Genomic DNA, 111,352 nt, shown 5'->3' with positions numbered 1-111,352 from the left:
ATGGCCTTGATCGGTGCGGATGTCCATGCTAACGGGAAGCGTCGCTAGCAAATTCCACGGTACGGGGTCGCTTCAGGCTTCGTATGTTCGTACGGAAACGGCGGCGCACCTGTTCAGCGCGGGAGCTACTCCAGGCTCCGCGCAGGGGGTTCACTGTTCGGCGAGCGCCCTCAGACGGCTCAGGGCCCGGTGCTGGGCCACGCGGACCGCACCGGGTGACATTCCCAACATCTGCCCCGTCTCCTCCGCGGTCAAGCCCACGGCGATGCGGAGCAGGAGCAGTTCGCGCTGGTTCTCGGGGAGGTTGGCCAGCAGTTTCTTCGCCCACTCGGCGTCGCTGCTGAGCAGGGCGCGCTCCTCGGGGCCGAGGGAGTCGTCAGGCCGCTCGGGCATCTCGTCGGACGGCACCGCGGTCGATCCCGGGTGGCGCATCGCCGCCCGCTGGAGGTCGGCGACCTTGTGGGAGGCGATGGCGAAGACGAACGCCTCGAAGGGGCGGCCGGTGTCGCGGTAGCGGGGCAGGGCCAGGAGGACCGCCACGCAGACCTCCTGGGCGAGGTCCTCCACGAAGTGGCGCGCGTCGCCGGGCAGCCGGGAGAGCCGGGTGCGGCAGTAGCGCAACGCCAAGGGGTGGACATGGGCGAGCAGATCGTGCGTGGCCTGCTCGTCCCCGTCGACGGCACGATGCACGAGCGCACCGATCGCCCCGTGGGCCGTGCCCGCCTCGTCGTCGCGCATCGGTCCATGGTGCCTTGCGGCCGTCCGGTCCGTCGCATCGTGCTCGTGGTTGTGCACCGAAGCGTTATGAGCAGGTGCGCCGGCACTCATTCCTTGCGCCCTCCCCTTCCGCTCGACCGACTCGTCCCCGAGAGACTCCACACCTCAAGGATGCGGCATCCGCGCCGAAACGAGCAGCGCGCGTCCGGCGGGCCGCCGTGCGCGCGCCCCTCCGGGCGTTCGGCTGGGTGGTGCGCCGGAGTGGTCACGCGCCGCGTTCGGCACCGTTGTGCGCCGGGGCGGTCGCCGTCGACGCGTTCCACCGGACAGCGAGCCCTCCCGCCGAGTCCTACGACGGTTCGCCGCCGGTCTCTACGACGGTTCACCCACCGGTGCGGGACCCGGACGGCCGGGACAGCCGAGGTGACCAGGGCGGACCGGGACGACCGGAATCACCCGGACAGCCCCGTCCGCCGAACGGCACGACGGCAACGGCACGGCAGTGACGGCCCGACGGCAATCGCACGGCGGCCCGGCACGCCACCGCCCGTACGACCCGCGCCCCGCACGACGTCCGCCCGCACACCACCGGCGGGCGCCACGCCCCGACGGCGCGGAACCGGGGCACCGCAGGGGCACGCCCGGCCGCCCTCGACGAGCGCGGTCGGCCGGCCACCCGCACGGCGGCCGCGGGCACGGACGGCACCGGAATGCCCCGGTGACGAGCGGCCCGCCCGGCTTCGCTCTCGCTAGCGGACCAGTCCCCAGCGGAAGCCGAGGGCCACCGCGTGCGCCCGGTCCGAGGCGCCGAGCTTCTTGAACAGGCGCCGGGCGTGCGTCTTGACGGTGTCCTCGGAGAGGAACAGCTCGCGGCCGATCTCGGCGTTCGAGCGGCCGTGGCTCATGCCCTCCAGCACCTGGATCTCACGCGCGGTGAGCGTGGGCGCGGCGCCCATCTCGGCCGAGCGCAGCCGGCGCGGGGCGAGTCGCCAGGTGGGGTCGGCCAGCGCCTGGGTCACCGTGGCGCGCAGCTCCGCGCGCGAGGCGTCCTTGTGCAGGTATCCCCGCGCGCCGGCGGCGACCGCGAGGGCCACCCCGTCGAGGTCCTCGGCGACGGTGAGCATGATGATGCGTGCGCCCGGGTCGGCGGACAGCAGCCGGCGCACGGTCTCGACGCCGCCCAGACCGGGCATGCGCACATCCATCAGGATGAGGTCGGAGCGGTCGGCGCCCCAGCGGCGGAGGACTTCCTCGCCGTTGGCCGCCGTCGTCACGCGCTCGACACCGGGCACGGTCGCGACCGCGCGGCGGAGCGCTTCTCGGGCAAGCGGGGAGTCGTCGCAGACGAGGACGGATGTCATGACCGCCCTCCGCAGCTGATGCGCGTCACCTTGAGCCTCCAGGCTGGTACGGAATCGTCACCTGTGCGGTCGACCGTCTCGGACGCCTGCCCGAGCGCTTGTTTTTTCAACCGCATCCGCACTCTCAACGACGGTCACTCGAAAGAGTTACGGGCCCGCGTGCCGTCTTCGGCACTCTACGTGAGGGCGTCGACACGGTGCAGACATGCTCGACGGACCCACAACTTTTCATCACAACCTATGCCCCATTCGGCCCTTTTTCTTCCCGTTTTGCAGTGTCCGGGGCTAGATTCGCAATGAGTCATATTTTCATCTCCTTAGACCGGAGATGTACGGTCGTTGGCACCGTATCCGCCCAGAACGGCGACAAGGGGTCACGTAATGGCAGATTTCTCCCGCCTTCCCGGACCGAACGCGGACCTGTGGGACTGGCAGCTGCTGGCTGCCTGCCGCGGGGTGGACAGCTCGCTCTTCTTCCACCCGGAGGGCGAGCGCGGGGCGGCTCGGAGCGCTCGCGAGAACTCGGCCAAAGAGGTCTGCATGAGGTGCCCGGTCCGTGCGGAGTGCGCGGCGCACGCGCTGGCGGTGCGCGAGCCGTACGGCGTCTGGGGCGGCCTGACCGAGGACGAGCGCGAGGAGCTGATGGGGCGGGCACGCAACCGCCTGGTGGCGGCCTCGACCACCAGCGGGGACACCGCTTCTGATCACTGAAGGAACGTTTCTGCAACACCCATAGGCACAGCATCCACTTCCTTACCGGGCACGCACGCGCGTGCCCGTGGCCCGTCCGGGCGACCCGCCGTTTCCCCTGGCGGCCCCCCTTCTCCGAGCGACCCCCCGCGTCTTCGGGCTACGCCTGGCCCCGCCCCGCCGCCCGCGCCGCCCGGGCCAGCTGCTCCAGCGTGGCCGACACCGCCGGCACCTGGGCCAGATCGGGCAGGGTGAGGGCGACGATCTCCCGCCGTACCGCCGGTTCCAGCCGTACCGTGCGCACCCCCCGCGGCCGTACCGACTCCACGGCCAGCTGGGGCAGGACGGCGACGCCGAGGCCGGCGCCGACCAGGCCGACCACGGCCGGATAGTCGTCGGTGGCGAAGTCGATGCGCGGGGTGAATCCGGCCCCCTCGCACACCTCGACCAGCTGGCCGCGGCAGCGCGGGCAGCCCGCGATCCAGGGCTCGTGGGCCAGCTCGCCGATGGCGACGGTGTCCGCGCGCGCGAGCCGGTGCCGTTCGGGCACCAGGGCGACCAGGCGGTCCGTCAGCAGGGGGCGTGCGACCAGGTCGTCCCAGTCCTCGGCGACCGCCGCCCCCTCGTAGCGGAAGGCCAGGGCCAGGTCGCAGTCGCCCTCGCGGAGCAGTTCCACCGACCTCGGCGGTTCGGCCTCCTCCAGGGAGACACGGGTGCCGGGGTGGGCCGCGCGCAGGGCGGCCAGGGCGGTGGGGACCAGGGTGGAGCTGCCGCTGGGGAAGGAGACCAGCCGGACCCGGCCCGCGCGCAGGCCGGCGATGGCGGCGACCTCCTCCTCGGCCGCGGTGAGCCCGGCGAGGATGCCGGACGCGTGCCGGACCAGGGCCTCGCCGGCCTGGGTGAGGCGCATCTCGCGCCCGGTGCGGACCAGCAGCGGGGTACCGACCGAGGCTTCCAGGGCCTTCATCTGCTGGCTGACGGCGGGCTGGGTACAGCCCAGCTCACGCCCCGCCGCCGAGAAGGAGCCGGTGGTGGCGACGGCGCGCAAGACGCGGAGATGACGGGCCTCGATCACCCTCCGAGCATAAGGGCTGCTTGGACAGGGAGGCGATTTATCGCTCGACGCTTTGAGGCCGGTCCCGTACCGTGCGGCCATGAAGCTTCTCTCGGTCAACATCGGCCGGCCGCGGCCGGTGCCGTACACGGATCAGGCGGACGGCGTGACGGGCATCGACAAGAAGCCGGCCGGCGGACCGGTGCGGGTGTCGGCGCCGGGCCCGAAGGGCGTCGGCGGGAGCGGCCTGGCCGGGGACGCGGTGTGCGATCTGCGGCACCACGGCGGGGACGACCAGGCGGTGTACGCGTTCGCGCGCGAGGACCTCGACGCGTGGGAGCGCGAGCTCGGCCGATCGTTGGCCAACGGTTGCTTCGGGGAGAACCTCACCACGGACGGACTGGACGTGTCCGGGGCGCTGATCGGCGAGCGCTGGCGGATCGGTCCGGCGGTGGTCCTGGAGGTGACCTCGGGCCGGATCCCGTGCCGCACGTTCCAGGGCCATCTGGGCGAACGCGGCTGGGTCAAGAGGTTCACACAGAAGGGCGCAACGGGTGCCTACCTCCGGGTGATCGAGCCGGGTGAGATACGGGCGGGCGATCCGATCGAGATCGTGCACCGGCCGGACCACGGGGTGACGGCGGCGCTGGAGTTCCGCGCGACCACCACGGAGCGGGAACTGCTGCCCCGCGTGCTCGCCGCGGGCCCGGCCCTGCACCCGGAGACCCTGGCCGCGGCCCGCAGGTACATCGCCGCCCGGCCCCGCTGAAGGGCCGTCGCCGCCCAGCGGACGCGATCGCTCCGGGTCACTACCCTTGGGCCATGACAACGGCTCTGATTACGGGATCGACCGCGGGGATCGGTGCCGCGTTCGCGCGGCGGCTGGCGGCTGACGGGCATGACCTCGTCCTGGTCGCGCGGGACACCGGGCGGCTGCGCGAGCAGGCGACGGAACTGCACGACCGGCACGGCATCGAGGTGGAGGTGCTGACCGCCGACCTGGCGCAGGACAAGGGCATCGAGGCGGTGGCCGACCGGCTCGGCGACCGGAAGAACCCGGTCGACCTGCTGGTCAACAACGCCGGCTTCGGCAACAAGGGCCGCTATCTGGAAGTACCCATGGCGGACGAGCTGCGGATGCTCAAGGTGCACTGCGAAGCAGTGCTCCGGCTGACGTCGGCGGCGGCCGAGGCGATGCGCGAGCGCGGCCGGGGCGGGGTGGTGAACGTCGCCTCGGTGGCCGCGTTCGTCCCGCGCGGCACGTACGGCGCCTCCAAGGCGTGGGTCGTGCAGTTCACCCAGGGCGCGGCCAAGGACCTGGCCGGCAGCGGGGTCCGGCTGATGGCGCTGTGCCCGGGGTTCGTGCGCACCGAGTTCCACCAGCGGGCCGGGATGGGCACGGACAACATCCCGGGGTGGATGTGGCTGGACGCCGACAAGCTGGTCGCGGCGGCCCTGTCCGACCTCGCGCGCGGCCGGACGGTGTCCGTCCCCGACCCCCGGTACAAGGCGCTGATGGGCCTGGTGAAGGTGACGCCGCGCGGGCTGCTGGGCGGGATCAGCTCCCGGACCGGGCGCAAGTACGGGCCGCGGTAGCGGGCGGGTGGCGCCGCCGTCCCGGTGGGAAGATGAGCGGGACGGTACCGGACCAGGGGGGCCGGAGGCGGCGCATGACCTTCGTACAGCTCATCGAGTGCAGGACGAGCCGGCTGGACGAGATGAACCGGCTCATGGACGACTGGGTCCAGCAGACCAAGGGCAAGCGGACGGCGACGCACGCGGTGGTCGGCACGGACCGCTCGGACGCGTCGCACGTCGTCGAAGTGGTGGAGTTCCCGTCGTACGAGGACGCGATGCGGAACTCGAACCTTCCGGAGACCGACCGGATCTTCCGGGGGATCGTCGCGCTGTGCGACGAGATGCCGACGTTCATCGACCTGGACGTCGTACGGGACGAGAGCCTCTCCGAGGGCATGGTGCGCGGGTTCTTCGAGGCGCTGTGCAGCGAGGGCGAGCTGCCGCCGCTCAACGACCTGCTGGACGAGGACATCCACAGCCATGATCCGATGAACCCGCAGGACACCATCGGGCTGGACAACGTCCGCGCCGAGTTCCGGATGTGGCGCGGCGCCTTCGACTTCGCGTTCACGGTCGAGGACGTGCTCACCCAGGGCGACCGGGCCTGCGCGCGGTGGACCTGGTACGCCACCCACCGGGGCGACTTCCTGGGGATCGCGCCCACCGGCAGCCAGGTCACCATGACCGGGACGACGCTGTTCCGGTTCGGCGACAACGGCAAGATCGCCGAGCTGTGGTGGCAGCACGACCAGCTGGGGCTGATGCAGCAGCTGGGTGCGCTCGACGCGTTGGAGCAGTAGCCCCGTCCGAGCCGTGGACAGGGCGAAGGCCCGGCCCCCCTGACCGGGGTGCCGGGCCTTCGCTCAAGAGCGCTGGGCTCAGTGCGCGTGCCCGTGGCTGTGGCCGTGGCCCGCGGCCTCCGGCTCCTCTTCCTTCTTCTCGACGACCAGGGTCTCGGTCGTGAGCAGCAGGGAGGCGATGGAGGCGGCGTTCTCCAGGGCGGAGCGGGTGACCTTGACCGGGTCGATGACGCCGGCCTTGATCAGGTCGCCGTACTCGCCGGTGGCGGCGTTGTAGCCCTGCCCCTTGTCCAGGTCCTTGACCTTGGACACGATGACGTAGCCCTCCTGGCCGGCGTTCTCGCCGATCCAGCGCAGCGGCTCGACCACGGCGTTGCGGACCACGGAGACACCGGTGGCCTCGTCGCCGGACTTGTCGAGGTTGCCGTCCAGCACCTTGGAGGCGTGGACCAGGGCGGAGCCACCACCGGAGACGATGCCCTCCTCGACCGCGGCGCGGGTCGCGGAGATGGCGTCCTCCAGACGGTGCTTCTTCTCCTTCAGCTCCACCTCGGTGGCGGCGCCGACCTTGATCACGCACACGCCGCCGGCCAGCTTGGCGAGGCGCTCCTGGAGCTTCTCGCGGTCCCAGTCGGAGTCGGTGGTCTCGATCTCGGCCTTGATCTGGGCGACGCGGCCCTGCACGTCCTCGGACTTGCCGGCGCCGTCGACGATCGTGGTGTCGTCCTTGGTGACGGTGACGCGGCGGGCGGAGCCGAGCACGTCGGTGCCGACCTGGTCGAGCTTGAGGCCGACCTCCTCGGAGATGACGGTGGCGCCGGTGAGGACGGCCATGTCCTGGAGCATCGCCTTGCGGCGGTCGCCGAAGCCGGGGGCCTTCACCGCGACGGCGTTGAAGGTGCCGCGGATCTTGTTGACGACCAGGGTCGACAGGGCCTCGCCCTCGACGTCCTCGGCGATGATCAGCAGCGGCTTGGAGGAGCCGGCCTGGATGACCTTCTCCAGCAGCGGCAGCAGGTCGGCGATGGCGGAGATCTTGCCCTGGTTGATGAGGATGTAGGGGTCCTCCAGGACGGCCTCCATGCGCTCCTGGTCCGTCACGAAGTACGGCGACAGGTAGCCCTTGTCGAAGGCCATGCCCTCGGTGAAGTCCAGCTCCAGGCCGAAGGTGTTGGACTCCTCGACGGTGATGACACCGTCCTTGCCGACCTTGTCCATCGCCTCGGCGATCAGCTCGCCGACCTGCTGGTCCTGGGCGGACAGCGCGGCGACGGCGGCGATGTCGGACTTCTCGTCGATCGGGCGGGCCGAGGCGAGCAGGTCCTCGGAGACGGCCTTGACCGCGGCGTCGATGCCCTTCTTCAGGGCGGCCGGGGAGGCACCGGCGGCGACGTTCTTCAGGCCCTCGCGGACCAGCGCCTGGGCGAGGACAGTGGCGGTGGTGGTGCCGTCACCAGCGATGTCGTTGGTCTTGGTCGCCACCTCCTTCACCAGCTGCGCGCCGAGGTTCTCGTACGGGTCCTCGATCTCGACCTCGCGGGCGATCGTGACACCGTCGTTGGTGATGGTCGGAGCGCCGAACTTCTTGTCGATGACGACGTTGCGGCCGCGGGGGCCGATCGTCACCTTGACGGTGTCGGCAAGCTTGTTGACGCCGCGCTCAAGGGCGCGACGGGCGTCCTCGTCGAACTTCAGGATCTTCGCCATGACAGCGGGAGCCCTCTCGGAAATCTGTGGGTGAAAAGACGCTGCGCCCCGGGCGCCCGGCTTCTTATCGGTCGCGGGGGCCAGGGGCGCAGCTCAAAGCGGAGAGTCGCTTGAGGTGATTACTTCTCGATGATCGCGAGGACGTCGCGAGCCGAGAGGACGAGGTACTCGTCGCCGTTGTACTTCACCTCGGTGCCGCCGTACTTGCTGTAAAGGACGACGTCGCCGACCTTGACGTCGAGCGGCAGACGCTCGCCGTTCTCGAACCGGCCCGGGCCCACGGCGAGGACGGCGCCCTCCTGGGGCTTCTCCTTCGCGGTGTCCGGGATGACCAGGCCAGAGGCCGTGGTCTGCTCGGCGTCCAGCGGCTGGACCACGATGCGGTCCTCGAGCGGCTTGATGGCAACCTTGGAGCTGGCGGTCGTCACGATCCGACCTCCCCCTTCGGAGATCTCACGGGGTTAACTGTCTGAGGTGGCGACCAGGTCGATCCGTCGTCGCGGGTGCCGGACCTGCCCGTCGCGTTTGTCTGGCACTCTCCAGGGGGGAGTGCCAGAGCCGAGACTATGACCGTGATTAGCACTCGGTCAAGCGGAGTGCCAATTGCCCGCGGCGCGTCGCCCGGAATCGTGACGTGCGGGCGGTCTTCACAGGTAGTCCTCCAGGCGCCCCACCGTCAGCCCCCGTCCCTGCGCCTCCCTCAGCACCCGTACCGTGCGCGTGCGCAGGGCCGGCCCCCTCGACTCGTCGGGGCCCACCAGGACGATGTCACCGGGGCACAGGTGGTGGGGGCCGTGGGCGTAGGCGAGGCCGGCCGGGGTCAGGGCGGCGCGCCACAGGACGAGCGCGGAGATGCCGCAGTCGGCCGCTGCGCGCAGGGTGGTGCGGTCGTAGGAGCCGTAGGGCGGGCGGAAGAGGCGGGGGCGGACGCCGAGGGCGGCGCGGAGGCGCTCCTGCTGGCCGCAGATCTCGGCACGCTGACCGGCGTACGGCAGTCCGGCCGGCGCCCGGTGGTCGACGGTGTGGTTCTGGATGCCGGCACCGAGGGCGTGCAGGCGGGCGAAGTGGCGGTAGCCGGGGGCGGCGACGCTGTCGGTGAGGAACAGGGTGACCGGGAGCTTCAGTTCGCGGACCATGTCGACGAAGCGGGGGTCCCGCTCGGCGCCGTCGTCGTAGGTGAGGAAGACGACCGGGTCGGGGGTGGGGACCTGGTCGATCACGGGGGGCGGGGCGTCGGCCCCCGTGCGCTCGGCGAGCGGGCGGGCCGGGTGCACCGGGGAGCGGGCGAGGGGCCGGGCCAGGCCCCAGGCGCGGTAGCGCTGGTCGGGGGCGGTGGTGTGCGGGCGTACCCCTTCGGCGGCCTTCTTGCCGAGGCGTTCGATGGGGTCGACGGACTGGGCGCAGCCCGTCAGGAGCAGGGCCGCGGTGAGGACCGCGGCCGGGCCCCGCGCCCGCGTCACAGGTAGTCCTCCAGGCGGGCCACGGCGTAGCCCTCGCGCGTGACCTTGTTCAGGAAGCGGCGCATGTCGTCCACCATCGTGCCGTCCCAGTCCTCCCGGCCGCGGAAGTGGGTGAGGACGATGTCGCCGCGGCGCAGCCGCTTGTCGTCCTCGCGGTACTCCCAGTGGTCGACGAAGACCTCCTCGTTCCAGATCGGCGCGTACTTGATGCCGCATTCCTTGGCGGCGACCAGGGTGTCCTGGTTGTAGTTGCCGTAGGGGGGACGGAAGACGGTGGGCGCCTTGCCGAACTGCTTCTTCATGACGGCCTGCATGCCGCAGATCTCGTCCTTCTGCTCCTCGTAGGACAGGCCCGGCAGGTAGGGGTGGTGCAGGGTGTGGTTGTTGAGGGTGTTGCCGTAGGACCGCATCTTGCGGAAGTAGGCGTAGTCGTCCTTCACCAGGTAGTCGCTGAGGAACGCGGTGTACGGGATCCTGAGCTCGCGCATCATGGCGAGGAACCGCGGGTCCTTCTCGGCGCCGTCGTCGATCGTCAGGAACACGACCTTGTCCCGGGTGGGGATCGTGGTGAAGACGGGGGGCAGGTCCCAGTCCTCCTGGTGGTCCACCTCGAACCCGTCGCGGGCGGTGATCCTCGGCTTCTTCGCGGGGGGCGGCGGAGGCGTGAGCGGAACCTGGTCCAGCCCCCAGCGCCGGGCGGCGGCGGCCAGCCGGGCGTGTTCGGCGGCCCGGCGCGCCGCCGGGTCCTGGGGCTGGGCGGGGCCGCCGTGGCCGGACGCGGTGCGCGCCGGCTCGGGCCCGGCGCATCCGGAGAGCAGGGTGGCGGCGGCCAGCGCGGCGGCTCCGCCCCCGAGGGCCAGCCGCCGGAAACGAGTCCGACTTTTGTCATTTTGTACTACTGCTCGCATGGTGCCGGATCCTCCCAGGCCCCGGCCCGCGACCCCGGACGACACCGCCGCCGGAGGCGCACCATCCACCGACTGGCCCACAATGACCCGGTGAACGACCTCGCTCTGCTCCTCACCCCCGAAGGCCGCGCCCTCCTCGACGAGGTCCGCGACACCGAGCCCGCGCGGGAGCTCGCCGTGGCCACCCGGCTGCGCCGCGACCACCCGGCCGAGCTGGTCTCGGCCGCGCTCGGCCAGGCCCGGTTGCGGCAGCGGGCGGTGGCGAAGTTCGGGGCCGAGGACGCCGGGCGCATGTTCTTCACGCCCGACGGGGTCGAGCAGTCGACGCGGACCTCCGTGGCCACGTACCGGGCGGGGCGGCTGAAGCAGCTGGGTGTGGCCTCCGTCGCCGACCTGTGCTGCGGGATCGGCGGGGACGCCATCGCGCTGGCGCGGGCCGGGATCCGGGTGCTGGCCGTGGACCGGGACCCGCTGACGGCGGCCGTGGCGCGGGCGAACGCCGAGGCGCTGGGGCTGGCCGGCCTGATCGAGGTGCGCGAGGCCGACGTCACGGAGGTGGACACCGCCGGGTACGACGCGGTGTTCGTGGATCCGGCGCGCCGGAGCGGACGCGGTCGCCTGTTCGACCCGGAGGCGTACTCACCGCCGCTGTCCTGGGCGGTCGGGGCGGCCCTCAAGGCGCCCCGCGCCGCACTGAAGATCGCCCCGGGCATCCCGCACGAGGTGGTCCCGGCCGCGGCCGAGGCCGAGTGGATCTCCGACGGCGGCGACGTGAAGGAGGCGGTGCTGTGGTTCGGGACCGGGGCGCCGGGCGCGGTACGGGCGACGCTGCTGCCGGGCCCGCGCACGCTGGTCGGCCGCGGGCTGCCCGATCCCGGGGTGCGGCCGGTGGGGCGGTACCTGTACGAGCCGGACGGCGCCGTCATCCGCGCGCACCTGGTCGCGGAGGTGGCCGAGGAGGTCGGCGGCGGGCTCCTGGACCCGACCATCGCGTACGTCACCGCCGACGAGGCCCGGCCCACGCCGTACGCCACCGGTTACGAGATCACCGACCGGCTCCCGTTCAACGTGAAGAAGCTCAAGGCCCTCCTGCGGGAGCGCGAGGTCGGCACGCTGACCGTGAAGAAGCGCGGCTCGGCGGTCGAGCCGGAGGAGCTGCGCCGCAAGGTCAGACCGCAGGGGCCGAACGCGGCCACCGTCTTCCTCACCCGCGTCGCCGGGGCGCCGACGATGCTGATCGGCCACCCACTGCGCTGACGCTCAGCCGCACGCGTGCGCCCTGCGCAGCAGCAGCTCCCGTTCCCTCGCGTTGTGGGTCAGGGCCGCCGCCCGGAGGAACTCCTCGCGGGCCTCGGCGGTGCGGCCGAGGCGGGAGAGGAGGTCGCCGCGGACGCTGGGCAGCAGGTGGTAGCCGCGCAGCGCGGGCGCGTCGACGAGGGCGTCCACCAGCCCCAGGCCCGCCGCCGGGCCGTCCGCCCTCGACACGGCGACCGCGCGGTTCAGCTCGACCACCGGGGACGGGGCACGGACGGCCAGCAGGCCGTACAGGGTGGCGATGGCGCGCCAGTCCGTCTCCTCGTACGTGTACGCGCGCGCGTGGCAGGCGGCGATGGCCGCCTGGAGGGTGTACGGGCCCGGGGGGCCGCTCGCGGTGGCCCCGGCGCGGTCGAGGGCACGGATGCCGCGCGCGATGAGCATGCGGTTCCAGCGGCGGCGGTCCTGGTCCTTCAGCAGCACCGGTGTGCCGTCGGGGCCGGTGCGGGCGGTGGCGCGGGACGCCTGGAACTCCAGCAGCGCGGTCAGGCCGTGCACCTCGGGCTCCTTGGGCATCAGCGCGGACAGCACCCGGGCCAGCCGCAGCGCGTCCTCGCACAGGCCGGGGCGCAGCCAGTCGTCGCCGGCGGTGGCCGCGTACCCCTCGTTGAAGATCAGGTAGACGACGTCCAGCACGGAGCCGAGGCGGGCTTCGCGGTCGGGGCCGTACGGCACCTCGAAGGCGACGTTCCGCTTCGCCAGGGTGCGCTTGGCGCGGACGATCCGCTGGGCGACCGTCGGCTCCGGGACCAGGTAGGCACGGGCGATCTCGGCCGTGGTGAGGCCGCCGAGCAGGCGCAGGGTGAGCGCGGTGCGTGCCTCCGGCGACAGCACCGGATGGCAGGCGGTGAAGACCAGCCGGAGCAGGTCGTCGTCGATGTCGTCCGGGTCGGCCGGTGCGTCGTACGACGGCGGGGCCGTCTCCAGGTCGCGGCCGATCTCGGCGAGCTTGCGGGCGTAGGTCTCGCGACGCCGGACCAGGTCGACCGCCCGGTGCCGGGCGGTGGCCATGAGCCAGGCGCCGGGGTTGTCCGGCACCCCGTCCAGCGGCCACCGCTCCAGGGCGGCGACCAGGGCGTCCTGCGCCAGCTCCTCTGCGATGCCGACGTCCCGGACGATCCGGGCGACCCCGGCGACCACCCGGGGCGACTCCAGGCGGAAGACGGTCTCGATGGTGTGCGCCGTGGCGGGCTGTGTCTCCACAGCCCACCATGCAACACCCTGGACGGCGGCGGGCCAAACGGGCTCAGCCCTCGGCGATCTCCCGCACCTCGCAGGCGAGCCGCCACTCCGGGCCGTGGATCTTCAGGAAGCGCTGGGTCCACTCCAGCGCCTCGGCCCGGTCCTTGCACTGCACGAGCGCGTAACCGCCGACGACCTCCTTGGACTCGGTGAACGGGCCGTCGGTCACGGAGACCTTCTCGCCGTCCCAGTCCATCCGGACGGCCTCGGCGGACGGCGTGAGGCCGGCGGTGTCGAGCAGCACACCGGCCTTGGTCATCTCCTCGATCAGCTCGCCCATCCGCTGCATCAGCTCAGCGCTGGGGCCCCCGGCGGGGGCGGCGGACTCGTCGACGCGCACGAGCGACAGATAGCGGGGCATGGTGACTCCTTCGGTCACGGCGGCGGGTCCGTTCCCGCCGCTCACCCCTTGCGTCGAACGGGAGGCACCCGGATCGACACGCCCGCGGAAAGAATCTCGGGATTTTCCACGGCTCAGCGCAGGGAGGCCCAGAGGTCGTTCGCCGCCGGCTCCTCGGCGACGACCCGGTTGGGGTCGGACGGTGCCGTGACGACCGGCATGGTCACCGTCCGCACCCGGTCGGCGGTCAGTCCCTTCAGGCTCCGGCCGAGGGTCACCAGCTCGTTCAGGGAGTTCAGGCCGGTGTCGGTGGTGAGGCTGGTGGTGACGGCGTCGGCGACCTGGTACAGCCGGGCCGGGTCGGAGAGCAGGCCGGCGCCGGACATCTCTGCCAGCAGCGCCTTGACCAGGGTCTGCTGCAGCCCTATGCGGCCCAGGTCGCTGCCGTCGCCTATGCCGTGCCGGGTGCGGGCGAGGGCGAGGGCCTGCTTGCCGTCGAGGTGGTGGGTGCCGGCCTTGAGGTGCAGGTGGCTCTTGTCGTCGTCGATGTCCTGGCCGGTGGTGACGTCGACCCCGCCGAGCGCGTCGACCAGCTTGGCGAAGCCGGAGAAGTCGATCTCCAGGTAGTGGTCCATGCGGACGCCGGTGAGGGTCTCGACGGTCTTCACCGCGCACACCGGTCCGCCCACCGCGTAGGCGCTGTTGAACATGGCGCCGTACGCCGGTGCCGTCCTGCCGCCGGAGGTGAGCGGACAGGACGGGCGGGTGACGAGGGTGTCGCGCGGGATGCTGACGACGGTGGCCTTCGTCCGGCCCGCGTCGATGTGCACGACCATGGCGGTGTCGGACCGGGCCCCGCCGCTGTCGCCGCCGCCCAGCTCCTGGTTGTCCTTGCCGCTGCGCGAGTCCGAGCCGAGGACCAGGATGTTGAGGGAGCCGGTGGGCAGCGGGGAGGCGTCCGCCGGGGCGGTCGCGGACGGGGTGACCACGGCCCTGGCCGGACGGTCGTCACCGAGTGCGCTGTCGATGTCGACGCTTCTGATGTTGTGGTTGAGATGCCAGTAGGCCCAGCCGGCCGCCGCCACGCCCAGCACCAGGGTGCCCGTCAGAGTGAGGCCGACGATCTTCAGTGCTCTCGATCGCCGGCCCACCCGTCTGCCCGCGTCGCCTTGCTCCTCGTGTCGCGTCACAACAGGAACATAAGTCCGAATTATTAGGGGACTGTTAGCGGAAGCCGCCCGAGTCGGTTTTCTTGGGAAATTCTCATCCCCGAGTCACCGAACCGCCGGCCGGCACCGAACCCCCGTCCGGCACCGGCCCGTTGGCGAAAGACTCCGTCCGCACGGACGCTAAGCGGACGGAGGCACGTCCGTGCTGGACCGCACCACCAGGCTCGTCGCCAGCTCCACCCGGGTCGCCGCCCGTTCCTCCCGCTCGCTCCCCAGCTCCAGCACCAGCCGGGCCGCGGCCTCGGCCATCTCGGTGAGCGGCTGCCGTACGGTCGTCAGCGGCGGGCCCACCCAGCGGGCCACCGGCAGATCGTCGAAGCCGACCACGCTGAGGTCCTCCGGGACGCGCAGACCCAGCTCACGCGCGGCCTCGTACAGGCCGAGCGCCTGGAGGTCGTTGCCCGCGAAGACGGCGGTGGGCCGGTCCGGGCGGCGCAGCAGCTCCAGGCCCAGGCGGTAGCCCGCGTCGTGGTGGAAGTCGCCGGCCACGACGAGGGAGGGGTCGACGGGCAGTCCGGCCGTCTCCAGGGCGGCCCGGTAGCCGTCGACCCGGGCCCGGCTGCACATCATCCGGGACGGGCCGCTGATCGCGCCGATCCGGGTGTGGCCGAGTTCCACCAGGTGGCGGGTGGCGGCGAGACCGCCCTGCCAGTTGGTGGCGCCGATCGACGGCACGTCCGGGCCAGGATCGCCGGCCGGGTCCATCACCACGAACGGGATGGAGCGGCTGGTCAGCAGCGCCCGCTGGGACTCGTCGAGCTCGGAGAGCACCAGCACCACGCCGTGCGGGCGGCGGGCGGCCACCTGGTCGGCCCAGGTGCGGCCGGGGGTGAGCCGGCCGGCCGACTCGGACAGGACCACGCTCAGCCCGGCGTCCCGGGCGACGTTCTCCACACCCCGGATGACCTCCATCGCCCAGGCGCTCTCCAGCTCGTGGAAGACCACGTCGATGAGCGGCGAGCGGGACGCCTCGGCACGGCGGCGCCGGTAGCCGTAGGCGCGCAGCAGCTCCTCGACGCGGGTGCGGGTGGCGGGGGAGACATCGGCCCGGCCGTTGAGGACCTTCGAAACAGTCGGAGCGGAGACCCCCGCCTCACGGGCGATCTCGGCGAGGGTCGCCGTCTGCGTTCCTGCGGGCTTCGAGGGCTTCATGCCCGCGATCGTATCCCCGCCGGACCGCTTGACGAAGCCCTCGGCATGGCAGGGGTCTCCGGAACATTCGAATGATCGGGCGAAACATTCGAGCGGAGGACCCCGTGAAACGCGAACACCCCGCCGCCGGGAACCCGGGGGCGGGGTGTCGAGTGGAGCGCCGGGCAGGCCTTGCACCTGCATCTCCCCGCAGGAAGCGGGGCGTCTTTCCTTGGACCACCAACGCACTGCGTCCGGACCGGTGTTCCGGCCGTTCGCTGTGTGATGATCATAGCGCAGTCGGGGCGGTTTCCCCAACTCAGTCCTCCGCCACCGCCTCGAACCGCCAGCGGTGCACGGGCCGGGTGACCAACTCCGGATCAGGATCCGGCAGTTCGGGAAGCGGGGCGTCGTACGGCGCGTCCCACCACGTGACGACCAGCACCCGGTCCTGCGGCGCGCGGAAGGTCTCGCGACGCAACGGCTCGCCGGCGAGGGGTTGTTCGCGCACCCAGGCCAGCAGGTCCGCGCCCCGGCCCTCGACGGCCCGGGCCTCCCACATCAGGGCGACGGTCACGAGTAGAGGTTCTCCTTGCTGACCTCGTGCACATGGTCGTGGTCGTGGCCGGGCACGTGCGGGTCGGTCACCGGCAGGGAGGAGTCGGCCGACAGGTCCCAGGCGGACGCGGCCCGGTTGCGGGCGACCATCTCGGCGCCGAGCGCGGCCACCATGGCGCCGTTGTCCGTGCACAGCTTGGGACGCGGTACGCGCAGCCGGATGCCGGCCGCCTCGCAGCGCTCCTGGGCGAGCGCGCGCAGCCGGGAGTTGGCCGCCACACCGCCGCCGATCATCAGGTGGTCCACGCCCTCGTCCTTGCAGGCGCGGACGGCCTTGCGGGTCAGCACGTCGACCACGGCCTCCTGGAAGGAGGCGGCCACGTCGCGGACCGGGACCTCCTCGCCGGCCGCGCGCCGGGCCTCGATCCAGCGGGCCACGGCGGTCTTCAGGCCCGAGAAGGAGAAGTCGTACGCCGGGTCGCGCGGGCCGGTCAGGCCGCGCGGGAAGGCGATGGCCTCCGGGTCGCCCTCCCTGGCGTACCGGTCGATGACCGGGCCGCCGGGGAAGCCCAGGTCAAGCACGCGGGCGATCTTGTCGAAGGCCTCGCCGGCCGCGTCGTCGATGGTCGAGCCCATCGGCCGGACGTCGGAGGTGATGTCCGACGAGAGCAGCAGCGAGGAGTGGCCGCCGGAGACCAGCAGGGCCATCGTCGGCTCGGGCAGCGGGCCGTGCTCCAGCTGGTCCACGCAGATGTGGGAGGCGAGGTGGTTGACGCCGTACAGGGGCTTGCCGAGCGCGTAGGCGTACGCCTTGGCCGCCGAGACGCCGACGAGCAGGGCACCGGCGAGACCGGGACCGGCGGTGACCGCGATGCCGTCCAGGTCCTTGGCGCTGACCCCCGCCTCCTTCAGCGCGCGGTCGATGGTGGGGACCATCGCCTCCAGGTGCGCCCGGGACGCCACTTCCGGCACCACGCCGCCGAAGCGGGCGTGCTCGTCGACGCTGGAGGCGACGGCGTCCGCCAGCAGGGTGGTGCCGCGGACGATGCCGACGCCGGTCTCGTCGCAGGAGGTCTCGATGCCGAGGACGAGAGGTTCGTCAGTCATTGATATCGGTTCCTTGTACTGAGGCGGAGCCCGCGGCCGGGCCGCTGCCGGGTTCCGTGGTCAGGCGCATCACCAGGGCGTCCACATTGCCCGGCTGGTAGTAGCCGCGCCGGAAGCCGATGGGGGTGAAGCCGAAGCGCTCGTAGAGCTTCTGGGCGGGCAGGTTGTCCACCCGGCACTCAAGCATCACCTCGTGGCACTCGAACGCGGTCGCCGCGCGCAGCAGCTCGGTCAGCAGGCGGGCACCGAGACCGGTGCCCTGGTGGTCGCGGGCGACGGCGATGGTCTGCACGTCGGCCAGGTCACCGGCGGCGGCCAGGCCCGCGTACCCGACGATCCGGCCGTCGGCGGACTCGGCGACGAGGTAGCAGCGGGTGGCCCCGGGCCCCCGGGAATGGGCCAGCTCGGACCAGAACATGCCCCGGGACCAGGCGTCCTCGGGGAACAGGTCCCGTTCGAGCCCCAGGACCGGGTCGATGTCCCACCAGCGCATGTCGCGCAGTCGGGGGGGTGCCGGCTGTGTCACTTGGGGGTGACCACCTTGTAGTTCTTGGGGACCTGGGCGTCCGGCCGGCGCAGGTACAGCGGCCGGGGGGCCGTGAGCTCCTCGCCCGCGGCCAGCTTCTCCGCCGCGAGCGAGGCGAGGGCGGCGGCGGACACGTGCTCGGGTTCGTGGGCGCGCGGGAACGTGTCCGGGTAGAGCAGCGCGCCGGCGCCGACCGCCGGAAGGCCCGCGACCTGCTCGGCGATGTCGGCCGGGCGGTCGACGGCCGGGCCGGTCAGCCGGGTCCGGGAGTCGGCGTACGTGGCCCAGTAGACCTCCTTGCGCCGGGCGTCCGTCGCCACGACGAAGGGGCCCTTCTCGATGTCGGCGGCGTAGGCGAGGCCGTCCAGCGTGCACAGGCCGTGCACGGGGACGCCGAGCGCCAGGCCGAAGGTGTCGGCGGTCATCAGGCCGACGCGCAGGCCGGTGTAGGGGCCGGGCCCGGTGCCGACGACGATCCCGGTGACGGCCTCCAGCTTCAGTCCGGCCTCGGTGAGGACCCGGTCGACGGCCGGCAGCAGCAGCTCTCCGTGCCGGCGCGCGTCCACCTGGCTCGACGAGGCGATGACGTCGGTGCCGTCGTGCAGGGCGACGGTGACGGCGGGTGTTGCGGTATCCAGAGCGAGCAAGAGCACGCGAACAGCCTACGGCGCCCGCGCCGCCCGCAGGGTCGTCCGGGACGGACGGTCACCGACTGCTACGGTCTGTACGAAGTACGACATATACACCGGTTGACGGCACGAGGCAGAGGTGGCGCAGGTGGCAGGGACCAGCTCGGGGATCGTGGCCGCCCTCACCGCGGCGGCGCTGGGAACGGTCGGTTTCCTCGCCTACCGGGCCCAGGCGACCGTCCCGGCGGGCCTGGGCGCGGGGCCGGTGGCGCACGCGACGCCCACCTCCAAGGCGCCCCGGGACCGGCACCACCCGACCGCCCTGCCGAGCGGCTCCGGAACGGGTGAACGGGTCGTGTACTCGGTGGACGACGACCGGGTCTGGCTGGTCACCCCGAGGGAACGGGTGCAGCGCACCTTCCCGGTGCGGCCGGGCACCGTCGACCCGCCGGTCGGCACGTACTGGGTGACGTCCCGCTCCAGCACGGCCACCGGCACGGACAGCATCCCCATCGAGCACGTGGTGCGGTTCACCAGCGTGGACGGGGTGGCCATCGGGTTCAGCGCGGCGGTGAACGGCGGTGCGGAGGGCATGGCGGCCGACTCCGGCGTGAAGACGGGCGGCATCCGGGAGACGCGGACGGACGGGGACGCGATGTGGAACTTCGCGACGATCGGCGTCAAGGTCGTGGTGATCCGCTAGGGCGCCGGACAGGCCATGGCTCAGGCGCCGTGCCGGGACGCGCCGTCGGGCGGCTGCGGGGCCGTCCCGGCCGGGCGTGTCCACCCGGCGGTGCCCGCGTGCTCGCCCCGCGCTCCTTCGGGGTGTTCGGGCCGCGGCGGCCTGGAGACCGCGTCCGCCGCAGCGCAGGCCGCCAGCAGATCGCGCATGGACACCGGTTGCACTGTGGGCATGGACGCCTCCTGAGCCGCGGGGGCGGACGTACTTAGGCACACCTAAGTACGGGCTGGACACCATGTCACCACGCCCGGGATGTCCTGCGCAATATCTTGCCGACGGCTTGTCGGAATGTGTCGGCGGTCTCAGCCGGACAGCGTCTCCAGGTCCGTCTCGGACCAGCGTTCGCCCAGGCCGGTGACGGTCACGTGCCGTACCTCGTCCGTGGTGTCGCCGACCGCGCGGTGGATGATCACCTGGAGGCGGTCCTCGGTCAGTTCCTCGACCTTGCCCTCGCCCCATTCCACGACGATCACCGAGTCGGGCAGCGAGACGTCGAGGTCCAGGTCCTCCATCTCGTCCAGGCCGCCGGAGAGCCGGTAGGCGTCGACGTGCACCAGGGGCGGGCCGTCACCGAGGGACGGGTGCACCCGGGCGATCACGAAGGTCGGCGAGGTGACCGCGCCGCGCACGCCCAGGCCCTCACCGAGCCCGCGGGTCAGCGTGGTCTTGCCCGCGCCCAGCTCGCCGGTGAGCATCACCAGGTCGCCCGCGCGCAGCAGCTTGGCCAGTCGGCGGCCCAGCTCCCGCATCTGCTCCGGGGAGGTGACGGTCAGCTGGGTCTCAGCGGGGTTGTGCGGTGCTGCTGGTGCTTCCATAGCCACTTACGGTAGCCCCTGCGGGCACCGCACCCGCGCGGGTGAGCAGGTCGGCGAGGCGGTCGGTGACCACTTCCGGGTGCTCCAGCATCACCAGGTGCCCCGCGTCCGGCACGAGCACCAGCTCGGCGTCGGGCAGCAGGTCGGCGATGGCCTCGCTGTGCTCGCTGGGCGTGACCAGGTCCTGGACGCCGGCCAGCACGAGCACCGGCATGTCGCGGAAGCAGACGAGCGCCCCGGTCTTGTCGTGGTCGGTGAAGGCCGGGTAGAACTCGGCGACCACGTCGATCGGCGTCGACTCGATCATCCGCTCGGCGAAGCGCTCCACGGCCGGGTCGACGTCCCGGCCCGCGAACGAGTACCGCTTGATGATCCCGGCGAACAGGTCGGCGGTGGCCCGGCGCCCCTTCTCCACCCACTCCGCCTGCTGCCCGAGCGCCTTCAGCACCCCGGGGAGAATCCGGCGGACCGCGTTGACGCCGGCCACCGGCAGCCCGAAGTTGACCTCGCCGAGCCGCCCGGACGACGTGCCGACGAAGGCGGTGGCGACGACCCGGTCCCGGATGAGCTCGGGGAACTGCGCGGCGAGGGCCATCATGGTCATGCCGCCCATCGAGTGACCGACCAGCACCAGGGGCCCGTCCGGTGCGGCGGCGTCGAGCACGGCCTTCAGATCGCGGCCGAGCTGGTCGATGGTGACGGGCACCCGGTCCCGGGTCTGGGCCACGCCCCGCCCGGACCGCCCGTGGCTGCGCTGGTCCCAGTGCACGGTCCGTACGACCCCGCGCAGGGCCGCCCGCTGGAAGTGCCAGGAGTCCATGCTGAGGCAGTAGCCGTGGCAGAAGACGACGGTGACCGGGGCGGGGGCCTTGCGGCCGAAGAGCCGGCGCCGGCGCGGCGAGACGTTCGGGCCGGCGTCCGGCTCGACCTCGTCGACCTCGTAGTACAGCTCGGTGCCGTCGTCGGCGTACGCCTTGCCGGGGGTGCCGCGCAGGGTGCCGTACGGGCCCGCCGCGTCCAGGGCCAGCCGGGCCTTGCGGCGCATTCCGCGCCCCACCGTCATCCGTTCGATGGCGACACCGGCCGCCGCTCCCGCGGCGAGCACGCCTATCGCGGCACCGGCGAGGCCGGTCGCCCTGCGCCAGCTCCCGGCCGCCCCCGCGGCGGAGGCGGCGGCCGCCGAGGCGACGACTTCCGCCACGACCTCCGCGCTGCTCTCGCTCACGTACCGCTCCTCTTCGCCGTACTGCAGTTCGCCTGGGTGGATGCCGCCGCGGAACGGGTTACCCGAGTTCTTGCACGTTCACGCGAATGCGCTCACGTGGACGCGGTCACATCGACGCGTTCACATGGACTCGTCGACATAGACGCGGGGAACGCGCGTTCCGATGCGTGTGACGATCTCGTACGCGATCGTGCCGCAGGCCTGCGCCCAGTCCTCGGCCGTGGGCTCACCGCGGTCGCCGGGCCCGAACAGCACGGCCTCGCTGCCCACCGGGGGCTCGTCACCGCCGAGGTCCACCACGAACTGGTCCATGGCCACCCGCCCGGCGATCGTCCGCCACTTGCCGTCGACCAGCACCGGGCCGGTGCCCGAGGCGTGCCGCGGGATGCCGTCCGCGTAACCGACGGGCACCAGGCCGAGCGTGGTGTCGCCGGGGGTGACGTAGTGATGGCCGTAGCTGACGCCGTGTCCGGCCGGGGTGCGTTTGACCAGCGCCAGCGAGGCGCTGAGCGTCATCACCGGGCGCAGCCCGAAGTCCGCCGGGGTGCCCAGCTCCGGGCTGGGCGAGACGCCGTACAGGGCGATGCCCGTGCGGACCAGGTCGAAGTGGGACTCGGGCAGGGTGAGGGTGGCCGGCGAGTTGGCGATGTGCCGCACCTCGGGCCGTACGCCCCGGTCCTCGGCGTACGCCAGCATCTCCCGGAACTTGGTGAGCTGGGCGGCGATGGACGGGTGCCCCGGCTCGTCGGCGCACGCGAAGTGCGACCACACTCCGGTGACGCGGACCAGCCCCTCTGCCTCCGCGCGCAGGGCGGCACCGACCAGCTCGGCCCAGTCCTCCCCCGGCTGGCAGCCGTTGCGGCCGAGTCCGGTGTCGGCCTTGAGCTGCACGCGCGCGGGCCGCCCCGCCGCCCGGGCGGCCTCGACGACCTCCCGCAGGGCCCACATGCCGCTCAACGAGACGTCGATGTCGGCCTCGATCGCCTGCCGCCAGGGCCCGCCCGGCACCCACAGCCAGCACAGGATGCGGCCGGGCAGCCCGGCCGCGCGCAGCGCGAGGGCCTCCTCGGCCGTGGCCGTGCCGAGCCAGCTCGCGCCCGCCGCGAGGGCGGCGCGGGCACACGGCACCGCGCCGTGGCCGTATCCGTCGGACTTGACGACGGCCATCACGGCGGCGCCCTCGGCCCGGGCGCGCAGGGCCCGCACATTGGCGCGCAGGGCGCCCAGATCGATCTCGGCGCGGGCGCGCAGGGCGGCGGTCGGCACAGCTGGTGTCTCACTCATGGCTCCCCCAGTCTCTCAGAGCCACCCTCGACGGGACGTGGGCCGGGTCCCGCGGTTGGCCTCCGGCCGTCAGCGGGGAGCGGTCCTCGGCGGGGCGTGGGCCGGGTCCCGCCGTTGCGCCTCCGGCCGTCAGCCGGGTGCGGTCCTCGGCGGGGCGTGGGCCGGGTCCCGCCGTTGCGCCTCCGGCCGTCAGCCGGGCGCGGTCCTCGGCGGGGCGTGGGCCGGGTCCCGCCGTTGCGCCTCCGGCCGTCAGCCGGGCGCGGTCCTCGGCGGGGCGTGGGCCGGGTCCCGCCGTTGCGCCTCCGGCCGTCAGCCGGGTGCGGGTGCGTGCGGGCTGCTCGCGCAGTTCCCCGCGCCCCCAGGGAGTTGCACCGCGGCGCCCCGGATGAGGACCCGGGTCCCGCCGTTGCGCCTTCGGCCGTCACCGGGATGCGGGTGCGCGGGGACCGGTCGCGCAGTTCGCCGTGTCCCCAGGGAGTTGCGGCGTCGTCGGTGGCACCGTGCCGGTCAGCCTCGTACGTCTCTCCATGCCTCCGGGATGTGTGATGCGACGTCATGTGCCCCCGTGGGCGCGCCGTCCGCGGCGAAGCGGCCCGCCAGTCCGTGCAGGTACGCGGCCACGCTGCCGGCGTCCGCCGCCCGCAGCCCTGAGGCCAGCAAGGACCCCGCCAGCCCGGAGAGCACATCGCCGCTCCCGGCGGTGGCCAGCCACGGCGTCCCCGTGGCGTTCACCCGCACCGGTCCGCCCGCGAAGTCGGCGACCAGGGTCGTCGACCCCTTCAGGAGTACGGTCGCCCGGTACACCGCCGCCAGCTCCCGCGCCGCGGCCAGCCGGGCCGCCTCGACCTCCTCGCGCCGCACCCCCAGCAACGCGGCGGCCTCCCCCGCGTGCGGGGTCATCAGCGTCGGCGCCGTACGCCGCCGCACCGCATCCCGGTCGGCCAGCCGCAGCCCGTCCGCGTCCAGCAGCACCGGCACGTCCGCCTCCAGCACCTCGGCGACGGCGGCCGCGTCGTCCCCGGCTCCGGGCCCGACCACCCAGGCCTGCACCCGCCCGGCCTTCGCGGGCCCTGCGTCGGAGACGAGGGTCTCCGGAAAGCGCGCGATGACCGCGTCCCCGGCCGGCCCGACGTACCGCACGGCCCCGGCCCCGCCCCGCAGCGCGCCCGACACCGCCAGCACGGCCGCCCCGGGATAGCGGGCCGACCCGGCGGCGATCCCGACCACCCCGCGCCGGTACTTGTCGCTCTCCCCCGTCGGCAGCGGCAACAGCCGGGCCACGTCGGCGTGTTGCAGAGCCTCCAGTACGGCGTCGGTGGGCGGTGGTTCGAGACCGATGCCGACCAGCCGCACCACTCCCGCGTACTCCCGCGCGGGATCCACCAGCAGCCCCGGCTTGTACGCGCCGAAGGTGACGGTCAGGTCGGCCCGGAGCGCGGCCCCCCGCACCTCCCCGGTGTCAGCGTCGACGCCGCTGGGCAGGTCCACGGCCACGACGGCGGCCCGGGACCGCGCCACCACCCCGGCGAGCCGCTCGGCGTCCGGCCGCAGCCCGCCCTTGCCGCCGATCCCGACGATGCCGTCCACCACCAGGTCGGCCCGCAGGATCAGTTCGTCCGAGGAGGCGGCGGAGTCCGCGGCGGTGACCGTGCCGCCCGCCCGCCGCAGGGCCGCCAGTCCCCCGCCGTGGGCCCGGCCGGGCGTCAGCAGGACGGCCGTCACGCCGGCGCCGCGCCGGGCCAGCCGGGCCCCCGCGTACAGGGCGTCCCCGCCGTTGTCCCCGCTGCCGACGAGCAGCACCACCCGGCTGCCGTACACCCGCCCGAGCAGGTCGGCGCAGGCGGCGGCCAGCCCGGCGGCGGCCCGCTGCATCAGCGCGCCCTCCGGCGACCGTGCCATCAACGCCCGCTCGGCGGCCCTTACCGTCTCCACGCTGTACGCAGTACGCATGGCACCGAGTCTGCCCCGTAACCCCCACCGCCCACACCCGGGCCCGGGACCGGTCAGCCCTCGGCGACCACCACGGCCGAGGCCACGCCCGCGTCATGACTGAGCGACACGTGCCAGGCCCGCACGCCCAGCTCGGCGGCCCGCGCGGCCACGGTCCCCTTCACCCGCAGCCGTGGCTGCCCGGTGTCCTCCACGTACACCTCGGCATCGGTCCACTGCAGCCCCGGCGGCGCGCCCAGCGCCTTCGCCAGCGCCTCCTTGGCGGCGAACCGGGCCGCGAGCGAGGCGATGCCGCGCCTGTCCCCGCTGGGCAGCAGCAGTTCCCGCTCCACGAACAACCGGTCGGCCAGGCCCGGCGTCCGCTCCAGGGACGCCCGGAACCGGTCGATCTCGGCGACGTCGATGCCCACCCCGATGATGCTCATGCCGAGCACCCTACGACCCCGGTGACAGGCGACACGGCGACACCACGTCGGACCCCCGGCGCCGCACGACGGCCGGGCGAGGCGCTCTACGCTTCCGGCATGACGTCCTCGCGTGCCTATCTCTCCGACCTCTTCTCCCTGGACGGCCGTGTCGCCGTGGTGACCGGAGGCAGTTCCGGTATCGGGCGGGCCATCGCCGGGGCACTGGCCCGGGCCGGGGCGAGCGTGGTGATCGTGGCCCGCAGGAAGACGGAACTGGTCTCAACGGTGGACGAGTTGGTGGCGGACGGCTGCCGGGCCGCCTGGGTCAGCGGTGACCTGGGCACCCGTGACGGGGTGCGCGCGGCGGCCGAGGGGGCCGCGGCCGTCTTCGGTGAGCCGGACATCCTCGTCAACTCCGCCGGGATCAACCTCCGTCCGCCGCTGGACGAGTTGGGCGAGGACGTGTGGGACACCACCATGGCGGTGAACCTGGAGGCCCCGTTCCTGCTCGGACAGCGGTTCGGCCCCGGCATGGCGGAGCGGGGCTTCGGACGGATCATCCACGTCACCTCCCAGCAGGCGCACCGCGCCTTCGTGCAGAGCGGCGCCTACGGCGTCTCCAAGGGAGGTCTGGAGTCCCTGGCCCGCTCCCAGGCCGAGGCCTGGTCACCGCACGGCGTCACCTGCAACACCCTGGTGCCGGGCTTCGTGCTGACCCCGCTCAACAGGCGGCTCCAGTCCGACCCCGGGAAGGTGGCGGCGCTGGCCGCACGCACGATGATCGGCCGCAACGGTCTCGCCGAGGACTTCGCGGGCGCGGCCGTGTTCCTGGCCGGCCGCGCCTCCGCCTACATCACGGGCCAGTCGATCCACGTGGACGGCGGCTTCTCCGTCCACTGACGGAGCCGCGCCGGACGGAGCCCCGCTCGACGGAGCCCCGCTCGACGAGGCTCCGCCTCCTCACTCCACCGTGACCGACTTGGCCAGGTTGCGGGGCTGGTCCACCTCGTTGCCCCGGGCCGTGGCCAGCTCGCAGGCGAAGACCTGGAGCGGGACCGTGGCCACCAGCGGCTGCAGCAGGGTGGGCGTGGCCGGGATGCGGATCAGGTGGTCGGCGTAGGGGACGACCGCCTCGTCGCCCTCCTCCGCGATCACGATCGTCCGCGCGCCCCGCGCCCTGATCTCCTGGATGTTGGAGACGATCTTGTCGTGCAGGACCGACCGGCCGCGCGGGGACGGGACGACGACGACCACCGGCACGTCCTCCTCGATCAGCGCGATCGGGCCGTGCTTCAGCTCGCCGGCGGCGAAGCCCTCGGCGTGCATGTAGGCCAGTTCCTTCAGCTTGAGCGCGCCTTCGAGGGCCACCGGGTAGCCCACGTGCCGGCCCAGGAACAGCACCGTGTCCTTGTCGGCCAGCGTCCGCGCCAGCGCCCGCACCGGCTCCATGGTCTCCAGGACCCGCTCGACCTCCTCGGAGATGCGGGACAGGTCCTTGATCACCGCCTGGATCTCGTCGCCCCACTTGGTGCCCCGCACCTGGCCCAGGTACAGCGCGACCAGGTAGCAGGCGACCAGCTGGGTCAGGAACGCCTTGGTGGAGGCGACGGCGACCTCGGGGCCGGCGTGCGTGTACAGCACCGCGTCCGACTCGCGCGGGATCGTCGAGCCGTTGGTGTTGCAGATCGCCAGCACCTTCGAACCCTGCTCACGGGCGTGCCGGAGCGCCATCAGGGTGTCCATGGTCTCGCCGGACTGGGAGATGGCGATCACCAGCGACCGCCCGTCCAGGATCGGGTCCCGGTAGCGGAACTCGCTGGCCAGCTCCACCTCGCACGGGATCCGCGTCCAGTGCTCGATGGCGTACTTGGCGATCAGGCCCGCGTGGAAGGCCGTACCGCACGCCACGATGACGACCTTGTCGATCTCGCGCAGCTCGGAGGGGGTGATCCGCACCTCGTCCAGGGTCAGCGAGCCGGACGGGTCGATGCGGCCGAGCAGGGTGTCGGCGACCGCCTTGGGCTGTTCGGCGATCTCCTTGAGCATGAAGTAGTCGTACCCGCCCTTCTCGGCCGCCGAGGCGTCCCAGTCCACGTGGTAGGAGCGGACCTCGGCCGGGCGGCCGTCGAAGCCCGTGACCGTGACGCCGTCGCGCCGCAGCTCCACCACCTGGTCCTGGCCCAGCTCGATCGCCGAGCGCGTGTGGGCGATGAACGCAGCGACGTCGGAGGCCAGGAACGCCTCACCCTCTCCGACGCCCACCACCAGCGGGGAGTTCCGGCGGGCGCCGACCACCACGTCCGGATCGTCGGCGTGCACCGCGACCAGCGTGAACGCGCCGTCCAGCCGCCGGCACACCAGTCGCATCGCCTCGGCGAGGTCGGCGGTCGCCGAGAACTCCTCGGCCAGCAGATGGGCGACGACCTCCGTGTCCGTCTCGGAGCTCAGCTCATGGCCGCGCTCGGCCAGTTCCGCGCGCAGCACCGCGAAGTTCTCGATGATGCCGTTGTGGACCACCGCGACCCGGCCCGCGTTGTCCAGGTGGGGGTGCGCGTTGGCGTCCGTGGGGCCGCCGTGGGTGGCCCAGCGCGTGTGTCCGATGCCGGTCGTGCCGGCCGGCAGCGGCCGTTCGACCAGTTCCTTCTCCAGGTTGACCAGCTTCCCGGCCTTCTTGGCGGCGGCCAGCCCGCCGTCCGCCAGTACGGCGACACCGGCCGAGTCGTAACCCCGGTACTCCAGCCGCTTCAGCCCGGCCATCACGACATCGAGCGCCGACTGCGACCCTACGTATCCCACGATTCCGCACATGAACCGCAGCCTACGGGCCGTTCCCCCGTCAAAAGTGGTGCCGCGTGCCCGGATTCGGAAATCCTGGGTCCGTTCAGAGCACATCCGCAGCACGTTCGCGGCACACCGACGCTCCCGTACAACCGTGCGACCGGGTCGGACGTCTACCGGTTGACCGCCACAAGCAAACATCGGGAGACACACAGGTGAAGCGCAGACATCGCACCATCCTGGCCACGGTCGTCGCCGCGACGCTGGCCGGGGGCCTGACCGTCGCGCTGAACGGGCCCGCCTCCGCGGCCGGGTCGGGCACGACGGCCGCGAAGCAGGCCCTGAGCGACTTCAACGGCGACGGGTACGGCGACTTCGCCGTCACCGCCCCGGCCGCCCGGCTGAACGGCAAGTGGCGGGTGGGCGCGGTCAGCGTCCTGTACGGGTCCGCTCTGGGCGTCTCCGCCGACCGGCGCACCACCATCACCCAGGACGCCTCCTGGGTGCCGGGCGCGGCCGAGAACGGGGACCTGTTCGGCGCGGCGACCACCGCCGGCGACTTCGACCACGACGGCTACACCGACCTCGCCGTCGGCACCCCGCTGGAGGACGTGGGCCAGGACGTCAACGGCGGCCTGGTGCAGATCATGTGGGGCTCCGCGAAGGGCCTGACCTCGGCCACCACGATCCCCGACCCGGCCCCGGCCGCCCATGACCGCTTCGGCGCCTCGCTCGCCGCCGGCGACTTCGACGGCGACGGCCGCACCGACCTGGCCGTCGGCACCAACGGATCCACCCTCTACACCTTCCGCAAGGGCATCTCCCGCAGCGGGAAGGCCGGCGCCCGCGCCACCCGCTCCCTGCCGCTGCGCTCCGCGCCGGAGGCCGGGATCATCGGCATCTCGGCCGGGGACGTCACCGGCGACGGCCGGGCTGACCTGGTGGTCAACGGCCTGAACCCCACCAAGGGCGCCGACGGCACGTACTACAACGTCAACTACTTCGTGCCGGGCACCGCCACCGGCCCCTCGACCACCAGCGCCAAGAAGATGCCCGGCGGCGTCGCCGGCGCCATCGGCGACCTCGACGGCGACGGGCGCGGCGACATCGTCACCGGCGTCTACTGGGGCCGGAACACCGCCGACGGCCCCGTCGGCGGCAAGGTCGTCGTCACCTACGGCTCCGCCTCGGGCCCCTCCAGCCGCGTCCAGACCATCACCCAGGAGTCGGGCACCATCCCCGGCGACTCCGAGAGCTGGGACAAGTTCGGACAGGCGGTCGCCCTCGGCGACGTCAACGGCGACGGTCTGCTCGACCTCGCCATCGGCGCCCCGCAGGAGAACATGCGGCTGTGGGGACACATGTACTACAGCATGGGCACCGTCACCGTGCTGTACGGCTCGAAGTCCGGCGTCGACACCAGCGCCGCGCCGCAGTACTTCTACCAGGGCAACCACGGCGTCCCCGGCGAGCCGTACGGCAACTTCGGCACGGCCGTGCTGCTCACCGACCTCGACCGCGACGGCGGCGCCGACCTGATCGCCGGCACCCCGTGGGCGGACAACGGCGACGGCACCGTCACCGTGCTGCCGTCGGGCCCCGCGGCGGACGGCGGCCGGCGGATCGGGACGACGGGCGCTCAGCTGCTCAAGCCCGCGCAGGTCGGGATGGAGATACTCTGGGCCATCCCGCAGTTCGGCAGCGTCCTCCAGAACTCCCGCCAGGTGTCCCTGATCAACACCTGAGGCACCCGTCGGGGCGCCCCGGGCGGGGTGGGCAGAGACCGCGTGACGTTCGCCACCGGACGCGTGACGCACCCCACCCCGCCACCCGTTCAAACTCCGTTAACAATGGACTGTGATCTCACCGGTCTCCTCGATGCCCCGGAGCGCCCACCGGCACAGGCCGGAGGCGACTCCCTACGTCGATCTCACCCGTGCCGAGTGGAGCGCGCTGCGTGACAAGACGCCGCTGCCGCTCACCGCCGAGGAGGTGGAGAAGCTCCGCGGCCTCGGCGACGTCATCGACCTGGACGAGGTGCGGGACATCTACCTCCCGCTCTCCCGGCTCCTCAATCTCTACGTCGGCGCCACGGACGGCCTCCGGGGCGCGCTGAACACCTTCCTCGGGGAGAAGGGCTCCCAGTCCGGCACCCCGTTCGTCATAGGGGTGGCCGGCTCGGTCGCCGTGGGGAAGTCCACGGTCGCCCGCCTGCTCCAGGCCCTGCTCTCCCGCTGGCCCGAGCACCCGCGCGTGGAGCTGGTCACGACGGACGGCTTCCTGCTGCCCACCCGGGAGTTGGAGGCCCGCGGCCTGATGTCGCGCAAGGGCTTCCCCGAGTCCTACGACCGCCGGGCCCTCACCCGTTTCGTCGCCGACATCAAGGCCGGCAAGGGCGAGGTGTCCGCGCCGGTCTACTCGCACCTCATCTACGACATCGTGCCCGGCGAGAAGCTCACCGTCCGCCGCCCGGACATCCTGATCGTGGAGGGCCTGAACGTCCTCCAGCCCGCCCTGCCAGGCAAGGACGGCCGCACCCGGGTCGGTCTCGCCGACTACTTCGACTTCAGCGTGTACGTCGACGCGAGCGCCGACGACATCGAGAACTGGTACCTGAGCCGCTTCAAGAAGCTGCGCCAGACGGCGTTCCAGAACCCGAACTCGTACTTCCGCAAGTACACCCAGGTCTCCGAGGAGGAGGCCCTGGACTACGCCCGCACGCTCTGGCGGACCATCAACAAGCCCAATCTGGTCGAGAACATCGCCCCGACCCGGGGCCGGGCCACCCTCATCCTCCGCAAGGGCCAGGACCACAAGGTCCAGCGCCTCAGACTCCGCAAGCTGTAGCGGAACCTGTTGGATGGGCGCCATGTTGCATCTGCGCCTGATCACCCCCGCGGAGCGGACCGACGAGGTGGTCCGTCTGATCGAGACGACGGTCGGCACCACCCACCTCGTGGTCCTGCCCGGCGCCGCCCGTGACCCCGCCGGCGACGTCGTCCTGTGCGACGTGGCCCGCGAGGCGGGCGACGAACTCATCGCCGGGCTACGGCGCCTCGGTCTGGACGACACCGGCTCGATCGCCATGGAGACCATCGACCTCTCCCTGTCCCGGCGGGCCGACGAGGCCGAGGAGGAGGCGCCGGGAGAGGGCGCGGACGCGGTGCTGTGGGAGGGCCTGACCGAGGCCACCCACGAGGAGTCGACGCTGTCGGTCACCTACGCGGCCTTCATCACCCTTGCCACGATGATCGCGGCCTGCGGTGTCGTGCTGGACAACGCGATCCTGATCGTGGGCGCGATGGCGGTGGGCCCGGAGTTCGGCCCGCTGGCCGGCATCTGCACGGCTCTCGTGCGACGCCGGCCGCGCCTGGCATGGCGCTCGCTGACCGCCCTGCTGGTGGGCTTCGCGCTGGCGATGGCGGTGACGGTCGGGTTCACCCTGTTCATGGACGCCATCGGGCTCTTCCACCGGTCCGACCTGGAGGGCGAACGCCCCAACACGGCCTTCGTGTACGCCCCGGACGCCTTCTCGCTCATCGTGGCGGTCCTCGCCGGCATCGCCGGCACCCTGTCCCTGACGTCCGCCAAGTCCGGCGCCCTGGTGGGCGTCGCCATCTCGGTGACCACGGTCCCGGCCGCCGCCAACGCCGCGGTGGCACTGGCCTACGGCGACACGTCCCAGACGAGCGGCTCGACGACCCAGCTCCTGCTCAACCTGCTGGGCATCATCCTGGCGGGAACGCTCACCCTGCTGGCGCAGAAGTACTTCTGGGGGAAACAACGGCAACGCATCGGCTGAGGGCGACGCAACCGGCCCAGGGGCGCGGGGAATCGCGCGATCAGCCACGGCCGGCGGAGCCGCAGCCCGCCACGGACCGGTCCGCGCGCCCCGGACCCGGCGCTAACCCAGCGCGGACTTCACGGCGTCGGCCAGCCGCCCGGCGACAGAGCGCGCCTGCTCGATGTCGGCGGCCTCCACCATCACCCGCACCAGAGGCTCGGTGCCGGAAGGACGCAGCAACACCCGCCCGGTCTCCCCGAGTTCCCGCTCGGCCTCGGACACGGCGGCGGCGAGGTCGGCCGACGTACGCACCCGCGACTTGTCCACGTCGGGCACGTTGATCAGCACCTGCGGCAGCCGCTCCATGACGGAGGCCAGCTCCCGCAGCGTACGGCCGGTCTCCGCGACCCGCGCCGCCAGCAGCAGCCCGGTCAGCGTGCCGTCACCGGTGGTCGCGTGGTCCAGGACGATGACGTGCCCGGACTGCTCGCCGCCGAGGGCGTACCCGTGCTCCTTCATCTCCTCCAGCACGTACCGGTCGCCCACGGCCGTCTGCACGAGCCGGATGCCCGCGCTCTCCATGGCCAGCTTGAAGCCGAGGTTGGACATCACGGTCGCGACGACGGTGTCGGAGCGCAGTGCGGAACGCTCCCGCATCGCCAGCGCGAGCACGGCGAGGATCTGGTCGCCGTCGACCTCCTCACCGGTGTGGTCCACGGCCAGGCAGCGGTCGGCGTCACCGTCGTGCGCGACGCCGAGGTCCGCGCCGTGCTCGACGACCGCGGCCTTGAGCTTGTCCAGGTGGGTCGAGCCGCAGCCGTCGTTGATGTTGAGGCCGTCCGGCTCGGCGCCGATCGTGACGACCTGGGCACCGGCCCGCGCGAACGCCTCCGGCGAGACCCCCGAGGCCGCGCCGTGCGCTTCGTCCAGGACGATCTTCAGCCCGTCGAGCCGGTTGGGCAGCACCGCGAGCAGGTGGGCGACGTAACTCTCGAAGCCCTCCTCGTACGGCCGCACGCGCCCGACCCCGGCGCCCGTCGGACGCTCCCACGGCTCGCCGTGCCGGTGCGCGTCGTAGACCGCCTCGATCCGGTCCTCCAGCTCGTCGGCGAGTTTGTGGCCGCCGCGCGCGAAGAACTTGATGCCGTTGTCCGGCATGGCGTTGTGGCTGGCCGAGAGCATCACGCCGAGGTCGGCGCCGAGCACTCCGGTGAGGTGCGCCACCGCGGGGGTCGGCAGCACGCCGACACGCAGGACGTCCACGCCCGCGCTGGCCAGGCCGGCGACCACCGCCGCCTCCAGGAACTCCCCGGACGCGCGCGGGTCCCGTCCGACCACCGCCGTCGGCTTGTGGCCCTCGAAGGTGCCCGCCTCGGCCAGCACGTGCGCCGCGGCGACGGAGAGGCCGAGCGCCATCTCGGCCGTCAGATCCGCGTTGGCGACACCGCGCACGCCGTCCGTGCCGAAGAGTCGTCCCACTTGTCCTCCTGAGGAAGCGTCCTTGCTGCCGGGAATGATGGCAGACGCCACGACATCCGATCACACAAGCCTTTGAGCGTCTTGTGTCGTTATACGCCCTTGGCGGGGATAAACGAACGCCCCGACGGCACAAGTGGCGTGCCGCCGGGGCGTTCGGAGTACGAGCAGGCAGCTGCTGATTAGCGCTTGCTGTACTGCGGGGCCTTGCGGGCCTTCTTCAGACCGGCCTTCTTGCGCTCGACCGCACGGTCGTCGCGCTTGAGGAAGCCGGCCTTCTTCAGCGGGCCGCGGTTGTTGTCGACGTCGGCCTCGTTCAGCGCACGGGCGACACCGAGACGGAGCGCACCGGCCTGACCGGAGACACCGCCACCCGCGATGCGGGCGATGACGTCGTAACGGCCCTCAAGCTCCAGGACCTTGAACGGCTCGTTGACTTCCTGCTGGTGCACCTTGTTGGGGAAGTAGTCCTCAAGGGTGCGACCGTTGATCTTCCACTTGCCGGTGCCCGGGACGATCCGGACGCGGGCGATGGCGTTCTTGCGGCGGCCCAGGCCGGCGGCCGGCTGCGGCTCGCCGAAGCGGGAGGCCAGGGACTCCGAGGTGTACTCACCCTCGACGGGGACCTCGGACTCGGTGGTGTAGCTGTCGATGTCAAGCTCTTCGAGCGGCTGCTCGGCAGTGGTCTCGGCCACGATTCTCCTCAGATTCTCTTCAGTCTTAGGGGGTGGCCGGACTTACTGCGCGACCTGGGTGATCTCGAACGGCACCGGCTGCTGGGCAGCGTGCGGGTGCTGGTCACCCTTGTAGACCTTCAGCTTCGAGAGCATCTGACGGCCCAGCGTGTTCTTGGGGAGCATGCCCTTGACGGCCTTCTCGATGGCCTTCTCGGGGTTCTTGTCGAGCAGCTCGTCGTAGCGGACGGAGCGCAGACCACCCGGGTAACCGGAGTGGCGGTACGCCATCTTCTGGGTCCGCTTGTTGCCGGACAGGTGCACCTTGTCGGCGTTGATGATGATGACGAAGTCACCAGCGTCGACGTGCGGCGCGTAGATCGGCTTGTGCTTGCCCCGGAGGAGGGTCGCAGCAGTGGTGGCGAGACGGCCCAGGACAACGTCCTGAGCGTCGATGACGTGCCACTGGCGCGTCACATCGCCGGGCTTGGGGCTGTACGTACGCACGGTTCGTAGCCTTCGCTTCGAGTGAATGGTCCTAAACAAGGTCACCGAAACGATCACGACAGCCTTGACCCACGGCGGCGACGCAAACCGCGTGCGTGGGGTCGCTGGTCATCGGCCCGGTGGACCGGTGTAAGGGCCCGTCCCGTGAGAATGAGCAAGCCAATACACAACGAAGAAGTAGGTTACCGGGCAGCCCCCGGACGGGTCAAAACGAGGCAGGCCGTCAGAGGGACCCCGCACCACCGGCCCCCCGTCTAAGATGCGCCCCATGAGTTACGGGCAGGGGGGACCCCAGTCTCAATGGGATCCCTGGAAACCGAATTCCCAGCAGCCGTGGAACAGCGGATCCGACGACGGGACGCCGGACTGGGCCGCGCTCGCCGAGGCATCGGAGACGCGGAACAAGCGCCGCAAGCTGCTGTTCATAGCCGGCGGCGCGCTCGCCACCGTCGCGATAGGCACGGCGGTCGCCATGGCCGTCGTCTCCGCGAACGGCGGTGACCCGCAGGCCGGTCCCAGCAACCTGCCCGCCAGCGGATCGCTGCCCGGCACGGGCACCGCGACGCCGTCCTTCGCGCCCACCAGCGCGCCGCCGCCGCTGGACCCCGCGGACTTCATCTCCAGCGCCAAGAAGGACACCGCCCCGCTGAGCCCGGACACCCTGTTCCCGGGCACGCAGCTGACCATGGGCGGCACGGTGTACAAGAAGGGTCCGACGGCCGACACCAAGAGCTGTGCCACCGCCGCCGGCGGCACCCTCCCCAAGATCCTCACCGGCAACGGCTGCACCCGCCTGATGCGCGTGACCTACACGAACGGCGGAATCGCGGTCACCGTCGGCGTCGCCGTCTTCGACGACGCGGACAAGGCCACCAAGGCCAAGGGCCAGACCGACGACCGGAGCATCGTGCGCTCGCTGTTCGGCAAGGGCGTCAAGCCCTTCTGCGACGGCGCGTTCTGCCGCTCGACCAGGAACGCCTACGGCCGCTACGCCTACTTCACGATCTCCGGCTTCACCAGCGGCAAGGACGTGACGACCAAGGACACCAAGGTGTTCGACGCGGGCAACGACCTCGCCCAGTTCACCGCGAACCAGATCCACCGCCGCGGCCAGGCCCAGGCCTCGGCCGCCGCCCGGTAGCCGGGCGCGCGCCTACTGCCGCTTCAGCCGGAGCCGCAGCGGCAGCACGGCCGACTCCAGCTGGGTGCGCAGGGTCATCTTGGAGGCACCCTCCGTGCGCTCGGCGAACCGGATCGGGATCTCCACGGCCGTGTGCCCGGCGCGTACGGCCTTGTACTTCAGCTCCACCTGGAAGCTGTAGCCCGCGCTGTCCAGCGACGACAGGTCCACGTCCCTGAGGGTCGCCGCCGACCACAGGTTGAAGCCGGCCGTGATGTCCTGGATCTCGGTGCCGAGGACGACGCGCGCGTACCGGTTGGCGAAGCGGGACAGCAGCACCCGGTGCGCGCCCCACCGCTCGTCCAGCGAGCCGCCCTCGACGTACCGGCTGCCCACCACGAGACCGGCGCCCGAGGCGAGGGCCGCCTCCAGCATGCGGGGCACGGCCTCCACGGGGTGGCTGCCGTCGGCGTCCATCTGGACGACGTACGCGGCGCCCTCCGCGAGCGCGGCGGACATCCCGGCCGTGTACGCCCGTCCCAGCCCGTCCTTCGCGGTGCGGTGCAGCACGCTCATCCGGCGCCGCCCGCCGCTGTTGTACTCCGCCGCCAGCTCCTCGGCGATCCGCCCGGTGCCGTCCGGGCTGGAGTCGTCGACGATCTTCAGATGCAGGGCGTCCAGCGGCAGCCCGAGCACCGCCTCGGCCATCCCCGGCAGGTTCGCCGCCTCGTTGTACGTCGGCATCACCACGGTGACCGGCAGCTCGTCCTGTGCCATCAGTGTCCCTCCCCTGCGGGCGCCGGCGTGCCCAGCGCCCGGAACCGCCAGCCCGCCGCGGCCCAGCGGTCCGCGTCGAGCACCCCTCGTCCGTCCACGATGCGGGGGCGGGCCACCAGCGCCGCCGCCCGCTCCGGGTCGATCTCCCGGAACTGCGGCCACTCGGTCAGGTGCAGCACCAGATCGGCCCCGCGCAGCGCGTCCTCCACGGTCAGCGCGTACCCGAGCAGCGGGAACGCCTTGCGGGCGTTGTCCATCGCCTCGGGGTCGTGGACGGTGACGTCGGCGCCCTCCAGCCGCAGCCGCGCCGCCACGGCCAGCGCGGGCGAGTCCCGGATGTCGTCGGAGCCGGGCTTGAAGGCGGCACCGAGGACGGTGACCCGGGCGCCGAGCACGTCCGGCCCGCACAGCTCGCGGGCCAGCTCCACCACCCGGTCCCGGCGCCGCATGTTGATCGCGTCGACCTCGCGCAGGAAGGTCAGCGGAACGCCCAGCTCGTCGGCGCGGTGCGCGAAGGCGCGGATGTCCTTCGGCAGGCAGCCGCCGCCGAAGCCGATCCCGGCGCGCAGGAACTCGGGGCCGATCCGGTCGTCGTGGCCCAGTGCCTCGGCGAGGATGCGCACATCGCCGCCGGCCGCCTCGCACACCTCGGCCATCGCGTTGATGAAGGAGATCTTGGTGGCGAGGAAGGCGTTGGCGGCCGTCTTGACCAGCTCGGCGGTCGGGAAGTCGGCGGTGACGAGCGGGGTGCCGGCGGCGAGGACCGGGGCGTACACCGCGCGCAGGATCGTCTCGGCGCGGGCACTGTCCACGCCGAACACCAGCCGGTCCGGGCGCAGCGTGTCCTCGACCGCGAAGCCCTCGCGCAGGAACTCCGGGTTCCAGGCGACCTCGGTGGCGTACGTCCGCGCCAGCCGCTCCGCCGTGCCGACGGGCACGGTGGACTTGCCCACGACCAGCGCGTCCGGCGCCGCGTGCGCGGCCACGGCGGCGAAGGCCGCGTCGACGTGGCTGAGGTCGGCGGCGCCGGAGTCCGCGCGCTGCGGGGTGCCGACGCACACGAAGTGCACCTCGCCGAAGGCCCCGGCCTCGGCGAAGGAGGTGGTGAAGCGCAGCCGGCCGCTCGCGGTGTGCTTCGCGATCAGCTCGGGCAGCCCGGGCTCGTGGAAGGGCACGCGGCCGGCGCTCAGCGCGGCGGCCTTCTCCGGGTCGACGTCGACGCCGAGCACGTCGTGGCCGAGTTCCGCCATGCAGGCGGCGTGGGTGGCACCGAGGTAGCCGGTGCCGATGACGGTGAGCCGCAAGGGAACGGCCTTTCTCGCTTCGGATGCTTCGGGTGCGTCAGGCGGTCTTGACCCAGATGCGGTAGTGGCCGGTGCCGCTGGAGTTGCGGAAGGGCAGGTCGGCGAGGAGCCGGTAGTGCGCATTGCCCTTGACCGCGTCCGCGACGACGGCGTCCACCCGGGGGTTGGTGAGACCGTCCAGGACGATCAGGTCGAACTCGCCGTCGCGCAGCGCCGCGCGGTAGGCGGCGTCACCCTTGTGGTACGTGCCCTTCCTGTCCGTGTACTCCAGGGCGAAGACGCCCTGCCACTGCCGGTGGCTGGTCCTGTCGCGCAGGTAGTAGACGGGGACCTCGGGCGTCGAGGCGAGGTAGTGGCCCTTGCGGTCCACGTGGGAGTCGATGACCTGGATCATCTTCGAGGAGTCGGGCCAGACGCCGAAGCGCCAGTCCGCCTGCGAGATGCCGAGACAGAGCGTCGCCGTCCACAGCATGATGCCGAGCTGGGGGTAGCGGAAGTGCGCCCCGATCAGCCGGGTCACGCCGACGCCGGCCATCGGCGCGGCGAACAGCAGGCCGAAGCCGACGTGCTTGAACAGCGAGACCACGGTCCCCAGGTGCACCTGGTAGGCGGGCGCGAGGAGCGCGGTGCCGCACAGCACCAGCCCCAGCAGGGCCCGCCAGCGCCAGCCGGGATTGCCGAGCCGCTGGGCGACCGGCGACTCGTTCATCCGGCTGCGCCGCACGTAGGAGAGGGCGCCGCCGACGGCGGTGAGGAACATCAGGCCGCCCCACTGGGCCGACCGCTGGAGCAGGAAGGCGGTGCTGTCGGAGCCGTGGGCGCGGTTGGTCGTGGTCTGCCGCACACCGGCGAGCAGATCGGTGCTGTACATGCCGGCCGCCAGCAGGGCACCGATGCCGAGCGCGAGGAGCAGCATCCGCAGGAAGGCCCTGCGGCCCTTGTGCGGCCAGCCGGTGAGCAGGGCGAGCACGACGATGGTCGGCAGGTACAGGGCGGCCGCGTACTTCACGCCGACGGCGAGGACGGCGACCGGCACGGCGAGCAGTACGGCGGCCACGGGCGCCCGGTCGGTGCGGACGACGATCCAGGTGGCCAGGGCCAGCAGGAACACCGCGGCGGCGTCGTAGGTGGCGAAGTACCCCATGACGACGGTCGACTGCACCACGGCGAAGAGCGCCGCACCGGCCAGCGCGGCCCGCTCGTTGAACAGCCGCCGGGTGAAGGAGTACAGCAACGCGGTGGTGCCCAGCATGAAGGCCAGGCTCAGGACGCGGGCCCCGGTGAGCCCGAAGCGGCCGTCGACGGCGGCGGCGAGCACCGGGTACAGCTGCGGCGAGCCGGAGAAGTACGCGCCGTAGTCGATGGGCAGCGGGGTGCCGTGCAGCAGGTGCTGCAGTTCGGCGTGGCCGGCTGCCAGGTACAGGGCCTCGTCCTGGAACGCCGTGTTGGACAGGCGCAGCGAGAGCACGGCCTGGACGGCCAGGACGAACAGCAGCACGGCCCGGCTGACCCAGGCGCGTCGCCGGCTGGCGGCCATGTCCCAGCCGACCTCGGGCGTCTCGGGCACGGTGTACCCGGGCTCGGCGGGCGCCGCCGGCTCGGCCACCGTGTGCAGGGCGTACGTCGGCTGGTCGTCCTGCTGCTGGTACGGATAGGTCCGGGCGTCGTAGTCGTACCCCTGGGGGACGTCGTAGCTCTGCGGGACGTCGTAGCTCTGCGGGACGTCGTAGCCCTGGGGTGTGCCGTGCTGCTGGGGGAAATCGTGGCCCTGCGGCGGACGTGGGACGTAGCCGTCGGAGTTGAACCAGCCGCCCTGCGGGTCGTCGTCCGCGTACGGGTCGTACGGCTGCGGGACGTAGTACTCGGGTCGTGAACTCATGACGGCTTCCGTACGTCGAAGCCGAACCGGTCGTCGGCGGCCAGGCGCTTGAACTCCTTCAGCGCCAGCGGGCTCGCCTCCAGCCGCCAGTCGGCGCGCTTCTTGTGGTTGAACCAGATGAAGCCGAGCATGTCGTCGTCCGCCGCGACGCCGGCGAACAGGTTGCGGAGGTCGGCCCGCCGCCGTTCGCCGGGCATGGCGCCGGTCTCCAACAGCAGGATCGGCTTCTTGGTGAAGGTGCGGACCCGGTCGCGGGTGGTCCCGAAGACACTGTCGAAGGAGTTGTCCTCGCCGGCGGTGAAGTAGCCGATCAGTCCGACCCAGTCGACATAGGCGTCTCCCGGGTAGTACGGCTTGAGCTTCACGTCCGGGACCGGGTTGACGATGTTGGGCGACCAGGCCCAGATGACGTTGGTGGCGCCCGTGTCCACGAAGGTCTGGTGGATGTGCCGCCAGGCGGCCACGTACTGGGCCGGGGTCACGTCGTCCGTGCCCCACTTCTCCCAGTGGCCGTTGAACTCGTCCGCGAAGTCGATCACCACGGGCAGGTTCAGCTTGCGGACGGCGGCCGCGTACTTCTTGATGTACGGGTCCGACTTGCCCGCCGCGATGTCGGCGAGCGGGGTGTCGAAGGGCTCCCAGGACATCAGCGTCAGCGCGCCCTCGGCCCAGGCCCTGCGCACCCCGGTGGCGTCGAAGCCGTCGCCCCAGCCGGCGTAGTACTCGACCAGGTTCGGCTGCTTGCCGGTCATCCTCGTGTACGCGTCGACGTTCTTCATGGAGTTCGGCGCGCCCGGCACCGCCACGCCGAAGTACTTCTTCGCCGGCTTCAGCAGGGGGGTGACGTCGTAGGGGACGTCCTGGCCGGCGCCGGCCGTGGTGTGCGGGGCGGTCGTGCCGCTGCCGGACGACGGCGAGTCGCCGGAGTCGCCGAGCAGCGAGCAGCCGCTCAGCGCGAGGACGCCGACGACGGCGCCGGCCAGCGCGGCGCGGACCGGACGGCCGCGGCCGGGACGGGCCGTACGACCGCTGCGGGATCGGGCCGTACGGTCTCTAAGGAAACGTTTCGTCAGTCGCATCAGGCGGTCTCCGCCCCCGAGCGCGGCTGGACCAGGACCCGGCCCACGACCAACGCGTAGAACAACCCGGAGGACAGGATCAGGGCGAAGTCCGGCGCGTTCATGGTGAACGTCCGGTACACCGCCGCGGTGACCCAGATCAGCGCCGTGCCGCCGCTCCAGGCCCACATGCCGATCCAGAAGCGCCGCGTCTTGTTCTTCTTGGCGCCGGAGGAACCGGTCGGCTGCCAGCCCATCCGGTTCTTGCGCAGGATGTCCCAGATGGCGAAGACGTGCGCCCAGCCGTACATCATGCGGGCCGCCCACGCCTCCAGGCGGTACGGCGCCCGGTGCCACATCGGGAAGACGATCGTGGTGTAGAGGATGCTGGGCAGCACCAGGAGCAGGTGCTCCACCTTGAGCTTCTCCGGCATCATCAGCAGCAGCACGATCGGGATGACCGGCGCCGCGAAGGTGAACAGCGCGGTGTGGATGTAGTAGAAAAACCCGGACATGTAGCACAGCCGGCTGGAGAGCCTGATCTTCGCCTGCCAGAACTTGCGGCTGCCGAGCAGGCTCATCGAGCCCGAGCACCAGCGGTACTGCTGGTTGAAGAAGGCGCCCGCGGTGTCCGGGCACACCCCGGTGGACACCGCGACCGGGACGTACCTCAGGTCCCAGCCGAGCCCGCGCAGGTCGAAGCCGGTGTGCACGTCCTCGGAGTGCTCGATCAGGGTGGTGCCGCCGTTGGTCTCCAGGGCCGCCCGCCGGTAGATCGCGCAGGAGCCGACGCAGATGGCGCCGTCACTGCCCTGCCGCGACACCTGCACGGACCGGTAGAACAGCTCCTGCACCGCGCCCGCGCCGCGCTCGATCCAGTTCTGCGAGTCGAGCACCCGGAAGTACTGCGGGGACTGGACGATGCCGATCCGCGGATCGGCGTCCATGTAGGGCAGCAGCTCCTCCAGCAGATCGGCGCGCGGGGTGAAGTCCGCGTCCAGGATGAGGATGTACTCGCCGTCGGACTGGGCGAAGCCGAAGTGCAGGTTGCCCGCCTTCTTGAACCAGCCCCGGTTCTCCCGGGTGCCGTAGCGGAACCCGAAGTCCCGGGCCATCGCCGCCAGTTCCGGGCTCGCGCCGTCGTCCAGCACGAACGGCACACAGACCCCGGGGTACCGGTCGGCCATCGCCCGCACGTGCCGCCAGGTGTTGTGCAGCACCTCGATGGGCTCACCGCACACCGGCAGGAACACGTCGACGGACGGGTAGACCTCGGGCCGCCAGTTCTGCACCAGCCGCCGGTGGTGGGCGATGTCGAAGTCCCGGGTGAAGCCGTTCACCCGCAGCGACACCAGGTAGTAGATCACCGTGAACACCAGCAGCGGGGTGTAGATCCACAGCACCGGCGTGGACTGGGCCAGCTTGAACTGGCTCAGCACCAGACAGCAGAAGCTGACCAGCGAGCTGATGGTCAGGATCCACAGGTGCCGGTGCGCGTAGGAGTACTTCTCCCGGTCCGTCGGTGGCAGCGGCAGCAGTCCGAGCGCGGGGTTCCCGCCCCGCCCGGCCCGTCGCCGCCCACCACTCTGGCGCGCCGCGCGACGCCCCCCGGTCCGCACGGGACCCACTGAAGTCATGCCGTTGTCCAACCCCGGGCGTAACCGGCCGCCCGTCGACCCCCCAGCCAACCCCGGCCACCCCTGTCGAACTTCTGGCCGGGAGGCGCAACTGTATCCGAGAGGTATGGAACGCGTAAGAGTTGGTAAGAAGGGTTACGTCCGGTAAGTCAAGACATGAGGCATAAGCTCAGCGAAATGCAACGTAACTAACAGGTTTCACAGCCCGGCGCTCCGGGAAGCGACCGCTTGTTACGCGCCTCCTTGCTCCGGGCCGCCAGCAGCTCGTCGGCCGGATAGCCGACCTCCTCCAGCGTCAGCCCGTGCGGCCGTACGACATGCACGGCGGAGTCCCGCACCCGGGCGGCCAGCACCTTCCCCGGCCACTCCGGCCCCCGGTGCCCGTCCCCCACGAACAGCAGCGCGCCGATCAGCGACCGCACCATGTTGTGGCAGAAGGCGTCCGCGCGCACGGTGGCCGTGATGATCCCGTCATCCCCCCTGACCAGGCTCAGCTCCTGGAGGGTGCGGATCGTGGTCGCCCCCTCCCGCTTCTTGCAGTAGGCGGCGAAGTCGTGCTCCCCGAGCAGCGCCCGGGCGGCCTCGTTCATGGCGTCCACGTCGAGCGGCCAGTCGTGCCACAGCACATGGTTGCGCAGCAGCGGGTCCACACCGCCCGGGTTGTCCGTCACCCGGTACGCGTACCGCCGCCAGACGGCCGAGAACCGCGCGTTGAAACCGCTCGGCGCCTGTCGGAGCGCCCACACCCGCACGTCCTTCGGCAGCCGGCCCGCGAGCCGCTTGAGCAGCTTCTCGTGATGCTCACGCCACACACCCTCGGGCAGGTCCACGTGCGCCACCTGCCCGCGCGCGTGCACCCCGGCGTCGGTCCGCCCGGCGACCGTCAGCTCATAGGTCTCCCGGGACCGGGTCACCGTCCGCAGGGCGTCCTCGATCTCCCCCTGCACGGTCCGCCTGCCACCGGCCTGCTTGGCCCAGCCGTGGAAACCGGTGCCGTCGTAGGACAGGTCGAGACGGAGACGGACATGGCCGGGCTGTACTTCGTCACTCACGTACAGATCCTCTCAGGTACGCGAAAGCGGGCCCGCCCCGAAGGGCGAACCCGCTTCCCGCGTCAGGCGGAGCCTCAGGCGTCCTTGGACTCCTCGGCGGGAGCCTCGGCGGCCTCGGTCTCCTCGACCTTGGTCTCCTCGGCCTTGGCCTCCTCGGCCTCCTTGACCGCACGCTTGGTGGCGGCCTCGGCCTCGCCGGTCGCCTGCTGGGCGACCGTCAGCGCCTCGACCAGCTCGATGACGGCCATGGGCGCGTTGTCGCCACGACGGTTACCGATCTTGGTGATGCGGGTGTAACCACCGGGGCGGTTCTCGTACCGCGGGCCGATCTCGGTGAAGAGCGTGTGGACGACGCTCTTGTCCGTGATGACCTGGAGCACCTGACGGCGGTTGTGAAGGTCGCCCTTCTTCGCCTTGGTGATCAGACGCTCGGCGTACGGACGCAGCCGGCGCGCCTTCGCCTCGGTGGTGGTGATACGGCCGTGCTCGAAGAGGCTCTTCGCCAGGTTCGCGAGGAGCAGCTTCTCGTGCGCGGCGCTGCCGCCCAGACGGGCACCCTTGGTGGGCTTCGGCATGTTCTTTCTCCTGTGTGTCTGCCCCGGCCGTGTCAGGTACCGGGGTCAGTATCCGAGCGAGCGGTTGCTCGTCGGAGATCCGGGGCGTCCCCGAAGGGGCGCCCCGGAAGGGACGCGGGGAACTGCGCGGCCAGCCACAACCGGCCCGCAGAAGCAGTACGGCCTCCCCGCGGAGCTCTCAGTACTGCTCGGTCTCCACGAACCCGGCGTCCGCGTCGTCATCGGCACCGAACGCGTCCGCCGCAGCGGTCGGGTCGAATCCGGGCGGGCTGTCCTTCAGGGCCAGGCCCATGCCGGCCAGCTTCGCCTTGACCTCGTCGATGGACTTCGCACCGAAGTTGCGGATGTCCAGCAGGTCGGCCTCGGAGCGCGCGACCAGCTCACCCACGGAGTGGATGCCCTCACGCTTGAGGCAGTTGTACGACCGAACGGTGAGCTCCAGCTCCTCGATCGGCAGCGCCAGGTCGGCGGCGAGCGCGGCGTCCGTCGGGGACGGACCCATGTCGATGCCCTCGGCGTCGATGTTCAGCTCGCGCGCGAGACCGAACAGCTCGACCAGCGTCTTGCCGGCGGAGGCCATGGCGTCACGCGGACGCATCGCCTGCTTGGTCTCGACGTCGACGATCAGCTTGTCGAAGTCGGTGCGCTGCTCGACACGCGTGGCCTCGACCTTGTACGTGACCTTCAGAACCGGCGAGTAGATCGAGTCGACCGGGATACGGCCGATCTCCTGGCCCACCTGCTTGTTCTGCACGGCGGAGACGTAACCGCGGCCACGCTCGACCGTCAGCTCCATCTCCAGCTTGCCCTTGCCGTTGAGCGTGGCGAGGACCAGGTCGGGGTTGTGCACCTCGACACCGGCCGGGGGCGCGATGTCGGCGGCGGTGACCAGACCCGGGCCCTGCTTGCGCAGGTACATCACGACCGGCTCGTCGTGCTCCGAGGAGACGACCAGCTGCTTGATGTTGAGGATCAGGTCGGTGACGTCCTCCTTGACGCCCGGCACGGTGGTGAACTCGTGCAGCACGCCGTCGATCCGGATCGAGGTGACGGCGGCACCCGGGATCGAGGAGAGGAGGGTACGGCGGAGGGAGTTGCCGAGGGTGTAGCCGAAGCCCGGCTCCAGCGGCTCGATCACGAACCGGGAGCGGAACTCGTCGACGACCTCTTCGGTCAACGAGGGGCGCTGAGCGATCAGCATGTGTGGATCAGATCCTTCTTTCGTGGACGCCCGCTATTTGACGCCCGACGGAAACCGCGCCCGGGAAAAGCGCGGGTACTGCAAGGGTACGGGCGGCACGACCCGAAAGAGCCGTGCCGCCCGCGACCAGCGACCTGGGAGGCGTCAGACGCGACGACGCTTCGGCGGACGGCAGCCGTTGTGCGGGGTCGGGGTGACGTCCTGGATGGAGCCGACCTCGAGGCCCGTGGCCTGCAGGGAGCGGATCGCGGTCTCACGACCGGAACCCGGGCCCTTGACGAACACGTCGACCTTGCGCATGCCGTGCTCCTGGGCGCGGCGGGCAGCCGACTCGGCGGCCATCTGCGCGGCGAACGGCGTGGACTTCCGGGAGCCCTTGAAGCCGACGTGGCCGGCGGAGGCCCAGGAGATCACGTTGCCGGACGGGTCCGTGATCGAGACGATCGTGTTGTTGAACGTGCTCTTGATGTGCGCGTGGCCGTGAGCGACGTTCTTCTTTTCCTTGCGGCGCACCTTCTTGGCAGCGCCCTGACGACCCTTGGGGGGCATCTACAAACTCCTAGAGGGAGGTGGTCGGTCCTACAGCGAAGACCGTGGACAGGTGTCCGCTGCGGACTACTTCTTGCCCGGCTTCTTCTTGCCGGCGATGGCGCGACGCGGGCCCTTGCGGGTGCGGGCGTTGGTGCTGGTGCGCTGACCGCGGACGGGCAGACCGCGACGGTGACGGAGACCCTGGTAGGTGCCGATCTCGACCTTGCGGCGGATGTCGGCCTGGATCTCGCGACGGAGGTCACCCTCGGTCTTGATGTTGTTGTCGACGTACTCGCGGATCGCGACCAGCTGCTCTTCGGTCAGGTCACGAACGCGGGTGTTCGGGTCGACGCCGGTCGCAGCCAGCGTCTCCTTCGAGAGGGTCCGGCCGATGCCGAACACGTAGGTGAGGGCGATCTCCACGCGCTTGTCGCGCGGGATGTCGACACCGGAAACGCGTGCCATTCAATGGCTCCTGGTGAATCTTCGGAGGTCTTCCACAGAACCGGCTCCCGGCCGCCGTACTAGGTACGAACCGGGTCCCCGGCCTCCGAACCGGGGGTGTCGAGCTGGTTGGCTCGGGCTCTGCGTATGAACATATTCAGCTCGCGTCGCGCGAAAACTCTGCGATAGAGGTGCAGAGGGTGATGGTCGTGCGTCAGCCCTGGCGCTGCTTGTGGCGCGGGTTCTCGCAGATGACCATGACCCGGCCGTGACGGCGGATCACCCTGCACTTGTCGCAGATCTTCTTGACGCTCGGCTTGACCTTCATGGGGTGAGGTTCTCCGGGTCAGTGCCATCGCACCGGGCGGGCCCGGGGCGCGGGCAAGATCTACTTGTACCGGTAGACGATCCGGCCACGCGTCAGGTCGTACGGAGACAGCTCCACCACGACCCGGTCGTCAGGGAGGATGCGGATGTAGTGCATACGCATCTTGCCGCTGATGTGTGCCAGGACCTGGTGGCCGTTCTGGAGCTCGACCTTGAACATGGCGTTCGGCAGAGACTCGACGACAGTGCCCTCGATCTCGATGGCACCTTGCTTCTTGGCCACGCTTCGCCCTTCGAATCGACTACCTTGATCGACTCTCAGGCGATCCCTGGGATTCCCCTGCGGGAGCATGCGGACATGCGGGTGCACGAGAGCCGACGAGTCAGTCTACGTCGGCGCACCCCGAAAGGCGAATCGAGGAAGTCTGCCCTACGGGGGAGATCGTTAAGCCAGCGGGTCCGGTGCCGCCGTGATGCCGTGCTCGGCGAGCTTGGCCTTGCCTCCGTCGGGGGCGGTGAGGACCAGCGGGCCCTGCTCCGTCAGTGCGACGGAGTGCTCCCAGTGGGAGGACCAGGTGCCGTCGGTGGTGATGACCGTCCAGTCGTCCGACAGGACCTCGGTGCGCGGGGTGCCCAGCGACACCATCGGCTCGATCGCGAGGCAGAAGCCCGGGACCAGCTTGGGCCCCTTGCCACGCCGGCGGTCGACGTAGTTCAGCAGGTGCGGGTCCATGTGCATCTCGGTGCCGATGCCGTGGCCGCCGTAGTCCTCGATGATCCCGTACCGGCCGCCGCCCGGCTTGGGCTGGCGGCGGATGTACGTCTCGATCGCCCGGGAGATGTCGACCAGGCGGTTGCCCTGCTTCATGGCCGCGATACCGGCCCACATCGACTCTTCCGTCACCCGGGACAGCTCGATCAGCTCCGGGGCGTGACCGGAGCCCACGAACGCGGTGTAGGCCGCGTCGCCGTGCCAGCCGTCGACGATCGCGCCGCAGTCGATGGAGATGATGTCGCCGTCCTTGAGGACGACGTCGTCGGAGGGGATGCCGTGGACGACCACATCGTTCACGGAGGTGCAGATCGTCGCGGGGAAGCCGCCGTAGCCCAGGAAGTTCGACTTGGCGCCGTGCTCGGCGAGCACCTTGCGGGCCACCTCGTCCAGGTCCCTGGTGGTGGCGCCCGGAACCGCGGCCTCGCGCGTCGCCGCGTGGATGGCGGCTACGACCAGGCCCGCCGCCCGCATCTTCGCGATCTGCTCGGGGGTCTTGATCTGCACCATGGGGGCCTGCGCTCTCCGTCACTCACATCGGCTGGGGATACCTGTACAACAGTACGGCCGCGGCGCCCTCGGGAGGGCACCGCGGCCGGAAGGACCGGGAGCTACTTCTCGGCCTTCTCGCGCTTGAGGGCCTCCAGCGCCCGCCGCGTGATCTCGTCCACCGGGCCCAGGGAGGAGATCGTCACGACCAGGCCCTGCGCCTTGTAGTAGTCGATGATCGGCTCGGTCTGCGTGTGGTAGACCTCCAGCCGCTTGCGGACGGTCTCCTCGGAGTCGTCGTCGCGCTGGTACAGCTCGCCGCCGCAGACGTCGCAGACACCCTCCTGCTTCGGCGGGCTGTACGTCACGTGGAAGACGTGGGAGGAGTCGTTCCGGCAGATGCGCCGGCCGGCGATGCGCTTGACGACCTCGTCCTCGGGGACCTCCAGGTCCAGCACGGCGTCCAGCGTGATGGCCTCGGTCCGCAGCAGCTCGTCCAGCGCCTCCGCCTGCGAGACGTTCCGCGGGAAGCCGTCCAGCAGGAAGCCGTTCTCCGCGTCCGGCTGCTCCATGCGGTCCTTGGCCATCGCGATCGTCACCTCGTCGGGAACGAGGTTGCCGGCGTCCATGTAGGACTTCGCGAGCTTGCCCAGCTCCGTCTGCCGACTGATGTTGGCCCGGAACAGGTCGCCCGTGGAGATGTGCGGGACGCCCAGCTTCTCTGCGAGCCGGACGGCCTGCGTTCCCTTACCGGCACCCGGCGGCCCGACGAGGACGATACGCATCAGCGGAGGAACCCTTCGTAATTGCGCTGCTGGAGCTGGCTCTCGATCTGCTTCACCGTCTCAAGGCCGACACCCACGATGATGAGGATGCTGGTCCCGCCGAACGGGAAGTTCTGGCTTGCCCCGAAGCCCACCAACGCCATTGTCGGTACGAGAGCGATCAGACCCAGATACAGCGAACCCGGCCAGGTGATCCGGTTGAGCACGTAGCTCAGGTACTCAGCGGTCGGTCGGCCAGCCCGGATGCCCGGGATGAAGCCACCATACTTCTTCATGTTGTCGGCTACTTCTTCGGGGTTGAAGGAGATCGCCACGTAGAAGAACGCGAAGAAAACGATGAGCAAGAAGTACGAAACGATGTAAATCGGGTGGTCGCCCTTGGTGAGGTTCTGCTCGATCCAGGTCTTCCAGCCCGACTTGCCTCCCGCGAACTGCGCCACGAGCGCCGGGATGTAGAGCAGCGAGGAGGCGAAGATGACGGGAATCACACCCGCCTGGTTCACCTTGAGCGGGATGTACGTGGATGTGCCGCCGTAGGAACGGCGTCCGATCATGCGCTTCGCGTACTGCACCGGGATGCGGCGCTGGGCCTGCTCGACGAAGACGACGAGCGCGACCATGACCAGGCCCACCGCGATGACGGTGCCGAACTCGATCCAGCCGCCGGCCAGCGTGCCCTGCTTCTTGATGGCCCACAGCGCCGACGGGAAGGTCGCGGCGATCGAGATGAACATCAGGATCGACATGCCGTTGCCGATGCCGCGGTCGGTGACCAGCTCGCCGAGCCACATCACGACGGCCGTGCCGGCGGTCATGCAGATGACCATGGTGATCGTGGTGAAGATCGCCTGGTCCGGGACAATGCTCGTGGCGACCGAGCAGCCGCTGAACAGGGCGCCGCTGCGGGCGGTGGCCACCAGGCCGGTGCCCTGGAGGATCGCGAGCGCCACGGTGAGGTAGCGGGTGTACTGCGTGATCTTCGCCGTACCGGCCTGGCCCTCCTTCTTCAGGGCTTCCAGGCGCGGGATGACCACGGTCAGCAGCTGAAGGATGATGCTGGCCGTGATGTACGGCATGATGCCGAGCGCGAAGACCGTGATCTGCAGCAGCGCACCACCACTGAACATGTTCACGAGGCCGAACAGGCCCTGGTTGCCCTGGGCCTCGTTCACACAGGTCTGGACTGCCTTGTAGTTCACGCCGGGGATCGGGATGTGGGTACCGACCCGGTAGACCACGATGATGCCCAGCGTGAAGAGCAGCTTCTTGCGCAGGTCGGGCGTCCTGAACGCCCGGGCGAACGCGGTGAGCACGGTGCCTCCTGCGACCCCCGCGCAACTGCGTCAAGGGTGACGGTCTGAGTTCGACGAATACGAAAAAGAACAGTGCAGGCCACCTTACCGGCGACACTGCCCCCCTAGGAACGACCGACCGGGGATACCTCATTGTGAGGTATCCCCGGTCGGGATCGTCTACGTCATCGAGGCGTCGTCCGAAGGACTCAGACGAGCTCGGTGACCGTGCCGCCGGCGGCGGTGATCTTCTCCTTGGCGGAGCCGGAGACGGCGTCGACCGTCACCTGCAGCGCCACGGAGACCTCGCCCTGGCCAAGGACCTTGACGAGGCTGTTCTTGCGAACGGCACCCTTGGCCACCAGACCCTCGACCGTGACCTCGCCACCCTCGGGGTAGAGCGCGGCCAGCTTGTCGAGGTTCACGACCTGGTACTCGGTCTTGAACGGGTTCTTGAAGCCCTTCAGCTTCGGGAGGCGCATGTGCAGCGGCATCTGGCCGCCCTCGAAGCGCTCCGGAACCTGGTAGCGGGCCTTGGTGCCCTTGGTACCACGACCGGCCGTCTTACCCTTCGACGCCTCACCACGACCGACACGGGTCTTGGCGGTCTTGGCGCCGGGGGCGGGACGGAGGTTGTGGATCTTGAGCGGGTTCTGCTCCGCCATGATCAGTCGACCTCCTCGACCGTCACGAGGTGGCGGACGGTGTGCACCATGCCGCGGAACTCGGGGCGGTCCTCCTTGACGACCACGGTGTTGATCCCCTTGAGACCAAGCGACCGCAGGGTGTCACGGTGGTTCTGCTTGCTGCCGATGTAGGACTTGACCTGCGTGATCTTGAGCTGCGCCATGATTACGCACCCACCCCGGCACGCGCACGCAGCAGGGCCGCGGGAGCGACGTCCTCGAGCGGCAGACCACGGCGGGCCGCGATCTCCTCGGGACGCTGCAGACCCTTCAGGGCCTCCACGGTCGCGTGCACGATGTTGATGGCGTTGTCGGAGCCGAGCGACTTCGACAGCACGTCGTGGATACCGGCGCACTCCAGCACGGCACGCACCGGACCACCGGCGATAACACCGGTACCCGGGGACGCGGGCTTGAGCAGCACGACGCCGGCAGCCTTCTCACCCTGGATGGGGTGCGGGATGGTGCCCTGGATCCGGGGGACCTTGAAGAAGTGCTTCTTGGCCTCCTCAACGCCCTTGGCGATGGCGGCCGGCACCTCCTTGGCCTTGCCGTACCCGACACCCACGGTGCCGTCACCGTCGCCCACCACGACCAGCGCGGTGAAGCTGAAGCGACGACCACCCTTCACAACCTTGGCGACGCGGTTGATCGCGACGACGCGCTCGACGTACGCGGTCTTCTCGGCGGCAGCAGCGCCGCCGTCACGGCCCTTCCGGTCCCGCCGCTCGCCGCCACCGGCACCGCTTCCGCGGCGCTGGGGTCCAGCCATTGGATTACCTCTCTCTTTCCGCTAGCTACAAGCGGCTCAGAACTTGAGCCCGGCTTCGCGGGCGGCGTCCGCCAGGGCGGCGATGCGCCCGGCGTACTGGTTGCCACCACGGTCGAACACGACGGCCTCGACACCGGCGGCCTTGGCACGCTCGGCGACCAGGGCGCCGACCTGCTTGGCCTGCGCGGACTTGTCGGCCTCGCCGCCACGGATCGACGCGTCCAGGGTGGACGCCGACGCCAGGGTGTGGCCCTTCAGGTCGTCGATCACCTGCGCCACGATGTGGCGGTTGGAGCGGGTCACGACCAGACGGGGACGCTCCGCCGTACCGGAGATCCGCTTGCGGATCCGGATGTGACGGCGCTTGATCGCGGCGCGCTTGTAGGCGTCGCCCTTGAGGATCTTCTGCCCGTATGCCATGGCTTACTTACCCGCCTTTCCGACCTTGCGGCGGATGACTTCGCCCTCGTACTTGACGCCCTTGGCCTTGTACGGGTCGGGCTTGCGCAGCTTGCGGATGTTGGCCGCAACCTCGCCGACCTTCTGCTTGTCGATGCCCTCGACCGAGAAACGGGTCGGGGTCTCCACCTTGAAGGTGATGCCCTCGGGGGCCTCGACCAGGATCGGGTGGCTGTAACCGAGAGCGAACTCCAGGTTCGAACCCTTGGCGGTCACTCGGTAACCGACACCGCTGATTTCGAGCTTCTTCACGTAACCCTGGGTCACGCCGGTGATCATGTTCGCCACCAGCGTGCGGGAGAGGCCGTGCAGGGCCTTGCTCTGACGCTCGTCGTTCGGGCGGGTCACCTGGAGGGTGCCGTCCTCGCCCTTAGCGATGTCGATCGGCGCGGCAACGGTGTGGGTCAGCGAGCCCTTGGGGCCCTTGACCGAGACCGTCCGGCCGTCGATGGTGACGTCCACGCCGGCGGGAACCGCGATGGGGAGCTTGCCGATGCGCGACATAGCTGTTTCCTCCGTTCCCTTCTGCTACCAGACGTAGGCGAGGACTTCCCCACCCACGCCCTTCTTGCCGGCCTGCTTGTCGGTGAGGAGCCCGTGCGACGTGGAGATGATCGCCACGCCGAGGCCGCCGAGCACCTTCGGCAGGTTGGTGGACTTCGCGTACACCCGGAGACCGGGCTTGGAGATCCGCTTGATGCCCGCGATGGAGCGCTCACGGTTGGGGCCGAACTTCAGCTCCAGGACGAGGTTCTTGCCGACCTCGGCGTCCTCGACCTTCCAGCCCGTGATGAAGCCCTCCTGCTGGAGGATCTCCGCGATGTGCGACTTGATCTTGGAGTGCGGCATCGACACCGAGTCGTGGTACGCCGAGTTCGCGTTCCGCAGACGCGTCAGCATGTCTGCGATCGGATCAGTCATGGTCATGAATTGGCCTGTGGCCTTTCTCGCCGGGGTTTCCTATATGCGCCATCCCTCTCCCCGTACTTCTGCAGACGGGACGGGTGCGGTGCGGGGACCTACGGCGTAGTAAGTCGTTCAGGGCGGCAGAGGCCCAACCCTTCTAGCCTAAGCCATGAGGGCAGGCGCCCCTGCCGTCCCGGTTGCTTACCGAGAGGTCCAGGAATCCCTAAAAGTGGGGATTACCAGGAGCTCTTGGTCACGCCCGGCAGCTCGCCACGGTGAGCCATCTCACGAAGGCACACGCGGCACAGGCCGAACTTGCGGTACACGGAGTGGGGACGGCCGCAGCGCTGGCAGCGGGTGTAGCCACGCACACCGAACTTGGGCTTGCGAGCAGCCTTCGCGATGAGAGCCTTCTTCGCCATCTCGCTCACGCCTCCTTGAACGGGAAGCCGAGGTGACGGAGAAGGGCACGGCCCTCTTCGTCGTTGGTCGCCGTGGTCACCACGGTGATGTCCATACCCCGGACGCGGTCGATCTTGTCCTGGTCGATCTCGTGGAACATGACCTGCTCCGTGAGACCGAAGGTGTAGTTGCCACGGCCGTCGAACTGCTTGGGGGACAGGCCGCGGAAGTCGCGGATGCGCGGCAGCGCGAGCGACAGGGTGCGGTCCAGGAACTCCCACATGCGGTCGCCACGGAGCGTGACGTGGGCACCGATCGGCTGACCCTCACGCAGCTTGAACTGCGCGATGGACTTGCGGGCCTTGGTGACGGCCGGCTTCTGACCGGTGATCGTGGTGAGGTCGCGGATGGCGCCCTCGATCAGCTTGGAGTCGCGGGCGGCGTCGCCCACACCCATGTTGACCACGATCTTGACGAGGCCCGGGACCTGCATGACGTTCTCGTACTTGAACTCGTCACGCAGCTTGCCCGCGATCTCCTCGCGGTACTTCTGCTTCAGACGCGGAGTGGTGGTGGTAGCCATCAGATGTCCTCACCCGTCCGCTTGGCAACGCGGATCTTGTTGCCCTCTTCGTCGAAGCGGTAGCCGACACGCGTGACGACCTTCTGACCGTCCTTCTCCACGACCAGCTGGACGTTGGACACGTGGATCGGGGCCTCGGTGGTCACGATGCCGCCGGCCTGGGAACCGCTGGCGGTCGGACCGGCCTTGGTGTGCTTCTTGACCCGGTTGACACCCTCGACCAGGACACGCTCCTCGCGCGGGTAAGCGGCAATGACCTTGCCCTGCTTGCCCTTGTCCTTGCCGGTGATGACCTGGACCAGGTCGCCCTTCTTGATCTTCATGCTTACAGCACCTCCGGAGCCAGCGAGATGATCTTCATGAACTTCTTCTCGCGCAGCTCACGCCCGACCGGGCCGAAGATGCGGGTGCCGCGAGGGTCGCCGTCGTTCTTCAGAATGACGGCGGCGTTCTCGTCGAAGCGGATGTACGAGCCGTCCGGACGGCGGCGCTCCTTGACGGTGCGAACGATGACCGCCTTGACGACGTCACCCTTCTTCACGTTGCCACCGGGGATCGCGTCCTTGACGGTGGCGACGATGACGTCACCGATGCCCGCGTAGCGGCGACCGGAGCCACCGAGCACACGGATGCAAAGGATCTCCTTCGCACCAGTGTTGTCGGCGACACGCAGTCGCGACTCCTGCTGGATCACGTCTATCTCCTGTTTGTCTGCCGGTTCCCCGGGGGCCGCTCGGCGAGCGGCCCCCGGAGCCTGGCGGAACTGTCCTGCGAGGGGCGCCCCGCAGGAGAAATTACTTGGCCTTCTCGAGGATCTCGACGACGCGCCAGCGCTTCGTCGCGGACAGCGGCCGGGTCTCCATGAGGAGGACGCGGTCGCCGACGCCCGCGGCGTTCTGCTCGTCGTGGGCCTTGAGCTTGTTCGTACGGCGGATGACCTTGCCGTACAGCGCGTGCTTCACACGGTCCTCGACGGCGACGACGACGGTCTTGTCCATCTTGTCGCTGACGACCAGACCCTCACGGGTCTTGCGGAAGCCTCGGGCTTCGGTGTTCTGCTCAGTCACGTTGCTCTCGCTCATCAGGCGCTCTCCACCGTCTCGATGCCCAGCTCGCGCTCACGCATCAGGGTGTAGATCCGCGCGATGTCCTTGCGGACGGCCTTCAGCCGACCGTGGTTCTCGAGCTGACCGGTCGCCGCCTGGAAGCGGAGGTTGAACAGCTCTTCCTTGGCCTCGCGGAGCTTCGCCAGAAGCTCCTCGTTGCCCAGCTCGCGCAGCTCGGACGCCTTGGTACCGGCCGACATCACGCTTCACCTGCCTCGCGCTTGACGATCCGGCACTTCATCGGCAGCTTGTGGGCCGCACGCGTCAGCGCCTCACGGGCGATCTTCTCGTTGGGGTACGACAGCTCGAACATCACACGTCCGGGCTTGACGTTGGCGATCCACCACTCCGGAGAACCCTTACCGGAACCCATGCGGGTCTCGGCCGGCTTCTTGGTGAGGGGACGGTCCGGGTAGATGTTGATCCAGACCTTGCCGCCACGCTTGATGTGGCGGGTCATCGCGATACGAGCCGCCTCGATCTGGCGGTTCGTCACGTAGGCCGGGGTCAGCGCCTGGATGCCGTACTCGCCGAACGCAACCTGCGTCCCACCCTTGGACATACCGTTGCGCTTCGGGTGGTGCTGCTTGCGGTGCTTGACCCTACGGGGGATCAGCATGACGGTCAGGCCTCCGTTCCGGTGCTCTCAGCCGGAGCGGCGGCGGGAGCCTCGGCCTTGGGGGCCTCGGCACCGGCAGCCTGCTGCGGCTTGCGACCGCGCCGCTCGCCACCGCGGCCACCACGGGCCGGGCGGTCGGCGCCACCGCGGGCCGGGCGGTTACCCGCACGGGCGGCAGCGTTCTCGGCGCGGACCTCGGCGATGTTCTTGACGTCGCCCTTGTAGATCCAGACCTTCACACCGATGCGGCCGAAGGTCGTCTTGGCCTCGAAGAAGCCGTAGTCCACGTTCGCGCGGAGCGTGTGCAGGGGCACGCGGCCCTCGCGGTAGAACTCCGAGCGGGACATCTCGGCGCCGCCGAGGCGGCCACCGCACTGGATCTTGATGCCCTTGGCGCCGGCCTTCATGGCGGACTGCATGCTCTTGCGCATGGCCCGACGGAAGGAGACGCGGGAGGAGAGCTGCTCGGCGACGGCCTGGGCCACGAGCTGAGCGTCGGTCTCGGGGTTCTTGACCTCGAGGATGTTCAGCTGGACCTGCTTGCCCGTGAGCTTCTCAAGGTCGCCGCGGATGCGGTCGGCCTCGGCGCCACGGCGGCCGATGACGATGCCCGGACGAGCGGTGTGGATGTCCACACGCACGCGGTCACGGGTGCGCTCGATCTCGACCTTGGAGATGCCGGCGCGCTCCATGCCGGACGTCATCATCCGACGGATGGCGACGTCTTCCTTGACGTAGTCCTTGTACAGCTTGTCGGCGTACCAACGCGACTTGAAGTCGGTCGTGACACCGAGCCGGAACCCGTGCGGGTTTACCTTCTGGCCCATTACCGGGTTCCTTCCTTGCTGCTGACGACCACGGTGATGTGGCTGGTCCGCTTGCGGATCCGGTAGGCACGGCCCTGGGCACGCGGACGGAACCGCTTCAGGGTCGGGCCCTCGTCGACGTAGGCCTCGGAGATGAAGAGGCTGTCGACATCGGTGTGGTCGTAGTTGTGCGCGGCGTTGGCGATGGCGCTGTCGAGCACCTTGCCCACCGGCACCGAGGCGGCCTGCGGAGCGAATCGCAGGACGGCCTGGGCCTCCGTGGCGTCCATGCCACGGATGAGGTCCACCACGCGGCGGGCCTTCATGGGCGTGACGCGGATGTACCGCGCCTGGGCCCTGGCTTCCATGGTTGTCCCTTCAGTTACTTACGTGTCTGAATGCGATCCGCTGCTAGCGGCGCTTCGACTTCCGGTCTTCCTTGACGTGGCCCCGGAAGGTGCGCGTCGGCGAGAACTCGCCGAGCTTGTGGCCGACCATCGACTCGGTGACGAACACCGGGATGTGGGTCTTGCCGTTGTGCACCGCGATCGTGTGGCCGAGCATGGCCGGGACGATCATCGAGCGACGGGACCAGGTCTTGATGACGTTCTTGGTGCCGGCTTCGTTCTGCGTGTCCACCTTCTTCATCAGGTGGTCGTCGACGAAGGGCCCCTTCTTCAAGCTACGAGGCATCTCAACCCGTCCTTAGCGCTTCTTGTTCGTCTTGCGGCGGCGGACGATGTACTTGTTCGACGCCTTCTTGGGCGAACGAGTACGGCCTTCCTTCTTGCCCCACGGGGACACAGGGTGGCGACCACCGGAGGTCCGGCCCTCACCACCACCGTGCGGGTGGTCAACCGGGTTCATGACCACACCACGGACGGTCGGGCGAACGCCCAGCCACCGCTTGCGGCCCGCCTTGCCCCAGTTGATGTTGCTCTGCTCGGCGTTGCCGACCTCGCCGACGGTGGCGCGGCAGCGCACGTCGACCAGGCGGATCTCACCGGACGGCATGCGCAGGTGGGCGTAGGCGCCCTCCTTCGCGAGCAGCTGCACGGAGGCACCGGCGGAGCGGGCGAACTTGGCACCGCCACCGGGACGGAGCTCGATCGCGTGGATCGTGGTACCGACCGGGATGTTGCGGAGGGCCAGGTTGTTGCCCGGCTTGATGTCGGCCCCGGGACCGTTCTCCACGGTGTCGCCCTGCTGCAGGTTGCGCGGGGCGAGGATGTAGCGCTTCTCGCCGTCGGCGTAGTGCAGCAGCGCGATGCGCGCGGTGCGGTTGGGGTCGTACTCGATGTGCGCGACCTTCGCCGGCACGCCGTCCTTGTCGTGACGACGGAAGTCGATCACACGGTAGGCGCGCTTGTGTCCGCCACCCTGGTGGCGAACGGTCACACGACCGGCGTTGTTACGGCCGCCCTTGCTGTGCAGGGGACGGACCAGCGACTTCTCCGGCGTGGACCGCGTGACCTCGACGAAGTCGGCGACGCTGGCGCCACGACGGCCCGGCGTAGTCGGCTTGTACTTGCGGATTCCCATTTCTCAGTCCTCGTCCGATATCGGACGATCCGGACCGCCCTCAGGCGGTCGGACCGCCGAAGATGTCGATACGGTCGCCCTCGGCGAGGGTCACGATCGCGCGCTTGGTGCCCGCGCGCTGGCCGAAGCCGGTGCGGGTCCGCTTGCGCTTGCCCTGGCGGTTGATCGTGTTGACCCCGGTGACCTTGACGTCGAAGACCGCCTGGACGGCCTGCTTGATCTGGGTCTTGTTGGCGTTCGGGTCGACGATGAACGTGTACTTGTTCTCGTCGAGGAGCGCGTAGCTCTTCTCGGAGACGACCGGCTTCAGCAGGACGTCACGGGGGTCCGTGTACGACTTGCTCAGCGGGGTCTCGACGGTGTTCTTGCCCTCGGCGGCGTGACGGCGCGCCTTGGCGACGCGCGCGGCCTTGGCGGCCTTGGCGGCCTTCGAGGCGATAGCGGGGTGACGGATGGCCATCAGACCTCGCTCCCTTCGGTGTCGTTGGCCTTCGGGCCGGCGACGAAGGACTCGAAAGCGGCCTGGGTGAAGACCACGTCGTCCGAGACGAGAACGTCGTACGTGTTCAGCTGGCCCGGCTCCAGGATGTGGACCTGGGGCAGGTTGCGGGCGGACAGCCACGCGGCCTCGTCGGCGCGGTCGACGACCAGGAGCAGGTTCTTGCGCTCCGAGATCTTGCCGAACAGCGACTTGGCGGCCTTGGTGCTGGGGGTCTCGCCCTCGACCACGCCGGAGACGACGTGGATGCGGTTGTGACGCGCCCGGTCGGTGAGGGCACCGCGCAGGGCGGCGGCCTTCATCTTCTTCGGGGTGCGCTGCGAGTAGTCGCGCGGCACGGGACCGTGCACGACGCCACCACCGGCGAACTGCGGCGCGCGGGTCGAACCCTGACGGGCGCGACCGGTGCCCTTCTGGCGGTACGGCTTCTTGCCGCCACCACGGACTTCACCGCGGGTCTTGGTCTTGTGCGTGCCCTGACGGGCAGCGGCCAGCTGCGCGACGACGACCTGGTGGATCAGCGGAACGCTGACCTTGGCGTCGAAGATCTCCGCGGGGAGCTCGACGGAACCGGCCTTCTCGCCCGCCGGCGAAAGGATGTCAACAGTGCTCATCGGTTACCTCAGGCCCCCTTGGCCGCGGTGCGGACCAGGACGAGGCCGCCGTTCGGACCGGGAACCGCGCCCTTGATGAGCAGCAGACCCTTCTCCGCGTCAACGGCGTGGACGGTCAGGTTCTGGGTGGTGACCCGCTCGTTGCCCATGCGACCCGCCATGCGGAGGCCCTTGAACACACGGCCCGGGGTGGCGCAGCCACCGATGGAACCGGGGGAGCGGTGCTTGCGCTGGGTGCCGTGTCCGGCGCCGAGGCCACGGAAGTTGTGGCGCTTCATGACACCGGCGAAGCCCTTGCCCTTGCTCTTGCCGGTCACGTCGACCTTGACACCGGCCTCGAACACCGCAGCGGTGATCTCCTGGCCGAGCGTGTACTCGGAGGCGTCCGCGGTGCGGATCTCGACGAGGTGGCGACGGGGGGTGACGTCGGCCTTGGCGAAGTGGCCCTTGAGGGGCTTGTTCACCTTGCGCGGGTCGATCTCGCCGAAGGCGATCTGAACGGACTCGTAGCCGTCGACGTCATTCGTACGGACCTGGGTGACGACGTTGGGCCCAGCCTTGACGACGGTGACCGGAACAACACGGTTGTTCTCGTCCCACACCTGCGTCATGCCGAGCTTCTCGCCCAGGATGCCCTTGATCTGCTTAGCCATTCTCAGCCCACCAGCCTCAGAGCTTGATCTCGATGTCGACACCGGCCGGCAGGTCGAGTCGCATCAGAGAGTCAACGGTCTTGGGGGTCGGGTCGAGGATGTCGATCAGGCGCTTGTGCGTGCGCATCTCGAAGTGCTCGCGCGAGTCCTTGTACTTGTGCGGCGACTTGATGACGCAGTACACGTTCTTCTCAGTGGGCAGCGGCACCGGGCCCGCGACCGACGCACCGGTACGGGTCACCGTCTCGACGATCTTCTTCGCCGAGGAGTCGATGACCTCGTGGTCGTAGGCCTTGAGCCGGATGCGGATCTTCTGTCCCGCCATGGCTACTCAGTAGTCCTGTCTCTTCTCACGCTCTGGAACCCGGTGGTTCCTGCATCCCTCGTTCTCCGACCCACGCGGTCGGGCGTGTCGCGCTCCCGCTGACACGGATGTCCCTTGTTCGAACATCCCCGCGGGATTGACACGGCCCTTCCGGAACCGCGGACCGGGGACCTCGGGTCCACCGGGCGCCTGGCCGGTGCCGCGCCCACGCTTCCCGGAAGATTCCCGTACGTCCGCCCCAGTGCTGCCCGAGGGCAGTTAGGGCGACGAGTACTGTGGGACTCGCTTCCGGTCCTCCCGGCGGGAGGCGCGCAGCATCAACACTCGACCGAGCAACTCGGACAGTCTGCCATATGGGGCAGCGCCTCCGCCAATCGAGCCGAAGAGATTACCCCGAAGGTGACGTAGGTCAAACCGGCGCCGCGTTCACGGCACATCCATGATCCGTACCGTGCCGCAGCCGCGCTGTGCCGCCTCGTGCCGCGCGAAGACCTTCAGCGCGGTGCGGGCGAACGCGGCGGAGTAGTGCGGGGCCGGGTAGCTGTGGGTGTCCCGGTCGTAGAGGCGGTAGAACGCGAAGACCGCCTCGTGGGTGGAGCGGGGGGGCAGCTCGCGGTCGCCAGGACGAAGTCGTGGTCGGGGCCGCCGAACCCGGCCGACTCGAAGTCCTCGGCGGCGACGCCGTAGTACGCGTACAGCCCGTAGGCGGGCTTCTTCGCGCCGGTCACCAGGTAGCAGTTGGTCTGCGGGGCGTCCGTATCCGCCGGGTACCCCATGATCCCGGGTGTGCCGCTCCCTGCCACCGCCGTGTCACGCAGCGCGGCGCAGGACCCCTGTGCCTGCGCGAAGGGCTTCGCCGTGCCGGGCTCGCCGAGCCGGGCCGTGGAGACGTGTGTGAGCGGCTTGCCGGCCCTCACCCGGCGCGCGCACATGCGCCGCGTCCCCCGTTACCGCCGACAACAACCCGAACCGGGCCCCTGACAGCGGCGGGCTCCTCCACGACCACACCCGCCACACCACCCGGTTCACGGTGATGACCTCTCCCTCCTCGCGATCGGTCCGGCCTGCCGCATCCAGTCGCTGCCGCCCGGCGCCCGCGTCGGCATCAAGACCCTCGCCGCCCGCTTCCCCGAGGGCGCGACCCGTAGCGAGGAGTGACGATCGCCGACTGGACGATCTCGACGGAGTGTCTGCCGCTCTACGGGTGACCGTCCCCCGCCCGCGCGCTCTCCAGCGGCCCCAGGTACAGCTGAGGCAGCCCGCCCGTGTCGATCAGCAGGCGCTGCACCACCACCGTCGGGTCCACCATCCAGAACCTCAGCCGGTGGACGCCCGGCTTCGTCAGGGTGTGCGTGGTCGCCGTCGCGTTGATGTTGTCCGAGGTGTGCCGCGCCCACACCGTGTTCAGCGCGCCGTCGTCCGCGCCCGCCGTGATGTCCACGGTCCGGATCGGGCCGTCGTCCAGCGAGATGCCGTAGCGCAGGCCCGAGACGCCGGGGACGGCCGGGTTGCGGGGGGACAGGTGGGCCCAGACCGTCACCTCGCCGGGGGCGGACAGCAGCGTCACCTCGTACTCCAGGCGAGGTGAGTCGCCGCCCGGGGTGCGGCTCGGGGACGTCACCGGCCATGGGGTCATGCCCGCGCCGGTCCGTCCGATGCCGTCGATGCGGCGCCACTGCCCGACCGCCCGGTCGTAGTGCTCGGCGTCGATCGCCACGTAGCCGCCGGCCTCCACGAAGCCCCGCGGCCGCAGGCCCGAGGGGCGTTCCGCCACGCAGCGGACCGGGACCGACGCGCCCGCTCCGTGCACCGTCAGGGTCGCCTCCGCGCGCCCGGCCGGAGCGCGGGACCAGTCCACCTGCACCTCCAGGCGGACCTGCTGGTCCACCCGGCCGCGCGGGCGGTCCACCCGCAGCCAGGGCGCCGAGACCGAGACCTCGTACGGGAAGGGCGTACGGCCTCGGTTGAAGATCTCCACGTACTGCTGGGGGCGGGTCTGGTACGGGCTGAACGGCGGCAGGGACGCGGCCGAGGAGGAGCCTCCCGGCCACCACTCCCCCGCGTCTTCGGCCCCGTCCACGGACACGCCCAGCTCCGCACCCGAGGGCACCTCGATGCGCCTCACCGCGGGGAACAGCACATCCGGCAGCGCCACGTTGTCCTTCTCCGGCTGCTGCCAGCCCGCGTTGGGTCCGTAGCGGTCGACGTCCCCGTAGTCGATGTGGGGCTGGGTCTGGAAGCCCTGCCATTTGCCGTCGGCGACACGGGAGTTGAAGCGCTCGGCGAGGGCGAGGTCCTGGCCGAGAGCGGCTTCCGCCTGTGCCGCGCGGTCGTTGGCCGCGGCCCGGCCCTGCGCCGCGTACAGCAGGTTCGTGAACTCCGCCTCCCGCAGCACGTAGAGGTTCGCGGTCGCCGTGACCGCGTAGCCGGCGAGTTCGAACCACGCATCCCGCAACCGCACCGGCAGTCTGCGCTCGACGCGTTCCGCGCGGCGGCCCAGCGCGCGCCACTCCTCGGTGACCCGTTCCAGTTCCCGGTGTGCGAAGTAGTACGGGCTCTGCCGGTCGTCGTACACGACCTGGTCGCCGGAGAGGGTGATCCGGCGGTTCAGCAGCTCCGGTTTGCGGCGGGCCTGGAGCCGGCCGTAGGCCGCCAGCAGCGAGGCGATCTCCTTGGCCTGCGCCTCGCCGAAGTTCTGGCGGGCGTAGCGCTGCTCCCAGGCGCCGAGGCGCTCCAGCGGCCAGGCGTCGGGGTTCCAGGCGTAGGAGAGGAAGAACTCCGTCGGCAGTTCGTTGCCCTTGAGGTCACCGACGTTGACCACCCACAGGCCGTGGTTGCCGTGGGCGTGCGCCTGGTGGAGCTGTTCCCAGACGTTCCTGAGGTTCGCGGTGTCGACCCACTTGTAGTTGCGGCCGGCGCCGACGTAGTCGAAGTGGTAGTAGAGGCCGTATCCGCCGGCGCGGGGGCTGTCCGGGTGCTTGCGGATGTTGCCCCAGTTGTCGTCCGTGAGGACCACGGTGACGTCGTCCGGGGCGCGCAGGCCGCGGTCCCAGTAGCGCTGGACCTCCTTGTAGAGGGTCCAGACCTGGGGGGTCTCGGCCGCCGGCCTGCCGGTCACCTCCTCGATGATGCGGCGCTGGTCGGCGATGATCTCCCGCATCAGTTCGATGCCGTCGCCGTCGGGGAGACTCGTGTCGCCGTTGCCGCGCATGCCGAGGGTGACGACGCCCTCGAAGCCCTGGTCGACCATGCGCTGGATGCCGGCGCGCCAGTACGCGCGGATCGCCTCCGGGTTGCGGCGGTACGACCATTCGCCCGTGCCCCCGTAGGGGTCGGTCCCGGAGCCGGCGTGCCGGTTCCACTCCTCGATGCCCCGCATCATCGGCGCCTCGTGGGACGTTCCCATGACGATGCCGTACTCGGCCGCCCGCCGGTGGTTGTCCGGGTCGTCCTCCGCGAACGCCCGGCCCCAGACCGCCGGCCAGAGGTAGTTGCCCTTCAGGCGCAGCAGGACCTCGAAGACCTTCGCGTAGAAGTCGGCGGTAAAGCCGCCGGGGTAGCCCGGTGCCTTCCCCGGGCCGAAGTACGCCGGTGCCCAGGTGCCGAGCGCCGGGTTCTCGTCGTTGATGAAGACGCCCCGGTACTTCACCGCCGGGGTCCCCTGGGTGAAGCGGCCGGCCTTCACCCAGACCGCGTCGCGCCGGGCCGGCGGTACGTCGTCCCACCAGTGCCAGGGCGAGACGCCGATGCCGTACGAGACGTCGTACGCCCCGAAGATCGTGCCCCGCGGGTCGCTGCCCGCGATGACGAAGGCCCGCTCCACACCGGGCATCGGGTGCTCCACGACCGTCTGGAGCGAGGTCTCCCACCTGCCTCGCACGCCCGTGACGTCGAGCTTTCCGGACCGGATCAGTCCGTCGATCAGCGGGCTGCGGCCGATCGTGCCGAGCAGCACCGGGAAGCGGCCGATCGTCGTGCCCGGGCGGACACCGGTCACCCGCGCGAGGTCGTCCCGGAGGTCCCCGGCCACCCGTACGACCCCGGGGTGGTCCTCCGCGCTCACCACCACGGGCGCGCCGACCAGGGAGAACACCCCGCCCGTGAACGAGATGTACGCCCCCGGGTCCGTCGCCCGGAGCCCGTTCCCCGGGGCGGCGGACGCGGTCCCCTGGCCCCCCACCGGCATCGCGGCCAGCCCGGCGCCCAGGACCGTCCCGCCGAGCACCGTCCTACGGCTGACGTGCGCAGACGACATACCTCACCCCTCCAGCCCCTCCGGCCCCTATTTGCTCATCGGCATGACAAATAGTGGGGGGAGGCAGGGGCGGGGGAACGGGTCGTACGCGCCGAATAGTTTCGAAGCCGTCAGTACGCCGAGCCCGCGAGCAGGAAGCCGTCCTCCGCCACCAGATTGTTCGCGCTGAGCAGGTTGCCGCCCGCCGGCAGTCCCATCGACCTGCGCTGCGCCCCGATCCCCGGATCACGCACGGACACGGTCAGGGTGTAGGCCGGCTGCCCGGTGATGGTGTTCGAGGAGTCGATCGGCGGCTGGAGCTTCTCCACCACGTCCCTCGCGTTCTGCCCGGGGCACAGTGCCTCCAGCGGCAGGGACACCTCGGCGCTGTCACCGGTGCCCGACTTCGTGGCGGAGTCCCAGGTGACGGGCAGGCCGTGGGCACCGCCGACCAGCCCCCGCGGGCCCTCGATCTCGACGGCGACGCCCTCGCCGCCCAGGGCCCGCGACAGCTCCAGCGATCCCTTGGGACCCGGTGCGAAGAGCAGGCCGATGGTGAAGCGGCCGGGGGCGCGGGACGGCTTCTCGTAGCCGTAGGAGCCGAGGACGAGCCGCGGGCCGGGCACCGGGGCCGGGGACTCCGCCGCGGGGGGCGCGGACGCGGACGCGGGCAGCGGGAAGTAGTGGTAGCCCTCGGCCCCGCAGTGGCCGCCGTCGGAGAAACCGCCTCCCGGCAGCGGGATCGTGCGGGCCGGGCCCGACGCGGCCGAGGCGCCCCAGGAGAACAGGCCCTGCTGCCAGGCCATGGCGATCACCACGGCCGCCACGGCCAGCCAGGGGACGACCGTCTGGAGCGCCGCGTGTATCAAGGTCCTCTTCCTCACCCGCAGAACCGTATGCGGTCCCGGGTGGGACACACGAAGAGACCCTGGCGGGACAGACGACGAGTCCCTGGCGGACACAGGAAGAGGCCCTGGCCGGACATACGAAGAGGCCCGTACGACCGGAGTCGTACGGGCCTCTCGCAGGTCGAGACCTTCGGGTCAGGCACTGACCCTCAAGCCATCAAGCCGCAAGCAAGCGGAACTTACTTGACGATCTTGGTGACCTGGCCGGCGCCCACGGTGCGGCCACCCTCACGGATGGCGAACTTCAGGCCCTCTTCCATGGCGACGGGCTGGATGAGCTCCACCTTCATCTCGGTGTTGTCACCCGGCATGACCATCTCGGTGCCCTCGGGGAGGGTCACCACGCCGGTCACGTCCGTCGTGCGGAAGTAGAACTGCGGACGGTAGTTGTTGAAGAACGGCGTGTGGCGGCCACCCTCGTCCTTGGAGAGGATGTAGGCCTGCGCCTCGAACTCGGTGTGCGGGGTGACCGAGCCCGGCTTGATGATGACCTGGCCGCGCTCGACGTCCTCGCGCTTGATGCCACGGAGGAGCAGACCGACGTTCTCACCGGCCTGACCCTCGTCGAGCAGCTTGCGGAACATCTCGATGCCGGTGACCGTGGTGGAGGTCTTCTCCGGCTTGATGCCGATGATGTCCACGTTCTCGTTGACCTTGAGGACACCACGCTCGATACGGCCGGTGACGACCGTACCGCGACCGGTGATGGTGAAGACGTCCTCGATCGGCATGAGGAACGGCTTGTCGACGTCGCGCTCCGGCTGCGGGATCGACTCGTCGACGGCCTTCATCAGGTTGAGGACGGAGTCCACCCACTCCTGCTCGCCCTCAAGGGCCTTGAGCGCGGAGACCTTGACGACCGGGACGTCGTCGCCGGGGAACTCGTACTCGGAGAGGAGCTCACGGACCTCGAGCTCGACGAGCTCCAGGATCTCCTCGTCGTCCACCATGTCGGCCTTGTTCAGGGCGACGACGATGTACGGAACGCCGACCTGGCGGGCCAGGAGCACGTGCTCCTTGGTCTGCGGCATCGGGCCGTCGGTGGCGGCGACCACGAGGATGGCGCCGTCCATCTGCGCCGCACCCGTGATCATGTTCTTGATGTAGTCCGCGTGACCCGGGCAGTCGACGTGGGCGTAGTGACGCGCCTCGGTCTGGTACTCGACGTGCGCGATGGAGATGGTGATACCGCGCTGACGCTCCTCAGGAGCCTTGTCGATGTTGTCGAACGGGGTGGCCTCGTTCAGGTCCGGGTACGCGTCGTGCAGCACCTTGGTAATGGCGGCCGTGAGGGTCGTCTTACCGTGGTCGATGTGACCGATGGTGCCGATGTTGACGTGCGGCTTAGTCCGCTCGAACTTCGCCTTCGCCACTGGGGTCCTCCTGTGGAGTGGTTCTGTACGCCTTACTTCATCGGCGCCAGGTGATCTTTGCTGTAAAGGCCCGGAACCCGGGGCAAACGCTCACGATTGCGGACGTTTGCCCCTGGAGGCTCCGGAGTCAAGCCTACGGCGTGTGAACGCGGTGCGTTACTCGCCCTTGGCCTTCGCGATGATCTCCTCGGCGACGTTCCGCGGAACCTCGGCGTAGGAGTCGAACTGCATCGAGTAGCTTGCGCGACCCGACGTCTTGCTGCGGAGGTCGCCGACGTAGCCGAACATCTCCGACAGGGGCACGAGGCCCTTCACGACGCGGGCACCAGCCCGCTCCTCCATGGCCTGGATCTGGCCACGGCGGGAGTTGATGTCGCCGATGACCTCACCCATGTAGTCCTCGGGCGTGGTGACCTCGACGGCCATCATCGGCTCAAGGAGCACGGGCTTGGCCTTGCGCGCGGCCTCCTTGAAGGCCTGCGAACCGGCGATCTTGAAGGCGAGCTCGGAGGAGTCGACCTCGTGGTAGGCACCGTCCAGCAGGATGACCCGGACACCGGTCATCTCGTAGCCGGCGAGGATGCCGAACTGCATGGCCTCCTGCGCACCGGCGTCCACCGAAGGGATGTACTCCTTCGGGATACGGCCACCGGTGACCTGGTTCACGAACTCGTAGGCCATGTCGCCGCTCTCGATCGGCTCGATCGAGATGATGACGCGACCGAACTGGCCGGTGCCACCCGTCTGCTTCTTGTGGGTGTACTCGACCTTGTCGACCTTCTGGCGAATGGTCTCACGGTACGCGACCTGCGGCTTGCCGACGTTGGCCTCGACCTTGAACTCGCGCTTCATGCGGTCGACCAGCACCTCGAGGTGCAGCTCGCCCATACCGCCGATGACGGTCTGGCCGGTCTCCTCGTTGGTGTGCACCTGGAAGGAGGGGTCCTCCTCCGCGAGACGCTGGATGGCGACACCCAGCTTCTCCTGGTCACCCTTGGACTTGGGCTCGATCGCGACCTCGATGACCGGCGCCGGGAAGTCCATGGACTCCAGGATCACCGGGTTCTTCTCGTCGCACAGCGTCTCACCGGTGGTGGTCTGCTTCAGGCCCATGACGGCGACGATGTCGCCCGCGCCCACCGACTCGATCTCCTCACGCTTGTTGGCGTGCATGCGGTAGATCTTGCCGATGCGCTCCTTGCGGCCCTTGACGGAGTTCAGCACGGCGGTGCCGGACTCCAGGCGGCCGGAGTACACGCGGACGAAGGTGAGCTTGCCCAGGTGCGGGTCGCTCATGATCTTGAACGCCAGCGCGGACAGGGGCTCCTCGTCGGACGGCTTGCGCTTGATGACCGTCTCCGGGTCCTTGACGTCGTGGCCCTCGATGGCCTCGATGTCGACCGGGGACGGCAGGTAGCGCACGACCGCGTCGAGCAGGGGCTGGACGCCCTTGTTCTTGAACGCGGTGCCGCAGAACACCGGGGTGACGGTGGTGCCGGTGCCCTTGCCGGACGCGATGGTGATACGACGGATCGCGGCGTACAGCTGCTCCTCGGTGGGCTCCTCGCCCTCCAGGTACAGCTCCATGATCTCTTCGTCGTTCTCGGCGACGGCCTCGACCAGCTTGCCGCGCCACTCCTCGGCGGCCTCGGTGTGCGTGGCGGGGATGTCGACGGTGTCGTACATCTCGCCCTTGGTCGCCTCGGCCGACCAGACCAGGGCCTTCATCTTCACCAGGTCGACGACGCCCTTGAAGTCCGCCTCGGCACCGATCGGCAGCTGCATGACCAGCGGCTGCGCGCCCAGACGGTCGGAGATCATGTCGACACAGCGGTGGAACTCGGCACCGGTGCGGTCGAGCTTGTTGACGAAGCAGATACGCGGAACGCCGTAGCGGTCCGCCTGACGCCACACCGTCTCGGACTGGGGCTCAACGCCGGCGACGCCGTCGAACACCGTGACAGCACCGTCGAGCACGCGCAGGGAACGCTCCACCTCGACGGTGAAGTCGACGTGACCCGGCGTGTCGATGATGTTGATGGTGTGGTCGACGTCCTCCAGCGACCAGTGACAGGTGGTGGCAGCAGAGGTGATCGTGATGCCACGCTCCTGCTCCTGCTCCATCCAGTCCATGGTGGCAGCGCCGTCGTGGACCTCACCGATCTTGTAAGACACACCGGTGTAGAACAGGATCCGCTCGGTGGTGGTCGTCTTGCCCGCGTCGATGTGGGCCATGATCCCGATGTTTCGGACCCTGGCCAGGTCAAGTGAAGTGGTAGCCATAAGGCTTCAGTCTTCTCTCGGTCTCGATGTGGGTAGCGACTACCAGCGGTAGTGCGCGAAGGCCTTGTTGGACTCGGCCATCTTGTGGGTGTCCTCGCGCTTCTTCACGGCCGCACCGAGGCCGTTGGAGGCGTCGAGAAGCTCGTTGAGGAGACGCTCGGTCATGGTCTTCTCGCGACGGGCGCGGGAGTAACCGACCAGCCAGCGCAGCGCCAGGGTGTTGGCACGGCCGGGCTTGACCTCGACCGGGACCTGGTAGGTGGCGCCACCGACACGGCGGGACTTGACCTCAAGGGTCGGCTTGATGTTCTCAAGAGCGCGCTTGAGCGTGATGACCGGGTCGTTGCCGGTCTTCTCGCGCAGGCCCTCCATGGCGCCGTAGACGATGCGCTCGGCGGTGGAGCGCTTGCCGTTCAGCAGCACCTTGTTGATCAGGGAGGTCACCAGAGGAGAGCCGTAGACCGGGTCGATGATGACCGGGCGCTTCGGGGCGGGGCCCTTACGAGGCATTCTTACTTCTCCTTCTTGGCGCCGTAACGGCTGCGAGCCTGCTTGCGGTTCTTGACACCCTGGGTGTCGAGCGAGCCGCGGATGATCTTGTAGCGAACACCCGGCAGGTCCTTCACACGGCCGCCGCGCACGAGCACGATGGAGTGCTCCTGCAGGTTGTGTCCCTCACCCGGAATGTAAGCGGTGACCTCGATGCCGCTGGTCAGACGCACACGCGCGACCTTGCGGAGGGCCGAGTTCGGCTTCTTCGGGGTGGTCGTGAACACACGCGTGCAGACGCCGCGACGCTGAGGGGAACCCTCAAGTGCGGGCGTCTTGTTCTTCTCGACCTTGTCCTGCCGGCCCTTGCGGACCAGCTGCTGGATCGTAGGCACTACTTCTCCGGTTTCTGTGTGCCGATGGGTACAGCTAACCTGGAACGTCGCCGACCCACGCGGTCGGGTGTGTCGAATCCGCCAGACTCCCGCCGCAAGGCGAAAAGGGCGCAGATTACGGTGGCCGCTCGCGGCTCGCCATGCGGTTTGCAGGCACGCACAGGAGCCAGGGCACACCCCAGGCACAAGGTCTGAGCGTACCTACCTCATTCGCTGCGGTCAAAACAAATGGGGTGGGCTGCGACACGCCAGAGATTGACAGAGCCGACATCCCCGGGCCGCAGGACGGACTTCCAGGCCTCTCCCCTGGCGACGACATCGAGATCGTGTACGACGCTCCGCAGGCCGTTCGCGAGGAGCGCACCGCTGCCTGCCACCACGTGATCGACGCTCGGCAGCCTGAGCAAGAGGACCGGCAGCCCGACCGCCGAGCGTGAGACGGCTCGGTGTGGCGGCGCTCCTGTACGGCTGGTCTGCCGACGGCAAGCGCCCCGGGCGTCCACAGCCGCATGTCCGGGAATCCCGAACGCAAAGGGTCCTCGGAGCACTGCCGGAGCAGCACCCCCAGAGCCACCAGGACGGCCGCTGAGAGCGCGAACCAGGGCCGCAGGCGATCCATGCAGGGGAAGACGGTGCAAGCGCTCCAGACGAGCACCACGACCGCCGCCGGGCCGGCCGGGCCGCGTGCGCTGCCGGCCCGGCCCAGCCCAGCCCAGCCCAGCCCAGCCACGGGGGCACGACCGATGCGGCCGCCCGGCCGAAGAAGACACGGGCCGGCTCCACCGGATATTCCCTCAACACCGTTCTCACGCCGGCTACTTGACCTGCGTGGGACATCGTGCCCGGACACGCCGAAGGGCGGTCACCCCGCAGGGTGACCGCCCCCTCAGTTCAAGCCGCTCGCTTACTGGTTGTACGGACCGTAGTCGTAGTCCTCCAGCGGCACGGCCTGGCCGGAGCCCGTGCCGAACGGCGAGTAGTCGATGTCGTCGTAGCCGACGGCCGAGTACATCGCGGCCTTGGCCTCCTCGGTCGGCTCGACCCGGATGTTGCGGTAGCGGGACAGGCCCGTACCGGCCGGGATGAGCTTACCGATGATGACGTTCTCCTTGAGGCCGATGAGGCTGTCGGACTTGGCGTTGATCGCCGCGTCCGTCAGGACTCGGGTCGTCTCCTGGAAGGAGGCGGCCGACAGCCAGGATTCCGTCGCCAGCGAGGCCTTGGTGATACCCATCAGCTGCGGACGACCGGAGGCCGGGTGACCGCCCTCCTGGACCACACGACGGTTCTCCTGCTCGAAGCGGGAGCGCTCGACCAGCTCGCCGGGCAGCAGCTCGGCGTCGCCGGACTCGATGATCGTCACGCGGCGGAGCATCTGCCGGATGATGATCTCGATGTGCTTGTCGTGGATCGACACACCCTGCGAGTTGTACACCTTCTGGACCTCGCCGACCAGGTGGACCTGGACGGCACGCTGACCCAGGATGCGCAGCACGTCGTGCGGGTTGGTGGCACCCACGGTGAGCTGCTGGCCCACCTCGACGTGGTCGCCCTCGCGGACCAGGACCTTGGCACGCTTCGAGATCGGGTACGCCGTCTCGTCGCTGCCGTCGTCCGGGGTGACGACGATCTTCTTGGTCTTCTCGGTCTCCTCGATCCGGACGCGGCCGGAGGCCTCGGAGATCGGGGCGACACCCTTCGGGGTACGGGCCTCGAAGAGCTCGACGACACGCGGCAGACCCTGGGTGATGTCGTCACCGGCCACACCACCGGTGTGGAAGGTACGCATCGTCAGCTGGGTACCGGGCTCACCGATGGACTGGGCGGCGATGATGCCGACCGCCTCACCGATGTCGACCAGCTTGCCGGTGGCCAGCGAGCGGCCGTAGCACATCGCGCAGGTACCGACGGCGGACTCGCAGGTCAGGACCGAGCGGGTCTTGACCTCCTCGACGCCACGGCCGACGAGCTCCTCGATGAGGACGTCGCCCAGGTCGGTGCCGGCCGGGGCCAGCACCTGGCCGTCGACCACGATGTCCTCGGCGAGGCAGCGCGCGTACACGGACGTCTCGACGTCGTCCGCCTTGCGCAGCACGCCGTCGGCGCCGCGGTCGGCGATCCGCAGACGCAGGCCACGGTCGGTGCCGCAGTCCTCCTCGCGGATGATGACGTCCTGCGAGACGTCGACCAGACGACGGGTGAGGTAACCCGAGTCGGCGGTACGCAGAGCGGTGTCCGCCAGACCCTTACGGGCACCGTGCGTGGAGATGAAGTACTCCAGCACGGACAGACCCTCACGGAACGAGGCCTTGATGGGCCGCGGGATCGTCTCGTTCTTCGCGTTCGACACAAGACCACGCATACCGGCGATCTGACGCATCTGCATCATGTTGCCTCGTGCACCCGAGTTCACCATCATGAAGATCGGGTTGGTCTTCGGGAAGTTGTCGTTCATCGCCTCGGCGACCTCGTTGGTCGCCTTGGTCCAGATCGCGATGAGCTCCTGCGTACGCTCGTCCTTGGTGATCAGACCGCGCTCGTACTGCTTCTGGACCTTCTCGTCCTGCGCCTCGTAGCCCTTGACGATCTCCTTCTTCGCCTCGGGGACGACGACGTCGGAGATGGCCACGGTGACACCGGAACGGGTCGCCCAGTAGAAGCCGGCCGCCTTCAGGTTGTCGAGCGTCGCCGCCACGATGACCTTCGGGTACCGCTCGGCGAGGTCGTTGACGATCTCGGAGAGCTGCTTCTTGCCGACCTCGTAGTCGACGAACGGGTAGTCCTCGGGCAGCAGCTCGTTGAAGAGCGCGCGGCCCAGCGTGGTGTTCAGCCGGAAGCTGTCACCCTGCTGCCACTCCGGCTCGCCCTCCTCGCGCGCCGGCGGGGTCCAGCCGCGAGGCGGGATGGTGCCCACCGGGAAGCGGATGTCCACGCGCGACTGCAGCGAGAGCTCGCCGGCGTCGAACGCCATGATCGCCTCGGCCACGGACGCGAACGAGCGGCCCTCGCCCTTGACGTCACGCATCTCGCCGTCGGTGGTGAGGAAGAACAGACCGAGGACCATGTCCTGGGTCGGCATCGTCACCGGACGGCCGTCGGCCGGCTTGAGGATGTTGTTCGAGGACAGCATCAGGATGCGGGCCTCGGCCTGCGCCTCCGCGGACAGCGGCAGGTGCACGGCCATCTGGTCACCGTCGAAGTCCGCGTTGAACGCGGTGCAGACGAGCGGGTGGATCTGGATGGCCTTGCCCTCGACCAGCTGCGGCTCGAAGGCCTGGATGCCGAGGCGGTGCAGGGTGGGCGCACGGTTCAGCAGCACCGGGTGTTCGGCGATGACCTCTTCGAGGACGTCGTACACGACGGTGCGGCCGCGCTCCACCATGCGCTTGGCGCTCTTGATGTTCTGCGCGTGGTTCAGGTCGACCAGGCGCTTCATCACGAACGGCTTGAAGAGCTCCAGCGCCATGGCCTTGGGCAGACCGCACTGGTGCAGCTTGAGCTGCGGGCCGACGACGATGACGGAACGCGCCGAGTAGTCGACTCGCTTGCCGAGCAGGTTCTGACGGAAGCGACCCTGCTTGCCCTTCAGCATGTCGGACAGCGACTTCAGCGGACGGTTGCCGGGGCCCGTGACCGGGCGACCGCGACGGCCGTTGTCGAAGAGCGCGTCGACGGCCTCCTGGAGCATGCGCTTCTCGTTGTTCACGATGATCTCGGGGGCACCGAGGTCGAGAAGGCGCTTCAGGCGGTTGTTGCGGTTGATGACACGGCGGTACAGGTCGTTGAGGTCGGAGGTCGCGAAGCGGCCACCGTCCAGCTGCACCATCGGACGCAGGTCCGGCGGGATGACCGGGACACAGTCCAGGACCATGCCCTTGGGGCTGTTGGAGGTCTGCAGGAACGCGGAGACGACCTTCAGCCGCTTCAGGGCGCGGGTCTTCTTCTGGCCCTTGCCGGTGCGGATGATCTCGCGGAGCCTCTCGGCCTCTTCCTCCAGGTCGAAGGACTCCAGGCGCTTCTGCAGCGCCGCGGCGCCCATCGAGCCGTCGAAGTAGGTGCCGAAGCGGTCGCGCAGCTCGCGGTAGAGCAGCTCGTCGCCCTCCAGGTCCTGGACCTTGAGGTTCTTGAACCGGTTCCACACCTCGTCGAGGCGGTCGATCTCGCGCTGCGCGCGGTCGCGCAGCTGCTTCATCTCGCGCTCGGCACCCTCGCGCACCTTGCGGCGCACGTCGGCCTTGGCGCCCTCGGCCTCCAGCTCGGCCAGGTCGGACTCAAGCTTCTTGGCGCGGGCCTCCAGGTCGGCGTCCCGGCGGTTCTCGATCTGCTGGCGCTCGACCGAGACGTGCGCCTCCAGGGAGGGCAGGTCGCGGGTACGGCGCTCCTCGTCGACGTACGTGATCATGTACGCGGCGAAGTAGATGACCTTCTCAAGGTCCTTCGGCGCCAGGTCCAGCAGGTAGCCGAGGCGCGAGGGGACACCCTTGAAGTACCAGATGTGCGTGACCGGGGCGGCCAGCTCGATGTGGCCCATCCGCTCACGGCGCACCTTGGCACGCGTGACCTCGACGCCACAGCGCTCGCAGATGATGCCCTTGAAGCGGACGCGCTTGTACTTGCCGCAGTAGCACTCCCAGTCCCGGGTCGGACCGAAGATCTTCTCGCAGAAGAGTCCGTCCTTCTCGGGCTTGAGGGTGCGGTAGTTGATGGTCTCGGGCTTCTTGACCTCGCCGTGGCTCCACTGACGGATGTCGTCAGCGGTGGCCAGGCCGATCCGGAGCTCGTCGAAGAAGTTGACGTCGAGCACTATGCGTCAATCCCTCTCAGGGTCGTTAAGTCTGTGGTCTGAAACGGGGGCCTGGGGGTCGGCGGGGCCCTTGTGGGTCAGGGCCCCGCCGGACTCCCGTCAGACCTCTTCGACGCTGCTCGGCTCGCGCCGGGACAGGTCGATGCCGAGCTCCTCCGCAGCGCGGAAGACGTCCTCGTCGGTGTCGCGCATCTCGATGGACATACCGTCGCTGGACAGCACCTCCACGTTCAGACAGAGCGACTGCATCTCCTTGATGAGCACCTTGAAGGACTCGGGGATGCCGGGCTCGGGGATGTTCTCGCCCTTGACGATGGCCTCGTAGACCTTCACGCGGCCGGTGACGTCGTCGGACTTGATGGTCAGCAGCTCCTGGAGGGCGTACGCGGCGCCGTAGGCCTCAAGGGCCCACACCTCCATCTCACCGAACCGCTGGCCACCGAACTGGGCCTTACCACCCAGCGGCTGCTGGGTGATCATCGAGTAGGGACCGGTCGAGCGGGCGTGCAGCTTGTCGTCGACCAGGTGGTGCAGCTTCAGGATGTACATGTAGCCGACCGAGATCGGGTCCGGGAACGGCTCACCGCTACGGCCGTCGAACAGCCGCGCCTTGCCGGTCGGGAGCACCATGCGCTCGCCGTCCCGGTTCGGGATGGTGTGCTGCAGCAGACCCGCCAGCTCGTCCTCGCGGGCACCGTCGAAGACCGGGGTCGCGACGTTGGTGCCGGGGGCGACCTGGTCGGCGCCGATGGCCTGCAGGCGCTGGGCCCACTCCTCCGCGAGGCCGGAGACGTCCCAGCCGCGGCTGGCGAGCCAGCCGAGGTGGATCTCCAGGACCTGTCCCGGGTTCATTCGGGACGGCACACCCAGCGGGTTGAGGATGATGTCGACCGGGGTGCCGTCCTCCAGGAACGGCATGTCCTCGATCGGCAGGATCTTGGAGATGACACCCTTGTTGCCGTGACGGCCGGCGAGCTTGTCACCGTCGGTGATCTTGCGCTTCTGCGCCACGTACACGCGCACGAGCTGGTTCACACCCGGGGGAAGCTCGTCGCCCTCCTCGCGGTCGAAGACGCGCACACCGATGACCTTGCCGGTCTCGCCGTGCGGCACCTTCAGCGAGGTGTCACGGACCTCACGGGCCTTCTCACCGAAGATCGCGCGCAGCAGGCGCTCCTCCGGCGTCAGCTCGGTCTCACCCTTCGGGGTGACCTTGCCGACGAGGATGTCACCGGCGATGACCTCGGCACCGATGCGGATGATGCCGCGCTCGTCCAGGTCGGCGAGGACCTCCTCGGAGACGTTCGGGATGTCCCGGGTGATCTCCTCGGGGCCGAGCTTGGTGTCACGGGCGTCGACCTCGTGCTCCTCGATGTGGATCGAGGAGAGGACGTCGTCCTGCACGAGGCGCTGCGACAGGATGATCGCGTCCTCGTAGTTGTGACCCTCCCACGGCATGAACGCGACGAGCAGGTTCTTGCCGAGCGCCATCTCGCCGTTCTGGGTGGCCGGGCCGTCGGCGAGGACCTGGCCCTCGACGACACGGTCGCCCTCGTTGACGATGACCTTCTGGTTGACCGAGGTGCCCTGGTTGGAGCGGGCGAACTTGGCCAGGCGGTACGTGATGTACGTGCCGTCGTCGTTGGCGGTGGTGATGTAGTCCGCGGAGACCTCCTGGACCACACCGGCCTTCTCGGCCTTGACGACGTCGCCGGCGTCGACGGCGGAGCGGTACTCCATGCCGGTGCCGACGAGCGGGGCCTCCGACTTAATCAGCGGAACGGCCTGGCGCATCATGTTCGCGCCCATGAGGGCACGGTTGGCGTCGTCGTGCTCAAGGAAGGGGATCATGGCGGTCGCGACCGACACCATCTGGCGCGGCGAGACGTCCATGTAGTCCACGTCCTCGGGGCCGACGTAGTCGACCTCGCCGCCACGACGGCGGACGAGCACGCGGCTCTCCTCGAAACGGAGGTCGTTCGTCAGCGGCGCGTTGGCCTGCGCGATGACGAAGCGGTCCTCCTCGTCGGCGGTCAGGTAGTCGACCTCGTCGGTGACCTGGCCGTCGATGACCTTGCGGTACGGGGTCTCGACGAAGCCGAACGCGTTGACCCGGCCGTAGGAGGCGAGCGAGCCGATCAGACCGATGTTCGGGCCTTCCGGCGTCTCGATCGGGCACATACGGCCGTAGTGCGACGGGTGCACGTCACGGACCTCGAAGCCGGCCCGCTCACGGGAGAGACCACCCGGGCCAAGAGCCGACAGACGGCGCTTGTGGGTGAGACCCGACAGCGGGTTGTTCTGGTCCATGAACTGGGACAGCTGGCTGGTGCCGAAGAACTCCTTGATGGAGGCGACGACCGGCCGGATGTTGATCAGGGTCTGCGGCGTGATCGCCTCGACGTCCTGGGTCGTCATCCGCTCGCGGACGACACGCTCCATACGCGCCAGACCCGTGCGGACCTGGTTCTGGATGAGCTCGCCGACGCTGCGCAGACGACGGTTGCCGAAGTGGTCGATGTCGTCGGTCTCGACGACGACCGTCTCGCCGTTGTCACCGGTGGTCTCGGTCTCGCCGGCGTGCAGCTTCACCAGGTACTTGATCGTCGCGATGATGTCCTCGACGGTCAGGATGCCCGCGTCCAGCGGGGTGTCCGTACCCAGCTTCTTGTTGACCTTGTAGCGGCCGACCTTGGCGAGGTCGTAGCGCTTGGGGTTGAAGTAGAGGTTCTCCAGCAGCGTCTGCGCGGCCTCACGCGTGGGGGGCTCGCCCGGGCGCAGCTTGCGGTAGATGTCGAGCAGCGCGTCGTCCTGGCCCTGGGTGTGGTCCTTCTCCAGGGTGGCGCGCATCGACTCGTAGTCGCCGAACTCCTCAAGGATCTGCTCGGTCGTCCAGCCGAGCGCCTTCAGCAGCACGGTGACCGACTGCTTGCGCTTGCGGTCGATGCGGACACCGACCATGTCGCGCTTGTCGATCTCCATCTCCAGCCAGGCACCCCGGGACGGGATGATCTTGGCGGAGAAGATGTCCTTGTCGGACGTCTTGTCGATGCTGGAGTCGAAGTAGACACCGGGGGAACGGACCAGCTGCGACACCACGACACGCTCGGTGCCGTTGATGACGAAAGTGCCCTTGTTCGTCATGAGCGGGAAGTCGCCCATGAAGACGGTCTGGGACTTGATCTCGCCGGTCTCGTTGTTGGTGAACTCGGCCGTGACGAAGAGCGGGGCGGCGTACGTGAAGTCGCGCTCCTTGCACTCGTCGATCGAGTTCTTGGGCGGCTCGAAGCGGTGGTCCCGGAACGTCAGCGACATCGACCCGGAGAAGTCCTCGATCGGGGAGATCTCCTCGAAGATCTCCTCCAGACCGGACTTGGTGGGGACGTCCTGACCGTTCTCAAGGGCCTCCTCGACCCGAGTCTGCCAGGCGGTGTTGCCGAGCAGCCAGTCAAAGCTCTCGGTCTGCAGCGCGAGCAGGTTCGGAACCTCGAGGGGCTCCTTGATCTTTGCAAAGGAGATGCGCAGCGGGGCGGTGCTGGCGCCGTTGTTCGTATTCGCGGTCGAGGCAGTGCGCGAGGCGGCCAAGAGGGGGTCCTTCCGAGGGCTCGGACTCACTACGCGCGTACCGGTCCCTCTCCCGTACACAAGGACGGAAACCCCAGGTCAGGGGGGCTTCGGTCGACTGTGCTCGAGTGAGGGCAGACCCCTGGTGACGGGCAGGGGACAGCTAACAGGCAGCGCAAAGGGTCAGTGTAGCCACTTGGCACACTGATGTCCAGTGCGGGTTTTCGAAGACCCTCGTTGTCCTCAACGCCCTCTTCAACGCCCTCGGCATGCCTGCCCTCAACGCACGTTGATACTGCCCTCTTCGTCGTCGATCCATGCCTCGGATTCGGATCCTTGTGACGACGCGTCCTGAGAATTGCGCGCTGCGTGCGGTTCGTCAAGGGTTCCTTGCCGGAACCGGAGCATCGGGAGACACGACGAAGATCACCTTACCCCTCACGAACAGAGGTGCAAGGCAGCCCAGGCCGGACCCCGGGGAACGCCGAAGGGCGACCACCCGGATGGATGATCGCCCTTCGGTGCGTTCGCGTTACAGCCCTAGGGGGCCGTTTCCGCGGTCGCGAAGGTCTTACTTGACCTCGACGGACGCGCCGGCGCCCTTGAGGGCCTCGGCGGCCTTGTCGGCCTGCTCCTTGTTGACCTTCTCGAGGACCGGCTTCGGGGTGCCGTCGACGAGGTCCTTGGCCTCCTTCAGACCCAGGGAGGTCAGCTCACGCACGACCTTGATGACCTGGATCTTCTTGTCGCCGGCGCCGGTGAGGATGACGTCGAACTCGTCCTTCTCCTCCTCGGCAGCGGCCTCGGCGCCACCGGCGGCACCGCCGGCAACGACGACCGGGGCAGCGGCGGCAGCGGTGACGTCGAACTTGTCCTCGAAGGCCTTCACGAACTCGGAGAGCTCGATGAGGGTCATCTCCTCGAACTGGGCAAGCAGCTCGTCCTGGGTGAGCTTCGCCATGATGGCGGTCCTTCCACTCAAATCGGCAGGTGCCGGATGTACTGGATAAGGCGGGCGTACGTCGGCCCGCTGCGACCCGCGCCGTTGGTGCGGGTCAGAAAGCGAGCCGAATTACTCGGCACCGCCCTGCTCGGCCTGCTTGGCGCGCAGCGCGTCCACGGTGCGGACGAGCTTCGACGGCAGCGCCTGGAAGACGGAGGCAGCCTGGGACTGCTTCGCCTTGAAGGCACCGGCCAGCTTGCTGAGCAGAACCTCGCGGGACTCAAGGTCCGCAAGCTTCTTGATCTCGTCGGCGGAGAGGGCCTTGCCCTCAAGGACACCGCCCTTGATGACGAGATTGGGGTTGTCCTTGGCGAAGTCACGCAGACCCTTCGCCGACTCCACCGGGTCACCGGTGACGAAGGCGACGGCCGTCGGGCCAGCGAAGAGCTGGTCCTCCAGCGTGATCCCGGCCTCCTTGGCCGCAATCTTGGTCAGCGTGTTCTTCACCACGGCGTACTGGGCGTTCTCACCGAGCGACCGGCGCAGCGTCTTGAGCTGCGCCACGGTGAGACCGCGGTACTCGGTCAGCACGGCGGCGTTGGAGCTGCGGAACTTGTCCGTCAGCTCCGCAACCGCGGCAGCCTTGTCGGGCCTCGCCATAGAGCCTCGGCCTCCTTCCGGGTGATTCGGACCGCGCGGACCCGAAGGAGGACTGGGGAAAACGAAACGCCCCGGCGCAGGCGCACGGGGCGGACTCGACCGGCCGTACACGCGCTCGGCGCGCGCACTCCGGGAGTTCTTCCACTGTCACCTGCGCGGGTCGCCCACTTTTCAGCGGATCCTTCGGCCACCGCACCCTCATTCGAGCGCACGGCAACGACCAGCGGTCTTTGGCTTCTCGAAGAGAGTACGGGACGAGGGCTCTGTCGAGCAAATCGACCGTTTACGACCCCTGGGGCCGGGGCACAGGAGGCGCCGCAGGCCGGGCAGGCAGTGGGTGGCGGCAGGCCCTCCTAGGGACGCCGAGCGCGCCTCGGAGGGCTCTGCGGGCCGCCGGGTCAGGACGTGGCGCCGGTGCCGCCCGTCAGCGTGCCGCCGGACTTCAGCATGTCCGCGAAGTCCTTGGTGTCGCCGGCCGGGGGCGCCTCGGCGGTCACCTTCACGCCGTAGTCGGTGTAGTAGGACGTGTTGGTCATGGCACCGTTGGCCGTGTCGGCCTTCTCGGTCTTCTTGACCAGGAGGTCCCGGTCGTTGATCCAGATGTCGACGGTGTCGGTGGTCACACCGGCCTGGCTGAGCTGCTTCTTCAGGGCCGACAGCTGCTCGGCGCTGAGGTTGCTGGTCCTGCCCGCGAGGTCGGCCACGTTCAGCGTGCCCGAGTAGTGGGTGGTGTGGACGCCGGAGATCGTCTCCTCGCCGACCTTCTTGACGTCGCCGGAGGCCAGCAGCATCTTCACGGACTGGTTCGGCGTGGCGTTCTGGATCTGGTCCTTCATGTACGAACCGGAGGCACCGCCGAGCTTGGCGAGGTCGTCGTAGGAGTACTTGATCCAGTGCTTGCCGCCGCCCGCCTGCTGGGCGTAGGTGTCGCTCATGTGCGCGTAGTAGGCGTCCGGCAGGTACCGGGCCTCCATGGACTGCGTGCCGGCCTTCTTCATCAGCTCGGCCATCTGACCGCCGGTGTAGGTGATGGTCAGGTTGCCCTTGAGGCCGTCGCCCCAGGTGAGAGCGCCGTTCGCGGTCATCGACATCAGGTCGCCGATGGACGTGGTGGAGCGCACCTTGGCGGAGTCGGCCTTGTCGGTGGACTTCTCGGCGGAGCGCAGGGCGGCGATGGGGCTGACGTGCGTCGCGGTCTTGCCGGCCGCCTTGTCACCGCCGTCCTTGCCGGAGTCGGAGGAGCCGCACGCGGCCACTCCGGTCAGCGCGGCCACCACCGCTGTGCAAAGGGCCGCCCGGCGCACGGTCGTGCTCATCATCTACTCCCACCCCTAATGCGTGTCCTGTGCCTGCACGGTATGCCAGGCCACTGACAGTCGTGCGAGAAGTCGCACAAAGAAAGGACGGGCCCGGAACCTTAGAGGTTCCAGGGCCCGCCCTTTTCTTTACGCGTACCTGACGCGGCTACCGGGCTGAGCTGGGGGCTCAGACGGCGGCCGGGTCCTCCTCGACGAGGAGGTTGCGGGTGCGGTTCGGGTCGACCGGGATGCCGGGGCCCATGGTGGTGCTGACCGCGGCCTTCTTGATGTAGCGACCCTTGGCGGCGGACGGCTTCAGACGGAGGATCTCCTCCAGCGCGGCGCCGTAGTTCTCCACCAGCTTGGCGTCGTCGAAGGACGCCTTGCCGATGATGAAGTGCAGGTTGGAGTGCTTGTCGACGCGGAACTCGATCTTGCCGCCCTTGATGTCGGTGACGGCCTTGGCGACGTCGGGGGTGACGGTGCCGGTCTTCGGGTTCGGCATCAGACCACGCGGGCCGAGGACGCGGCCGAGGCGGCCGACCTTGCCCATGAGGTCCGGGGTGGCGACGACGGCGTCGAAGTCCAGACGGCCCTTCGCCACCTCGTCGATCAGTTCGTCGGAGCCGACGATGTCGGCGCCGGCGGCCTCCGCGGCCGCAGCACGGTCACCGGTCGCGAAGACCAGGACCCGGGCGGTCTTGCCGGTGCCGTGCGGAAGGTTCACGGTGCCACGGACCATCTGGTCGGCCTTGCGCGGGTCGACACCCAGACGGAAGGCGACCTCGACGGTGGCGTCGAACTTGGTCGTGGAGGTCTCCTTGGCCAGACGGACGGCCTCGAGCGGGGCGTACAGCTTCTCCCGGTCGACCTTGGCGTCCGCAGCGCGGAGAGCCTTGCTGCGCTTGCTCACAACTTGCTCCTGTGTGTGTTCTGAAGGAGTCGTGGTCCCTGGGCCGAGCAGGCCCTGCCACGTGCGACCGGCTACGGCCGCATGACTGCTGGGGGGTTGGGGTCAGCCCTCGACCGTGACGCCCATGGAACGCGCGGTACCGGCGATGATCTTCGCGGCGGCGTCCAGGTCGTTCGCGTTCAGGTCGGCCATCTTGGTCTGGGCGATCTCGCGGACCTGCGCCTCGGTGATCTTGGCGACCTTGGTCTTGTGCGGCTCGCCGGAGCCCTTCTCGATGCCCGCGGCCTTGAGGATCATCTTCGCGGCCGGCGGCGTCTTGGTGATGAAGGTGAAGGAGCGGTCCTCGTAGACCGTGATCTCCACCGGGATGACCCAACCGCGCTGCGACTCGGTCGCCGCGTTGTAGGCCTTGCAGAACTCCATGATGTTGACGCCGTGCTGACCCAGCGCCGGGCCGACCGGCGGGGCCGGGTTGGCGGCGCCGGCCTGGATCTGGAGCTTGATGAGCCCCGTGACCTTCTTCTTCTTGGGAGGCATAGCTCTCCGGGTCCTTTCGGTTCGGGTCCTGCCCGCCTCCGGGGACCACCCGGATGCAGGCATACCGCACAACGATAACGGGTATAGATGCGCGGCCAAAAACCGTGCAGGTCAGGAGGGCTGAACCAGCCCTCCTGACCTGCACGGAAGCGGTACGTCCAGAAAAGAACTAGTTCTTCTGGATCTGGTCGAAGGAGAGCTCGACCGGCGTCTCGCGGCCGAAGATCTCCACCAGGCCCTTGACCTTCTTCGAGTCGGGGTTGATCTCGTTGATGGTCGCCTGCAGCGTGGCGAACGGGCCGTCGGTGACGGTGACCGAGTCGCCGACCTCGAAGTCCAGCACCTGGACCTCGACCTTGCGCTGCGGGGCGGGCTTGCCCTCGGCCTCGGCGGCCTCGCGAGCGGCCTTCTCCTCGGCCTCCGGGGCGAGCATCTTGACGATCTCGTCCAGGGTCAGCGGGTACGGGTCGTAGGCGTTGCCGACGAAGCCGGTGACGCCCGGGGTGTTGCGGACGACGCCCCAGGACTCGTTGGTCAGGTCCATGCGGACCAGCACGTAACCCGGCAGCTTGTTCTGCTTGATCGTCTTGCGGTCGCCGTTCTTGATCTGGACGACCTCTTCCTGCGGCACCTCGGCCTGGAAGATGTAGTCCTCGACGTTCAGCGAGACGGCGCGCTGCTCCAGGTTGGTCTTCACGCGGTTCTCGTAACCGGCGTAGGTGTGGATGACGTACCACTCGCCGGGCAGGGTGCGCAGTTCCTCGCGCAGGGCCTCGACCGGGTCCACCGGGGCGGCGGGCTCTTCCTCGGCGGCCTCCTCGTCGGCCTCGGCCTCTTCGTCCTCGTCCTCGGCGTGCAGGGCGGCCTCCTCGGCCGGCTCACCCGCCTCGGCCTCGGCAGCCTCGAACTCGTCCTGCTCGTCCGCGCCCTCGACGATGTCGAGCTCGTCGTCCACCGTCTCGGCAGCCAGCCCTCGGGGCTCGGTGGCGTCGTCGTTCAGGTTCGGGTCAGACACGATGGCTGCTTCTTCCTGGATACATAGGGGTGGAACATGCGAAAACGGGCGCCGGTACCACGGCGCCCTTCGCTCTTGGCTCAGCCGAAGACGTACTTGGCCGCGTGGTTGAGCCCATAGTCAATCACGGTCACCAGGGCGATCATGATGGCGACGAAGAAGATCACCACGGTGGTGTACGAGGTGAGCTGGTTGCGCGAGGGCCAGACGACCTTGCGGAGCTCCGCGATGATCTGGCGGTAGAAGGTGGCCAGGCGCTTGAGCGGGCCCTTCTTGGCGCGCTTGCCGCCCTTGCGAGCCCTCTTCTTGGACTCGGACACCTCGTCCTGGGCGTCAGGCGTGTCGATGGAGCCCACGGCGTCCGTCATAGTCCTCACCTGATCCCGGGTCGTGGCCGTGCCGCGCCCGGTTTCTGAGCCGCACGGCGGTGCATTGCAGTACGTACATGCGCACACATCCTGGCGGTGTGTGTAGCAGGGCCGGAGGGACTTGAACCCCCAACCGCCGGTTTTGGAGACCGGTGCTCTACCAATTGAGCTACGACCCTTTGCGTGCCCCCCAACGTACCGCATCCGACCGGGTGCCCGGTGTGCACCGGCTCGGCGACGGCTGCTGAAGGCCAACGAGGTGAGAGTGTACGTGCTCCGGGGCCCGGCGTCGAACAGAAAGCGCCCGTCCGGGGCCACGTGACCGAAGATCGTCCTGGCCGGGGCCCGGATTCGGACCCGTGTTCACGCCTCGACCCTTCCTGTTCAGTCTGTGAAACCCGTGTGCCGGGCTCATTTCCGGTCTGGAACGATGGGCCGCATGAGCGCTGCAACCCCTCCCACCGAGCGCCGGGTCTCCGCCCGAGTCGGCGCGATCTCCGAGTCCGCCACCCTCGCCGTGGACGCCAAGGCCAAGGCCCTGAAGGCCGCCGGGCGTCCGGTGATCGGCTTCGGCGCCGGTGAGCCCGACTTCCCGACCCCGGACTACATCGTCGAGGCGGCCGTCGAGGCCTGCAAGAACCCCAAGTACCACCGCTACACCCCGGCCGGCGGCCTCCCCGAGCTGAAGGCCGCCATCGCGGCGAAGACGCTGCGCGACTCCGGCTGGGAGCCCGACGTCTCGCAGATCCTGGTCACCAACGGCGGCAAGCAGGCCATCTACGAGGCGTTCGCCGCGATCCTCGACCCGGGCGACGAGGTCATCGTCCCCGCGCCGTACTGGACGACCTACCCCGAGTCGATCCGCCTGGCCGGCGGTGTCCCGGTCGAGGTCGTCGCCGACGAGACCACCGGCTACCGCGTCACGGTGGAGCAGCTGGAGGCGGCGCGCACGGAGAAGACGAAGGTCGTGCTCTTCGTCTCCCCGTCCAACCCGACCGGCGCGGTGTACTCCGAGGCCGAGACCGAGGCGATCGGCCGCTGGGCCGTCGAGCACGGCCTGTGGGTGCTCACCGACGAGATCTACGAGCACCTGGTCTACGGCGAGGCCGCCGCCGTGTCCCTGCCGGGGCTCTTCCCCGAGCTGCGCGACAAGTGCATCGTGGTCAACGGTGTGGCGAAGACGTACGCCATGACCGGCTGGCGCGTGGGCTGGGTCATCGGCCCGAAGGACGTGGTCAAGGCCGCGACGAACCTCCAGTCGCACGCCACCTCGAACGTCTCCAACGTCGCCCAGGTGGCCGCGCTGGCCGCCGTCTCCGGTGGCCTCGACGCCGTGGCGAAGATGCGCGAGGCCTTCGACCGGCGCCGTAAGACGATCGTGCGGATGCTCAACGAGATCGACGGCGTGGTCTGCCCGGAGCCGGAGGGCGCCTTCTACGCCTACCCGTCGGTCAAGGGGCTGCTCGGCAAGGAGATCCGCGGCAAGCGCCCGCAGGACACCGTCGAGCTGGCCGCGCTGATCCTGGAGGAGGCCGAGGTCGCGGTCGTCCCGGGCGAGGCCTTCGGCACGCCGGGCTACCTGCGGCTGTCGTACGCGCTCGGTGACGAGGACCTCGTCGAGGGCGTGAGCCGCATCCAGAAGCTGCTGGCGGAGGCCAGGGACTGAGTCGTCCGTTCCTGGACAGGGGCGCCTCCGGATTCCCGGAGGCGCCCCTGTTCGTTTGTGCGAGCAAGACCACGTAAGGGGAAACGGGTACCGGGACGGCGGGGACATACGGCAGGATCTGGGAATGGAGCGTGTACGTGATCTCTCTGAGCTGCCGAAAGCCCATCTGCACCTGCACTTCACCGGCTCGATGCGACCGGGCACCGTCCTGGAACTGGCCGACAAGCACGGCGTCCGGCTGCCCGACGCGCTGACGGAGGCGCTGACCAGCGGGGAACCGCCGAAGCTGCGGGCCACGGACGAGCGGGGCTGGTTCCGTTTCCAGCGGCTGTACGACGCCGCGCGCTCCTGCCTGCGCGAGCCGGAGGACATCCAGCGCCTGGTCCGGGAGGCCGCCGAGGAGGATCTGCGGGACGGCTCCGGCTGGCTGGAGATCCAGGTGGACCCGACGTCGTACGCGCCCCGGCTGGGCGGTCTGATCCCGGCCCTGGAGATCATCCTGGACGCGGTGGACACGACCTCGCGGGAGACCGGGCTCGGCATGCGGGTGCTGGTGGCCGCGAACCGGATGAAGCACCCGCTGGACGCGCGCACGCTGGCCCGGCTGGCGGTGCGCTACGCGGACCGGGGCGTGGTCGGCTTCGGGCTCTCCAACGACGAGCGGCGGGGCATGGCGCGCGACTTCGACCGGGCGTTCCACATCGCACGGGAAGGCGGTCTGCTGTCGGCCCCGCACGGCGGCGAGCTGACCGGCCCGGCGTCGGTCCGGGACTGCCTGGACGACCTGGACGCCACGCGGATCGGGCACGGGGTGCGGGCGGCGGAGGACCCCCGGCTGCTGAAGCGGCTGGCCGACCGGGGCGTGACCTGCGAGGTGTGTCCGGCGTCGAACGTGGCGCTCGGCGTGTACGAGAAGCCGGAGGACGTGCCGTTGCGCACGCTCTTCGAGGCGGGCGTCCCGATGGCGCTGGGCGCCGACGACCCGCTGCTGTTCGGCTCGCGGCTGGCCGCCCAGTACGAGATCGCCCGCCACTCCCACGGCTTCACGGACGCCGAACTCGCGGAGCTGGCCCGGCAGTCGGTGCGCGGTTCGGCCGCCCCGGAGGAGGTCAAGGCGCGGCTGCTGGCCGGCGTGGACGACTGGCTGGTGCGCCCGGCGGCCTGAAGTGGGCGTACGGCGGATAAGGCTTGAAGCAGATCATCACCTCGACGGGGTGCCCGCCGCCGGGTGGATCGGCCAGGGGCGGGAACGACCCCAGGTAGGCCATGCGCCCTTCGCCGACCCGGTTCTGGTAGGGCCCCCGGCCCGCCGCGTCCGCGAAGCACGTGGCCGTCTCGGCGAACGCCTCCCGGTGACCGAAGAGGAAGAAGGTACGCGCGTGCGTGGCGTGCCGCAGATCGCCCCGGGAGCCGGCCCGGTCCCGGCGCCCGCTCCAGGCGGCGGCGTCCCGCGCGGTGCGAGCCTCGTCGGTGCGGACGGTCAGGGGGGTGCCCTGGCGCAGTCGGCGGCGCAGGCCGGGCCACTGGCTGGGGCGCAGGCCGAGGCGTTCGTGGACCAGGACCAGGTCGACCAGCTCGCCGACGCCCTCGTCGGGCGGGACGCCGTCGCGCAGCGGCACGTGGACGATCGTGTGCGGGGAGCGGGCGGCGAAGGAGAACAGGCCGGCGAGCCGGTTCAGCCCGTCGTGGTCGCCGAGCAGCGTGCCGACGGGGTCGGGGGCGCGCAGCGAGGTGTGGCGCAGGGTGTGCCGGGGCTGCGTGATCCGGTACTCGTGCGGTCCGGTGCGGGGCCGGAACTCGCGCAGCCTCAGCCGCATGGGGGATGCCTCATGTGCGGTGCCTCATGGCGTCAGGGTCGCGGGTCGCCCGGCGTGCCCGCAACGGAGATTCCGCCCACCAAGGTCCTCGCCAGTCGGGCGGCGAACTCCTCGACGGGCGGGCGTTCGCCGGTCTCGGTGGCGTCGTAGGCGAACGCGCGCTGGGCGCAGGCGCCGAGGAGGAGTGAGGCGGCGGCGTAGGTGTCGGCGTCGGCGCGGACCCGGCCGGCGGCCTGTTCGGTGCGCAGGTAGGCGTCCAGGCCCTCGATGGGCAGGTGCGGGCCGGAGCCGATGGCGCGCAGCGCCTCGTCGTGGCGGCGCTTGAGCTGGGTCTCCGCGTACAGGGAGGCGGCGATCGGGAAGCTCTGCTCGTAGAAGAGGGCGGCCTGGCGGGCGATCTCGGTGAGGTTCCCCGTGAGCGTGCCCCGGCCCGGTTCGGCGGCGAGGCCGCTGAGCAGCGGGGCGAGGCGGGGCAGGCGCTCGGTAAGGACCCGTACGAACAGCTCTTCCTTGCTGTCGAAGTACTTGTAGAGGGCCGCTTCGGAGCAGCCGGCCGCGCGGGCGATCTCCTTGGTGGTGGCGCGGGCGAGTCCGACCGTGAGCATCAGCTCGTGGGCCGCGTCGAGGATGCGGACACGCGCCGGCTTCGTCTCCATGGGGCTCCGATCGGGGCTTGACGGACGGGTGAGTGTTTACCCACCCTAGAGGCGTCCACGTGGTGAGTGAACACTCACCCACCACGTCCGCGGGCGAGGGGAGTCGGACGTCACCATGAAGCTCACTGTCTTCGGCGCCACGGGAGGGATCGGCCGGGAGCTGGTCGGCCAGGCCCTGAGCGCCGGTCACGAGGTCACCGCGGTCGTACGGGACCCGGCCCGGCTCGCCGTCACCGGTGACCGCTTGGAGGTCGTCCGCAGCGGCCTGACCGGCCCTGAGGAGCTGCGGCCCGTCGTACGGGGCCGGGACGCCGTCCTGTCGGGCCTGGGCGCGCGCAGCCGCAAGGACGCCGGGGTGGCCACCCGGCTGACCCGTACGGTGCTGGACGCCATGGAGGCGGAGGGTGTACGCCGGCTGCTGGTGGTGAGCGCCGCGCCGGTCGGCCCCGCCGCGGCGCACGACGGCCCCCTGGACCGGGCGGTGCGGCAGCTGGTGTCGGCGATCCTCAAGGACGTCTACGCCGACCTGCGCGGGATGGAGGCCGAGCTGGCCCGCAGCGGCACGGACTGGACGTCCGTTCGGCCGCCCCGGCTCCGGGACAAGCCGCTGACCGGCCGCTACCGCACCGTCGTCGGCGGCTTCCCGCCCCGGGGCCGCTTCATCGCGCGCGCGGACGTCGCGCACGCGATGCTGTCGATGATCGACGCGAAGGAGACCCTCAGGCAGGGGGTCGGGGTGGCCTACTGACCGGCGCCGCTCGCTCCAGAGGGCTCCCGGAACCGCTACTGGAGGCTGACGCCGACGGTCACCGGCTCGTTGACGAGGGTGATCCCGAACGCCTCGCGGACGCCGGCGACCACCTCGCGGGCCAGGGCGAGCAGGTCCTCCGTGGTGGCGCCGCCCCGGTTGGTGAGCGCGAGGGTGTGCTTGGTGGAGATGCGGGCGGGTCCGCTGCCGTAGCCCTTGGTGAAGCCCGCCTTGTCGATCAGCCAGGCCGCGGAGGTCTTCGTACGGCCCTCCCCCGCCGGGTAGGCGGGGGGCTCGACGTCCTCGCCCAGCCGTTCGCGCACGCGCGCGTGGAACGCGGCGAACTGCTCGTCGGTGAGGATCGGGTTGGTGAAGAAGGAGCCGGCCGACCAGGTGTCGTGGTCCTCGGGGTCGAGGACCATGCCCTTGCCGGCGCGCAGCTTCAGCACGGTCTCCCGGGCGTCGGCCAGCGGCACCCGGTTGCCGGGCTCCACACCGAGGGCCCGGGCCGCCTCGGCGTACTTGACCGGCGCGGACAGCCCGCCGGCGTCCTCCAGCTCGAAGCGGACCCGGAGCACGACGTAGCGCTCGGGGTCGGCCTTGAAGCGGCTGTGGCGGTACGAGAAGGCGCACTCCTCGTTCGTCAGCGTGACGGTCTCGCCGGCCCGCCGGTCGTAGGCGATCACCTCGGTGATCGTCGAGGAGACCTCCTGGCCGTAGGCACCCACGTTCTGGATCGGCGTGGCGCCGGCGGATCCGGGGATGCCGGCCAGGCACTCGATCCCGGCGAGGCCGGCCTCCACGGTGCGGGCGACGGCGTCGGTCCACACCTCGCCGGCCGCCAGCTCCAGGGTGGTGCCGCGCAGCTCGACCCCGCGCGTGGCGATGCGCAGCGCGGTGCCGTCGAAGCCCTTGTCGCCGATGACCAGGTTCGATCCGCCGCCGATGACCAGCAGCGGGGTACCGCTGTCGTCGGCCTCGCGGACGGCGGCGATCACCTCGGCGTCGGTGGCGGCGGTCACCAGCCGCGTCGCGGGACCACCCAGCCGGAAGGTGGTCAGCGGGGCGAGGGGGGCGTCGTGGAGTACCTGCACGGGCCCAAGACTACGAGACAGGCCGGCGGGGGCCGCGCCGGCAGGAGTGCTGGGAGTGCGGGACGCGCGCCTACCGGCCCCTCCCCCGCTGCGCCGCCGTGCGCACCCGCGTCCCGTGCCCGGAAAGGCACGTACGCGCGCGTGGACCTCCCTTGCGGGCCGTGGGTCCACGCGCGCGTACGGTGCCGTCCCGGCGGCGGCTACGTCAGTCGCCGTGTCGCTTCCTCCCAGCTCACCGGGAGTTCGTCGGTGGGCGTCCGCCAGGTGGCGAACCGGACGTCCCGCATCTGGGCCGCCAGGGTGCGGGACGCCGGCCGGTGGGCTCCGGAGCGGGCGAAGTCCTTGAGCGCGGCCTCCGACTCCCAGGCGGACAGGGTCCAGAAGGTCCGCCGCAGGGGCTGGGCCCTGAGACTCGCCCCGTAGGCGCCGGGCGCGCGGCCGGCCTGCCGCCACACGGCCGGGGTGCGGACGAGGAAGCGGAGGGCGCCCCACAGGGTGCGGGTCTCGAAGCGCGAGGCGAAGACGTGCGCCTCGGCGCCAGCCGGTGGAGTGTCCGGCACGGTCCAGGGAAGCGTGGGCATCGCGGGCTCCTTGTGCGGGAGTGGCGGGTCAGCCGGAGGCGGTTTCGAGGACCGGCGCGGGGGCCTCCCCGGCCGCGGGTGCGGCGCTGCGGCGGGCGGGGATCACCAGGGCCGCGACCGCGGCGAGGGCGACCACCGCCGAGCCGGTGACCAGGGCCGGCCGCAGACCGTCCACGAAGCTCTGCGCGGACTCGTAACCGCCCCGCGCGGAGAAGATCGACGACATCACCGCGATGCCGAGCGCGCCGCCCACCTCGCGCAGCGCGTTGTTCGCGCCGGAGGCGATCCCCTGCTCCTGCGGGCGGACGCTGGCCATGACCAGGCTGGCGGCCGGCGCGAAGTACAGGGCCATGCCGACGCCGCTGATGATGAGGCCGGGCAGCTGGACGGCGTAGGAGGCATCCGTGGTGACCACCCAGGCCATGTAGCCGAGACCGGCGGCCTGGAGGAACAGGCCGGCGGCGACGACCGGCCGGCCGCCGATCCGGTCGGACAGCAGCCCGGCGACGGGCGCGACGAGCATCGGCATGCCGGTCCACGGCAGCATCCTCAGCCCCGCCTCGGTGGGCGAGTAGCCGAGTACGCCCTGCATGTACTGGCTGAGCAGGAAGATCGAGCCGAACATGCCGACGAACATCAGCAGGCTGGCGGCGTTGATCCCGGAGAAGGCCCGGGAGCGGAACAGCCGCATGGGCAGCATCGGGTGCGCCGCGCGGGAGCTGTAGCCGACGAAGCCCACCAGCAGCGCCCCGCCCGCGCCGAGCGCGGTCAGCACCACGGGGTCGGTCCAGCCGTCGGCGGGCCCGCGGACCAGGCCGTACACGATCCCGAAGAGCCCGCCGCTGGCGAGGAGCGTGCCCGGAACGTCGAGGCGGGCGCCGGTGCCGTGGGACTCGGTGAGGCGCAGCCGGGCGAGCGGCAGCGCGGCGAGGCCCAGCGGGACGTTCAGCCAGAAGATCCAGTGCCAGGAGACGTGCTCGGTGAGGCTGCCGCCGATCAGCGGTCCGGAGGCGACGGCGAGGCCGTTCACGGCGCCCCAGATGCCGTACACCGTGCCGCGCCTGGCCGCGGGCACGGCCGCCGTGAGCAGGGTCAGTGTGAGCGGCAGCATCACGGCCGCGCCGACGCCCTGGACCGCGCGGGCGGCGATCAGGGAGTCGATGCCCGGCGCCATGGCCGCGGCGGCGGAGGCGCCGGTGAAGACGGCGAGTCCGGCGATGAACATCCGCCGGCGTCCGAAGCGGTCGCCGAGCGCGGCGCCGAACATCAGCAGGACGGCGAAGGTGAGCGTGTACGCGCTCACGGTCCACTCCAGGTCGTCCAGCGCCCCGCCGAGATCCTCGCGGATGGAGGGCAGGGCCGTGGTGACGACGAGGTTGTCCAGGGACGCCATGAATCCGGCGACGCTGGTGATGACGAGGGCCCATATCGCGCTCGCGCGCGACGGGGTGGTGACCGGTGGTGCTGTCTGCTGTGCCATCGCTCCCCCAGGGAACTTAGTTAGTTATTGCTGACTAACTTTCTTGGGCGTGCCTGTACCCGCCCAGGCGACAGGGCCCAGGCCCCTACACCTCCAGGCGACCCGTGAGCCGGGCCGACGGGTAGAGCCCCTCCCACACCCGGTGCCCGGGCGGAAAACCCATGGCCACCAGGCAGTTGATGAGCATGCCGTGGGCGAGGAAGGAGGTCGTCTCGTCGACGTCCGCGCCGAGCGCCAGCCGTACGGTGTCCCACAGCCGCATCCAGCCGGCCCGCACGCTCTCACCGAACTCCCGGTCGCCCTCCTGCTCCGCGGCGGCCACGGCGATGTACATCTGCATCTGCATCATCAGCCACTCGGGCCGCTCCGCGATGACCTTGGTGTATGCGTTCGCCATGGCGTGCAGGGCCTCCTCGCCCCGCAGCCCCTCCGAGGCCTCCTCGAAGGTCCGGATGGTGTCCTCCACGCAGCGTTCGGCCGCCGCCAGGAAGATCGCCTTCTTGCCCGGGAAGAGCCGGAAGAGGTACGGCTGCGAGACGCCGACCCGCTTGGCGATGGCCTCCGTGGAGGTGCCGTGGTACCCGCCGCGCGCGAACTCGGCGGTCGCCGCGCGGATGACGCTCTCGCGTCGCTCCTCTGCGCTCATCCTGGGCATGCCCTTGAAGTTAGTACTCAATCACTAACTTCGTCAAGGGCGTGGGCGAGGTGGGCCTGGGGTCGCCATGCGCAAGGGGCGCCCCCCACGGGAGGACGCCCCTCACACGCACCGCTCGGTCCGTTGCACGCACCGCCCGGGCCGTCAGGCGAGTCGTACGACCGCCCGGGACATGCCCAGCACCTTCTGGCCGGCGCTCATCGCCGTCAGGTCCACCCGTACGGTGTTGTCGTCCAGCTTGGCCGCGACCTTGCCGCTGACCTCGATCAGGGCGCCCTGGTCGTCGTTCGGGACGACGACGGGCTTGGTGAAGCGGACGCCGTACTCCACGACCGCGCCCGGGTCGCCGGTCCAGTCGGTGACCACGCGGATCGCCTCGGCCATGGTGAACATGCCGTGCGCGATGACGTCCGGCAGGCCCACCTCCTTGGCGAACTTCTCGTTCCAGTGGATCGGGTTGAAGTCCCCGGAGGCGCCCGCGTAGCGCACGAGGGTGGCGCGGGTCACGGGGAAGGTCTGCGCCGGCAGCTCGGTGCCGACCTCGACCTCGTCGTAGGCGATCTTCGCCGTCATCGGGTCCTCACGCCTCCTCGGCCGCGCGGGCCACGAGCTTGGTCCAGGCGGTCACGACGCGCTCGCCGGCCTCGTCGTGCACCTCACCGCGGATGTCCAGGATGTCGTTGCCCGCGAGGGACTTGATCGCCTCGATCGTGGAGGTGACCGTGAGCCGGTCCCCGGCGCGCACCGGGCGCGCGTAGGCGAACTTCTGGTCGCCGTGCACCACGCGGCTGTAGTCCAGCCCCAGCTGCGGGTCCTCGACGACCTGGCCGGCCGCGCGGAACGTGATGGAGAACACGAAGGTCGGCGGGGCGATCACATCGGAGTAGCCGAACGCCTTGGCGGCCTCGGGGTCCGTGTACACCGGGTTGGTCTCGCCCACCGCCTCGGCGAACTCGCGGATCTTCTCCCGGCCCACCTCATAGGGCGCGGTGGGCGGGTAGGTCCGTCCCACGAAGGACTGGTCGAGCGCCATGGCCCGGCACCTCCTGATGTCTGCTGTGCTGGCCCCAAATTAGCGGGAAACCTGCCGCCGAACGCGCACGGGGGCGGCGCGGCGGGCGGGTACGGCGGGCTGGGTGCCGAGCCGGTAAAACGCCGTGAGGCCGCCCCCTCGGAAGGGGACGGCCTCGCGGACGAGCCTGATTATCGCGTTTCGCGGTGCGCGGTGTGCGCGTTGCAACGCGGGCAGTGCTTCTTCATCTCAAGACGGTCCGGGTTGTTACGCCGGTTCTTCTTGGTGATGTAGTTCCGCTCCTTGCACTCCACGCAGGCCAGCGTGATCTTCGGGCGGACGTCGGTGGCAGCCACGTGAGTGCTCCTATGACGAACGGGTGGACTGATTCAACGCAAGAAAGAGTAGCCGATCGAAGGACCGACCCCGCAATCGGCTACTGTCAGTAGCGGTGACCGGACTTGAACCGGTGACACAGCGATTATGAGCCGCTTGCTCTACCGACTGAGCTACACCGCTTTGATGCGATCGGGTCCCGCCTCGCGACGGGAACCTCTCACACCAGAGCCCCAATACGGAATCGAACCGTAGACCTTCTCCTTACCATGGAGACGCTCTGCCGACTGAGCTATTGGGGCGAGCGATGAAGACATTACACGGTCCGCCGCCGTTCACCCAAATCCGTATCCCGCCGCCCGCCGGAACCCTCCCCACAGCCCGCTCGGCAGCCCCTTGAGCCCCGGGAGGCAGCCCCTTCAGCCCCTGGAGGTGCGGCGCGACCGCCGGTGACACGCGCGCGTGTGGGTGAGCCGGCGTGCGGGCGTCTGCCGCGCAGGGGCGCTGTGCGCCCGCACGCGCGCGTGGGCGACGCGTGTGCCGCGTGGGCGGGCCACGCCTCGCCCGCACGCGCGCGTGGGCGACGCGTGTGCCGCGTGGGCGGGCCACGCCGGTACGACTATTGCGCTCCTGCGCGTCCCGCGCGGTTCGTCGCCCTAGGCTCGACTCACTCTGCGTGATCTTGGGGCGGTGGACGGCCCCGGTTCCTCCACGCCGCCCCACCCGCCCCCCGGCCCCACCCTGGAGCGCGATGCCCGACAGCCAGCCGCAACCGCAACCGCCGTCGAACTCGTCGGGGTCCTCCGGACCGTCCGACCAGGCCGCGCTCCTGCTCTGCGGGGCGCGGCTCACCGACGGCCGAACGGTGGACGTACGGCTGGGCGGCGGACACATCGAGGCCGTGGGCACCGCCGGGAGTCTCGCGCCGGGCCCGGCCCGGAAGAGCGCCGCGCGCGTGGACCTGAGCGGCTACCTGCTCCTGCCGGCGCCGGCCGAACCGCACGCCCATGGCGACACCGCCCTGTCCGCCGAACACCCCGGCCCCGCGTCGTACGCGCCCGAGGACGTCCAGCGCAGGGCCACGGAGGCGGCCCTGCTCCAGCTCGGGCACGGCGCGACGGCGGTACGCGCGCATGTGCGCGTGGGCGACGTCCAGGGGCTCGGCGCGCTGGGCGCGGTCCTCCAGGCGCGGCGGTCGCTGCGGGGGCTGGCGGAGCTGACGGCGGTGGCGATGCCACGGCTGCTGACCGGGGTGGCCGGGGCCGACGGGCTCGCGATGCTGCGGGACGCGGTGAAGATGGGCGCCGGTGTGGTGGGCGGCTGCCCGGACCTGGACCCCGACCCCACCGGCTACGTGGAGACGGTCCTGGAGGTGGCCTCCGAACACGGCTGCCCGGTGGACCTGCACACGGACGCCGCCGACCCGGCCCGGCTCTCCCGGCTCGCGGCCATGGCGGGGGGCCTGCGCCCCGGCGTGACGATCGGACCGTGCGCCGGTCTCGCGCGCCTGCCCACCGAGGCCGCCTCGCGCGTCGCCGACCAGCTCGCGGCGGCCGGGGTGACGGTCGTGTGCCTGCCCCAGGGCGGCTGCGGCGGCGTCGACCGGCGGGGCACGGCGCCGGTACGGCTGCTGCGCGCGGCCGGGGTGCGGGTGGCGGCCGGCAGCGGTGCCCTGCGCGACGTGTCGAACCCCGTCGGTCGCGGCGACCCACTGGAGGCCGCCTACCTCCTCGCCTCCGCCCATGGCCTGCGCCCCGAGGACGCCTACGACGCCGTGTGCGCCTCGGCACGCGCGGTGCTGGGCCTGCCGGAGGTCCGCGTGGAAGCGGGCTTCCCGGCCGAACTGCTGGCCGTACGCGGCGACCACCTCCCCGGCGCGCTGTCCCTGGCCTACAGCCGGATCGTCGTCCACCGCGGCCGAGTGGTGGCCCGCACGAGCGCGGTCCGCGAGTACTGCAACACAGCGGCAACAGCGGAACTGGGCCTGCCGCGCCAGGGGCGGGGGGAGCTGTCGTGAACGGGGGCCGGTGCGGGTGGGGGGGCGCCGGCGTTGCCGGGGGCCGGTGGAGGGAGCGGGCGCCCGGGGCGCGAGCGCGTGTCCGGGGTGTTCCGGACGGGGCGGTCGACTCGTGCGGCGGATGCGGCTCCCCGGGCGTACGGTCGGTTGCATGCGCATTGTCATCGCTGGTGGTCATGGTCAGATCGCGCTGCGGCTGGAGCGTGTGCTCTCCGCGCGCGGGGACGAGGTCGCGGGCATCATCCGCAAACCCGAACAGGGCGACGATCTGCGCGCGGCCGGTGCCGAACCGGTCCTGCTCGACCTTGAGTCCGCCTCGGTCGAGGAGGTCGCGGCGCACCTTCAGGGCGCGGACGCGGCGGTGTTCGCGGCCGGCGCGGGCCCGGGCAGCGGCGCGGCCCGCAAGGACACCGTGGACAGGGGCGCGGCGGTGCTGTTCGCGGACGCGGCCGTACGCGCGCGCGTGCGCCGCTTCGTGGTGGTGTCCTCGATGGGCGCCGATCCCGCGCACCAGGGAGACGACGTCTTCGACGTGTACCTGCGTGCCAAGGGCGAGGCCGACGCCTACGTCACCGGGCAGGAGGCGCTGGACTGGACGATCCTGCGCCCGGGCTCGCTGACGGACGACGCGGGCACCGGCCTGGTCCGGCTGGAGGCGCACACGGGGCGCGGCTCGATCCCCCGGGACGACGTGGCGGCCATCCTCGCGGAACTGGTGGACACGCCGGCGACGGCCGGTCTCACGCTGGAGCTGATCAGCGGTTCGACGCCGGTGTCGGTGGCGGTGAAGTCGGTGGCCGGGAACTGAGCCGGGCCTCCGGCCGTTGACCGGTCGAGCCCGCCTCGCCTTCCCCGCACGCCTGCTGACGAGCCGTGGAAAACCCCTGCCCGCGCACTGCCGGCCCGTCAGGGCTCAGAACAGCGGCAGCTGCCCGGGAAAGTCGGGCACGGCGTAACCGTCCAAGGACGGTTGCACCGCCCCGAGTTGCGCCGGCCGGCGCGACCCGGCGCAGGAGACGAGTTCCCCGTTCTCCCGCGCCCCGGGCGGGTCGTGCCGTGCGAATCGGCCCGCGACGACGGCGATGTCGCGGTGGCACACGGGGCAGGTTCTGCGTCGGGAGGACATGCCGTCAGTGTGCCCGAGCGGGCGGTGGACGTACTCTCCCGGTCGACGACGGTGGCGTGATCAGGTCCGGGTCTCCGCCTCCCACCGGTCGGGGCCCACTCCGCGCCAGTCGATCAGCGGTGAGTCGGCCACCTCCTCCGGTTCGATCTCCAGCCCCGCCCGGCGGAGGAACTCCACCAGGTCCCGCACGTTGTGCGCGAGGCCGAGGATCTCGCCGTCCACCCGTACCCGGCGACCGCCGGTCGGGGACGGCAGGTGCACGATGATGGGACGTTTCCCGGCCATGGCTCCAGCATCATCCGGACCGGCCGGGCCCGCACCCGGGCCGGTCATTCGAGAATCCCCAGCGCGGTGTCCGGTCGGCACAGCGGGCACGCGGGAACTCCTTCTTCGGTGAGAGCGCGCACCGCCTGCTGCCGGCCGACGCCTCTGGCCCGCCCGCCGTCGGCACCTGTACAGCCGCCGACGTGGACGTACACCGCGCTCCGGCCGTTGGGACCGCGCTCGATGACCCACTCCGCGGCGGACTTCCGGGCGCCGAGGCGGCGCCGCCGTTCGGTCTCCCGGCGTTCCTCGTCGGCGATCCACCGGTCCATCAGCGCAAGCTGCCTGGCGGCCTGGTGTTCGACGACGCGGCGGGCGAAGCGCAGCATGTCGAGACGCGTCAGCGGACGGTCCTCGTTCACACGTTCGATTCTAGTGAGGTATGGGGCCGGAGCGCGACCAGCGGGTACCCCCGTCCTGCCGGCGACACCCGGAGACAACGACGAAGGCCCCGTGATCTGCTCTCGCAGATCACGGGGCCTCGCTCCCGTGTGGCGGCGCCAGGATTCGAACCTGGGAAGGCTGAGCCGGCAGATTTACAGTCTGCTCCCTTTGGCCGCTCGGGCACACCGCCGGGTGGTGCTGCCGCTTCGAACCCGCTTTCGGCGGTGTTCCCCGGCAACGACGTAAACAATACCCGATGCCCGGGGGTGCTTCGCCACCCGATTGATCTCCACCCGGCGGGTCGCGGGGTGGCTAGGCTGGTGCGGATGCGGCCCGGTACTCCACCGGGCCCGGCGGTCGCCGCCGCGCACGCCGGCACGCACCCGATACGCACCCCGATACAAGGAGCCACAGGACATGGCCGACTCCAGTTTCGACATCGTCTCGAAGGTCGAGCGGCAGGAGGTCGACAACGCCCTCAACCAGGCCGCCAAGGAGATCTCGCAGCGCTACGACTTCAAGGGCGTGGGGGCCTCGATCTCGTGGTCCGGTGACAAGATCCTCATGGAGGCGAACTCCGAGGACCGGGTGAAGGCTGTCCTCGACGTCTTCCAGTCGAAGCTCATCAAGCGTGGCATCTCGCTGAAGGCGCTGGAAGCGGGCGAGCCGCAGCTCTCCGGCAAGGAGTACAAGATCTTCGCGTCGATCCAGGAGGGCATCTCCCAGGAGAACGCGAAGAAGGTGGCGAAGATCATCCGCGACGAGGGCCCCAAGGGCGTGAAGGCCCAGGTCCAGGGCGACGAGCTGCGCGTCAGCTCCAAGAGCCGCGACGACCTCCAGACCGTCATCGCCCTCCTGAAGGGCAAGGACTTCGACTTCGCGCTGCAGTTCGTGAACTACCGGTAAGAACCAGCAGTAAGAGAGAAGGGTGGGCACCCCGCGCCCCGCGGGGCGGAACCGTGCGGTGCGGTGCCCACCTTCGCGTCTGCCGCGCCTCGACCACTGCCGCGCCCCGGCGGCTGCCGAGCGCTCAGTCGCGTGAGTTGCCGAACAGGATCCGGTAGACGATCAGCAGGACCAGCGAGCCGCCGACGGCCGCGGCCCAGGTGGCGCCGTCGTAGAAGTGCTTGCTGATGGGGTGGTCCAGCCAGCGGGCCGATATCCAGCCCCCGATGAACGCGCCCGCGATGCCGATGAGGGTCGTACCGATGAAGCCGCCGGGGTCGCGTCCCGGCAGGAGGACCTTGGCGATGGCTCCGGCCAGCAGTCCCAGGATGATCCAACCGATGATGCTCATGCCGTGAACCTGCCCTTCCGCGCTGTGTCCGCGCTGTCGGTGCCCTGGGAGTCCTCGCTCCCGGACCCGCGGCGCGTCGCGCGCGTGTTCGTGCCGTGTCGATGAAGAGGACGTCACGGATCCACCCGCCGGTTGCCGCGATCAGTAGGGTGCGGCGCATGACACGTACGGACGCCGGGCTGCGCCGGACTCTGGGCGTGCGGGACGCCGTGGTCGTCGGCCTCGGCTCGATGATCGGCGCCGGCGTCTTCTCCGCTCTGGGGCCGGCCGCGCGCGCGGCCGGGTCCGGGCTGCTGCCCGGTCTCGCCCTCGCCGCCGTGGTGGCCTACTGCAACGCCACGTCCTCGGCCCGGCTCGCCGCCCGCTACCCGGCCTCCGGCGGGACCTACGTGTACGGCAGGGAGCGGCTGGGCGCTTTCTGGGGTTACCTGGCCGGCTGGGCCTTCGTGGTCGGCAAGACGGCCTCCTGCGCGGCCATGGCGCTCACCGTGGGCGCGTACGCGTGGCCAGGGCAGGCGCACGCCGTGGCGGTAGCGGCGGTGGTGGCCCTGACCGCCGTCAACTACGGCGGAATCCAGAAATCCGCGTGGCTGACGCGGGCGATCGTCGCCGTCGTCCTGGCCGTTCTCGCGGCCGTGGTCGTGGTGTGCCTGGCCTCCGGGCGGGCCGACGCGGGGCGGCTGGACGTCGGGCTGTCGGCGGGTGCCGACGGGGTGCTCCAGGCGGCCGGACTGCTGTTCTTCGCGTTCGCGGGATACGCCCGGATCGCCACCCTCGGGGAGGAGGTGCGCGATCCGGCGCGCACGATCCCCAGGGCGATCCCGCTGGCCCTGGGCATCGTGCTGACGGTGTACGCGTGCGTGGCCGTCGCCGTGCTCGCCGTCCTCGGCGCGGGCCGGCTCGGTCAGGCGACGGCGCCGCTGGCCGACGCGGTCCGGGCGGCCGGGGTGCCGGGGCTCGTGCCCGTGGTGCGGACCGGAGCCGCGGTCGCCGCGCTGGGCTCCCTGCTCGCGCTCATCCTGGGTGTCTCGCGCACGACGCTCGCCATGGCCCGGGACGGGCACCTGCCGGGCGCGCTGGCGTCCGTGCACCCGCGCTTCCGGGTGCCCCACCGCGCGGAACTGGCCGTGGGCGCGGTGGTCGCCGTGCTGGCCGCGGCGGTGGACGTGCGCGGCGCGATCGGCTTCTCGTCCTTCGGTGTGCTGGCCTACTACGCCGTCGCCAACGCCTCGGCCTGGACGCTGAGCGCGGCCCCGCGCTCGCGGATGGTGCCCGCGGTGGGCCTGCTGGGCTGCGCCGCGCTGGCGTTCGCCCTGCCCCCGGGCTCGGTGGCCGTCGGCGCGGGCGTCCTCGCGGTGGGCGGGGCGGCCTACGGCGTACGGCGGTGGTGGGCGGGGCGGTCCCCGGGGTGACGTACGCCGGTGTGCGCCCCATCGGCTCCGGGGGCCGCCAAGCGCGGCGCCGCCGACGCCCGAGGGCCGGCCGGAGCGCGCACCGCCACCTCGTTCAGGAACGCTCCGCCAAGGGCCTCGGCGAGGGACACTCCACTTCCTCCCGGGCGCGTGATCCGCTGATACTTGCGGTAGCGGGCCAGCCGATCGAGCTGCCTGGAGAGGTACCGGTCATGAAGGTGTTCAACCTGCTGCTCAACATCCTGTGGCTCGTCTTCTGCGGGCTCTGGATGGCGATCGGTTACCTGGTCGCCGCCCTGATCTGCTTCGTCCTGATCGTCACCATCCCGTTCGGTATCGCGTCGCTGCGTATCGCCGGGTTCGTGCTCTGGCCGTTCGGCCGCACCACCGTGCAGCGGCCTGGGGCGGGGGCGCCGTCGTGCGTCGGCAATGTCGTCTGGCTCGTCTTCGCCGGCTGGTGGCTCGCGCTGGCCCACCTGATCACGAGCATCCCTCTGTTCCTGTCGATCATCGGAATTCCCTTCGGCTGGGCGAACCTGAAGCTCATTCCCATCTCGCTCATGCCGCTGGGACAGGAGGTCGTGCCCACGGACGAGGCATTCGGCGGACGCTGAACCCGGCCCCCTCATTGCCTGGGTCTCCCTTACCTCGGTTCGACTGGAATCAGCCCGGACAGTGTCCGACAATGGGCTTATGTGGTGGCTTTGTTCGGCCCGTACGAGTACACAGTGCACCGGGCGCCGCTTCATGGTGTTCGCGCTCGGCCTTCTCCTGACCAGCGCTGCCGGGTCAGGTACGGCGGAAACCGCTTCGGCGACAACCCCGGCGCCCGTCTCGACGTATTCCCAGGATTCGGACCGCGGCTGCGACGAGGTGTGGGGGGACGGCGGCTGTGACGCCTAGGGCGATCACGGGTGAATTTCGTTCAGGTTGTCGACGAGAATCACGGACGGCGGATGTGAAGGCTTGGGCACCTGAACGCGAAATGGCACGTAGACTACTTCGCCGTGCCTGAACTCTGCCTTCCAGGAGTTCCGGTAGCACACGATATCGTTCGGACTGCCCCGCGTCGCGTAGCACCGAGTCGCCGTATGCGCTGGTGAGCCACTTGCTTCACCAGTCGCGACTCCCCATGCGCCCAGCGCCGTGCAGCAGGTCGCCACTACTGCAAGAAGGCCTTTGCGCAAGGCCGCTTTCTGCATTTTCATCACCGCGAGATATGCGAGCAGAAGGAGCACCGCGAGGCGGGAACACGACAGTCCGGCGGCCAGGGAACTGACACCCGGCCGCCGAACCCTCAAGTTCAGCCGTTGTTGTTGTTATTGTTGTTGTTCCCGCCTCCGCCGTTGTTGTTATTGTTGTTGTTGTTGTTTCCACCCCCGCCGTTGTTGTTATTGTTGTTGTTGTTGTTGTTCGCACCGCCGCCGTTGTTGTTGTTATTGTTGTTGTTGTTTGCACCCCCGCCGTTGTTGTTATTGTTGTTGTTGTTCGCACCCCCGCCGTTGTTGTTGTTATTGTTGTTGTTGTTCGCACCTCCGCCGCCATTATTGTTGTTGTTATTGTTGTTGTTCCCACCCCGGCCGTTGTTGTTGTTATTGTTGTTGTTGTTCCCACCCCGGCCGTTGTTGTTGTTATTGTTGTTGTTGTTCCCACCCCTGCCGTTGTTGTTGTTATTGTTGTTGTTGTTCCCACCCCTGCCGTTGTTGTTGTTGTTATTGTTGTTGTTGTTGCCGCCCCTGCCGTTGTTGTTGTTGTTATTGTTGTTGTTGTTCCCGCCGTTATCGCTCGGCGCCATCGCGTGGATTCCGGTGGGTGCCGGGGCGGCAAACGCGCTCGACGGCACCAGCGTGCCTCCCGCAGCCAGAGCTGCTGATGCGGCTATCAGGGCCGCGCGCTTGGCGTACTTCTTCGCCATGATGTTTCCCTTCCGCGGGCATGGACGTCGCAGATCGCAGTCCATTTCGATGGTGAAAGGCATCCGCCGATGGCAATGCCCTGTCAGACCGGTTCCCGGGAGTTTCAGATGCTGCATGCACTGCCAGAGTCGTTCGGGAGGCAAAAGCAGGACACCCGGGTCTGACACTCTCCGGCCAGCATGCCCAGCCGCGGTCGGCGGGCGCATCGGGTGAGCACCCCAAGTTCCGCCCGTGGCACCCCACCTCGTACTCCGGCACGCCCCACATGCCGCCCCGGCAGCTCACAGCAAGACCCCGCCGGTCCGGGGGTCTTGATCGGTCTGGATCTTTTGCGCGGCTCCGGCCACGGGGGGAAACTGACTGGTGATGGACCTTCTAGAGCGAGAGGCCGTGCTCCAGGACCTCACCGGTCACCTGAAGGCAGCCGTGAGCGGCCCTGGACGTCTGGCGCTTGTCCGGGGCGAGGCCGGCATCGGCAAGACCGCTGTCGTCCACCGTCTCGCCCAACTCGCCGATCCCCACGTCCGGGTCGTGATCGGCGCCTGCGACCCGCTCGCCACACCCCGCCCCCTGGGCCCACTGCTGGACTTGGCTCCGCGCTTGGGCCGGGAGGCGCGCACCGCCCTGACGGGCACGCTGACCGGCACCAGCCGTTCCGACGAGGTCTACGACTGCCTGCTCGCCGACCTGAGTGCCTACCCCAGCCTGCTGGTCGTCGAGGACATCCACTGGGCTGATCAGGCCACGATGGACCTGCTGCGGTACCTGGCCCGGCGCCTGCCGAACGTTCCGGCGCTGGTTCTGGCCACGTACCGCGACGACGAGATCGGCCGCACCCACGGTCTGACCGCCTTCCTCGGCACCCTGGCCGGCTACCCGTGGGTGTACCGCCACGATCTGGCCCCCTTGAGCCGCGAGGCCGTCGCCCGACTGGCCACAGGACGCACCGTGGACACCGAGCAGCTGTACCGCCTCTCCGCCGGCAACCCCTTCATCGTCGCCGAGATCCTGGCAGCGCCCGCCGAACCCATCCCGGCCACGGTGCGTGAGGCCGTCGCCGGCCGCCTGGCGGGCCTGTCGGGCGCGGCGCGCCGGGTGGTCGACGTCCTGGCCGTCCTGGGGGTCCGGGTCCCGCTGCCCCTGCTGGCCGGCATCCTGCCGACCCCGGAGGAGGCTCTCGACGAGGCCGCGGCCTGCGGAATCGTGCGAACCCACGGGCAGGTGACGGAGTTCCGCCATGAGCTGACCCGGCTGGCGGTGCTGGAGGCCGTGCCCGCCGCCTACCGTCTGCGGGTCCACCGGCAGGTGCTGGCGGCGATGCGGTCCGGCCCGGTCGCCGCGGAGGATCTGCCGCTGCTGGCGGATCATGCCGACGGCGCCGGGGACCCGGCCGCCGTGTTGGAGTACGCGCCCGCAGCGGCCGTCCGTGCCGCCGGGCTGGGCGCGCACCGGGAAGCCGCCGCCCAGTACGCCCGTGCCCTGCGGTACGCCGACCGCCTGCCGCCCGAGCAGCACATCTCTCTGCTGGAGGGCCATTCCCAGGCCTGTCTCCTGTCCAGCCAGCTCGACGTGGGGATCGCCTCGTGCCGTACGGCGGTGAGGCTCCGCCGTGCGCTCGGCGACCGGCTGCGTGAAGGCGATGACCTGCGCCGGCTGTCATGCTGGCTGTGGCCGGCCGGCCAGACCGCCGAGGCCAGGAGGACCGGCCTGGACGCGGTGCGGGTACTCGAAGAGCTGACCCCGGGCCGGGAGTTGGCGAGGTCGTACCTGAATCTCTGTCAGCTGGCCTGCTACGCGCATGAGGGCGTGGCGGTGGTCGCCGCCCACGCCGAGAAGGCGATCGCTCTGGGTGAGCGTTCCGGCGATGCGGGCGTGCTCGTCCAGGCGCGCTTCCATGCCGCGGCGGCACGCTTGCTCAGCGACGGGCACGGCTGGGAGGACTGCGAGCAGGCGGTGTCGGACGCGAGGGCGCGGGACCTGTCGCTGGACACGGGCTTCCTGACGCTCGTCCTGTGCTGGCTGGCCGCGTTGCGGCGGGACGCCGCCCGGTCGGCCGCGGCCGTGGGCCGGGCGGAGACCTACTGCCTCGATCGCGGCCTGCCGGCCTATCTGCTGTGCGCGAGGGCCTGGGGCAGTTGGGGGCTGCTCCACCGGGGCCTGTGGCCGCAGGCCGCCGATGTCTCGGAGAAGGTCCTGTCCCACCCCGGCTCGCCACCGGTCGCCCGGGCCATGACGTTGACCGTGCTGGGCCTGCTACGGGCCCGCCAGGGCAGGCCCGAGGGGTGGCCGCTGCTGGACCAGGCGGCGAGCCTGGTCGATCCGGGGTGCCTGCTGGACACGGGCCTGGGATGGGAGGCCCGGGTCGAGGCGGCCTGGCTGGGCGGTGATCAGGAGCAGGTTCAGGCCGATGGCCGGCGCGGTCTGGCCGCGCTGGCGGACCGTAACCATCCCTGGCTGTCCGGTCCGCTGGCCTGTTGGATCCGCCGCGCCGGAGGAGAGCCTCCGCGGGTTCCGGCGGCCGGACCGTACGCGCTGGAACTGGCCGGCGACTGGGCCGGCGCCGCGGCCCGGTGGGACGGGCTCGGCTGCCCGTACGACGCCGCGCTGGCCCGTCTGTCCGGTGACGCGCCCGCGCTGCGCCAGGCCCTGTCCGCCTTCGAGGCCCTCGGCGCCCGGCCGGCCGTGGCCCGCACCCGCTCCGTGATGCGCGACCGGGGTGTCCGCCCGGTCCGGCGAGGCCCGCGGCCGGCCACCCGCGCCAATCCGTACCGGCTCACCAACCGGGAGATGGACGTCCTGAAACTGCTGGACGAGGGTCTTTCGGACGCCGAGATCGCCGCCCGCCTCTACATCAGCCCCAAGACCGCGGGGCATCACGTGGGCGCCGTACTGACCAAACTCGACGTCCACACCCGCCACGAGGCCGCCCGCAAGCTGCACCATCCCGGGCGCGGATAGGGCTGCGCGACGGATTCGTCAGCTCAACTGAATTTGCAGTTGATGTTCTGGCTGCCGGTGAAGGTGTTGTTCCCCTGCGCGGCCTGACCCGTCGGGTAACAGATCTGCAGAAGTGGCGGGACACCCAGAACCGAGAGAAGTCCCCCGCCGCCTTGCGTCTGCGGTCCAGCGAGGATGTTGTTGTTGTTGGTGTTGTTATTCGTGTTCCTGTCCCCGTTATTGTTGTTATTGTTGTTGTTGTTCACCCCGCCGGCGTTATTGTTATTATTGTTGTTGGTGTTGTTGCGAGTCGTCGTGTTCGTCGTGCTCTGCGTGTCGGTGCCTCCCAGCGCCCCGCGGTAGGGGGCCTGGAGCAGCGACGTGACGCCCAGGCGTGGCAGGAGTCCCCCGTCGCCCTGAGCCTGTGCGCCGCCGGCGCTGAAGAGCACCACCGTGATCGCGGCAGTACTGATCGCGGCGAACCGCTTGGTGAGCTTCACTCGGCCAACCTTTCGTCGTCCTGGTGCCGATTCTCAGAGCACAGGATGGCGACGGCGGGCCTCGCACAATCCCCGGGCGCGCGGTAAAGCCCGCGTTTTCCCCCGGACAGCCTCAGGATTCCGCGCGGTTCACCAAGTCGGGAACAACGCCCACCGAAACGGCGAATACGGCCTTCACCGGTGGCCGCCCGCCATCTTTTCGAGCCGGGCGATACGCTCCGCCATCGGCGGGTGCGTGGAGAACATCTTGGACAGTCCCTGACCCGGACGGAACGGATTGGCGATCATCATGTGGCTCGCCGTCTCGATCCGGGGCTCGGGGGGCAGCGGCAGTTGCCGGGTGCCCGTCTCCAGCTTGCGCAGGGCGCCGGCCAGGGCGAGCGGGTCGCCGGTGAGCTGGGCGCCGGAGGCGTCCGCCTCGTACTCCCGGGAGCGGCTGACGGCCAGCTGGATCAGGGTGGCGGCGAGCGGGCCGAGGATCATGATCAGCAGCATGCCGAACAGGCCGGGGCCGTCGTCGTCGTCCGAGCGGCCGACCGGGATCAGCCAGGCGAAGTTGACCAGGAACATGATCACGGAAGCGAGCGCGCCGGCGACCGAGGAGATCAGGATGTCCCGGTTGTAGACATGGCTCAGTTCGTGCCCGATGACGCCGCGCAGCTCCCGCTCGTCCAGCAGGCGCAGGATGCCCTCGGTGCAGCACACGGCCGCGTTGCGCGGGTTGCGGCCCGTGGCGAAGGCGTTCGGGGCCTCCGTCGGCGAGATGTACAGCCGGGGCATGGGCTGGCGGGCCTGCGTGGACAGTTCCCGCACCATCCGGTACAGCGCCGGCGCCTCGAACTCGCTGACCGGGCGGGCACGCATCGCGCGCAGCGCCAGCTTGTCGCTGTTCCAGTACGCGTACGCGTTCGTGCCCAGAGCGACCAGGACCGCGACGACGAGTCCCGCGCGGCCGAAGAAGCTACCGATGACGATGATGAGTGCGGACAGTCCCCCGAGGAGTACGGCGGTCCTGAGCCCGTTGTGCCGGCGGTGCACGGTGCGCCCTCCAAGTCGTGCAGCTGGGGAACACTCTGATCCAGTGGACCCTCCCGCTGATGACAACGCCAGGCGGCGGCCGCGAGTTCCCCAGTGCGTACGGCGGTGCGCGACGGCCGTGCGGGTGACGTGCGGGTTCGGCCACGCGCGCGTGCCGGCACGGGTGCCCCACACGCGCGTGGCGACTCCTCAGAACAGTCCGCCGGTCGCGAAGCGCAGGACCAGCTGGGGTGCTCCGGAGAGGGCGACGGCGAGGACTCCGGTGAGGGCGAGGGTGGCGGTGACGGGCGCCGGGACGCGGTGCCGGGCGGGTTCGCCCTCGGGGGCGCGGAACAGCAGGGCCGTCCACTGGAGGTAGTAGAAGAGGGCGATCACGACGTTGACGGCCATGACGACGGCGAGCCAGCCGAGGCCCGCGTCGACGGCCGCCGAGAACACGGTGACCTTGGCGAACAGACCGATGACACCCGGCGGCAGCCCGGCCAGGCACAGCAGGAAGAAGGCCAGCAGGAGCGCGCTGAGCGGATTGGTGGCGTACAGGCCCCGGTAGTCGCTGATCCGGTTCAGGGCGCGGCCGCGGCCCACCAGGGCGGCCACCGCGAAAGCGCCGAGGTTCACGGCGGCGTACATCAGGGCGTACGCGACCGTGGAGCCGATCGCCTTCTGGGCGTCCTTGGTGTACCCGGCGGCGGCGATCGGCACCAGCAGGTAGCCGGCCTGGCCGACGGAGGACCAGGCCAGCAGGCGTACGGCGCTGTACGCGCGCGTGGCCTGCTGACGCAGGGCGGCGACGTTTCCGACGGTCATGGTGAGGGCGGCCAGGGCGGCGAGCGCGGGCCCCCAGACGTCGGCGTACGACGGGAACGCGACGACCGTGACGAGGATCAGACCGGAGAAGCCGACGGCCTTGCCGACGACGGACAGGTAGGCGGCGACGGGCAGGGGCGCGCCCACGTAGGTGTCGGGCACCCAGAAGTGGAAGGGCACGGCGGCCGTCTTGAAGGCGAAACCGACGAGGGTGAGGACGACGCCGGTCTGGGCGAGGGTGTGCAGTTGTCCGTCGACGTGCGGGAGGCGCTGGGCGACCTGGGTGAGGTAGAGGGTGCCGGTGGAGGCGTAGACGAAGCTGATGCCCATCAGGCTGACCGCGGTGGCGGTGACCGAGGACAGGAAGAACTTCAGGGCGGCCTCGGAGGACCGCTTGTCGCCGTGCCGGATGCCGACGAGGGCGAAGGCCGGCAGGGAGGCGACCTCCAGGGCGACGATCAGGGTGGCCAGGTCCCGGGAGGCGGGCAGCAGGGCGGCGCCGGCCGCGGAGGACAGCAGCAGGAACCAGAACTCGCCGGCGGGGACGCGCCGTCGCTCGTCGTCCAGGTGGGTGACGGAGAGCAGGGCCGCCAGCAGGGCGCCGCCGAGGACCAGGAACTGGATGACGAGGGTGAAGTGGTCGGCGGTGTAGCTGCACGCGCGCGCGGGGCCGGTGAGGCAGAAGGTGCTGCGGTCGCCGTCCAGGAGGGGCAGGAGCAGCAGGGTCGCCGCGGCCAGGCCCGCGACCGAGATCCAGCCGAGTACGGCCTTGCGGGGCTCCGGCAGGAAGAGGTCGGCGACGAGGACGACGAGTGCCACGACGGCCGCGAGGGTGGGCGGGGCGATCGCGAGCCAGTCGACGGACTGGACCAGCGACTCGGCAAGCGGCTGGGCGCTCATCGGGTGCCTCCTGCGAGGAGCTGCTGCACGGCCGGGTCGGTCAGGCCGAGCAGGGCCTTCGGCCACAGTCCGGCGAGGACGGTGAGGGTGACGAGCGGGGTCCAGGCGGCGAACTCGTACCCGCGGACGTCGGCGAGCTTGGGCACCTCCCGCTCCGCGCCGCCCATGCAGACGCGGCGGACCACGATCAGCATGTACGCGGCGGTGAGCAGGGTGCCGAACGCGCCGATCGCCATGAAGGTGAGGAAGCCGGGACGGCTGAGGCCGGCGGCGGGCTGGAACGCCCCGAACAGGGCCAGCATCTCGCCCCAGAACCCGGCGAGTCCGGGCAGGCCGAGGGAGGCGACGGCGCCGAAGGCGAGCAGGCCGCCGAGGCGTGGGGCCCTTCCGTACAGGGCGGCGCCCGTCTCCTCGGCGAGGCTGTCGAGGTCGGTGCTGCCGGTGCGGTCCTTCAGGGCGCCGACCAGGAAGAACAGCAGGCCGGTGATGAGGCCGTGGGCGATGTTGGCGAACAGGGCGCCGTTCACGCCGGTCGGGGTCATGGTGGCGATGCCGAGCAGGACGAAGCCCATGTGGCCGACGGAGGAGTACGCGATGAGGCGCTTGAGGTCGCCCTTCGCACCCCGCTTGGCGAGGGCCAGGCAGGCCAGGGACCCGTAGATGATCCCGACCACGGCGAACGCGGCGAGGTACGGCGCGAACGTGCGGAAACCGTCCGGCGCCACCGGCAGCAGGATACGGACGAAACCGTACGTACCCATCTTGAGCAGGACACCGGCCAGCAGGACCGAGCCGACGGTCGGCGCGGCGGTGTGGGCGTCGGGCAGCCAGCTGTGCAGCGGCCACATCGGCGCCTTCACCGCGAGTCCGATCCCGATCGCCAGAACGGCGGTGACCTGCACGGACGTGCTCAGCGACCGGCCGTTGTCAGTGGCGAGTGCCACCATGTCGAAGGTGCCCGCCTTGATTCCGATCAGGAGCAGGCCGAGCAGCATGACCACGGAGCCGAGCAGCGTGAACAGGATGAACTTCCACGCGGCCCGGGTCCGGCCCTCGCCGCCCCAGCGGGCGATGAGGAAGTACATCGGGATGAGCACCATCTCGAACGCGAGGAAGAACAGCAGCAGGTCGAGGACGGCGAAGGTCGCGAGGGTGCCGGCCTCCAGCAGGAGCAGCAGGGCGACGAACGCCTTCGGGGACGGCCCCGACGGCGGCTTGAAGTAGGAGTAGAGCGCGCAGAGGAAGGTCAGCAGCGCGGTCAGGACCAGAAGGGGGAGGGAGATGCCGTCGATGCCGAGGTGGATCCGCACGTCGAGTGCGGGGATCCAGCTGATGTCGGTCGTGGCCTGCATCGTCGACGGGTGGTCGTGGTCGAAGCCGAGCGCGAGGACGATCGCGGCGATGAGGACCGCGCCGGTCACGGTCACACCGTGGCGCAGCACGGCCTGCCCGGGCGACTTCCCCTTCAGTCCGGGCGGGGCCGGCAGGAGAGCGGCGACGGCACCGAGGAGCGGGCCGACGACGACGAATGCCAGAAGGAACTGCATCACGGACTCGCTGATATCGATCACGCCTGCTCACGCTCCCGTGGCGACGAGGAGGACGGCGACCGCCAGGACGACGGTGCCGGCGAGCAGCGCGCTCACATAGGTCTGCACGTTGCCGGTCTGCGCCCGCCGCACGGCGGCCCCGAGCAGCCGGGGCACGGCGGCGGCGCCGTGTACGTAGGTGTCGACGACCTCGCGGTCGAGGAACCGGACGAGACTCGCCCCGGCCTGGACCGGGCGGACGAACAGCGCCGTGTACACGGCGTCCAGGCGGAAGCCCGCGGCCGCGTGCCGGTGCAGGGGGCCGAGCAGCAGCCGTGACGGGTCCGCCGGGTCGGGTGCGTAGGCGATGTCGCCGTAGGCCGGCTCGTGGGTGGCGATGGCCTCGGCCTCGACCAGTCCGGCGTCCTCCTCGGGGTGGGCGGCGACCGCACCGAGCGGGACGCGGGCGGCGAGCGCGGCGGTGCGCTGCCAGGCGCCGTAGGTGAGCAGCCCGCCGACCAGGGCGAGACCCGTGCCCAGTACGGAGGTCAGCAGGGTGGGGGTCAGGTCCCGGCCGTCGAACCAGTCGGGCAGCGCCCGGTAGGCGAGCCCGCCCAGAGCGAGGGAGGGGATCGCCAGGACCCAGAGCACCACGGTCATCGTCAGCGGCTGGCGGCCGTGGTCGGGGGCCTCGGCGCCCCGGCCGCGGAAGGCCAGCAGCCACAGCCGGGTGGCGTACGCGGCCGTCAGCAGGGCGGTGACCAGGCCGGCGACGAGGACGATCCAGCCGGCGGCGCCGGGGGCCCGCTCGGTGTGGCCGGAGGTCACGTGCTCGGCGGCGCCGAGGACGGACTCCTTGGAGAAGAAGCCGCTGAAGGGCGGGATCGCGGCGAGCGCGAGCAGCGCCACGGTCATCGTCCAGTAGGCGTCCGGGATGCGGTCGCGCAGGCCGTGCATCCGGGACATGGCGGCCAGCGAGTTGGTGCCGGCGGCGTGGATGATCACGCCGGCCGCGAGGAACAGCAGCGCCTTGAAGGCGCCGTGCGTAAGGAGGTGGAAGACGGCGGCACCGCGGTCGCCGACGGCCAGGGCGCCGGTCATGTAGCCGAGCTGGCCGATCGTCGAGTAGGCGAGGACGCGCTTGATGTCGTCCTGGGCGAGCGCGGCGAGAGCGGAGCCGGCCATCGTGACGGCGGCCATGACGGCGAGGACCACCATCGCGGCCCGGGAGGCCTCGAAGAGCGGGAGGAGACGGGCGGTGAAGTAGACACCGGCGGCGACCATCGTCGCGGCGTGGATCAGCGCCGAGACGGGCGTCGGGCCCGCCATCGCGTCCGGGAGCCAGGTGTGCAGCGGGAACTGCGCCGACTTGCCCGCGACGCCCGCGAGGAGCAGCAGCGCGATCACCGTCGGGTGGTCGATGCCGCCGCTCGCGACGGCATCGAGGACGCGGGTGATGCGGAACGACCCGGCGTCGGCGGCCAGCGCGAACAGACCGATGAGGAACGGCACGTCGCCGAGCTTGGTGACCAGGAAGGCCTTCAGGGAGGCGGCGCGGGCCTCGGGGGTCTCCCAGTAGTGGCCGACCAGGAAGTAGGAGCAGATGCCCATGACTTCCCAGCCGACCAGCAGCACGATCAGGTCGCCGGAGTAGACGACCAGGAGCATCGCGGAGGTGAACAGGGAGACGAGGGCGGCGTACGAGGGGTAGCGCGGGTCGTCCCGCAGGTAGCCGGTGGAGTAGATCTGCACGCAGGCCGCGACGAACGCGACCAGGACGGCGACGAGCGCGGCGAAGCCGTCGATGTGCAGGGCCAGCTCGATCGGCACCGATCCGGTGGGCGTCAGCTCGGTGTGGGCGTCGACGGCCGCGTCGCCGCCCTGCCGCACGGCGACCAGCGCGGCCAGCACCAGCGAGACCAGCGGCGGCAGCACGGCGAGCGGGCGGACGAACCCGGGGGCGGTGCGGCCGAGGAGCAGGCCGGCCGCGGCGCCGAGGAACGGCAGCAGGGGGACGAGGACGGCGAGGGTGGTCGTGGTCACGCGGTGGCCTCAGCCTTCTCGGCCGCGGAGGTGCCGGGCCCCTCGGTGCCGGGGCCCTCGGCGGTGTCGCGGAGCTTGTCGATGT

General features: G+C 70.3%; 117 protein-coding genes and 4 tRNA genes (1 of these 121 cut by a window edge). 20 read left to right on the top strand and 101 right to left on the bottom strand.

Annotated features, from left to right (window positions below):
- Positions 1–150: 150 nt before the first annotated feature.
- Both C3492_RS18540 and C3492_RS18535 read right to left on the bottom strand, forming a co-directional pair.
- Positions 151–738 carry a sigma-70 family RNA polymerase sigma factor gene (locus C3492_RS18540; RefSeq protein WP_030641278.1) on the bottom strand — a complete coding sequence of 196 codons (588 nt, stop codon included), beginning with the start codon at positions 736–738 and terminating at the stop codon, positions 151–153.
- 728 nt (positions 739–1,466) lie between these two features.
- Positions 1,467–2,078, bottom strand: a complete 612-nt coding sequence (locus tag C3492_RS18535) for a response regulator transcription factor (protein ID WP_003948568.1) — start codon at positions 2,076–2,078, stop codon at positions 1,467–1,469.
- A gap of 381 nt (positions 2,079–2,459) precedes the next feature.
- On the opposite strand from C3492_RS18535, the gene C3492_RS18530 reads away from it, so the two are divergent.
- Entirely contained in the window at positions 2,460–2,789 is a 330-nt protein-coding gene (locus tag C3492_RS18530; RefSeq protein WP_030641276.1) for a WhiB family transcriptional regulator, read from the top strand.
- A gap of 139 nt (positions 2,790–2,928) precedes the next feature.
- Here the strand turns inward: C3492_RS18530 and C3492_RS18525 are convergent, their stop codons facing one another.
- A complete protein-coding gene (locus C3492_RS18525) occupies positions 2,929–3,843 on the bottom strand; it encodes a LysR family transcriptional regulator (protein ID WP_103812830.1) in 915 nt (304 codons plus the stop codon).
- Positions 3,844–3,922: 79 nt separating this feature from the next.
- Here C3492_RS18525 and C3492_RS18520 point away from each other — a divergent pair, with 79 nt between their 5' ends.
- The 3 genes from C3492_RS18520 (at position 3,923) to C3492_RS18510 (ending at position 6,200) form a co-directional block, all read left to right on the top strand.
- Positions 3,923–4,591 carry an MOSC domain-containing protein gene (locus C3492_RS18520; RefSeq protein WP_103812829.1) on the top strand — a complete coding sequence of 223 codons (669 nt, stop codon included), beginning with the start codon at positions 3,923–3,925 and terminating at the stop codon, positions 4,589–4,591.
- 53 nt (positions 4,592–4,644) lie between these two features.
- A complete protein-coding gene (locus C3492_RS18515) occupies positions 4,645–5,418 on the top strand; it encodes an SDR family oxidoreductase (RefSeq protein WP_103812828.1) in 774 nt (257 codons plus the stop codon).
- A 74-nt stretch (positions 5,419–5,492) separates the two neighbouring features.
- Entirely contained in the window at positions 5,493–6,200 is a 708-nt protein-coding gene (locus tag C3492_RS18510) for an ester cyclase (RefSeq protein ID WP_103812827.1), read from the top strand.
- 78 nt (positions 6,201–6,278) lie between these two features.
- Here the strand turns inward: C3492_RS18510 and groL are convergent, their stop codons facing one another.
- The 4 genes from groL to C3492_RS18490 form a co-directional block, all read right to left on the bottom strand.
- Entirely contained in the window at positions 6,279–7,907 is a 1,629-nt protein-coding gene (groL, locus tag C3492_RS18505; RefSeq protein ID WP_103812826.1) for a chaperonin GroEL, read from the bottom strand.
- Positions 7,908–8,026: 119 nt separating this feature from the next.
- A complete protein-coding gene (groES, locus tag C3492_RS18500; RefSeq protein ID WP_004955293.1) occupies positions 8,027–8,335 on the bottom strand; it encodes a co-chaperone GroES in 309 nt (102 codons plus the stop codon).
- Positions 8,336–8,554: 219 nt separating this feature from the next.
- Positions 8,555–9,367: a polysaccharide deacetylase family protein gene (locus tag C3492_RS18495; RefSeq protein ID WP_103812825.1), complete on the bottom strand. Its 813-nt coding sequence runs from the start codon at positions 9,365–9,367 to the stop codon at positions 8,555–8,557.
- Positions 9,364–10,275, bottom strand: a complete 912-nt coding sequence (locus C3492_RS18490) for a polysaccharide deacetylase family protein (RefSeq protein ID WP_103812874.1) — start codon at positions 10,273–10,275, stop codon at positions 9,364–9,366. The genes C3492_RS18495 and C3492_RS18490 overlap by 4 nt, the downstream gene beginning before the upstream one ends.
- 90 nt (positions 10,276–10,365) lie before the next feature.
- On the opposite strand from C3492_RS18490, the gene C3492_RS18485 reads away from it, so the two are divergent.
- A complete protein-coding gene (locus tag C3492_RS18485) occupies positions 10,366–11,532 on the top strand; it encodes a class I SAM-dependent methyltransferase (protein WP_181140431.1) in 1,167 nt (388 codons plus the stop codon).
- A gap of 3 nt (positions 11,533–11,535) precedes the next feature.
- Here the strand turns inward: C3492_RS18485 and C3492_RS18480 are convergent, their stop codons facing one another.
- The 8 genes from C3492_RS18480 to tsaB all read right to left on the bottom strand — a co-directional run bounded on the left by C3492_RS18480 (position 11,536) and on the right by tsaB (position 18,375).
- Positions 11,536–12,792 carry an RNA polymerase sigma factor gene (locus tag C3492_RS18480; RefSeq protein WP_103812823.1) on the bottom strand — a complete coding sequence of 419 codons (1,257 nt, stop codon included), beginning with the start codon at positions 12,790–12,792 and terminating at the stop codon, positions 11,536–11,538.
- Between the two features lie 43 nt (positions 12,793–12,835).
- A complete protein-coding gene (locus C3492_RS18475; RefSeq protein ID WP_103812822.1) occupies positions 12,836–13,192 on the bottom strand; it encodes a YciI family protein in 357 nt (118 codons plus the stop codon).
- A gap of 113 nt (positions 13,193–13,305) precedes the next feature.
- Positions 13,306–14,361 (bottom strand): LCP family protein, encoded by a 1,056-nt coding sequence (locus tag C3492_RS18470; RefSeq protein ID WP_258055756.1) that lies wholly within the window; start codon positions 14,359–14,361, stop codon positions 13,306–13,308.
- 159 nt (positions 14,362–14,520) lie between these two features.
- Positions 14,521–15,552 carry a LacI family DNA-binding transcriptional regulator gene (locus C3492_RS18465; protein ID WP_103812821.1) on the bottom strand — a complete coding sequence of 344 codons (1,032 nt, stop codon included), beginning with the start codon at positions 15,550–15,552 and terminating at the stop codon, positions 14,521–14,523.
- Between the two features lie 298 nt (positions 15,553–15,850).
- Complete coding sequence (locus C3492_RS18455) at positions 15,851–16,108, bottom strand: hypothetical protein (RefSeq protein ID WP_103812820.1); 258 nt, start codon at positions 16,106–16,108, stop codon at positions 15,851–15,853.
- A complete protein-coding gene (tsaD, locus tag C3492_RS18450; protein ID WP_103812819.1) occupies positions 16,105–17,196 on the bottom strand; it encodes a tRNA (adenosine(37)-N6)-threonylcarbamoyltransferase complex transferase subunit TsaD in 1,092 nt (363 codons plus the stop codon). The genes C3492_RS18455 and tsaD overlap by 4 nt, the downstream gene beginning before the upstream one ends.
- Entirely contained in the window at positions 17,189–17,689 is a 501-nt protein-coding gene (rimI, locus tag C3492_RS18445; protein WP_103812818.1) for a ribosomal protein S18-alanine N-acetyltransferase, read from the bottom strand. Before rimI ends, tsaD begins: the two co-directional genes overlap by 8 nt.
- 29 nt (positions 17,690–17,718) lie before the next feature.
- Entirely contained in the window at positions 17,719–18,375 is a 657-nt protein-coding gene (gene tsaB, locus C3492_RS18440; protein ID WP_103812817.1) for a tRNA (adenosine(37)-N6)-threonylcarbamoyltransferase complex dimerization subunit type 1 TsaB, read from the bottom strand.
- 124 nt (positions 18,376–18,499) lie between these two features.
- On the opposite strand from tsaB, the gene C3492_RS18435 reads away from it, so the two are divergent.
- Entirely contained in the window at positions 18,500–19,054 is a 555-nt protein-coding gene (locus tag C3492_RS18435) for a hypothetical protein (RefSeq protein ID WP_103812872.1), read from the top strand.
- 20 nt (positions 19,055–19,074) lie between these two features.
- Here the strand turns inward: C3492_RS18435 and C3492_RS18430 are convergent, their stop codons facing one another.
- From C3492_RS18430 to C3492_RS18405, 6 genes are all read right to left on the bottom strand, one after another.
- Complete coding sequence (locus tag C3492_RS18430; protein WP_103812816.1) at positions 19,075–19,266, bottom strand: hypothetical protein; 192 nt, start codon at positions 19,264–19,266, stop codon at positions 19,075–19,077.
- 129 nt (positions 19,267–19,395) lie between these two features.
- The gene (tsaE, locus tag C3492_RS18425) at positions 19,396–19,908 is read right to left on the bottom strand and encodes a tRNA (adenosine(37)-N6)-threonylcarbamoyltransferase complex ATPase subunit type 1 TsaE (RefSeq protein ID WP_103812815.1); all 513 of its coding nucleotides are present in this window, start codon (positions 19,906–19,908) and stop codon (positions 19,396–19,398) included.
- Entirely contained in the window at positions 19,874–21,133 is a 1,260-nt protein-coding gene (locus C3492_RS18420) for an alpha/beta fold hydrolase (protein ID WP_103812814.1), read from the bottom strand. The genes tsaE and C3492_RS18420 overlap by 35 nt, the downstream gene beginning before the upstream one ends.
- A gap of 120 nt (positions 21,134–21,253) precedes the next feature.
- A complete protein-coding gene (gene alr / locus C3492_RS18415; RefSeq protein WP_103812813.1) occupies positions 21,254–22,417 on the bottom strand; it encodes an alanine racemase in 1,164 nt (387 codons plus the stop codon).
- 507 nt (positions 22,418–22,924) lie between these two features.
- Positions 22,925–24,367: an NAD(P)H-hydrate dehydratase gene (locus tag C3492_RS18410; protein ID WP_103812812.1), complete on the bottom strand. Its 1,443-nt coding sequence runs from the start codon at positions 24,365–24,367 to the stop codon at positions 22,925–22,927.
- A 53-nt stretch (positions 24,368–24,420) separates the two neighbouring features.
- Positions 24,421–24,792, bottom strand: a complete 372-nt coding sequence (locus C3492_RS18405) for a holo-ACP synthase (protein ID WP_103812811.1) — start codon at positions 24,790–24,792, stop codon at positions 24,421–24,423.
- A 99-nt stretch (positions 24,793–24,891) separates the two neighbouring features.
- Between C3492_RS18405 and C3492_RS18400 the strand changes: the two genes are divergently transcribed.
- A complete protein-coding gene (locus tag C3492_RS18400; protein ID WP_103812810.1) occupies positions 24,892–25,674 on the top strand; it encodes an SDR family NAD(P)-dependent oxidoreductase in 783 nt (260 codons plus the stop codon).
- Between the two features lie 60 nt (positions 25,675–25,734).
- On the opposite strand, the gene glmS is transcribed toward C3492_RS18400, so the two are convergent.
- Positions 25,735–27,582: a glutamine--fructose-6-phosphate transaminase (isomerizing) gene (glmS, locus tag C3492_RS18395; protein WP_103812809.1), complete on the bottom strand. Its 1,848-nt coding sequence runs from the start codon at positions 27,580–27,582 to the stop codon at positions 25,735–25,737.
- Between the two features lie 185 nt (positions 27,583–27,767).
- Between glmS and C3492_RS46655 the strand changes: the two genes are divergently transcribed.
- The 3 genes from C3492_RS46655 (at position 27,768) to C3492_RS18380 (ending at position 31,354) form a co-directional block, all read left to right on the top strand.
- Positions 27,768–29,297 (top strand): FG-GAP-like repeat-containing protein, encoded by a 1,530-nt coding sequence (locus tag C3492_RS46655; RefSeq protein WP_103812808.1) that lies wholly within the window; start codon positions 27,768–27,770, stop codon positions 29,295–29,297.
- A gap of 133 nt (positions 29,298–29,430) precedes the next feature.
- The gene (coaA, locus tag C3492_RS18385) at positions 29,431–30,399 is read left to right on the top strand and encodes a type I pantothenate kinase (protein ID WP_181140437.1); all 969 of its coding nucleotides are present in this window, start codon (positions 29,431–29,433) and stop codon (positions 30,397–30,399) included.
- A gap of 22 nt (positions 30,400–30,421) precedes the next feature.
- Complete coding sequence (locus C3492_RS18380; RefSeq protein WP_103812871.1) at positions 30,422–31,354, top strand: DUF389 domain-containing protein; 933 nt, start codon at positions 30,422–30,424, stop codon at positions 31,352–31,354.
- A gap of 102 nt (positions 31,355–31,456) precedes the next feature.
- On the opposite strand, the gene glmM is transcribed toward C3492_RS18380, so the two are convergent.
- From glmM to rplM, 3 genes are all read right to left on the bottom strand, one after another.
- Positions 31,457–32,815, bottom strand: a complete 1,359-nt coding sequence (gene glmM / locus C3492_RS18375; protein ID WP_103812806.1) for a phosphoglucosamine mutase — start codon at positions 32,813–32,815, stop codon at positions 31,457–31,459.
- A gap of 179 nt (positions 32,816–32,994) precedes the next feature.
- Positions 32,995–33,507, bottom strand: coding sequence for a 30S ribosomal protein S9 (rpsI, locus tag C3492_RS18370; RefSeq protein ID WP_103812805.1), 513 nt, complete (start codon positions 33,505–33,507; stop codon positions 32,995–32,997).
- Positions 33,508–33,549: 42 nt separating this feature from the next.
- Positions 33,550–33,993 carry a 50S ribosomal protein L13 gene (gene rplM / locus C3492_RS18365; RefSeq protein ID WP_030345455.1) on the bottom strand — a complete coding sequence of 148 codons (444 nt, stop codon included), beginning with the start codon at positions 33,991–33,993 and terminating at the stop codon, positions 33,550–33,552.
- Positions 33,994–34,261: 268 nt separating this feature from the next.
- Here rplM and C3492_RS18360 point away from each other — a divergent pair, with 268 nt between their 5' ends.
- The gene (locus C3492_RS18360; protein ID WP_103812870.1) at positions 34,262–35,134 is read left to right on the top strand and encodes a hypothetical protein; all 873 of its coding nucleotides are present in this window, start codon (positions 34,262–34,264) and stop codon (positions 35,132–35,134) included.
- Between the two features lie 12 nt (positions 35,135–35,146).
- On the opposite strand, the gene C3492_RS18355 is transcribed toward C3492_RS18360, so the two are convergent.
- From C3492_RS18355 to C3492_RS18080, 53 genes are all read right to left on the bottom strand, one after another.
- On the bottom strand, positions 35,147–35,890 hold the full coding sequence (locus C3492_RS18355; RefSeq protein ID WP_103812804.1) for a polyprenol monophosphomannose synthase: 744 nt from the start codon (positions 35,888–35,890) through the stop codon (positions 35,147–35,149).
- Positions 35,890–37,194 carry a UDP-glucose/GDP-mannose dehydrogenase family protein gene (locus tag C3492_RS18350; RefSeq protein WP_103812803.1) on the bottom strand — a complete coding sequence of 435 codons (1,305 nt, stop codon included), beginning with the start codon at positions 37,192–37,194 and terminating at the stop codon, positions 35,890–35,892. Before C3492_RS18350 ends, C3492_RS18355 begins: the two co-directional genes overlap by 1 nt.
- A gap of 37 nt (positions 37,195–37,231) precedes the next feature.
- Positions 37,232–39,073, bottom strand: coding sequence for a glycosyltransferase family 39 protein (locus C3492_RS18345; RefSeq protein WP_103812802.1), 1,842 nt, complete (start codon positions 39,071–39,073; stop codon positions 37,232–37,234).
- Positions 39,070–40,152 carry a glycoside hydrolase family 26 protein gene (locus C3492_RS18340; RefSeq protein ID WP_258055753.1) on the bottom strand — a complete coding sequence of 361 codons (1,083 nt, stop codon included), beginning with the start codon at positions 40,150–40,152 and terminating at the stop codon, positions 39,070–39,072. Before C3492_RS18340 ends, C3492_RS18345 begins: the two co-directional genes overlap by 4 nt.
- Positions 40,152–41,570 carry a glycosyltransferase family 2 protein gene (locus tag C3492_RS18335; RefSeq protein ID WP_103812868.1) on the bottom strand — a complete coding sequence of 473 codons (1,419 nt, stop codon included), beginning with the start codon at positions 41,568–41,570 and terminating at the stop codon, positions 40,152–40,154. The genes C3492_RS18340 and C3492_RS18335 overlap by 1 nt, the downstream gene beginning before the upstream one ends.
- A 386-nt stretch (positions 41,571–41,956) precedes the next feature.
- On the bottom strand, positions 41,957–42,820 hold the full coding sequence (gene truA / locus C3492_RS18330; RefSeq protein WP_103812801.1) for a tRNA pseudouridine(38-40) synthase TruA: 864 nt from the start codon (positions 42,818–42,820) through the stop codon (positions 41,957–41,959).
- Between the two features lie 74 nt (positions 42,821–42,894).
- Positions 42,895–43,395, bottom strand: coding sequence for a 50S ribosomal protein L17 (gene rplQ / locus C3492_RS18325; protein WP_103812800.1), 501 nt, complete (start codon positions 43,393–43,395; stop codon positions 42,895–42,897).
- Between the two features lie 178 nt (positions 43,396–43,573).
- Positions 43,574–44,596: a DNA-directed RNA polymerase subunit alpha gene (locus C3492_RS18320; RefSeq protein ID WP_003966937.1), complete on the bottom strand. Its 1,023-nt coding sequence runs from the start codon at positions 44,594–44,596 to the stop codon at positions 43,574–43,576.
- A gap of 144 nt (positions 44,597–44,740) precedes the next feature.
- Entirely contained in the window at positions 44,741–45,145 is a 405-nt protein-coding gene (gene rpsK, locus C3492_RS18315; RefSeq protein WP_003956432.1) for a 30S ribosomal protein S11, read from the bottom strand.
- A gap of 66 nt (positions 45,146–45,211) precedes the next feature.
- On the bottom strand, positions 45,212–45,592 hold the full coding sequence (rpsM, locus tag C3492_RS18310) for a 30S ribosomal protein S13 (RefSeq protein WP_030641206.1): 381 nt from the start codon (positions 45,590–45,592) through the stop codon (positions 45,212–45,214).
- Between the two features lie 193 nt (positions 45,593–45,785).
- Entirely contained in the window at positions 45,786–45,899 is a 114-nt protein-coding gene (gene rpmJ / locus C3492_RS18305; protein ID WP_003998809.1) for a 50S ribosomal protein L36, read from the bottom strand.
- A 60-nt stretch (positions 45,900–45,959) separates the two neighbouring features.
- Positions 45,960–46,181, bottom strand: a complete 222-nt coding sequence (gene infA, locus C3492_RS18300) for a translation initiation factor IF-1 (protein ID WP_003948620.1) — start codon at positions 46,179–46,181, stop codon at positions 45,960–45,962.
- Positions 46,182–46,343: 162 nt separating this feature from the next.
- Positions 46,344–47,180: a type I methionyl aminopeptidase gene (gene map, locus C3492_RS18295; protein ID WP_103812799.1), complete on the bottom strand. Its 837-nt coding sequence runs from the start codon at positions 47,178–47,180 to the stop codon at positions 46,344–46,346.
- A gap of 101 nt (positions 47,181–47,281) precedes the next feature.
- On the bottom strand, positions 47,282–47,944 hold the full coding sequence (locus tag C3492_RS18290) for an adenylate kinase (protein ID WP_103812798.1): 663 nt from the start codon (positions 47,942–47,944) through the stop codon (positions 47,282–47,284).
- Positions 47,944–49,257 (bottom strand): preprotein translocase subunit SecY, encoded by a 1,314-nt coding sequence (gene secY / locus C3492_RS18285; protein WP_103812797.1) that lies wholly within the window; start codon positions 49,255–49,257, stop codon positions 47,944–47,946. Before secY ends, C3492_RS18290 begins: the two co-directional genes overlap by 1 nt.
- Positions 49,258–49,445: 188 nt before the next feature.
- Positions 49,446–49,901, bottom strand: coding sequence for a 50S ribosomal protein L15 (gene rplO, locus C3492_RS18280; RefSeq protein WP_030745257.1), 456 nt, complete (start codon positions 49,899–49,901; stop codon positions 49,446–49,448).
- Positions 49,902–49,903: 2 nt separating this feature from the next.
- The gene (gene rpmD / locus C3492_RS18275; protein ID WP_003998814.1) at positions 49,904–50,086 is read right to left on the bottom strand and encodes a 50S ribosomal protein L30; all 183 of its coding nucleotides are present in this window, start codon (positions 50,084–50,086) and stop codon (positions 49,904–49,906) included.
- Between the two features lie 2 nt (positions 50,087–50,088).
- A complete protein-coding gene (gene rpsE, locus C3492_RS18270; RefSeq protein WP_014674381.1) occupies positions 50,089–50,694 on the bottom strand; it encodes a 30S ribosomal protein S5 in 606 nt (201 codons plus the stop codon).
- 36 nt (positions 50,695–50,730) lie between these two features.
- Positions 50,731–51,114, bottom strand: a complete 384-nt coding sequence (gene rplR, locus C3492_RS18265; protein WP_014674380.1) for a 50S ribosomal protein L18 — start codon at positions 51,112–51,114, stop codon at positions 50,731–50,733.
- A 3-nt stretch (positions 51,115–51,117) separates the two neighbouring features.
- A complete protein-coding gene (gene rplF, locus C3492_RS18260) occupies positions 51,118–51,657 on the bottom strand; it encodes a 50S ribosomal protein L6 (protein ID WP_014674379.1) in 540 nt (179 codons plus the stop codon).
- 24 nt (positions 51,658–51,681) lie between these two features.
- Complete coding sequence (gene rpsH / locus C3492_RS18255) at positions 51,682–52,080, bottom strand: 30S ribosomal protein S8 (protein WP_014674378.1); 399 nt, start codon at positions 52,078–52,080, stop codon at positions 51,682–51,684.
- Positions 52,081–52,295: 215 nt separating this feature from the next.
- A complete protein-coding gene (locus C3492_RS18245) occupies positions 52,296–52,481 on the bottom strand; it encodes a type Z 30S ribosomal protein S14 (RefSeq protein WP_003948630.1) in 186 nt (61 codons plus the stop codon).
- A gap of 5 nt (positions 52,482–52,486) precedes the next feature.
- Positions 52,487–53,044, bottom strand: a complete 558-nt coding sequence (gene rplE, locus C3492_RS18240) for a 50S ribosomal protein L5 (protein ID WP_030345436.1) — start codon at positions 53,042–53,044, stop codon at positions 52,487–52,489.
- Positions 53,044–53,367, bottom strand: a complete 324-nt coding sequence (rplX, locus tag C3492_RS18235) for a 50S ribosomal protein L24 (protein ID WP_014674376.1) — start codon at positions 53,365–53,367, stop codon at positions 53,044–53,046. Before rplX ends, rplE begins: the two co-directional genes overlap by 1 nt.
- Before the next feature lie 2 nt (positions 53,368–53,369).
- A complete protein-coding gene (rplN, locus tag C3492_RS18230; RefSeq protein ID WP_003998823.1) occupies positions 53,370–53,738 on the bottom strand; it encodes a 50S ribosomal protein L14 in 369 nt (122 codons plus the stop codon).
- A 100-nt stretch (positions 53,739–53,838) separates the two neighbouring features.
- Positions 53,839–54,126 carry a 30S ribosomal protein S17 gene (gene rpsQ / locus C3492_RS18225; protein WP_030641193.1) on the bottom strand — a complete coding sequence of 96 codons (288 nt, stop codon included), beginning with the start codon at positions 54,124–54,126 and terminating at the stop codon, positions 53,839–53,841.
- Entirely contained in the window at positions 54,126–54,350 is a 225-nt protein-coding gene (rpmC, locus tag C3492_RS18220; RefSeq protein ID WP_003974259.1) for a 50S ribosomal protein L29, read from the bottom strand. The genes rpsQ and rpmC overlap by 1 nt, the downstream gene beginning before the upstream one ends.
- Positions 54,350–54,769, bottom strand: coding sequence for a 50S ribosomal protein L16 (rplP, locus tag C3492_RS18215; RefSeq protein ID WP_009190136.1), 420 nt, complete (start codon positions 54,767–54,769; stop codon positions 54,350–54,352). The genes rpmC and rplP overlap by 1 nt, the downstream gene beginning before the upstream one ends.
- A 5-nt stretch (positions 54,770–54,774) precedes the next feature.
- Positions 54,775–55,596 carry a 30S ribosomal protein S3 gene (gene rpsC / locus C3492_RS18210; protein WP_014674374.1) on the bottom strand — a complete coding sequence of 274 codons (822 nt, stop codon included), beginning with the start codon at positions 55,594–55,596 and terminating at the stop codon, positions 54,775–54,777.
- Entirely contained in the window at positions 55,596–55,943 is a 348-nt protein-coding gene (gene rplV / locus C3492_RS18205; RefSeq protein WP_006130776.1) for a 50S ribosomal protein L22, read from the bottom strand. Before rplV ends, rpsC begins: the two co-directional genes overlap by 1 nt.
- Before the next feature lie 43 nt (positions 55,944–55,986).
- Positions 55,987–56,268, bottom strand: coding sequence for a 30S ribosomal protein S19 (rpsS, locus tag C3492_RS18200; RefSeq protein ID WP_030641188.1), 282 nt, complete (start codon positions 56,266–56,268; stop codon positions 55,987–55,989).
- Between the two features lie 12 nt (positions 56,269–56,280).
- On the bottom strand, positions 56,281–57,117 hold the full coding sequence (rplB, locus tag C3492_RS18195; RefSeq protein ID WP_030601203.1) for a 50S ribosomal protein L2: 837 nt from the start codon (positions 57,115–57,117) through the stop codon (positions 56,281–56,283).
- Between the two features lie 40 nt (positions 57,118–57,157).
- Positions 57,158–57,577: a 50S ribosomal protein L23 gene (gene rplW / locus C3492_RS18190; RefSeq protein WP_103812796.1), complete on the bottom strand. Its 420-nt coding sequence runs from the start codon at positions 57,575–57,577 to the stop codon at positions 57,158–57,160.
- The gene (rplD, locus tag C3492_RS18185; RefSeq protein ID WP_103812795.1) at positions 57,577–58,230 is read right to left on the bottom strand and encodes a 50S ribosomal protein L4; all 654 of its coding nucleotides are present in this window, start codon (positions 58,228–58,230) and stop codon (positions 57,577–57,579) included. Before rplD ends, rplW begins: the two co-directional genes overlap by 1 nt.
- 8 nt (positions 58,231–58,238) lie before the next feature.
- Positions 58,239–58,883, bottom strand: coding sequence for a 50S ribosomal protein L3 (gene rplC / locus C3492_RS18180; RefSeq protein ID WP_059252066.1), 645 nt, complete (start codon positions 58,881–58,883; stop codon positions 58,239–58,241).
- A 16-nt stretch (positions 58,884–58,899) separates the two neighbouring features.
- Positions 58,900–59,208 (bottom strand): 30S ribosomal protein S10, encoded by a 309-nt coding sequence (gene rpsJ / locus C3492_RS18175; protein ID WP_003948644.1) that lies wholly within the window; start codon positions 59,206–59,208, stop codon positions 58,900–58,902.
- Between the two features lie 494 nt (positions 59,209–59,702).
- Positions 59,703–60,140, bottom strand: coding sequence for a hypothetical protein (locus C3492_RS18170; RefSeq protein ID WP_103812794.1), 438 nt, complete (start codon positions 60,138–60,140; stop codon positions 59,703–59,705).
- Positions 60,141–60,406: 266 nt separating this feature from the next.
- The gene (locus tag C3492_RS18165) at positions 60,407–63,394 is read right to left on the bottom strand and encodes a glycosyl hydrolase 115 family protein (protein WP_258055760.1); all 2,988 of its coding nucleotides are present in this window, start codon (positions 63,392–63,394) and stop codon (positions 60,407–60,409) included.
- A gap of 179 nt (positions 63,395–63,573) precedes the next feature.
- Entirely contained in the window at positions 63,574–64,326 is a 753-nt protein-coding gene (locus tag C3492_RS18160) for a hypothetical protein (protein ID WP_308461152.1), read from the bottom strand.
- Positions 64,327–64,529: 203 nt separating this feature from the next.
- A complete protein-coding gene (gene tuf, locus C3492_RS18155) occupies positions 64,530–65,723 on the bottom strand; it encodes an elongation factor Tu (protein ID WP_030778468.1) in 1,194 nt (397 codons plus the stop codon).
- 156 nt (positions 65,724–65,879) lie between these two features.
- Positions 65,880–68,006, bottom strand: a complete 2,127-nt coding sequence (gene fusA, locus C3492_RS18150; RefSeq protein WP_103812791.1) for an elongation factor G — start codon at positions 68,004–68,006, stop codon at positions 65,880–65,882.
- Positions 68,007–68,045: 39 nt separating this feature from the next.
- On the bottom strand, positions 68,046–68,516 hold the full coding sequence (gene rpsG, locus C3492_RS18145) for a 30S ribosomal protein S7 (protein ID WP_003998848.1): 471 nt from the start codon (positions 68,514–68,516) through the stop codon (positions 68,046–68,048).
- A gap of 2 nt (positions 68,517–68,518) precedes the next feature.
- Positions 68,519–68,890: a 30S ribosomal protein S12 gene (gene rpsL / locus C3492_RS18140; protein ID WP_003948652.1), complete on the bottom strand. Its 372-nt coding sequence runs from the start codon at positions 68,888–68,890 to the stop codon at positions 68,519–68,521.
- A 904-nt stretch (positions 68,891–69,794) separates the two neighbouring features.
- Positions 69,795–73,694 (bottom strand): DNA-directed RNA polymerase subunit beta', encoded by a 3,900-nt coding sequence (locus C3492_RS18130; RefSeq protein ID WP_103812789.1) that lies wholly within the window; start codon positions 73,692–73,694, stop codon positions 69,795–69,797.
- Positions 73,695–73,793: 99 nt separating this feature from the next.
- Entirely contained in the window at positions 73,794–77,279 is a 3,486-nt protein-coding gene (rpoB, locus tag C3492_RS18125; RefSeq protein ID WP_103812788.1) for a DNA-directed RNA polymerase subunit beta, read from the bottom strand.
- Between the two features lie 550 nt (positions 77,280–77,829).
- Positions 77,830–78,219, bottom strand: a complete 390-nt coding sequence (rplL, locus tag C3492_RS18115) for a 50S ribosomal protein L7/L12 (protein WP_014674355.1) — start codon at positions 78,217–78,219, stop codon at positions 77,830–77,832.
- A 111-nt stretch (positions 78,220–78,330) separates the two neighbouring features.
- Positions 78,331–78,861: a 50S ribosomal protein L10 gene (gene rplJ, locus C3492_RS18110; RefSeq protein WP_014674354.1), complete on the bottom strand. Its 531-nt coding sequence runs from the start codon at positions 78,859–78,861 to the stop codon at positions 78,331–78,333.
- Between the two features lie 398 nt (positions 78,862–79,259).
- A complete protein-coding gene (locus C3492_RS18105; RefSeq protein ID WP_103812787.1) occupies positions 79,260–80,180 on the bottom strand; it encodes a hypothetical protein in 921 nt (306 codons plus the stop codon).
- A 166-nt stretch (positions 80,181–80,346) separates the two neighbouring features.
- Positions 80,347–81,072, bottom strand: a complete 726-nt coding sequence (rplA, locus tag C3492_RS18100; RefSeq protein WP_103812786.1) for a 50S ribosomal protein L1 — start codon at positions 81,070–81,072, stop codon at positions 80,347–80,349.
- Positions 81,073–81,174: 102 nt separating this feature from the next.
- A complete protein-coding gene (gene rplK / locus C3492_RS18095; protein WP_014674351.1) occupies positions 81,175–81,609 on the bottom strand; it encodes a 50S ribosomal protein L11 in 435 nt (144 codons plus the stop codon).
- A 169-nt stretch (positions 81,610–81,778) separates the two neighbouring features.
- On the bottom strand, positions 81,779–82,624 hold the full coding sequence (nusG, locus tag C3492_RS18090; protein ID WP_103812785.1) for a transcription termination/antitermination protein NusG: 846 nt from the start codon (positions 82,622–82,624) through the stop codon (positions 81,779–81,781).
- A gap of 80 nt (positions 82,625–82,704) precedes the next feature.
- Complete coding sequence (gene secE / locus C3492_RS18085; RefSeq protein WP_014674349.1) at positions 82,705–82,992, bottom strand: preprotein translocase subunit SecE; 288 nt, start codon at positions 82,990–82,992, stop codon at positions 82,705–82,707.
- Positions 82,993–83,098: 106 nt separating this feature from the next.
- Positions 83,099–83,171: transfer RNA gene (locus C3492_RS18080), tRNA-Trp, on the bottom strand.
- Between the two features lie 260 nt (positions 83,172–83,431).
- Here C3492_RS18080 and C3492_RS18075 point away from each other — a divergent pair.
- Both C3492_RS18075 and C3492_RS18070 read left to right on the top strand, forming a co-directional pair.
- The gene (locus tag C3492_RS18075) at positions 83,432–84,658 is read left to right on the top strand and encodes a pyridoxal phosphate-dependent aminotransferase (RefSeq protein ID WP_103812867.1); all 1,227 of its coding nucleotides are present in this window, start codon (positions 83,432–83,434) and stop codon (positions 84,656–84,658) included.
- Positions 84,659–84,782: 124 nt separating this feature from the next.
- On the top strand, positions 84,783–85,823 hold the full coding sequence (locus C3492_RS18070) for an adenosine deaminase (RefSeq protein ID WP_103812784.1): 1,041 nt from the start codon (positions 84,783–84,785) through the stop codon (positions 85,821–85,823).
- Here C3492_RS18070 and C3492_RS18065 read toward each other — a convergent pair.
- Together C3492_RS18065 and C3492_RS18060 are read right to left on the bottom strand one after the other, a co-directional pair.
- Positions 85,768–86,475, bottom strand: a complete 708-nt coding sequence (locus C3492_RS18065; RefSeq protein WP_103812783.1) for a hypothetical protein — start codon at positions 86,473–86,475, stop codon at positions 85,768–85,770. The two genes, C3492_RS18070 and C3492_RS18065, sit on opposite strands and share 56 nt — an antisense overlap.
- Before the next feature lie 32 nt (positions 86,476–86,507).
- Positions 86,508–87,131, bottom strand: a complete 624-nt coding sequence (locus tag C3492_RS18060; RefSeq protein ID WP_103812782.1) for a TetR/AcrR family transcriptional regulator — start codon at positions 87,129–87,131, stop codon at positions 86,508–86,510.
- A 115-nt stretch (positions 87,132–87,246) separates the two neighbouring features.
- Here C3492_RS18060 and C3492_RS18055 point away from each other — a divergent pair, with 115 nt between their 5' ends.
- Complete coding sequence (locus tag C3492_RS18055; RefSeq protein ID WP_103812781.1) at positions 87,247–87,879, top strand: NAD(P)-dependent oxidoreductase; 633 nt, start codon at positions 87,247–87,249, stop codon at positions 87,877–87,879.
- Positions 87,880–87,914: 35 nt separating this feature from the next.
- Here the strand turns inward: C3492_RS18055 and C3492_RS18050 are convergent, their stop codons facing one another.
- The 9 genes from C3492_RS18050 to C3492_RS18010 all read right to left on the bottom strand — a co-directional run bounded on the left by C3492_RS18050 (position 87,915) and on the right by C3492_RS18010 (position 93,339).
- On the bottom strand, positions 87,915–88,973 hold the full coding sequence (locus C3492_RS18050) for a UDP-N-acetylmuramate dehydrogenase (protein ID WP_103812780.1): 1,059 nt from the start codon (positions 88,971–88,973) through the stop codon (positions 87,915–87,917).
- 200 nt (positions 88,974–89,173) lie between these two features.
- Positions 89,174–89,554, bottom strand: a complete 381-nt coding sequence (locus tag C3492_RS18045; RefSeq protein WP_103812779.1) for a DUF3291 domain-containing protein — start codon at positions 89,552–89,554, stop codon at positions 89,174–89,176.
- 28 nt (positions 89,555–89,582) lie between these two features.
- Positions 89,583–91,034, bottom strand: coding sequence for a DHA2 family efflux MFS transporter permease subunit (locus C3492_RS18040; RefSeq protein WP_103812778.1), 1,452 nt, complete (start codon positions 91,032–91,034; stop codon positions 89,583–89,585).
- Positions 91,035–91,119: 85 nt separating this feature from the next.
- Positions 91,120–91,689, bottom strand: a complete 570-nt coding sequence (locus C3492_RS18035) for a TetR/AcrR family transcriptional regulator (RefSeq protein WP_181140430.1) — start codon at positions 91,687–91,689, stop codon at positions 91,120–91,122.
- 144 nt (positions 91,690–91,833) lie between these two features.
- Positions 91,834–92,262 (bottom strand): MaoC family dehydratase, encoded by a 429-nt coding sequence (locus tag C3492_RS18030; RefSeq protein WP_103812776.1) that lies wholly within the window; start codon positions 92,260–92,262, stop codon positions 91,834–91,836.
- Between the two features lie 7 nt (positions 92,263–92,269).
- Positions 92,270–92,722, bottom strand: a complete 453-nt coding sequence (locus C3492_RS18025) for a MaoC family dehydratase N-terminal domain-containing protein (RefSeq protein WP_103812775.1) — start codon at positions 92,720–92,722, stop codon at positions 92,270–92,272.
- Between the two features lie 170 nt (positions 92,723–92,892).
- On the bottom strand, positions 92,893–93,057 hold the full coding sequence (gene rpmG, locus C3492_RS18020; RefSeq protein WP_003948671.1) for a 50S ribosomal protein L33: 165 nt from the start codon (positions 93,055–93,057) through the stop codon (positions 92,893–92,895).
- Positions 93,058–93,147: 90 nt separating this feature from the next.
- Positions 93,148–93,220 (bottom strand) — tRNA-Met (locus C3492_RS18015).
- A 46-nt stretch (positions 93,221–93,266) separates the two neighbouring features.
- Positions 93,267–93,339: transfer RNA gene (locus C3492_RS18010), tRNA-Thr, on the bottom strand.
- 449 nt (positions 93,340–93,788) lie between these two features.
- Here C3492_RS18010 and C3492_RS18005 point away from each other — a divergent pair.
- On the top strand, positions 93,789–95,054 hold the full coding sequence (locus C3492_RS18005; RefSeq protein WP_103812774.1) for an amidohydrolase family protein: 1,266 nt from the start codon (positions 93,789–93,791) through the stop codon (positions 95,052–95,054).
- A gap of 151 nt (positions 95,055–95,205) precedes the next feature.
- Positions 95,206–95,862 carry an NAD(P)H-binding protein gene (locus C3492_RS18000; protein WP_103812773.1) on the top strand — a complete coding sequence of 219 codons (657 nt, stop codon included), beginning with the start codon at positions 95,206–95,208 and terminating at the stop codon, positions 95,860–95,862.
- Between the two features lie 105 nt (positions 95,863–95,967).
- On the opposite strand, the gene C3492_RS17995 is transcribed toward C3492_RS18000, so the two are convergent.
- From C3492_RS17995 to C3492_RS17980, 4 genes are all read right to left on the bottom strand, one after another.
- A complete protein-coding gene (locus C3492_RS17995) occupies positions 95,968–96,180 on the bottom strand; it encodes a hypothetical protein (RefSeq protein ID WP_103812772.1) in 213 nt (70 codons plus the stop codon).
- A gap of 60 nt (positions 96,181–96,240) precedes the next feature.
- On the bottom strand, positions 96,241–96,465 hold the full coding sequence (locus C3492_RS17990) for a hypothetical protein (RefSeq protein ID WP_030641125.1): 225 nt from the start codon (positions 96,463–96,465) through the stop codon (positions 96,241–96,243).
- Positions 96,466–96,509: 44 nt separating this feature from the next.
- Positions 96,510–96,866, bottom strand: coding sequence for a DUF6233 domain-containing protein (locus C3492_RS17985; RefSeq protein ID WP_103812771.1), 357 nt, complete (start codon positions 96,864–96,866; stop codon positions 96,510–96,512).
- 130 nt (positions 96,867–96,996) lie between these two features.
- Positions 96,997–97,078: transfer RNA gene (locus C3492_RS17980), tRNA-Tyr, on the bottom strand.
- Between the two features lie 227 nt (positions 97,079–97,305).
- On the opposite strand from C3492_RS17980, the gene C3492_RS17975 reads away from it, so the two are divergent.
- Positions 97,306–97,794 (top strand): YajQ family cyclic di-GMP-binding protein, encoded by a 489-nt coding sequence (locus C3492_RS17975; protein ID WP_103812770.1) that lies wholly within the window; start codon positions 97,306–97,308, stop codon positions 97,792–97,794.
- Positions 97,795–97,918: 124 nt separating this feature from the next.
- Here the strand turns inward: C3492_RS17975 and C3492_RS17970 are convergent, their stop codons facing one another.
- Positions 97,919–98,185: a GlsB/YeaQ/YmgE family stress response membrane protein gene (locus C3492_RS17970; RefSeq protein WP_014674331.1), complete on the bottom strand. Its 267-nt coding sequence runs from the start codon at positions 98,183–98,185 to the stop codon at positions 97,919–97,921.
- A gap of 158 nt (positions 98,186–98,343) precedes the next feature.
- Here C3492_RS17970 and C3492_RS17965 point away from each other — a divergent pair, with 158 nt between their 5' ends.
- Together C3492_RS17965 and C3492_RS17960 are read left to right on the top strand one after the other, a co-directional pair.
- The gene (locus C3492_RS17965; protein WP_103812769.1) at positions 98,344–99,597 is read left to right on the top strand and encodes an APC family permease; all 1,254 of its coding nucleotides are present in this window, start codon (positions 98,344–98,346) and stop codon (positions 99,595–99,597) included.
- A gap of 212 nt (positions 99,598–99,809) precedes the next feature.
- A complete protein-coding gene (locus C3492_RS17960) occupies positions 99,810–100,211 on the top strand; it encodes a YccF domain-containing protein (RefSeq protein WP_103812768.1) in 402 nt (133 codons plus the stop codon).
- Positions 100,212–100,900: 689 nt separating this feature from the next.
- Here the strand turns inward: C3492_RS17960 and C3492_RS44655 are convergent.
- Entirely contained in the window at positions 100,901–101,512 is a 612-nt protein-coding gene (locus C3492_RS44655; protein WP_181140429.1) for a hypothetical protein, read from the bottom strand.
- 367 nt (positions 101,513–101,879) lie between these two features.
- Here C3492_RS44655 and C3492_RS17950 point away from each other — a divergent pair, with 367 nt between their 5' ends.
- A complete protein-coding gene (locus C3492_RS17950) occupies positions 101,880–104,471 on the top strand; it encodes an AAA family ATPase (RefSeq protein WP_103812767.1) in 2,592 nt (863 codons plus the stop codon).
- Between the two features lie 23 nt (positions 104,472–104,494).
- Here the strand turns inward: C3492_RS17950 and C3492_RS17945 are convergent, their stop codons facing one another.
- The 6 genes from C3492_RS17945 to nuoK all read right to left on the bottom strand — a co-directional run.
- The gene (locus C3492_RS17945) at positions 104,495–104,950 is read right to left on the bottom strand and encodes a hypothetical protein (protein WP_103812766.1); all 456 of its coding nucleotides are present in this window, start codon (positions 104,948–104,950) and stop codon (positions 104,495–104,497) included.
- Positions 104,951–105,124: 174 nt separating this feature from the next.
- Positions 105,125–105,988: a zinc metalloprotease HtpX gene (gene htpX, locus C3492_RS17940; protein WP_103812765.1), complete on the bottom strand. Its 864-nt coding sequence runs from the start codon at positions 105,986–105,988 to the stop codon at positions 105,125–105,127.
- Positions 105,989–106,177: 189 nt separating this feature from the next.
- Positions 106,178–107,695, bottom strand: coding sequence for an NADH-quinone oxidoreductase subunit N (locus tag C3492_RS17935; protein WP_103812764.1), 1,518 nt, complete (start codon positions 107,693–107,695; stop codon positions 106,178–106,180).
- Complete coding sequence (locus tag C3492_RS17930; RefSeq protein ID WP_103812763.1) at positions 107,692–109,266, bottom strand: NADH-quinone oxidoreductase subunit M; 1,575 nt, start codon at positions 109,264–109,266, stop codon at positions 107,692–107,694. The genes C3492_RS17935 and C3492_RS17930 overlap by 4 nt, the downstream gene beginning before the upstream one ends.
- Before the next feature lie 6 nt (positions 109,267–109,272).
- A complete protein-coding gene (locus tag C3492_RS17925) occupies positions 109,273–111,267 on the bottom strand; it encodes an NADH-quinone oxidoreductase subunit L (protein WP_103812762.1) in 1,995 nt (664 codons plus the stop codon).
- A protein-coding gene (nuoK, locus tag C3492_RS17920) for an NADH-quinone oxidoreductase subunit NuoK (RefSeq protein WP_103812761.1) crosses the window boundary here: on the bottom strand, positions 111,264–111,352 show its 3' end. Its footprint extends 286 nt past the window's final position; the window shows 89 of its 375 coding nt (coding positions 287–375); its start codon lies beyond the right edge, outside the window; its stop codon occupies positions 111,264–111,266. Before nuoK ends, C3492_RS17925 begins: the two co-directional genes overlap by 4 nt.

It is taken from the genome of Streptomyces sp. Ru62 (assembly GCF_002920615.1).
GTDB lineage: Bacteria > Actinomycetota > Actinomycetes > Streptomycetales > Streptomycetaceae > Streptomyces.
This window is presented reverse-complemented; position numbering and strand designations above follow the sequence as displayed.

Coding starts and splice junctions, on each gene's coding strand:
- C3492_RS18290 (WP_103812798.1), bottom strand. CDS start 47,944: ATGCGTATCGTCCTCGTCGGGCCGCCGGGTGCCGGTAAGGGAACGCAG.
- rplW (WP_103812796.1), bottom strand. CDS start 57,577: ATGGCCATCCGTCACCCCGCTATCGCCTCGAAGGCCGCCAAGGCCGCC.
- C3492_RS18025 (WP_103812775.1), bottom strand. CDS start 92,722: ATGGCGCTCGACCAGTCCTTCGTGGGACGGACCTACCCGCCCACCGCG.
- rplP (WP_009190136.1), bottom strand. CDS start 54,769: ATGCTGATCCCCCGTAGGGTCAAGCACCGCAAGCAGCACCACCCGAAG.
- C3492_RS18345 (WP_103812802.1), bottom strand. CDS start 39,073: ATGAGTTCACGACCCGAGTACTACGTCCCGCAGCCGTACGACCCGTAC.
- rplE (WP_030345436.1), bottom strand. CDS start 53,044: ATGGCTACCACCACCACTCCGCGTCTGAAGCAGAAGTACCGCGAGGAG.
- rpsE (WP_014674381.1), bottom strand. CDS start 50,694: ATGGCTGGACCCCAGCGCCGCGGAAGCGGTGCCGGTGGCGGCGAGCGG.
- C3492_RS18400 (WP_103812810.1), top strand. CDS start 24,892: ATGACGTCCTCGCGTGCCTATCTCTCCGACCTCTTCTCCCTGGACGGC.
- rplL (WP_014674355.1), bottom strand. CDS start 78,219: ATGGCGAAGCTCACCCAGGACGAGCTGCTTGCCCAGTTCGAGGAGATG.
- C3492_RS18030 (WP_103812776.1), bottom strand. CDS start 92,262: ATGACGGCGAAGATCGCCTACGACGAGGTCGAGGTCGGCACCGAGCTG.
- rpmJ (WP_003998809.1), bottom strand. CDS start 45,899: ATGAAGGTCAAGCCGAGCGTCAAGAAGATCTGCGACAAGTGCAGGGTG.
- rplJ (WP_014674354.1), bottom strand. CDS start 78,861: ATGGCGAGGCCCGACAAGGCTGCCGCGGTTGCGGAGCTGACGGACAAG.
- groL (WP_103812826.1), bottom strand. CDS start 7,907: ATGGCGAAGATCCTGAAGTTCGACGAGGACGCCCGTCGCGCCCTTGAG.
- rpsS (WP_030641188.1), bottom strand. CDS start 56,268: ATGCCTCGTAGCTTGAAGAAGGGGCCCTTCGTCGACGACCACCTGATG.
- rimI (WP_103812818.1), bottom strand. CDS start 17,689: ATGCGCTGGTGGGACATCGACCCGGTCCTGGGGCTCGAACGGGACCTG.
- C3492_RS18170 (WP_103812794.1), bottom strand. CDS start 60,140: ATGTGCGCGCGCCGGGTGAGGGCCGGCAAGCCGCTCACACACGTCTCC.
- C3492_RS18000 (WP_103812773.1), top strand. CDS start 95,206: ATGCGCATTGTCATCGCTGGTGGTCATGGTCAGATCGCGCTGCGGCTG.
- C3492_RS17935 (WP_103812764.1), bottom strand. CDS start 107,695: ATGAGCGCCCAGCCGCTTGCCGAGTCGCTGGTCCAGTCCGTCGACTGG.
- C3492_RS18105 (WP_103812787.1), bottom strand. CDS start 80,180: ATGATGAGCACGACCGTGCGCCGGGCGGCCCTTTGCACAGCGGTGGTG.
- C3492_RS18510 (WP_103812827.1), top strand. CDS start 5,493: ATGACCTTCGTACAGCTCATCGAGTGCAGGACGAGCCGGCTGGACGAG.
- C3492_RS18430 (WP_103812816.1), bottom strand. CDS start 19,266: ATGCCCACAGTGCAACCGGTGTCCATGCGCGATCTGCTGGCGGCCTGC.
- rpmD (WP_003998814.1), bottom strand. CDS start 50,086: ATGGCGCAGCTCAAGATCACGCAGGTCAAGTCCTACATCGGCAGCAAG.
- C3492_RS18360 (WP_103812870.1), top strand. CDS start 34,262: ATGAGTTACGGGCAGGGGGGACCCCAGTCTCAATGGGATCCCTGGAAA.
- C3492_RS18045 (WP_103812779.1), bottom strand. CDS start 89,554: ATGCCCACGCTTCCCTGGACCGTGCCGGACACTCCACCGGCTGGCGCC.
- C3492_RS18075 (WP_103812867.1), top strand. CDS start 83,432: ATGAGCGCTGCAACCCCTCCCACCGAGCGCCGGGTCTCCGCCCGAGTC.
- tsaE (WP_103812815.1), bottom strand. CDS start 19,908: ATGGAAGCACCAGCAGCACCGCACAACCCCGCTGAGACCCAGCTGACC.
- C3492_RS18070 (WP_103812784.1), top strand. CDS start 84,783: ATGGAGCGTGTACGTGATCTCTCTGAGCTGCCGAAAGCCCATCTGCAC.
- C3492_RS18040 (WP_103812778.1), bottom strand. CDS start 91,034: ATGGCACAGCAGACAGCACCACCGGTCACCACCCCGTCGCGCGCGAGC.
- rplX (WP_014674376.1), bottom strand. CDS start 53,367: ATGAAGATCAAGAAGGGCGACCTGGTCCAGGTCATCACCGGCAAGGAC.
- C3492_RS17995 (WP_103812772.1), bottom strand. CDS start 96,180: ATGTCCTCCCGACGCAGAACCTGCCCCGTGTGCCACCGCGACATCGCC.
- C3492_RS18515 (WP_103812828.1), top strand. CDS start 4,645: ATGACAACGGCTCTGATTACGGGATCGACCGCGGGGATCGGTGCCGCG.
- C3492_RS18320 (WP_003966937.1), bottom strand. CDS start 44,596: ATGCTGATCGCTCAGCGCCCCTCGTTGACCGAAGAGGTCGTCGACGAG.
- C3492_RS18005 (WP_103812774.1), top strand. CDS start 93,789: ATGCCCGACAGCCAGCCGCAACCGCAACCGCCGTCGAACTCGTCGGGG.
- C3492_RS18035 (WP_181140430.1), bottom strand. CDS start 91,689: ATGCCCAGGATGAGCGCAGAGGAGCGACGCGAGAGCGTCATCCGCGCG.
- C3492_RS18245 (WP_003948630.1), bottom strand. CDS start 52,481: ATGGCGAAGAAGGCTCTCATCGCGAAGGCTGCTCGCAAGCCCAAGTTC.
- C3492_RS17975 (WP_103812770.1), top strand. CDS start 97,306: ATGGCCGACTCCAGTTTCGACATCGTCTCGAAGGTCGAGCGGCAGGAG.
- rplB (WP_030601203.1), bottom strand. CDS start 57,117: ATGGGAATCCGCAAGTACAAGCCGACTACGCCGGGCCGTCGTGGCGCC.
- C3492_RS18340 (WP_258055753.1), bottom strand. CDS start 40,152: ATGCGACTGACGAAACGTTTCCTTAGAGACCGTACGGCCCGATCCCGC.
- C3492_RS18355 (WP_103812804.1), bottom strand. CDS start 35,890: ATGGCACAGGACGAGCTGCCGGTCACCGTGGTGATGCCGACGTACAAC.
- alr (WP_103812813.1), bottom strand. CDS start 22,417: ATGAGTGAGACACCAGCTGTGCCGACCGCCGCCCTGCGCGCCCGCGCC.
- rpsK (WP_003956432.1), bottom strand. CDS start 45,145: ATGCCCCCCAAGGGTCGTCAGGGCGCTGCCAAGAAGGTGCGCCGCAAG.
- rplK (WP_014674351.1), bottom strand. CDS start 81,609: ATGCCTCCCAAGAAGAAGAAGGTCACGGGGCTCATCAAGCTCCAGATC.
- rpsJ (WP_003948644.1), bottom strand. CDS start 59,208: ATGGCGGGACAGAAGATCCGCATCCGGCTCAAGGCCTACGACCACGAG.
- fusA (WP_103812791.1), bottom strand. CDS start 68,006: ATGGCTACCACTTCACTTGACCTGGCCAGGGTCCGAAACATCGGGATC.
- rplO (WP_030745257.1), bottom strand. CDS start 49,901: ATGGCGGAGCAGAACCCGCTCAAGATCCACAACCTCCGTCCCGCCCCC.
- coaA (WP_181140437.1), top strand. CDS start 29,431: ATGCCCCGGAGCGCCCACCGGCACAGGCCGGAGGCGACTCCCTACGTC.
- secE (WP_014674349.1), bottom strand. CDS start 82,992: ATGACGGACGCCGTGGGCTCCATCGACACGCCTGACGCCCAGGACGAG.
- C3492_RS18465 (WP_103812821.1), bottom strand. CDS start 15,552: ATGAAGCCCTCGAAGCCCGCAGGAACGCAGACGGCGACCCTCGCCGAG.
- C3492_RS18165 (WP_258055760.1), bottom strand. CDS start 63,394: ATGCCGGTGGGGGGCCAGGGGACCGCGTCCGCCGCCCCGGGGAACGGG.
- C3492_RS18540 (WP_030641278.1), bottom strand. CDS start 738: ATGCGCGACGACGAGGCGGGCACGGCCCACGGGGCGATCGGTGCGCTC.
- C3492_RS18065 (WP_103812783.1), bottom strand. CDS start 86,475: ATGCGGCTGAGGCTGCGCGAGTTCCGGCCCCGCACCGGACCGCACGAG.
- rpsC (WP_014674374.1), bottom strand. CDS start 55,596: ATGGGCCAGAAGGTAAACCCGCACGGGTTCCGGCTCGGTGTCACGACC.
- tsaD (WP_103812819.1), bottom strand. CDS start 17,196: ATGACTGACGAACCTCTCGTCCTCGGCATCGAGACCTCCTGCGACGAG.
- C3492_RS18475 (WP_103812822.1), bottom strand. CDS start 13,192: ATGCCCCGCTATCTGTCGCTCGTGCGCGTCGACGAGTCCGCCGCCCCC.
- rpsH (WP_014674378.1), bottom strand. CDS start 52,080: ATGACCATGACTGATCCGATCGCAGACATGCTGACGCGTCTGCGGAAC.
- rplR (WP_014674380.1), bottom strand. CDS start 51,114: ATGGCATACGGGCAGAAGATCCTCAAGGGCGACGCCTACAAGCGCGCC.
- map (WP_103812799.1), bottom strand. CDS start 47,180: ATGGTGCAGATCAAGACCCCCGAGCAGATCGCGAAGATGCGGGCGGCG.
- C3492_RS17970 (WP_014674331.1), bottom strand. CDS start 98,185: ATGAGCATCATCGGTTGGATCATCCTGGGACTGCTGGCCGGAGCCATC.
- rplQ (WP_103812800.1), bottom strand. CDS start 43,395: ATGCCGAAGCCCACCAAGGGTGCCCGTCTGGGCGGCAGCGCCGCGCAC.
- rpsG (WP_003998848.1), bottom strand. CDS start 68,516: ATGCCTCGTAAGGGCCCCGCCCCGAAGCGCCCGGTCATCATCGACCCG.
- rplD (WP_103812795.1), bottom strand. CDS start 58,230: ATGAGCACTGTTGACATCCTTTCGCCGGCGGGCGAGAAGGCCGGTTCC.
- C3492_RS18490 (WP_103812874.1), bottom strand. CDS start 10,275: ATGCGAGCAGTAGTACAAAATGACAAAAGTCGGACTCGTTTCCGGCGG.
- glmS (WP_103812809.1), bottom strand. CDS start 27,582: ATGTGCGGAATCGTGGGATACGTAGGGTCGCAGTCGGCGCTCGATGTC.
- rplV (WP_006130776.1), bottom strand. CDS start 55,943: ATGGAAGCCAGGGCCCAGGCGCGGTACATCCGCGTCACGCCCATGAAG.
- C3492_RS18060 (WP_103812782.1), bottom strand. CDS start 87,131: ATGGAGACGAAGCCGGCGCGTGTCCGCATCCTCGACGCGGCCCACGAG.
- rpmC (WP_003974259.1), bottom strand. CDS start 54,350: ATGTCGGCCGGTACCAAGGCGTCCGAGCTGCGCGAGCTGGGCAACGAG.
- C3492_RS18405 (WP_103812811.1), bottom strand. CDS start 24,792: ATGAGCATCATCGGGGTGGGCATCGACGTCGCCGAGATCGACCGGTTC.
- rpsM (WP_030641206.1), bottom strand. CDS start 45,592: ATGGCACGCGTTTCCGGTGTCGACATCCCGCGCGACAAGCGCGTGGAG.
- C3492_RS17965 (WP_103812769.1), top strand. CDS start 98,344: ATGACACGTACGGACGCCGGGCTGCGCCGGACTCTGGGCGTGCGGGAC.
- C3492_RS17960 (WP_103812768.1), top strand. CDS start 99,810: ATGAAGGTGTTCAACCTGCTGCTCAACATCCTGTGGCTCGTCTTCTGC.
- rpsQ (WP_030641193.1), bottom strand. CDS start 54,126: ATGAGCGAGAGCAACGTGACTGAGCAGAACACCGAAGCCCGAGGCTTC.
- C3492_RS18380 (WP_103812871.1), top strand. CDS start 30,422: ATGTTGCATCTGCGCCTGATCACCCCCGCGGAGCGGACCGACGAGGTG.
- C3492_RS18520 (WP_103812829.1), top strand. CDS start 3,923: ATGAAGCTTCTCTCGGTCAACATCGGCCGGCCGCGGCCGGTGCCGTAC.
- rplC (WP_059252066.1), bottom strand. CDS start 58,883: ATGGCTAAGCAGATCAAGGGCATCCTGGGCGAGAAGCTCGGCATGACG.
- C3492_RS17950 (WP_103812767.1), top strand. CDS start 101,880: ATGGACCTTCTAGAGCGAGAGGCCGTGCTCCAGGACCTCACCGGTCAC.
- C3492_RS17990 (WP_030641125.1), bottom strand. CDS start 96,465: ATGGCCGGGAAACGTCCCATCATCGTGCACCTGCCGTCCCCGACCGGC.
- C3492_RS18530 (WP_030641276.1), top strand. CDS start 2,460: ATGGCAGATTTCTCCCGCCTTCCCGGACCGAACGCGGACCTGTGGGAC.
- rplF (WP_014674379.1), bottom strand. CDS start 51,657: ATGTCGCGCATCGGCAAGCTCCCCATCGCGGTTCCCGCCGGCGTGGAC.
- C3492_RS18410 (WP_103812812.1), bottom strand. CDS start 24,367: ATGCGTACTGCGTACAGCGTGGAGACGGTAAGGGCCGCCGAGCGGGCG.
- C3492_RS44655 (WP_181140429.1), bottom strand. CDS start 101,512: ATGGCGAAGAAGTACGCCAAGCGCGCGGCCCTGATAGCCGCATCAGCA.
- C3492_RS18055 (WP_103812781.1), top strand. CDS start 87,247: ATGAAGCTCACTGTCTTCGGCGCCACGGGAGGGATCGGCCGGGAGCTG.
- C3492_RS18535 (WP_003948568.1), bottom strand. CDS start 2,078: ATGACATCCGTCCTCGTCTGCGACGACTCCCCGCTTGCCCGAGAAGCG.